Raw genomic sequence first — 85,398 nt, 5'->3', positions numbered from 1 at the left:
AATCTATGAAAATTTAACTAGTAATATCACTATAAAGCTATAAATATTAGATAATTTTTAAAAATTTTATTATATTTATAAAACAAAAAATAATTTTAAGATTAGAGATAAAAAGGAGTTATTTTCATCCTCAAATTTTGAGGATGAAATATTAATGAAATTTTAAATATCAAGCCGCAAGGTTAAAATTTATTCTTTTTAACATCAGCTACTATTGTCTTAGCCATTTCATCAATTTGGGCGGTGATTTCATTTGTTGAACTCACGATATCAACATTTTGCTTTGTAATGCTATCAATCTGGCTTACGCTTTGATTTATCATATTTATGCCTTCGCTTTGCTCTCTGATGCTCTCACTCATCTCGTTAATGCTTTGAGTAAGTATATTTGCATTAGTTTCGATCTCACCAAGTGATTTTTGAGTTCGCTCTGCTAGTTTTCTAACCTCGTCGGCAACTACGGCAAAGCCTCTGCCGTGTTCACCAGCACGTGCCGCTTCGATAGCAGCGTTTAGAGCAAGTAGATTGGTTTGATCAGCTATATCTCTAATAATAACGATGATATTTTTAATCTCTTCAGATTGTTTTATAACATCTACAGTCTTTTGACTAATTGCGCTCATTGAGCTGCTCATTTGTTCGATGGCAGCAGCACTTTCTTGGAGAGAATTAGCCTGTGTGCTAGCACCTTGAGTTACTTGCTTCATTGATGCATCTAAATTTTTAGCTTTTTCTTCTAAGAATTGTGCTTGTTTTAGGTTAAATGCAAGCATATTAGCTATCTCTTCGCCAAGCTCGTTTGTTACTAGTTCGACATTGCCTTTAGCATTCAAAATTCTTGAAGTAAAATCAGAATTTCTAAAATCATTAAAAGTTTTTTGGATCATATTTAAATCGCTACCGACTCTTTTTTCCAAAACATCTAGCATTTTATTTAAGACATCTTTTAATTCAATTAGTTTTGGATTAGCTGGAACATCTACTATTCTTGCTTTTAGATTTCCATTTTCTATTGCCTTTGCGGTCTCAACAGATTGAGATACCACTCTAGAGTCTTGATCGGCATTGTCAAAAATTTTAGCAATATTATCATTTATTAGTTTACTCATTACGCCAAATTCATCTTTTGTTGCTACCTTTGAAACAACTGGCTCTTTTATCTCAAAATTTAAAAATCTAAAGAAACTAACCAAAGCATCTGTAATAGTTTTAATCGGATTAAGCGATCTTTTTAGCAAGAAATATACAAACGCAGACAAGACAACTATAAATATAAAGGCTAAAATAATTTGAACTTTTAAAATAGGCAAAGTATGCGAGCTAAAGATATTTTGATCCATTGCTGTTATTGCCAACCAACCTTTGTCATTTATCTCTAACATATAAGCATAGACATCTTCGCCTTTTGTATTTTTATATGCTATTAATCCATTTTCATCAAATTTCTTTTCATTATATTGTTTTATTAGACTCTTTGCGATCTCATGAGGTTTGCCGACTAATTCTTTATTTGGGTGCATTATAACGTTACCATTTTGATCTGTAACAAAAGCATAGCTGTATTCAGTCTTACTGATTTGCGATATATTATTGCTCAACTCCTCAATAGATGCATCTATACCCGTAACTCCAATATTTTTAATAGGTGCAGCAAAAGTTATAACCATCGCATTTAATGAAGCTGCCATATATGGATCAGTATATATTGGTTTATTCTCGGCTTTAGCTTGTTTATACCATCCTCTAACTCTTGGATCGTATCCAGCTTTATTTTGCCCATTTGATCTAAACATAGCCCCATCCTCATATCCAGCGTAAACAAGAGTGATCTCTTTTCCAGATATAGCTTTTGCTTGAGATAAAGCTAAATTTATGCCATCAGCATTCATCGAGCCATCACTTTTCTCACTTATCTTGCTAAGAGTCTCAGCCATTTTTCTATAGCATACTGATTATTGGTAAAAAAGCTATTTAGTGTGATTTTCACATCTTTTAAGATTTGCTTTTGAGTTTGTATTACTAACTCAATGGCTTTATCATGAGCTGTGTTATAGCTAGCTAAAGATATTAGCGAGAATGATATAAATAATGCCAGTATTAGCATTAAAGATATTTTGTTTGCAATTGATCGCATTTACTTTCCTTTTACAAAAAATTTTAAGATGCGATTGTATATTTTTTTATATTAAATAGTATTAAATAATATTAATTACAAAATAGTGATGTATACATTAAATAATAATTTTGAATTATTTTTTCATTTTAGATAGTTAAAGTAAGTGAGATAAAATTAGAATTTAGGGGAGGCAAACCCCTAAATTCGGCTCTAAGATTAAAATTTGTTCTTTCTAACGTCAGCTACTATAGTCTTAGCCATGTCGTCTATTTGATCAGTAATTTCGTTTGTTGTACCAACAATATCAATATTTTGTTTTGTAATACTGTCGATCTGACTTACACTTTGATTTATCATATTTATGCCTTCGCTTTGCTCTCTGATGCTCTCACTCATCTCATTGATACTTTGAGCTAGAACATTTGCGTTAGCTTCGATCTCGCCAAGTGATTTTTGAGTTCGCTCAGCTAGTTTTCTAACCTCATCCGCGACTACAGCAAAGCCTCGTCCATGCTCACCAGCACGTGCTGCTTCGATAGCAGCGTTTAGAGCAAGTAGGTTAGTTTGATCGGCTATATCTCTAATAATAACGATGATGTTTTTAATCTCTTCGCTTTGTCTCGTTACGTCGCTAGCTTTTTGGCTAATGGCGTTCATAGAACTGCTCATCTCTTCTATAGCCGCTGCGCTTTCTTGGATAGAGTCGGCTTGTTTATGAGCTCCGTCGGTTAGGGTTCTCATAGATTCTGCTAGGATTTTAGCTTTTTCTTCTAGAACCTGAGCTTCTTTTAAATTTTCCCTTAGCATATTGCTTACTGCATCGCCAGCGCTTTGAAGGCCTACTATCATATCTCTTAAATCGCTTTCAAGCTCCGGTTTTAGCTCTAGTCTAGGAGTGTAGTCGTTTTTATTATAAGAAGCTAAAACTACGGCTATGCCTTTTAAATTTTCGGAAATAGAAGTAAAGAATTTATTTAGCAGATCTTTTAACTGAACCAAAGCCGGGTTATTCGGAGTAGAGTTAATCTTAGCCCCCATGTGTCCTTTTATCATAAGATTTGCTATACCGTTCATCTCCTCTATTAGGGCGCTGTCTTTTTTAACGCCGTTAAGGACTTTTTCTATATTCTCGTTAATAGATTCGCTCATTCTGCCGAATTCGTCTTGCGTAGTTACTACTAGCTTTTCAGGAGCATTAGGGGTTTCGTAAGTGATAAATTTAAACGCGTCTTCAAGCTTGGTTTGAATAGTTCTAATAGGACTAAGCGATTTTTTAAGAAGAGTAAATACGATAGCCGAAAGTATGACTATAAAAGCTACGGCTAGGATTATTTGAGCTTTTAATAAAGGCAAGGTATTAGACGAAAAAGTATCCGCTCCGATAGCGGCTACGGCTAACCAGCCTTGGTCGTTTATAGGAAGGACTTTGGCGGTTACGTTCTCGCCTTTATAGTTTGTATAAGGGATAAGTCCATTTTCATCAAATCTCTTAGCCGCAAATTCATCGGCCAAATATTTGCTTGCCGGAATCGCTTTACCGACATTTTCAGGATTTGAGTGCATAAGAATAACGCCGTCTTTATTCATTAAATAGACGTAGCCGTATTTCGTTTTACCCATTTCGAGAATTTTTTTACTTAAAGCATCCATATTTAAATCAAGTCCCAAAACACCATCAAAATTTCCATTTTTATTTACTGGAGCGGCAAAACTAACTACCAAAGCATTATATGTAGCTGCTAAATAAGGCTCGGTATAGATAGCACCATTTGCGCTCTTGGCTGCTTTGTACCAACCTCTGGTTCTAGGATCGTAGTTATCAGCTGGAGTCATTCTAGTGCCGTCAGACTGGAAAAAATGTCCATCGCTTTCACGTCCATAAAATACATAAGAAACTAGCGAGCTAGCGTTATCTTTTTGCATTTTTGTTTTTTCCATATACAAGTCATCATTATTTGGTGTATTTTCTATGTCTGAAGCTAACTTTTTGGCTACACCTAAATATTCTTCAAAAAAAGAATCCGTAGTAGCTTTGATGTCACTTAGAATCTGTTCCTGGGTCTGGCTGACCAACTCTACTACCTTACTTTCCGCTGTATAGTAGCTAACTGCTGAAATAGCAGCAAACGAAATAACTAGCAATGAGATGATAATCATCGCTATCTTTGAAGTTATGGACTTCATCTTTCCTCCTTTAAAAAGTTAAAATCACTTTAATTTATCGAAAAAGAATTAAAATTAGTATTAAATTTACCCTCCATTTAATGCTTTTTAAAAATTAATAAAGATATCTTGATAATTAAAAATTTTTGAATAAATTTTAGATCAAAAAATATCATTAAATAAGCTAGTTTTATTTTTTATTCTTTTGCTAGACATAGAGTATAAATTTTTACTTGAAAATCAATAAAATAACGCCTAAAATAATAAGGCAAATGGCTAAAATTTCTTTGTAATTTAGCCTCTCACCAAAAAAGATGACAGCCAAAATAACAGCAAGCACAACGCTAAATTTATCAACCAAGGCCACTTGATAAACCTTGCCTGCTTGCATAGCTTTAAAATACATAAGCCAAGATAGCCCAGTAGCTATGCCACTTAGTATGAGAAAGAGCCAGTTTTTGGGGCTTAAAGAGCTTAGTGGCTGCCATTTTTTAGCCACGCTTAAAAGCAAAACAAGCATCAAAATGACAACGATCGTTCTTATAAATGTCGCAAAATCGCTGTCAATGTCCTTTACACCAAGCTTTGCAAAGATCGCTGTAAGTGCAGCAAAAACAGCTGAAAGAGCTGCATAGATAAACCACTCTGGCATCTTTTTCCTTATAAATTTAAAGGGGCAAATTTGCTTCACCCCACTCTAAATTTAACCCTCATACTCGCTTAGCATGTCGATAGTCGGTGCAAAAAATAGTGCACCAGTTACTGGAGTGCTAAAGTCAAGTAGCCTATCTGAGTTGCCTTTTGGCTCGCCGATAAACATCTTTTTAAGCATCGCCTCAACGGTCGAAAACGTACTCGCATAGGCGATAAAGTAGGTGCCGCTCTTGCTGCCTTCGGTAAATGGCATATTGCCGCGCACGACCTTTTTATCGTCTCCGACATTTGCCGCGGCTGAGTGAGAGTTGCTAGGTTTTTCATCCTCGCTCATCTCGATATCAAGCTGCTTTGAGCGCCCTATAACCTTTTCTTGCTCGCTCACGCTTGTGGCGTTCCACTCTTGCATTTTATGAAAGTATTTTTGTACAAAAACGTAGCTTCCACCCTTAAATTCAGCATCCTCATCGCCCACTTTTGCAAAATGGTCTCTATCCTCGCCATCAGGATTTTCAGTGCCATCAACAAAGCCAATAATCGCTCTGCCGTCGTGATACTTAAATCCTTGCACCTCGTCTACAAGATCAGCAAATTTATATAACACATCCTTTACACTTTGCGCCATGTCAAAGCAGTCAGCCGCGTTTAGCGCACGGATATGGATGTGGATATCGCCATTTGTGCTAACGGCTTCGTGTTTATCGCCCTTGATCGCTTTAAAATTTACAAGCTCTTTTGGCAATTCTTTTGAAATTTCAAGCTTTTTCCAAGCATCATGACCCACACCAAGGACACAGTTTACATTTTCATTTGCACCAAATCTAACCTTTGCGGTTTTATTTAAATTTACAACCAAAGCACAAAGCTTAGCAAAGCCCTCTTTACATGCCTTTTTGTCGCCTTTTAAGACCCATGTTTGAAAGACTGTGTTGTTACCAGGTGTTTGTGTGACCTCTTGTGAATTAAAACTCATTTTTTCTCCTTTAAATTTATGCGATATTTTCTAAATTTAGCTGTGAATTTATCTGCTCATCATTATCGTCAAAAACAAATTCGACCTTGTTTGCCCCAAAGCTTTTTGCGATCGCTTCAAGCGTGTCGCGAGCCGATTTATGTATCTTACCTTGAAGCTGAGAGATAAGGCGAACGCTCATCTTTTTTACTTCACTTCTGGCCTCTTCTATGAGTCTATTTTTATCCTCTTCTATAAATGTGCTTCCAAAAAAGCCATTTAGCGAATCAGGCAGTAAAAATGGTATAAATTTGCCATTTTTCTCATCATAAAATTTCATATCGGCGATTGAGAATTTATACTTACATGGAGGCATTTTTATCTTATAACTAGAGTTTGCGATCTGCATGATCTCGAGCTTTGGACTGGTTAGATCGTAGATAAAATTTATCTCAAACTCAAATATCATCGAAAGCTTCTTTTCGCTTACCAGCCACCTTAGATACTCTTTACCAAAATTTCCAAACGCATGGTCGGTTTTTGTGACGATCTCTTTGCTATATACTTGAAAAACAGATAGCTCGCCTATACTTTTTAGCTGCGAAATTTCCGTGCTGACAGATACATTTTGGCTCTCATCTTTGGCCTTTTTTAACGCCTTATTTGCCCTATAAAATGCAAATACAAGAACTGCAAGCAAAAGGGCTAATATCAAATTTATATATTCACTCATTCTTTCTCCTTTAAAGCTTGCTATTTTAGCCTAAATTTGTAAAGCAAAGGTGAAATTTTACTTTTATTAAAAATCATATTTACATAATTCTTTTAAGATATAAATATAATTAATAATACTTTTGTGATAATATCTTAACTATTTTTTCATATCTTATAGTAAAAATAGCGTAAAAAAGGGATTTTTAAAGTAAATTTTATCATAAATTTTAATATTTTAATTAATAATTTATTTTAAGGATATTATAATCCATTTAAATTTTATGCAAAGGATGAGATGTGAAAAGATCCATTTTAAACAAAAAATGTATTTTGATAAGCGTGGCTTGTTGTGCTCTTTTGTTTGCAAATTCGCTAAATGCTAGCGATCAAGAAGGTGGTAAATTTGGCGACATAAGCAGCTGGCAGAGCGCTGAGTATGAAGCATACTGGGGACTAAAGCGTATAAATGCGGCTATCGCGTACGCTCTTGGAGTGACAGGCAAAGGTGTTACGCTTGGTGTTATGGACTCTGGCGCATTACTTAGCCACCCTGAACTTAGTGACGGTAGGATAAGTGCACTAAAAATTTCTGGCAGCTACTACAAAGACGGACAAAAATATCCAGATACTGAGCACGGCAACTCTCCTTTTTTAAAAAAAGGAAGCACTGACAAAAACAGAGCTGACTTTGGCGACTTTAAAAAAGGTGAAAAATTTGAAGCTGATGGCAACTGGATCGCTGGTGTAAATGACTCACACGGCACACACGTAGCTGGCACGATCGCTGGCTCAAGAGATGGCAATGGGATGCATGGTGTAGCATTTGGCTCAAAACTTATAGTAGGAAATACTGGCGGAACCGACGGTATGACATATGGACCAAACCAAGACTACAACTTCTTTTTAGCATCTTATGAGGGACTAGCCAAAGGTGGTGCAAGAGCCATAAATAATAGCTGGGGTTCAAACCGCAAATTTTATAAAGCTTATGAGGGAGCAACTGGATTTGATGGTGGCAACAGCTTAGATATAAAAGACCTTGACGCAGCCTATAAAAGCTACTATCCATTTGTTACAAAAGGCAAAAATTTCATAGATGCTGCTTATGAGGTCGCTAAAAGATATAGCATCATTCAAGTCTTCACTGCCGGAAATAGAAACGGCATGAAAGAGTCATACACAAGAGCTATGCTTCCATATTTCCGCCCAGATGCTGAAAAATACTGGATAAACGTCACTGGAGTGACAGATGGTGATGCACAACATTTTAATACCGCAGGTCACTCAAAATGGTGGAGTATCGCAGCACCTGGCAAAAGCATAAAATCAAGCACGGTCGATCCTAAAAATGGAAACGCTAGTTACGAGAGCTGGGATGGTACATCAATGGCAGCTCCACACGTCACTGGTGCACTTGGTCTTGTCATGCAAAGATATCCATATATGAGCAACTCTCAAGCAAGAGATGTTTTGCTAACTACCGCAAGACAAGTCAAAGATGAGTTTAAAAAGCCAGCCGACACAAGAAGAATTTCTGGCTTTACTGCGCCCCTTGGCGTACCTGATGAACGCTGGGGCTGGGGAGCACTTGATATGTCAAAGGCTATGTTTGGGCCAGGACAGCTACTAGGTGTATTTGATGTAAGCCTAGACGTAGATGATCTTTACTCAAACAACATCAGCGACGTAGCTATAAAATATAGAAAGACTGAAGATGAAGCAGAGGCACAAATTTGGGCTCAACGCAAGGCCGAGCTTGAACAAATGGCAAATTTAACAGCTGAGCAAAAAGCTGAACTTGAAATAGGAAATGCTAGAGAAAAAGCAAGAGAAGAAAGAGCGAGCGAGGGCTATGAAGGAACACTTATTAAGAGAGGTCAAGGCACTCTAAAACTAGCAGGAACCAACTCATACACTGGTAAAACTATAATAAAAGGTGGCAAAATCACAGCACTAAATCAAGCATTAAAGACAAGTGAAGTAGTCGTTGAAAATGGTGGTACACTTGAGATTGTTAAAGAGATGAGCGTTAGAGAGATTGATAGAAATAGATTTTCTCAAAAGTTATCTTTTAAAGATACAACCAGAAAAAGCTCAGCTGATGTAGTAAATGCGACTATAAAAGCAGGTGGTAGCTATATGGTCTCAAACAATGCAGCAAATTTAAATCTAAAATTTGAGAAGAACTCTATTATAGATGTAAGTGAGCCAGATGTAGATGTCATGAAAAGACTATATGATGATAGCTCAAAGGCAAAAACTTACGCTGTCACCGGAAATTTTAGTGGTTACAACGACACCATCTCAAAAAAATATGCTTTTTTTGATCTTAGTAGAAATTATAGTAACAACAAGCTAGAGCTCACACTTAAAAAATCAGAAAACACGATGACAAGTATCGCAGCTAACGATAACCAAAAGAGAGTAGCACAGCTCATAGAGAGCACTGCTAGCAGGCCAGCACTCCTTGCTTCGCCGTTTAGAAGCAGGCCAGCAGTCATCACGAGCGACCTATATAGGCACTTCATCTACGCTACTCCAAAACAAGCAAGTGACACACTAAAAACATTTGCAAATAATGCAAATTTAGCTCAGCATAATGCATTTTTACTAGAAAGCATCCTACTAAAAAATGCCATCATCAACCACGAATTTGATCCATTTGGAGCAAAAGCAAGTGATGGAAATGGTATGAAATTTTGGTCAAATACCATGGCTAACGCTATAAAATTTGATGATGTAAGAGCAAACTCACTTACTCAACTTTTTGGATTTGATGGTAGCGTAAATGACGCTTTCACACTTGGTGCTGTACTTGGTGCTAGCAACGAAAAAGTAAAAGAAGATGGCGATGACGCCTATAAAACAAAAGGCACAAGCATTGGCATCTACGGAAAAAGCCAGATCGCCAGCACAAAACTAGACCTCGGTCTCATATACACAAATGCAAAACGAAAAACACAAAATGGTGCTACAATAGCTAGCTTTCACTCAAATGAGCATGTAAAAAGCAAAGAAAAAGCACTTACCACTTACGCAAATTTGGCACTAACTAGCTTTAACAGTACAAATTTCTCACTAAATCCTTATGTGGGCGCAAGCTATCTACGTATGAAAACTGATAGCACTAGCCAAAATGTAGGAATTTTCAGAATGGACGTTGATGAAAAAGCTAGAAATTTAGGCATATTTAGCTTAGGCTTAAATCCTAGTGTGCCATTTAGTCTTGGCAACATGAAGATGAAACTTGAAGCTGATCTGGCCTACAACAGACTAGTCGGCGATACAAGAGCAAATATCGGCGTAAATATCGCAAATGCTGGATACTTGGAACTTGAAGGAAAAGAAGTGCGCGATCTTGGCACAGCTAGCCTTGGTATAAAAGCAAATGTTTATAAAAATATAAATTTAGGCCTATCTTACACAGGTACTTTTGCTAAAGACGTGAAGTCAAATAGCGTAAATGCAAAATTTGAAATTTTGTTTTAATAGGTAAAACATGCTCGCTACTTTAAATAGTAGCGAGCCATTAAATTAAAATAGTTGAGTGAAAGAAAAACCGTTTTTAGTAAGAACTTCTTTGATCTTTTCTTGATGCTCAAGACCCTTTGTCTCAAGCGTGATCGTGATATTAGCATCACCGTAATCAAGCCTTGTTGAGAAGCGGTCGTAATCGATCTTCACAATGTTCGCATTTGCTGATTTTAGGCTGTCAGTTAAGCTCATGAGCGCTCCTGGCTTATCCACAAGCGTTATTTGCAAGGTCATCTTGCGGTGAGACTTGATAAGGCCCTTTTCTATAATAATAGAAAGAACTTGCACGTCGATATTTCCGCCACTTAGCACCACGCCTATCTTTGCACCTTTTTTAAATTTTATCTTATCATGCATAAGTGCTGCCACACCAGCTGCACCAGCACCTTCAACTACGATCTTTTGCGTCTCTAGCAAAAACAAAATCGCAGTCGCAATCTCTTCATCGTCAACCTGCACAAACTCATCTACGCACTCTACGATATTTGCCAATGTGATCTCACTCGCATCACGCACAGCTATGCCGTCTGCTATGGTGCGGACTGATTTTGAGTTTATGCTCTTTTTAGCGCCATAGCTATTAAACATAGCTGGAGCACCCTTTGCACCAACGCAGACCACTTTTGTCTTTGGATTGACCTGCTTTATACAGCTTGCCACGCCGCTAGCTAATCCGCCACCACCAACTGGAACGATAACCATATCAAGATCACTTATCTCATCAAGCATCTCAAGCCCCACAGTACCCTGCCCTGCCATGACGTACTCGTCGTTAAATGGATGAACAAAGGTCATGCCTTTTTCTTTGGCGTAATTAACCGCAAAAGCGTACGCCTCGTCAAAGTTATCACCCTTTAAAATGACCTCTGCACCAAGGTCCTTTGTGCCAGCAACCTTTAGAAGCGGGGTTGATTCTGGCATGATGATGCAAGCGTGTACGCCAAATTCTTTTGCGCTTATAGCTACACCTTGAGCGTGGTTGCCAGCACTTGCGGCTACGACACCACGCTTTCTCTCTTCGTCGCTTAGGCTAGCTATTTTATTGTATGCGCCTCTTATCTTATATGCGCCGGTTCTTTGTAAATTTTCTTCTTTCAGGTAAACACTTGCGCCTAAAATTTTACTAAGCTTTGCACTTAGCGCAAATGGGGTCTTAGTCACAAAATGACCGATCGTGATCTTTGCTTGGATGATTTTATTTAGTGAAACCATTTTTTTCAAATTTTCCTTTTTAAAATTATTCTTTTGCCCTTAGTAGCACGCCACACTCGATGTGATGAGTGTTTGCAAACTGATCAAAAATGGCAAATTTTATCACTTTATGGCTTTTACAAAGCTCTTTTAAATTTTCTTTTAGAGTCTCTGGATTGCACGAGATATAGATGATATTTTTAAAATTTTTGATGAAATTTACGACACTTTCGCTTAGTCCTGCACGGGGCGGATCAACAAGGACGTGAGAGAAGTTAAAATCGCTTAAATTTATATCCTTTAGTCTATTAAATTCCCTAACGCCAGCAAATGCACTCATAAGCTCATCAGCATCCATACGCAAAAATTTGATGTTATTAGCCTTGTTTAACTCGCAGTTTTTAAGGGCATTTGCGATCGAGCTCTTTGAAATTTCAGTGGCAAGTACATTATTAAATTTAAACGAAAGCGGAATAGTAAAATTTCCATGTCCGCAGTAGAGTTCAAGGAGATCAGCGCCAGCCTCTACGCACTCTTTTGCCCAAGCTATCATCTTTTCATTTACGGCTCTATTTGGCTGGATAAAGGCATTTTCAGATAGGCTAAATTTATAAATTTCACCACCAACATCTAGCTCATCGATCAAATTTAGCTCACCACTTAGTAGCTTTTGCCCGCGAGATCTGGCAAGTATGGTAACGTCAAGCTTACTGGCTAGAATTTTCATAGCCGCCTCAAACTCACCATCAAGCCTTTTATGGTAAAGAAGTGTGACCAAAATACCGCTTTTACAGGCGATAAACTCCACTCCAAAGAGCTTTGCGCGCAGTATTTCACTCTCTTGTAAGCTGTAAAGTAAGCTTGGCATAAGCTCTGAAATTTGCTCGCAAACCTTTGGACAATCATCTATAAAGACCTTTTTGCCCTTTTCGCTTGCATACATCGTGTAGCTAAGCTTGCTGCCTTCATGCCAGATACCAAATTCAGCCCTCGTACGGTAGTGCTTTGGGCTTGAGCTAAAAACATCAAACTCGCCATCATAAAACTCTGAAAAATTTTGTTTTACAAGATCAGTTTTAAATAAAATTTGCTCATCATAAGGAGTAAAAAGAGTGCAAGAGCCGCACTCTTTTAAATAATTGCAATCCAAATTTATGCTTCCACCTTTTTACCGACAAATCTAACTAGCGCCCAAATCGCTAAAAATCCGCAAGGAAGCGCGATCCAAACGCTAAGACCAAGTGCAACCGGCAAGTAACCAACTAGCACACAAACCGCACAAACGCTAAGCGCATAGACCATTTGAGTCGATACGTGATCGATATGATTACATCCTGCGCCCATTGATGAAAGGATCGTAGTATCCGATATCGGTGAGCAGTGATCGCCAAAGATCGCACCTGTAAGTACGCCTGAGATATTTACGATCATATATGCATGCATCGCATCGCCCTCTAGACCGTAGTTTTTGCCGACTGCATAAGCTAACGGGATAGCCAGAGGCATCAAAATTCCCATTGTTCCGTAGCTCGTTCCAGTCGAGAAGCTAATAAATGAACCAAGGATAAAAACAGCCACTGGCAATATAAATTTAGGCGTTGAAGAGCTTAATAGATCAACCAAATATCTTGATGTGCCAAGCTCTTTGATAACAGCACTAAGGCTCCATGCAAGAAGCAAGATTACAACTGTAATTATCATAGTTTTCCAGCCTTTTACCCATGTGCTGATAGCCTCTTTTACGTCAAAAATTTTACGCCAAACACCCATTGTTATAGCTACGATACTAGCAAGTAGTGCTGCTTGAAATAGCGATGTAGCCGAGTCTGCTGCGCCAAAAGTATCTTTAAATGTAGAAAAAGCAAGCGGATTGGCAAGTGCATTTTTAAGAGCATCACCCTCAAGTGCAGCAAGGCCACTAAAATAAAAACTAGTAAATGCACCAATGACCAGCACAAGAAGTGGCACAACAGCATTTGAGGCACTTAGTTTTACACCCTCTTTTGGCTCAAGTGTTTTATCTTCTAGGTCTTGGATTTGAGTTTTACCTGAGTGAAGCTCGCCTCTTCTAGCACGTCTTTCAGCTAACAGCATTGGTCCGTATTCACGTTGCATCAAGGCAGTACAAACTATGAAAAATAGTATAAAAAGGTTGTAAAATCTATATGGAATTGTCTCGATAAATATAGAATAAGCGTTAATTCCAGTCTCTCCAACTAGTTCATAGCCCTTTTCGATGAGTGAAACCTCAAGCCCAACCCATGTCGAGATAATAGCAATACCAGCGATCGGTGCCGCAGTAGCATCTATGATAAAAGCTAGCTTTTCGCGGCTTATTTTAAATTTATCGCTTATTGGTCTCATAATTGGACCTACTATTAGAGCATTTGCATAGTCATCAAAAAATACAAAAATTCCCATGAGCCATGTTGAAATTTGAGCTGAAATGCCGCTTTTTGCCTTTTTACTAAGCCAAAGAGCAACAGCCTTTGTACCGCCCATCTTTGTGATGAGTGCGACCACACCACCGATACAAAGCACTTGAAGCAAAATACCTGAATCAGTCTTATCAGCCATTGATTCAACGACCCTTGAGACGATACCTGTAAAGCCTTTTACGATGCCCATAAAGATGTTTTCATTGATGATGTTTATGAGAAACGTTCCGCTAAAAACACCTATAAATAGCGACAAGATGACGTCTTTTGTGATAAAAGCAAGTGCTATTGCCACAACAGGCGGTATAAGCGTAAATACGCCATAAATTTCAGCGTTTCTCTTTGCCACTTCTGGATCGACACCAAAAAGCGCAACGCTAAAAAAAAGTAATAATAAAATTTGTCTCACAAGAACTCCTTAAAATTTTTCTATCGCAAGCCCAGCCCAAGTCTGCGTATTTGCCATGACTTCGACCCTGTTTATGTTGACACTTCCGGGCATATTTAGACAATTTACCAAAATCGTCGCGATATCCTCAGATGTGATGAAATTTGTATTTTCATAAAGACTATTCGCCTTTACTTTATCTCCTCTAAACCTAACCTCGCTAAATTCGGTCTTGCAAAGCCCCGGCTCGATGTTTGTCACCCTGATATTTGTACCAACTAGATCGTTTCTTAAATTTAGACTAAACTGCTTCACAAAGGCCTTTGTAGCACCATAAACGTTGCTTCCAGGATATGGCCATGAGCCAGCTGTCGAGCCTAGGTTAAATATATAGCCCTTTTCTTGCTTATAAAGTAGTGGCAAAACCGCCTTTGTCGAGTAGATAAGACCCTTGACGTTGGTGTCTATCATCGCCTCAAAGTCCTCCACCTTCGCATCTATCGTCTTCTCAAGCCCAAGCGCCATGCCAGCGTTGTTTACAAGCACTTCGATGTCCTTAAATTTATCAGGCAGGCTCTCTACCGCCTTAAAAACAGCTTCTTTATCGCGTATATCAGCTACAATGATATGCGTATCGCCAAGCTCTGCTGCAAGCTTCTTTAGCCTATCTTCTCTCCTTGCAAGAGCGACTATCTTGTAGCCCTCTTTTGAGAGTCTTCTGGCGATCGCCTCGCCAAATCCAGATGTTGCACCGGTTACAAAAGCTGTCTTTTTCATGATTTTTCCTAATTGAAATTTGGTTTTAAACCCAAATTTTCTAAAAATTTGATCGTCTTTTCGTTTTGTTCTTTCAAGGCATAGTCAAGCGCGTTAAATCCAGCGTCATCAGTGGCGTTAATATCAGCACCATTATCCATCAAAAGTTTTAAAATTTCTGGCGTTGCATGAGCTGATGCATGCATAAAAACGCTTCTGTTTGTATGCTCTAGACCGCATGTATCTTCAACCTGCGTCATACCCAAATTTATCATATTCATCTTGGCATTTTCGTCTATGTAGCTCTCGTTTGCATTGGCACCATTTTTTAGCAAAAGCTCACAAAGTGACTTATCGTTAAACTGCACAGCATAAAAAAGCACACTTTTTCCAAAGAAATTTTTATGATTTACATCGGCTTTATTTACAAGTAAAATTTTTACATTTTCTATATTTTTTAAAGCAAAAAATAGCGGCGTCTCATCACCTAAATTCACATCGGCTCCACGCCTTATGATCTCTTTTATCATATCGCTACTTTTTTCGTTTAAAAGTGCGATATTAAGCAAATTTGTAAGCTCAGCGGTACTGAAATTTTTTGAGTAGAGTAAATTTGCCAGCTCATCGGAATTTATCCTTTGAGCCATCATATTTTGCTCAGGTGTTAAAATTTTAGCTTTATTTACACTTTTACCAACACTAAAAGTCAAAAACTCATTTACCACACTAGTTGCGTAGTAAGCGGCACTTGCCGTATCAAGTCCCAGGCTTTCATAAAATTTTACAAGCGGAGTTTGAGCGTTTTTGTAAGCTTCGATAAATTTTTTATACTTTAAAAAATTAAATAAGCTCTCGTTTGCCCAGTATCTAAGATACTCCATTCTAGCATCTTTTTCACCCTCTGCAATCTCTGGCTTTGCAAGCTCCTTTTGATAAAGCTCAGGTGCGAATGACGCTTTTAGCAAAAGCCATCTAAGCTTGTTTAAATTTTCTTTATAAACTCTATCACCAACGCAACTTTGAGACTCGCTTCTCACAGCCACACTCGCATCAAAAAGCTCTTTTACCTCTTTTAAATTTAAAAGCGAACCATCACAGTAAAATAGCTCTTCATTCGCGTAAGCAAGATCATTTGGAGTAGTTTTAAAGCTCTCTTTTTTGGCAAGATCACTGCACTCTAAAGCGTGTAAATTTATCAAAGAACAAACGCTAAAAAAGAGAAAAAAAACTACTTTTTTCATCAAAGCTCCTTAAAATTTCGCGATATTGTAACAAATTTATATTCTAAACTCGCTTATTTCATTAAAATTTAGATATTTATAAATTTCATCTTTATTTGAGCAAAGACTATCTTTTACTATCTTTTTATATTCATCTACGCTTGGCAAACGTCCAAGTAGTGCACAAACGGCGGCTAGCTCGGCACTTCCTAGATAGACCTTTGCGCCTATGCCCATTCTATTGTCAAAATTTCTAGTTGATGTAGAAAATACCACTGCATTGTCATTTACTCTTGCTTGATTACCCATACAAAGCGAGCAACCTGGCACCTCTGTCCTAGCCTCCAGCCTCTTAAATATCTCATAAACGCCTTCATTTTCAAGTGTGCTTTTGTCCATCTTTGTCGGCGGTGCTATCCAAAGCCTAGTTGTAAGCTTACTCTCGTGCTCCAAAATTCTAGCAAGTGCCCTGTAATGGCCGATATTTGTCATACAGCTTCCCACAAAAACTTCATCTATTTTATGCACTCTTTTGTCATCAGCTAAAATTTCACTTAGCGTTGCCACATCGTCTGGGTCATTTGGACACGCCAAAATCGGCTCATCTATCTGAGCTAGATCAATTTCTAAAATTTCAGCGTAACTTGCATCCTTGTCGGCTCTTAAAAGCGTTGGGTTTTCTAGCCATTTTTGCATCTTCTCTTTTCGTCTAGCAAGCGTCTCATGGCTCTCATACCCTGCTTTTATCATCGCATCAATTAGCGCAACGTTTGAGCGAACATACTCCACTACGCTAGCCTCGCTTAAATTTACCACGCAAGCAGCCGCCGAGCGCTCAGCCGAAGCGTCACTTAGCTCAAATGCCTGCTCCACTTTTAGGCTCTCTAACCCTTCTATCTCTAAAATTTTGCCCGCAAAAACATTCTTTTTATTTTTCTTTTCAACGCTTAAAAGCCCTTTTTTGATCGCAAAATACGGTATCGCATTGACTAGATCCCTAAGCGTCACGCCATCTTTTAGCTCGCCTTTAAATTTGATCAAAACTGACTCTGGCATATTTAGTGGCATCATCCCAAGTACCGCTGCAAACGCCACTAGGCCGCTGCCCGCTGGAAAACTAATGCCAATAGGAAATCTCGTGTGACTATCGCCTCCAGTGCCCACCGTATCAGGCAGTACCATGCGATTTAGCCACGAGTGGATGACACCATCGCCTGGCTTTAGACTCACACCGCCACGTAAATTTATAAATTTTGGTAGGCCCTCATGCATCACAAGATCGCTTGGCTTTGGGTAAGCGGCCGTATGGCAAAAGCTTTGCAAAACAAAATCCGCGCCAAAACTAAGGCTAGCAAGCTCTTTTATCTCATCTCTAGTCATCGGCCCAGTCGTATCTTGCGAGCCAACAGTTAAAATTTCTGGCTCCACATAAGCCCCAGCTATCACGCCAGCTACGCCGCAAGCCTTACCGACTATCTTTTGAGCCAGCGTATATCCACCGCTCTGCTCTTTTGGCTGATCTGGCTTTATAAAAATTTGCTCCTCGCCAAGCCCCAAGGCCTCTCTGGCCTTTTTGGTCACTTGACGTCCTATCATAAGTGGTATCCTGCCACCCGCTCTTATCTCATCGCTTAGGGTGTTTGGACTAAGTTTAAAATTCGCCACGAGTTTTTTCTCAGTGCCTGCAAGCTTATAAATTTCGCCTTTAAATGGATAAATTTCTATCTCATCGCCCATCTCAAGCTCATTTACGTTTGCAACTATCGGCAGTGCACCACTATCTTCAGCGGTATTAAAAAATATCGGAGCTATAGTAGTGCCTATCACGATGCCGCCCGTTTTTTTGTTTGGCACACCCTCTATCTCATCGCCCAAATGCCACTGGATCGAGTTTATGCCGCTCTTTCTGCTGCTGCCAGTGCCAACCACGTCACCAACATACGCTACGCTTTTGCCACGACTTTTTAGCTCCTTTAGGATTTCTAAGCCTTCAGGCATCTTTTTAACAAGCATTGCTTTTGCATGAAGTGGTATGTCGGCCCTTGTATAGGCCTCGCTCGCTGGACTTAGGTCATCAGTATTTGTCTCACCTGGTACCTTAAAAACGACTGCGTTTATACAGGTTTCGATTGGCTTTTTATGCGTAAACCACTCCGCATTTGCCCAAGAAGCAAGTACATCTTTTGCAAATTTATTGTTGCTACTTAGTTTTACTATCTCATCAAAATATTCATGCACCAGGATGATATTTTTTAGCTCATTTGCAGCAGTGCTTGCGATAGTTTCGTCGCTATTTTTTAGAGCTCGCACCAGAATTTCCACGTTATATCCGCCAAGCATCTTGCCTAAAATTTTAATGGCACGCATAGCGTCAAGACCGCTAACAGCAAGCCCATCTATCACTTCACCAAGAAAGTTTGCCTTTATCTTCGCTGCGTCATCAACGCCGGGATTGATACGAGTTTCAAGCAAACTTATAAGAAATTTTAGCTCGCTTTGTGCTTTTTCATCGCCGCTAGACTTGCTGGCAAGCTTTATTAGCTCGCAAACTTCATTTGTTTGCTTGGCATTTAATGCAAGCGGTGGCACGCCCTCTTTTTTTCGCTCACTCACGTGTTTTTCGTAGTCGGTAAAAAAGCTCATAAAATTCCTTTGTGGTTTTTTGCTCGTTATTTTTAGTCTAAAAATCGCTAGTTTTGCTTGCATTTTATCAAAAAGCAAAGCAAACTAAAGTAAAATTTGCCCAAATTTTCAAATTTCAAGGAGCAAATGTGTCAAAAGCTTACCTAAAATCCCCCATTGGAATTTTAGAAATCGTTGCCAGCAAAAATGGAATTTGCGAGATAAATTTTGTAGATAAATTTGAAAAAATAGCGGTAAAAGATGAAAATTTAAAGCTTTGCTTGAATGAGCTAGAGGCTTATTTTAATGGCAAGCTTAAAAAATTTAGCGTGAAGCTTGATATAAAAACAACTAATTTTAGAGCAAAAATTTATGAGGCCTTACAAAAAGTACCATACGGAGAAACGACTACATACGCAGCTCTTGCACTTGCCGTAGGCCACAAAAATGCCTACCGAGCAGCAGGCTCGGCCAATGCTAAAAACCCAGTGCCTATCATCGTCCCTTGCCACAGAGTGCTAGCTATCAGTGGGCTTGGCGGATACTCTGGCGGAGATGGTCTACCAACTAAAATTTGGCTTTTAGAGCATGAAGCAAAGCATAAATAGCTAAAAATTTACAGCAAAATAAAAGTCCATAAAATTTTAAAATTTACAAGCGAACATTTTTAAAATTTATCAGAGTATTTGAAACGCATGCAGTGCTTTAGCGCCATTGTATACATCTTGAATGTGAGGGATCTAGCGGATTTAAAAAGTGAGATAAGAGGACGTCCTCATAATTCAAGCCCCATTGTCTCTCTTTTGAATAAAAAGGAATTTACAAATTTAATCAAGCTGTCTTTACAAATTTTAAAATTTCATTCACTCGCAAGAACTAAAATCTAAATCCGCTTACCACTTTGTTCAAATTTTAGAGCCGAAATTACTCGTTTATGAAATTTTAAAATTTACTTGACACTCATTTGATTTAACAAAGCAAATTTGCAAATTTTAAAACTTTACTCACTTGTCTTAGCAACTTACCAAATTCAGGTTTTATTATTTGCTTGTCACTGAAATCGAAGCGTGATATGCTCGCTCATAAATTTTAAAATTTGTTTTTCTCTAGTGTGCTGCATGTGCTTATAATGTTTAAATTATTAATTGCTTTTATGCGTTATATGGCTTTTTGTTTGGATTTTAGAATCGTCAAAATTTATAAATTTCTCTAGCCCTAATCTTACTTAGGACTAGAGAAAAATTATTTTTTAGCTACAAGAGCGTTTTTCAAAACATCCTCTATCGTATCTACGGCAATGATCTTCATATCACCCTTTACTTCAGCTGGTATATCTACAAGATCGCGGTCGTAGTTTTTACGAGGTATCAGAGCTGTTTTGATACCGGCTTTGTGAGCAGCAATGAGCTTCTCTTTTAGACCACCGATCGGTAGCACTCTACCAGTTAGCGTGATCTCACCAGTCATTGCTATGTCGTGTCTTACCTTTGTATCGGTTAATATCGATGCGATCGCAGTTGCCATCGTGATGCCAGCGCTTGGTCCGTCTTTTGGCACCGCGCCCTCTGGCACGTGTAAGTGAAGGTCATAGCGCCTATAAACATCGCTGGCTTCGAGTTTACGCTTATCGTCATCTAGTTTTGGCACGATCGCCATAGGTACTTTGAGTTTTTTGTTATCGATTAGCACTTTTACCACGCTAAACGCGATCTGCGCGCTCTCTTTCATCACGTCGCCTAGCTGGCCAGTGATCTGCATATTGCCTTTGCCCTGGATCCTGATAGCCTCTATCCTTAGCACGTCGCCACCTACACTCGTCCACGCAAGGCCATTTACCAAGCCGATCTGGTCTTTCTTGTCCGCTGGCTCGATCTCATAGACCTTTTTCTCTAAAAACTCTTTTAAATTTTTAGCCGTGACGCTGATCTTGCCTTCGTTCTTTTTGGTGAGGATATTTTTGGCGACTTTTCTTAGTATATCAGCGATCCTGCGGCGTAAATTTCGCACACCACTCTCTCTTGTGTAGTCGCTGATGATTAGCTCAAGTGCCTCTTTGCTGATGTTCACATCACTTGGTTTTAGCCCGTGCTTTTTGAGCTCCTGAGGCAAGAGATATTTTTTAGCGATCTCAAATTTCTCTTGTGGGGTGTATGAGCTAAGCTCGATAAACTCCATCCTATCTCGAAGTGCGGCTGGTATCATACTCACATCATTTGCCGTGGCGATAAAGATGATCTTACTAAGATCGATGTTGAAATTTAAGTAGTAGTCTCTAAATTTATTATTTTGCTCAGGATCTAAAATTTCAAGTAAAACCGCGGTCGGATCGCCTCTGTAGCTTCTGCCAACCTTATCGATCTCATCAAGAACCACTACTGGATTCATCTGCTTGGCTTCTATGAGCCCCTGCACGATACGCCCTGGCATAGCGCCTATGTAGGTGCGGCGGTGGCCTCTTAGTTCGTTTACATCCTCAAGTCCACCAAGCGCGATCCTAACTAGTTCACGCTTTAGCGCCTTTGCGATCGAGTTTGCAAGGCTTGTTTTGCCCACGCCTGGAGGGCCTGCAAAGCATAAAATAGCGCCATTATTTACCTTTTCGCCAACGCCTCTAAGCTCCAAAAGCTCACGCAAAGCAAAATACTCCTCGATGCGCTCTTTTGGCTTTTCAAGGCTGTAGTGATCGGCATTTAAATGCTTGCTCACCTCGGTGATAGAGGACTTTTTCTTAGCTATATTTTCAAATGGAATTTCTAAAACCCAGTCAAGGTAGCTTTGCAAAGTGTTTGCGTCAGCTGAGTCTGGGTGCATGCGCGAGAGCTTGTCTATTTGCTTTTTGATCTCTTTATAAGCGTCTTCAGCCATAAATTTCTTCTTCGCATCAAGCTTTTTGCGGTACTCCTCAAGCTCCTCTTCACGGCTAGTATCCGCTCCAAGCTCGGCTTGAATTTGCTTTAGCTGCTCTTTTAAAAAGTACTCTTTATTTGTCTTATCGATCTTTGAATGGACCTTATTTTTGATCTCTTTTTGAAGCTTATTTGCCTCGATCTCTTCGATAACGTAGTCGATGAGCTTTAGTAGGCGTTGCTCTAAATTTTCCTCTACAAAAAAACTATAGGCAATCTGTTTTTTTAGGCGAAGTGCGCTTGAGACTAGATCACAAACCCTGATCGCTTCAGCACTCTCATCGATCGTCTTTAAAAGATCTGGTGGAAAAAAGTGGCTAAACTGCGAAAGCTCTCTTACTTTTTCTCTTAAAACAACGATTAGCGCATCAGTTTTGACCTGAGATGGACGTTTGACATGGAGCATATCAACGATAGCCCGAAGTGGGTTTATGCCTGATTGTTTTAAAATTTTACCTTTATTAATGCCCTGAAATAGCACCTTAACGCGTCCATCAGGTAGCGGAACACGGCGCATTATCGTGCCGATAACACCAGCATCATAGATACCATCAAAGTCTCTAGCACCGTCTTGCTGAGGCTTTGTAGGCACCACAAGGATCGGAGTCTCTTCTTGTATGGCGAGTTCAAGTGCCTTTAAATTTTCATCATCGCTTAAAAAAAGCGGAGTTATCATAAATGGATATAAAAATAGCTCATCCTCAACGATAATGGGGATTTCGGTTGGGAAGCCTTTATTTTCGTTTATTTGCAAAATTTCTCCTATTCAAACAGTTTTCTATACCATGCTACATCAGGCTTGATAAGGTCAGAATTTCTAAACGGTGACTCTTCAAGCTTTTCCTCGTAAATTTTAGCCGAAACATCACGACCGGTCCTATTATAAAGATCTGCTATTTGCATATCTAGGAAGTAAAGCGCGAGTTTGAATTTAATAAGCATAGTCTCAATAAGTGGCTTATATTCAGTATTTGGATACATATAAAGAAATTTCTCGATCTCTGTTACGCTATCTTCCATAAGTTTTTGGTTGCGGTTTGGCTGAGTGAATGAGTCAAAATTTGCTTTTATCTTTAGATACTGAGCAAACTCTGTTTTTGGGCCGTTATCACCATATCTTTTGATGTACTCGTCAAGATAGTGATTTGCCATTAGATACTCTTCATCGTTTGCATGTGCTTGGGCAAGGATAAGTAAAATTTGCTCCAAAAGCGGGCTTGCTACGTGTTCGCTTGCCATTGAAACATAGTGTTTATCAGCCGCTTCAAGATCACCATCTTTTATATCAGCGATAACCTGAGCATACCACTCATCAGGAGTTAGATTGTAAAGCTCGGTATATTTTTCAGCACAACCACTAAAAAGCCCCAAAAGAGCTACAACTGCTAGAAATTTAGAAAATCTTTTCATGCTTTTCCTTAAAAAGTTTAAATCCTCGTATTCTACATTTTTTGCTATTATTTTTGTATAAATTTTTTAAAACTATGATAAAATACGGCAACTTTACAAAATAGGAGTTAGTATGATTTTTAGTGTTAAAAGCCCTATTTTAGGCTTTGAGCATATTAAGACGATGGAGTTAATTGAACTTGATAAATTTTTTGTTAAGCTAGCAAGCAAAGATGATGAGACATCTTTTACGATGATAAATCCTTTTGCATTAAGAAGCTACGAATTCGATATTCCAAGCTATTATGAAGATCTTATGGAGATTAAAGAAAGCTCTCAACTTAGAATTTATAACATTATCGTTGTTGCACTCCCACTTGAAAAATCAACTGTAAATTTTATAGCTCCTATCGTTTTCAATATGGATAATATGACCTTATCTCAAGTCGTTTTAGACATTGCCAAATATCCTCAGTATGGGCAAGCTGAAATGATAGAAAATTTTATACAAAAATAGTAGCTAAAAGCTTTTAGAAAATCTAAGGAAAGATTTTTTATTGTTATTTAGAGGATTTGTTGTGAAGATAGCATACTTACTCTGTTTTATTGTCACATTTGGTTTTTGTGCACCCAGAGCTTGTACGACAGCAGAAGCAGCATCTATTGGTTGTAGTGGAGCAAACTATTCTTGCTTTATAGATGCTGAAGAGTACCAAGATAACTCTTCTAAAAATATCCCACATTGCATAAGAAAATCTGATAGAACTTGGACGATAGATACTAACAACTTTGTCTCAGGTGTAGCACAAGATCACTATCATATTTACGTTGAGCAATTTTCTCCATGGAATCAACGATCATTAATAGGCATGTGGGATGATCACTCTAAAGGCTTAAGACAAAGATCAATAAATGGCAATCTAAATACCAGAGTAAATGGTGATATAGCTACCATTGGTGCTACTATTATGATTCCACAATACACTGGATATAATTTTGTTCCAGATCCATCTAACGTAACAAAAACATCATCTACCGCCGATAGACTATTTTTAAATACTGGTAGTTTTACGTCTAGTAATTACACGCTTTGTCAAAAAACATATATTTATAATCCTAGCAAGTATCCTTATTGTCAAAATTCATCCTCTTCCACATTTGATTTTAGTGAGAAAAATACCTTTATACAAAATAATTTAAAAGGTAAAAATGTGGTCTATGCCAGACTTTACTGGGGTGGTTCTCTTTATCAAAACTGGGCAATAAAAAATCTTGGGTCAAATTTATATGTAAGCGCCTTAAATTACATAAAAGGATATAGCAGGATTGATTTTAAAGCTCCTGGAAAAAATGCAATCACAATAGATGCTGATCCAAAAGATGTCTTTTGGTTTGGTTCATTTAGTGAGTATAAACCAAAATCAATGACTCTTGAATCATACAATCAAAACGAGTCTAATAGCTACTATGTAAAGGCTGGAATAAACTACCAATATGTAGCAAGCGCTGATGTAACAGATATAGTTAGAGATTCTCTTGGTACTAGTGAGTCAGATAGGACATTTTATGCTGGTAATATCAGATCAACTACGATTCCCTTTAGTGATGAATTTATAGACCCAAATGATGGCATATATAAGGTAAACAATTCCACTAATAGAAAATTAAAAAAAACATACGGCACGCTACTATTCTCACCAGTTCAAGGGCAAAATGGCTACTGGATACAATCCATTGCACCACAATTTGCGGCTTGGAGTTTAGTCATCATTTATGACTTTGATGATAAAACCGCTGCAGCAAACAATATAGAGCCAAAGCTTGTTAGTATATTTGATGGATTAGAAAGACTTGCAGCAGACTGGATGAAGTCAAGCGATCCGTTTGGTACTGTAAAGAGCTCAACCGTAGATGTAAAATTTGAAAATATCTATACACCAAAAGCAGGCGATATAAATGCTACGCTTACAATGTTTTCTTTTGGCGGAAAGCCAGAAACAAAAGGTGAGAATATTGAAATAGAAAACGAAGGTAGCTATCTGAGCATAACCAGCAAATACAATGCAAAAGGTGATCAATTTAACTCAACTATGACAAAATTTGGACAACTTATAAATCCAGGTAAAAAATTTCACTCCCAAGCAGACTTGGATATATTTGATATATCGGACAAAATGTCATATGCTCAAAAAGAAGCGGATATAAAATTTACAGTTACAACGATTAAAAATTCAGGCGGTGCTAATGTTGTAAGTGCTGACCGTATAAATTTAGCTCTAGTTGGCTTTTCTACTCGTATATATAAGCCAGATGTTTGTTATATGGAATATATTTATGCGAAAAAACCTAGCGATAGTACTTTTACAAAGGTGCAAGAAAATACTCCAACGGTAGTGCCAGCAAATACTATTTTAAAAACTTTCGTTGAAGTTACAAACAATACTAATGAAGCTGCCCAAGACTTTGCTCTAAAAGCTACAATAGATCCAAGTCAAATTTATAATCCAAACTCAACTTACATATACGCAGATAAAGCATCACAAGGGCCTAGTGATCTGCTTACTATGTCAGGACAGGTACACTATAACGACAACACAGGCTTGCAGCAATTAAGCGGAAATGACTTAACTTTTTATTTAGGACAAGGTGCGGCTGCAAATAAGGGTGGAGAAATGCTAATTCATCAAGGCAACTACGCTTATGCCATATATGAAACCACCCTTAAGTCTAAATTTGAGCCAAATAGCTACAAAGCCACAGTTGCAAATGCTGATATAAATTTACAGCCCTATGACACATACATAAGAAGATGTAGCAATCAAAATTACAACATTACTTTAGGCGTTAGTGCCAGTCCAAATAATTTCGTCGTAAGCAATAGACAAGACGATGGCTCAGCGGCTTTTAAAACTAAATTTAAAAATAGACTTCTAACTAAAATCGTTTCTACGCCATTTAATGTCTATATCACAAACTATGATACAGATGGCAATAAAAAAGTACCAGATGCCCCAGTAGATGTAAAAGTAGAGTTGGTCGAGTCTTGCAGTGCTCCAACAAATTTATATGAACAAGATATAACATTTAATGGCGTAACTGATATTTTGTTATCAGGTATTAGTATTGATAGAGCCTATAAAAGCGTAAAATTTAGAATTTCTCATCTTGATCCAGTGACAAATACTACAAAGGTTGAATGCGAAAAATTAGATGATTTTGCTATAAGACCAAGTCACTTTAGGCTATGGGATACCGACAAGAATACGATAAATAATAACAATGTTTTAATAGGCGGCAAAGTTTATAATAACATTGCTCTTGCAGCTATGAAACCTCTTGATAGTGGCTTAGCAAATGGATATATAAACAACATAAGTGGCTCAAATGGAGAGATAAAACTTGTACCAGCATATAGTGCGACTTGCGATCCTAGCATTATAGAGAGCGAGAACAAACTAAGCGTAGATTTTAACGATCCAAATAAAGCATTGGGTAAAATTTTCCGTCACACATCAAGTGGACCTGTTGGCTTCTCTTACTCAGATATAGGTGATACATATTTTTATGTATTAGACAAAGACTATACAATAACTGATCAACATACACCATCAAGAGCTGATGATTGTGTAAAAAACTCAATTAGCAACGATCCATCACAAGACACTGCTCAAGAAGGAAGGATCGGATGTAGTATAAAGCTAGAAGGCAATAGAGATTATTTATTTAGGCCAAAAGATATACAAATAAGCAAGTTAAAGATAACAAAAGATAACGATATAACATACCTTGATAATGAAGGCATACAAAAAGCAAAGCTTGACTTTGAAGTAACTGCTAGGTTGTTTAACGATGACCCAGCAAAACTTTATAATGAAGATTGCTATGCAAAAAATATGAACTTTGATATAAAGCTAGACAGAGTTCCTTTAAATTTTACAGATAACGATGGCAATGCCGGCACATTACCAAAAGCAAATGAAGAAATTTTATTTTTTGAAATTCCTGGCTCAAATACTAGAAAAGCAATAGATCCAAGTGCTACAAAATCAACATTTTATGTAGAGAAAAATACTTTTGTAAATGGCGTAGGCAAAGGTGAAGTATATTTTAATTTTGAAAGAAAAGTAAATCATGCTAAAAATCCTTTTACTATTTCAAGTAATGATTTTAGCTTTAGCGGCATGTCAGATAGTACCGATACAGTAAAAAAATATGAAAAACCAGCAACAGAAACAACGGCAAAATTTTACTTTGGTAGGGTTTATGCACCATTTTATGAAGGGCTTTATAGTGGCTTTTATGCCAAAATTTATTATGGTGCCTACTGCGATGGATGCAATAAAAATATCTATATGAAAGATAATGGCAAACTGTGGCAAGACTTTCCAGCAGCACCATTTTGGGCTACCAATCCAAAACACAGCGCAGGAGTACTTAACTATCATGACTTTAGCTTTACAAATACTTACAGCGGCACTGTTTTAAGAAATGATGTAAGTAGCATAAGCAATGGCGAGCAGATAATTTTTATAAGAAACCCTTCGGCAGTTACCGATGTGGCTAAAATGAGAGCACCTAGCTGGCTTCTTTATAGTGAATTTGATGAGAAAACCGAAACAAATAATTTTAATCTAAATTTTCTAGTACCAAATGGCGAATGGGCTGGTAAAGTCCTAAAGAGCAATAACATAGAAGATAAGACAAGCGGCGCAGTTGGAGGTTTTATAGGAGTAAAATCTAATAGTGATAGTAACCTAGATATAAGCGATAAGACAAACAGGAGAATAGAGTGGTAAAAAGAGGTGGCTTTTCATTGATAGAGCTTATCTTGTCAGTGCTTGTAGTAGCCATAGTAAGTGCAAGCTTGCCACTAGCAGTAAGAACTACTTCAAATTTAAGCGAGCAATCCTTAATGCAAGAAGGACTAATGAATGCTAAAACTTATATGTCATTAATATTAAAAGCACCATTTAGTGATCAAGTCTTAATAGCCGGTAAAAATACCATGCCATCATCTATAACCACTCAAGAGGCTATAATTTTTCCTCTTATTATCTGCGACCAAGGGGCAAATCCAGATTTTTATGAAAAAAGCGGTGTAAAAGGTGAAGGACATAGGATACTTGCGTATCCGGTGCAAAATTCATCTGCATGTGCCACAAGACCTAGTGATTCAAAGCTTCCAGAATCAATCAAAAGCGTAAATTTTAAAGTAAAGTCTATCAAAAATTTCAATACTCAAAAATCCATCTCACCAACCGCTAGCACCACTAAACGTGACTTTATCATAGATACAGAAACGACTCCAACCATAACAAATGGAGCTGATAAATTTGTAGTTAGCACTCCTTTAAACGATAGTGACGTTTTACAGATAAAGCTAGATACGACTATGAAAACTACAAAAGAGAGCAAAAGCGTACTTTATGGATATGCCTTTAACATAGGTGAAAGTAGCACTCTAAGTGTAAAAGAATGGAAATGAAAAAAACAAAAAAAGCTTTTACATTAATTGAGCTAATAATAGTCATCACCGTACTTGGTGTTATCTCACTTATGAGCTTTAACACGCTTATGAATTTATATCAAAACTATTTTCAAAGCAAAGTAATAAACGAACTAGAAACACAAAGCGAAATCGCTCTAGAGCAAATTTCAATGCTACTTAGCCACAGAATCAAACAAAGCGTTATCGCTAGAAAAAAAAATGGAGATTACCTAGCTCTAAATGATAGTGGTGTAAATTTAAGTAGTGACTTTGAAATTTTAGAATTTATCCCAGCTGCTTATGAGCTATTTGATGGTATAAACGAATATAAAGGAGATGATACTAACGGGGATCCTATCATCGAAGAAGGCATATATAGCGGATATGTAGATCTTGCAAATAGCTCTGTTGCAAATGGATTAAAAAGCCCTGGAAGCAAATTTAATGACGCTTTTAAAAATGGTGTAATGGACTTGACCTGCGAAAATGATAGTGATGAAGAAGATGCAAATAGCGGCTCTAGGTGTATAAACGCCGATAATGAAAATGGCGGTTTAGTAGCGATATTTTCTAGCATACTTTATAGAGTTGGTAGCAGCTTTGGCTATCAAGAAAATTTAGACCAAAGGCACTTAGATATCGCAAAAGTAGGCATACAATCAATCGACACGCTTAAAATTTCAAGTGATTTTAAAAATAAAAAAATTTCAGAGCAGTATAAGCTAGCTTACACAGCCATTGCCATAGCACCAGCTGAGCAAAGTGCCGAGGATGTACAAAACGGCTCTTTTGACCTTAAAATTTACTACAACTATAGGCCATGGCTAAACGAAGGCTTTAAAAAATTTAGCTCAACATCTACAAAGGATATCAAAGCCGAAAGTGCAACACTAGCTAAACATGTAACAAGATTTGTCTTCACGGAAAAAAATGGTGTCATCGCGCTAAAGCTCTGCCTTAAAGCAGAAAAATCAGAAATAACCATTTGCAAGTCAAAGGCGGTTTATTAATGAGAAAAGGATTTACGTTAATAGCAGCGATATTTTTTCTAGTTGTAGCAGCCTCTATCAGCACTCTTGCTCTTTCGATAGCTAGCACATCAGCTAGACAAAGCAGTGAAATTTATCTAAGAGAGCAAGCACAGCTCGTTGCTCAAGCAGCAGCAGAGTATGCGATGTTTGAAATTTTTAGAACTGATTTCTCAAACAAATGCTTAGATAAAGTAAATGGAGAATTTAACGATATGTTCGACTTTAAAGTAAAAATAACTTACTTTGGCGATATCGGTATATGCACTCCACCGACCATCATGCCAGGAACAAACGGAGTCGCAAGTACTGGCAACATGATCTTTGATGTTTTTGTAATATCAAAAGATAAAAAAACGCCAAATCCTATAAATTTTCACAAACGAACTCTTCAGAAACTTTAAAATTTTATAAAGATTTTAGTTTAATTTGTTTTTAGTTTTAGCGTGTTATAATCATCTTACTTTCTATAAAGGAGATTACGATGAACATAAGCATTGTAGGAAAACAATTTGAGCTAACAGAGCCAATCAAAAACTATATCCAAGACGCTTTTGATACGCTTGGCAAATACAATCTCGACATCATCTCAGCAAGATGTGTTGTAGCAGCCGATGAAAAACAAGGAAAAAAAGGCTTTAATGCAGAATTTTCTCTAAATATGGCCCATAAAGATACGATAGTCGTTCGCCAAAAAGATAAAGATCTTTACGCTGCGATCGATCTTGCTATCGAAAAAGCATCAAAAGTTTTAAGAAGAGAGCATGATAAGAAATTTACTGTTAAAGGCAAGGCTGACGATAAAGAATTTCGCTCAAGAATAGGTGAAGAAAAGATCGAAGGTGTTGAAGAGATCGTGCCTATGGAACTTGAAATTTATAAACCACTTGAAGTTGAAGAAGCACTTGAGAAACTAAAATCAAGTGATAAACAATTTTACGTATTTAACGATGTTGACGCAAAAATGCGTGTGATCTATAAAAGAACAGACGGAACTTTCGGTCTTTACTAAAATTAGGGGCAGCTTTGCCCCTAAAATTTATGCTAACTCACTATAAATTTTCTTTCTGAAATCTAAAAAGTCCTGTTATAAAAACTGATACGCTAGCAAATGGCTTTAAATTTTCAAAAAGGTGTTAAGCTCTATCAAGATAACTTTAAATTTAAAATTTTACCCAAGTATTTAAGCAAACCTTTAAGCCTTAAAAGCCAACTATATTTTTATAAATTTTATGAGTAATTTTTATTTAGCTTTGTTGATTAGATTATCAGAGTTATAAAAACCTTATCAAATTATCAATTTTGGTTTTTAACTCAACGTCCAAACATAATGAAAGAGTGCTTTAAAATCAAAAAGTGCCTAAAATTTTATAGAATAGATATCCCTACATAAGATAGATCTAGATACAAGACGACATAAACTAGGTTACAACTGATGAATGGCAAGGCAAAGAATTACATGCCATAAAAAAAGTGGGCGATTTTCTTAAAAATAATTTTAAGCATCTGGATGTGGAATTTTACTTTACAAGCTGGAAAAACGTAGATGAATGTGGTAAATAATATAGCAGAGCAAACGAGCTAAAAATGTTTGATAGTACTAGAAATTTTTAAAGATAAAAGAGAGATAAAGCTCTCTTTTTGATTTTTAAAATATCAAATAACTAAAACAAATACTATCTATTTCTCTAAATTTTCACTAGTTTTTGGTCTAAAGGCCTTATTTATCTTTCTTATCCAAATGATTAGCGAGATAAATAAGATAAAGTAAAATACATAGCTAGCTACCGGCCAACTAGTATCAGTACCGCTCTCTTTTAGTGAGATGACATTTCTAAACTCTTGAAGCATAGAAATTCTATATCCATAATATTTTACAGTTACGTTTTTATCGCTATTTGCAAAGCCTTGAGCTTTGGCTTGTACATCAGCTGAGTTAAATTTAAAATAAAACGGAAATCCCCATGCAGTATCTTCATTTCTATAAGCCATGACTTTATTTGAATTATTAGAATCTTTAGTGTAGACAAAATAAACATCTCTAGTAGGGCCATCAGCTGGATTTTTAGCATCAATGATACCATCTTTGTCCATACGTTTGACATCGCCACCTGTGATTTGCACATTTGCATAGTGTGGAAATGAATAATCAACTACAAGAGCTAAAAAAGAGTGTAAGAGTACGATAAAAATAACGCAAATTCTTTTAAAAAATGTAATCATTTCTTTCCTTTAAATTTGCGTTATTTTATGAAAAGATAGCTTAATAAAGGGGCAAAATACCCCTTTAGTTTTAAGCTTTTTTATTAAGCATGAATTTTAGAAGTTGCGCAAAGAAGCTGATTCCACCGATTATTAAAATCGTATCGCCAATCATTCTTACCCATCTTAAATTTTGCAAGTGTGATTGTTGTAAAAGCTCAGCGCTTCTTGCATACCACATACCATGCTCTAGGCTCGCAAATGCTTGATAAATTCCTATTGGAAGCAACGAAAGTACGATCATTAGCATAAGACCTATATTTAGGCCCCAAAAACCTACTTTCATAAGTTTTTCATCAAATTCTTGACCTTTGAATAGATAAGTAGCTACTAGCCAAACAAATCCAAGTGCCAAAAATCCATAAACACCAAATAGTGCAGCATGTCCGTGAACTGGAGTCGTATTTAGGCCTTGGATATAAAATAGTGAAATTGGAGGATTGATTAAAAATCCAAATACACCAGCACCTAGCATATTCCAGAAAGCAACTGCTATAAAGCAGTAAAGTGGCCATTTTAATGTCTTAGCCCAAGTTTGAGCAAACTGAAGTCTATAGTGCTCATAAGCTTCGGCGCCAAGCAATACAAGAGGAACTACCTCAAGTGCTGAGAAGCTAGCACCAACTGCCATTATAGGTGTTGTAGTGCCTGCAAAATATAAGTGGTGGAAAGTTCCTGGAATTCCGCCCACTAAAAAAAGTGATGCGCTCGCAAGTGTTGAAAACGTAGCAAATCTCTTTGAAACAAGACCAAGACTAACAAATACAAAAGCAAGTGAAGCGGTAGCAAATACCTCAAAAAAGCCTTCAACCCAAAGGTGTACAACCCACCAGCGCCAGTATTCCATCACTGGAAGTGGACTTCTTTGGCCATAAAATAATCCTGCTCCGTAAAATAATCCAACTGCAACTGCTGAAGCTGCAAAGATAGCAAGTAAATTTTTGTCACCTTTGTTCTTAAATCCGCCGATAAATCCGCGAAGTAAAAGTAGCATCCAAATGACAAGGCCAACAAATAAAATAATTTGCCAAACACGTCCAAGCTCGATATATTCATATCCTTGGTGTCCAAACCAGAAGCTTAAATTTATAGGCATAATATTTGCGATCGCTAAATACTCGCCAGCAAAACTGCCAACTACAAGGATTAGTAGTGCGTAAAATAGCAAATCTACGCCAAGCTTTTGGAATTTTGGATCTTTACCGCCATTTATAATAGGTGCTAGGAAAAGACCGCCTGCTAAAAATCCTGTCGCAATCCAGAAGATACTAGCCTGAATGTGCCATGTTCTAGCAAGTGAATAAGGAATATAAGCTGATAAATTTATACCGTAAAATTCTTGTCCTTCGACTGTATAGTGAGCTGTAAAGCCGCCTATTAAAATTTGGAATGCAAAAAGAGCTAAAGTCACAAAAAGATATTTTTTAAGAGCTTTTTGAGATGGAGTTAGGCTTAATTTACTAAGTGGATCTTCGCTAATAGCTTCCAACTTTTCATCATCTTTTTTACCATAAAAAGAGCTAAACCAAACAAGAAATCCAATACCAGCAATAAGTATTACAACGCTTGCGATTGACCAAAAGATATTTTCGCTTGTTGGTACATTATCAATTAGTGGCTCATGTGGCCAGTTGTTTGTGTATGTAGCATCGCTGTTAGGTCTGTTTGCTGCGGTTGCCCAGGCTGACCAGAAGAAAAAGTTATTAAGATCATCTCTATCAGAAGCATTTGGAAGAGTATTTTCTTTCATCGCATAAGCTTCTCTTAAAGATTTAAACTTAGGATCATTTCCAAAAAGTGATGAATACTCTTGGCTTACTTGTTTCATAGCCTTTAATCTATCGCTGCTAAGTACGATCTTATCGTCTTTTACGCCATTTTCTCGGTACTCTTTTTTAAGTAGAACTTTTAGATTTGCCTTTTGCTCATCATTTAAGTCAGCATATTTTGAGTGATAAATTTCATCTGCTTTTAACTCTAAAAATATAACTAACTCTTTGTGAAGCCAGTCCGCACTCCAATCAGGTGCTTGATATGCGCCGTGTCCCCAAACAGAGCCAACTTGCATACCTCCTATGCTTTGCCAGGCCTCTTGACCTTTATAGATGCTCTCTTTGTCGATCACGACATTGCCATTCTCATCTGTAAAATTTACAACTGGTGGCGAGCTTCTATAAACTTCAACGCCGTAGTAGCCTAAAATACTAAAGCAAATTACTAGTACTGCAACAAGTGCTAGCCAATACTTTTTGTATTCACGCATTGATTCTCCTTTTTTTAAAAATTTTAAGGCGAAGTTTATCTCATTTTAAAAAAACAAATAATGACATATGTCAATAAGAGGAGAGAATTTATCCCATTAGTTTTATAAGAATTTACAATATATGCAAATTCTTCATAATGTATATGCAAAATTTACATAGAATTAATATAAATATTATTAACATATATGTTTATACTTCAAAAATAAAGGAAAAAATATGCAAACAAATTTTATGCATAAAGTAACCAAATTTAGCCTTGTTGCTTCATTATTTATGGCTCTTAGCCTAAACGCAGCTGAGTCTGCAAGAAGCATCACTGATATGCAAGGTGTCAAAGTAAGCGTACCTGAAAAGGTAGAAAAGATCGCTGCGCTTTGGCATGCAAACAACGAGATCATCCTAGCACTTGGTGGTATGGATAAAGTAGTCACAACGACAGATCTTATCAAGAAGAACAAATGGTTTGCCCTTGTCTATCCAAAGGTAAAAGACCTACCAGCTGCGCTAAATGGCAAAGATATTCAAGTAGAAGAGCTAGTTAAGCTAGCACCTGATGTTGTCATAGTTTCTAGCAAAAATTACCAAGAAGAGCTTACTAAAAATGGCTTTAGTGCGGTAAATATGATATATAGAGACTACCCAGATATGGAGAAGAGTATCTACGCAACAGCTGAAGTTATCGGCACTGACAAGGCTAGAGCTTTGGCTGAAAAGCTTTCAAACAAGATCCATGAGAACTCAAAATTTGTAGAAGCCAAAACAAAAAATATCCCAGCTGACAAGCGTCCAAAAGTACTTCACCTTCTTGGTGGCGCAAATTTATTAAAAGTTGATGGTACAAATACTATTCAAAACACTTGGATAAATTTAGCTGGCGGTAAAAACGCAGTATCAAAAGAGGGATCTATGATCGAGCTAACAGCTGAAGAGATCATCAATGCAAACCCAGATATCATCATCGTTGGCGGCAATGACACAGACTCTTTAATTAAAAATGTTAAAGAGCACCCTGCATTTTCAGGCTCAAATGCTGTGAAAAACGGCAAAATTTATGGCAACCCAAAAGGTGTATTTGCTTGGGATAGATATGGCGCTGAGAGCGTGCTTCAAATTTTATGGGCGGCAAAAACTATCCAGCCTGACCTTTTTAAAGACCTAGACATGAAAGCAAAAACAAAAGAGTTTTACAAAGAGTTCTTAGGCCACGAGCTTAGCGACACCGAGTATGGCTACATGCTAAAAGGTCTAAACCCTGACGGCAGCAGCAAATAATATATGAAAAACGCAAATTTTTCATTAGTTGCTATATTTTTAGCCCTGCTCACCATTGTTTGCGCCTTTGTAGCCCTTGGTATTGGTAGATTTTACATACCATTTAGCGATGTCTTTAACGTGCTTGCTCACGGCTTTGGCTTTGGCGATGGCGCAGCTAGCAACATCACAAATGTGATCGAAAATTTACGCATCCCTCGTATCATTGCAGCTATCCTTGTTGGAGCCGCTCTTAGCGTGAGCGGTGCTGCCTATCAAGGCGTCTTTAAAAACCAGCTAGTAAGCCCAGATCTACTTGGTGTTTCTGCAGGTGCCTGCGTGGGAGCAGCAACTGCTATCATCTTTGATCTATCGCTATTTTGGGTGCAGGCTTTTGCATTTGGCTTTGGCCTAGCAGCTGTTGCTATCACTCTAGCCATACCAAAGATGATGGGGCGCACGAGCACGCTTATGCTAGTTCTTTCTGGTATCATCGTAAGTGGCCTAATGGGCTCAATAATCGGCTTTTTAAAATATGTCGCTGATCCTGAAACAAAGCTACCTGACATTGTTTATTGGCAGCTTGGTAGCCTTGCTAAGCTTGATAGCGATAACTTAATATACGTAGCTCCAGTGATGATCATCTGCGCCATTTTGCTAATAGCCATGAGCTGGCGTATAAATTTGCTATCTCTTGGCGATGAAAGCGCAGCTAGACTTGGCGTAAACGTAGCTTTTGAACGCGCTATTGTCATTATCTGCGCTACGCTTCTTACAGCATGCAGCGTCTGCATAAGCGGAATAGTCGCTTGGGTAGGGCTCCTCATGCCACACCTAGCGCGCATGCTAGTTGGTGCAAATAACATAAAAAGCATGCCAGCAAGCATATTTATGGGTGCGATATTTTTGCTATTTGTGGACACCTTGGCTCGTAGCATAAGCGTGAGCGAAGTGCCTCTTGGCGTACTTACTGGCTTTATCGGCACGGTATTTTTCGTCTGGGTTTTATGGCGAAATAAAAAGGTTGCGTGATGCTTGAAGTTAGAAATTTAAACTTTAGCTACCCAAATGGGGCTGGCAAACTAGAAAATGTAAATTTAAAGATAGGTGCAGGTGAAATTTTAACCATACTTGGGCGAAACGGAGCTGGTAAATCAACAACCCTTGGGCTGATAAGTGGCTCACTAAAGCCAGTATCTGGAGAAATTTTTCTCGATGGCAAAAACGTAGAGAGCCTAAGTAATAAAGACCGAGCAAAAATAATGGCATATGTGGCTCAAAGCGAGGTTACCGAGTATGAATACACCGGACTTGAGTTCATCACGATGGGACGCGCGGCACACCTTGGCATCTTTGCAAGACCTAGCAAAGAGGACGAAGAAATCGCTAAAATTTACACCAAAAAGCTTGAGATCGAGCACCTTGAAGAGAAATTTATCACTCAAATGAGTGGCGGTCAAAAGCAGATGTGTATGATCGCTCGTGCAATGGCTGCGCAACCAAAGATGATCATATTTGACGAGCCAACGAGCGCGCTTGATTACGGCAACCAGTATAAATTTTTACGCACACTCAAGTGGCTAAAAGAGCTTGGCTACTCAGTCGTGCTAACCACTCACAACCCTGATTTTGCCGTGCTTCTTGGTGGATATGTCGCACTTGTAAAAGGTGATGGAAATGTTGAGTTTGGCTCAGTCAGCGAGATTATTAAAAGTGAAAATTTAAGTAAACTTTATGGACTCGATCTAAATGTCAGCTACATCGACAAAGTACAAAGAGAGTGTTGTTTAACATATCCTCTTTAAATTTATACTCTCAAAAGAGAAATTCTTTTAAGGGCGCTTTTTGTATTATTTTTCTTATTTAATACTGCCTTTGGAGTAAAAATGAAAAAAGTAGTTTTGATTTTATTTTTTGCATTGATAGCAAATGCGGCGGATAAATTTGACTGTTCTAAACGCTACTGCAAAGAGATGAAAAGTTGCGAAGAAGCATATCACTATCTAAGAAAATGCGGACGCAGTGGGTTTGATCGTGATCGTGACGGCATACCATGCGAGAATGTATGCAAAGAGCGAAGAGTAGAAAAATAATTTTATAAATTTTAAAAAGCTTAGCCTTGCCACTCACTTCAAATTCGATAAATTATAAAAAATTTAAACAATCCAAAAGAGCCGGTAAAAGAAAATCAAAAATTTAGATTAAGCTAAAAGCAACTAGGTATTATTTTTAGCAAGTGCCGCTACTCTAGCCTTTGCAGCCTGCGTGATATCATCCTCGTAGTCATAGAAGTTGAAGGTCGCTCCGTGCTGAAAAAAGCCATTTAGTATATCGCCGCTTTGGCGGTTTTTAAGATCAAGCTCGGCCACCTTAAAGCCGTCATTTGTCGCGCAAAATTCTTTTAGTCTAGCTGGCGCCTCTTTTAGCTTGGTAAATAAAAAGCAGTATCCATCGCCGCCGTTTCGCCCTACTCTGCCGCGCAGCTGATGAAGCGTGGCAAGGCCTAGCCGCTCAGCACCAACAATGACGATAGTAGTTAGCCTTGGCAGTGAAATCCCGACCTCAACAACGGTAGTTGAGAGCAAAATTTCGCCCTCTTCTCTAAACCGCCTTAAAATTTCCTCTTTCTCTTTATCCTTGCCATGTGTGACGAAGACATTTTTGAAATTCTTTAGCCAAAAGCCCTGTGCCTCATTTAGGCTTTGATAGTTTGAGCTCTCACTGCTCTCAACTAACGGATAGATGATGGCTATTTGAAAGCCACCTTCAAGCTGCTTTTTTATGTGAGTTAGCAAAAAGCCAAACTCGCTAGCGCCTAAAATTTGGCTCGTTATATTTTTCTTAAACGGCATCTGCTTTAAAAAACTAAAATTTACGATCTCAGACTGGATTAAACTTAGCGTCCTTGGTATCGGTGTAGCCGAAAACTGCACAAAATTTGCTCGCTCATCCTCGTTTGAGGCCAGCTCCTCTATCTTTTTTCGCTGATTTGAGCCAAAGCGGTGCTGCTCATCGACCATGACTAGCGGCGAGTTAGGTAGCTCATGAAAAAGCAGCGCATGCGTGCCAATAATCAAATTTGCCCCACCAAAGTCTATCTTTTTCTCCCCGCTTCGCACCAGCATCACGTTCATAAAAGGCGGCAGCAGTCTCTTTGCTTCGTTATAAATTTGCTCGCTTAAGATGCTTGTTGGCGCCATCAAAATGGCACTTTGCGGATAGACGCTAAGCGCAGCTGCTAGGATAACAAGCGTCTTGCCACTTCCCACGTCGCCCATTATAACGCGCCTTTTTGCCTGCACGGCGCTAAGGTCATCTCTTATATCATTTATCGCGTTTAGCTGGTCGTTTGTCGGCGTAAATGGCAAGCTTTTAAGCCAAGAGCTTATATCAAAAAGCTTGATTTTTGGGCTTTTAAAGTAGGTTTTTTTCGCACTTAGCTTTTTTATGTAGTTAAAAATTTCCACAAATTTTAAAATGTACGCACCCTCATTGTCATTTTTCAGGTGGCATAAAATTTGTACGCTTTGCTCATCTAGCCTTTGTAAGTTGGCTAGAAATTTAGCCTCTCGCTCATGTAAACCCTCAGCTAATAAATTTTGTAAATTTATATATTTTAAAACAAGTTTTTTGACTTCTTCATCTTTTAGCTCAGTCTTAAATTTAGGCACGATCTGGCCTATTTTTGTGGTGATTTTTGGATTTACGATCTGCCACGAGCCAAAGGCGTAGGAGCAAAGCCCATATATCGCCATCTCTTTGCCAACCTTAAAAGCGCCGTAGTGCCAAGACTTTGCGTTAAAAATGACGATCTTTACGCTACTTTGCCACTGCTCGCAAAAGGCAAGCGCTGTTAGCATGCCAGGGCGCGAGGCGAGCGAAGTGATCTTTATATTTATGCAGACCTGCCCTTCTCTTGGGCTCTTAGCGATCGTCGTATCCTCAAAGCCCTTTGGTAGCACAAGAGCAAGGTCAAGCAGGCTAAGCACGCCTATTTTTAGAAGTTTTGCCCTGTCGCTTGCTTCAAATTTCATTTTTTAGGACGCAAAAACTTAGCTCGTTTATCTCTGCGTGGGCTTTTATAAAGCTATTTAGCTCACTTAGCGAAAGGGCTGAAATTTTATCCAGATCCTTTAAAAATGCCCCAAGCTCGCCATGCTCATAAAACTCGCCTTGCGCGATATCAAGGCGTTTAAATAGCGTCTCTAGCCTAAGCGGTAACGAACCAAGTAAAAATTTCTTCGCCTGCTCAAGCTCGGCCTTGCTAACGCCTTTTTTACTAAATTTTAAAATCTCCTCTTTTATAACAGTAATCGCCTCATCTTTTTTCTCATTTTTTGTCTGCATGTAGCCGTAGAGCTGGCTATAAGAGAGATTTAACAAATTTCTAGCATAAGCGCTATAAGCAAGCCCTCTTTTTACGCGGATCTCCTCCATGAGCCTCGAGCCAAAGCCACCCTCGCCCAGGATAAATGTCGCCACTGCAGCTTTGTATTTTTCCTCAGGCTTTACGTTAAATGGCGCGCCAAAGTAGATGTATGCCTGCTCGCTTTGCCTGATGATCTCGCTGGTTTCGCACTTGTCACTTGGGCTAAAGCGCTCTAGCTTTCGCACCTTACCAGGTTTTAAAATTTCTAAAACGCTAGCAAGCTCTTTTGTCTGCTTCTCATCGATGTCGCCGCCTAGCACGCAAAGCAAATTTGAAAGGTCTAAGTGCTCGTTTAAAAATTTTCTCACATCTTCAAGCGTTATAGCTTTAATGCTCTTTTTCGTGCCGATACTTGGCTGGGCAAGCACGCTTTTTGGATACAAAAGCTCAAAGAGCCCCTGCCTTGTCACGTAGTCAAAGTCGTTTTCATTTGCTGCGATCTCGCCAAGTGTGACGGTTTTGCACCTATTTAGGATCTCATCTGTCAAATTTGGAGCGAGTAGGAGCTCTTTTAGCTTGCCGCACGCAAAGGTAAAATGCTCTTTTAGGCAGTTTAGATCGATGCAAAATGTCTCAAAGCCACAGCTTGCATTTAGACTAATCGCCCTTACCTCAAGCTCTTTGGCAAATTTAGCCGATCCTAGCTTTATATCGCCCTCGTTTAGTAAATTTGCGCTTAATCTTGCAAGGCCTGCCTTTTTGCCATTTTGAGAGCTACCAGCTGCTTTGAAAACAAGTCTGAGGCTCACTACTGGCATCGCCTTTGAGTTTTCAAAAACGACTGGAATTTTTATATTTTTTACATTGATATCTAAAATTTTCATCTAAAATTTCTCCAAAATATCATAGTTTGTGTTGCGCTTAGCTGGAATTTCTCCGACATCTTTTATAAGCTCGATCATCTGGTCTTGATTCATTCTAAAGCTTGCCCCTGCGGCCTTTACGACATTTTCTTCCATCATTGTGCTACCAAGGTCGTTTGCGCCAAAAAGAAGCGCTAGTTGTCCTACGTAGCTGCCCTGCGTGACCCAGCTGCTTTGGATATTTTTAAAGTTATCCAAAAAGAGCCTTGAGACGGCAAGAAGCCTTAGATATACGTTTGAGCTTTGCTTTTTGATCTCTGGAAATTCTTGCATGAGCTTTGTATTTAGCCCCTGAAAACTCCAAAGTATAAACGCCCTAAACCCAGCCGTTTCATCTTGTAAATTTCTGATATGCTCCCAGTGCTCCACGATCTCACGAGTGCTCTCAACTGTGCCAAACATCATCGTCGCAGTCGTTTTCATGCCAAGCTCGTGCGCCTCTTTGTGTATACGAAGCCAGTCTGCGGTGTCGCATTTTTTTGGGGCGATGATGTCACGAACGCGGTCGCTTAAAATTTCCGCTCCAGCACCTGGCATCGAGTATAGGCCCTTTTCGTTTAGGCGTCTTAGCACCTCTTCTGTGGAAATTTTTGAAACTCTTGCGATATAGTCGATCTCAACTGCCGAAAAACCATGTATCGTGATGCTTGGATAGTGTTTGCTTATGTAGTCCACAAGCTCCTCGTACCACTCGATCTTTAGCTTTGGATGAACGCCACCTTGAAATAAAATTTGCGTGCCGCCGATGGCGATTAGCTCCTCGATCTTTTTGCCAATTTCTTCAAAACTTAGTACATAAGCGTCTTCTTCTTTTGCATGGCGGTAAAATGCGCAAAATTTACAATCCACCCAGCAGACATTTGTGTAGTTAATGTTGCGATCTACGATGAAGGTTGTGATGCCCTCTGGATGAAGCTCTTTTTTTCTAGCTAATGCCATCTTGCCAAGCTCGTAAAGCGGTGCATTTTCTATAAGATCGATGGCCTCATTTACACTAAGTCTTTTCAAATTTAACCTTTTATTTTGCTTATTTTTGGGCGAGAGTTTAGCCAAAAATGCTTTTAAATCTGATAAATCATGTCGTTACCAAATTTTAATTTTTAAAAGATAGAATAGGAAACTTTTTGAAGGAGTAAATATGAAAAAGATAGTTTTAGCCGTAATTTTCGGCCTATTTTTAGTTGGTTGTGCCAAAAATGAGCCAAAGCCAAACGAAGCTGCACATGCAGAATGTGGCTGCCCTCACCACCAAAACATGGCGACAAAAGATAAGGGAAGTTGCGAACACCACGGTGGCATGCAAAATGGCGGCCATGCACATGACCACCAAATGATGCATAAACATTAATAAAAGTGCCAAAAAGGCACTTTTATTTTAATATCACCTTGTCACCTTTGGTGCCAAGAACCGTCACTTTCTCTCCATTAGCTAAATTTCCGTCGTATTTCCAAAGAGTGCCTTTGAAATAGACCATATTTTCTCTGATCTCGCCAACTCCGGCTTCGTCTAAAAATTCCTCGTTAAAGCTCTCTTTTCTGGACATAAATTTACTCTTTAACGGTGCTTTTAAAAGCACAAGGAGCATGATCGCAATCGCTGCTGTAATTAAAATTTGATAGCTCCAAGCAAAACTAAAACCAAAATTTATAGCTCCAACTACTATAAAAGCTATGCCAAAAAATAGCAAATAAAATGAAAAAAAGATAAACTCGGTGATGCACAAAACCACACCGATTGCTATCATTATAAAAGGGCTGATCACGCCTTATCCTTAGCTAGGAAATTTTTCAAAACGCTAAGGGAGCCAATAAGCTCGGCCGCCTCATAAGGAACTAAAATTTTATCTTTTGAGCTGTTTTTAGCTAGCTCGCTAAATGCCCCGACTCTATCACGAGCGAGCAAAAATTCAGCCGCATTTGCGTTTTTGCTCATACTATCATTTATCATATCCATAGCCTCTTTTTGAGCCGTTGCGATAGCGATTTGTTCGTATTTTTTCGCATCAGCCATACGCTCTATAGCCTCTGCTTGAAGTACTTTTTCTTGTTTTAACGCTTCGGCGTTGCGTATTAAAGCCTCTTTTTCAGCCAAGGCTTTTAGCTCGATCGCACGTTTTTCACGCTCGGCTTTCATCTGCATATTCATCGCCTCTTCAATGCCAAGTGGGACAGAGATTTCAGAAATTTCTACGCGCATGATCTTTACGCCCCAGTTGCCAGCAGCGTCGCCAAGAGCCACTTGAAGTGCGGCATTTAGGCGGTCACGTGAGCTTAGCGTATCGTCAAGATTCATCGCGCCTATCTCGCCACGAAGCGTAGTCATGGCTAAATTTGCTATGGCACGCTTGTAGTTATCGACATTATAAACCGCCATTTTTGCATCAAAGACCTTTAAAAAGACGATACCATCGACGCTTATATTAACGTTATCTTTTGTGATGACTTGCTGTTTTGTGATGTCTACAAGCTGCTCTTTTACGGTGATTATCGCTCTTATTTGATCGACAAATGGGATAATTATGTGAAATCCGCCGTCAAGCACTTTATGGAATTTACCAAGTCGCTCGATGAGTAGATTATCAGCTTGTGAGACGATCTTGATGCCAGCCTTTAAAAACAAGAACGCAAAGATAACCAGAACTACGACTAAAACGCCAAATGCTTCGATTTGCATTTTTACTCCTTTAATTTATAATTTGTTATTTTCTCAAGTATTATAATACATTTTAAATTTTATTTTCAAAAAGGATTAGCATGAAAAATTTTATATTTGCACTAAGTGCGGCTCTACTTTTGGCAGGTTGTGCCTCATCTAGCCAAAACGCAAACGTCCCACAAGGCAAATGTGAAGTAAAAGGTAGCTGCATGGCTCCAGTAAGCAGCATCGAGGGCACTTACAAGGCATTTTTACCTTGCGCTAGCTGCATGGGCATAGACTCAACCCTTATACTAAAAAAGGACGGCACATTTGAAAGTGTGATGAACTACAAGTCAAAAGACAACTACAAAGCCGTTAGTAAAGGCAAATACTCAATCGAAAATGGCGTGATAACAACGATTGATGAGTATAAAGAAAAGAGCTTTTATAAAATAGAAGGCGAGAACCTAAAAATGCTAGATATGGATCAAAAAGAGGTTACTGGCGAGCTAAAAGATAAATACATCTTTAAACGCGTAAAATAAATTTTAAAGGCAAAATGATATAATTTTGCAATTTTTAAGGAGTTGCAAATGAAATATCTTTTTGCCATACTTATCTCATTTTTCATCCTTGGCTGCGCAAAAAATGAAAATTTAGAGCCAAAACAAAACACACAAAATACAGCAAAAGAAGATAAACCGCTAGTTCAGGCAAATACACCCAAAAAGCCAGAAAAGCTAATGCTTCCAAACTCAATTTATAGTAGTTTTCACACTATTTTGCCTTGCCCAAACTGTGAGGGCATAAAAACTATCATTACGCTAAATAAAGATAAAACCTACACAAAAACAATGCTTACTATGGATAAAGAAGCAAGCTTGGTTGAAAAAAATGGCACATTTGATGTTGATGATAGTGCTATCATTTTAAAAGATGAAAATGGCAATCTTAGCTACTTTGCGCCAGATAAAAACTCACTTCTTCAACTTGATGACAAGAAAAATAAGCGAGTTGGTGTGCTAGCTCAAATTTATAATTTCGAGCCGGTAAACAAAGCTTACAAAGATAGTTTTTTTGCTAAATTTTATAAATTTAAAAACAAAGATAACTTTTTAGATATCGTAATCGTGCCAAGTAAAAATGGTGCTAAAATAAGTTTTTATTCATCATTAAAAAATGGCTCGCCACTTTGCGAGTTTAGCTCTGAGCTACTTTACGACAAAGGAATTTTTTACCTTTTAGATGAAAAAGGCATTGCTCTAAGCATACACAGAATAAATAATGCAATTTTTCTAGTAGCAAATGACAAAATTTGTAAAAATGCTCACATAAGCGGACGATATAAAAAAGATAAAGATCAAAAAAATCTCTTTGGCAAAGGCTTTTTTGCAGAGCTGACAAACGAATCAGCAAATAGAGATGTGATAAAAATTTATGGCTCAAAAAACATAAAACGAGATAACACAAAAAAAGAAAACAGCTACATCGTAACAAGTAAAAATGAAAGAATTTTTGAATACACCTTACTAAATGGCATTATCACAAGCATTGAAATTTATTCAAATGAGTTTAAAACTCTAGAAAATATCAGCCTTAAATCAAATTTCAAAGATATAAAAAACTCTCTTGTTATTTCTAAATTTAGTAGCGACAAAAACAATATCTATCTAAAAATAGATAGTCACGATATGTTAATCACACTAAAAAATTCACTTGCCAAAGAGATAACAAGCCTAAACGATATCCCAGATGAAACAAAGATAGAGCAAATAATGCTAATGTGGAATCAATAAGTTGAAAGAATATCTTAAACTTTTAAAAGAAGAGAAAAATTTTCGCTTCTTAAGCATCATTCAGCTTATATGCTATTTTGGCGTATGGTTTTCGCACACAGGTATTTTTACCCTTCTTATCAAGCTTAACGCTCCTGTTTGGGCGATCACATTAAGTGCAGCGATGGCATTTATCCCGGGTGTTGTCATAGCTCCGTTTAGTGGAATTTTAGTTGATAAATTTAGCCCAAAACCAATGCTTGTCATCATGATGGCAGTTGAGACGATAAGCGTTTTCATGCTTCTTTTTATAGACTCACTTGATTTTTTATGGCTACTTTTACTCATCATTTTTGTTAGAAATGGCACTGGCGGAATGTATTTTCAAGTAGAGATGAGCGTGCTACCAAAAATTTTAAGCAAAGAAAATCTCAAACTCGCAAACGAGATCCACTCTATCATCTGGGCGGTCTCATACACTGCTGGCATGGGGCTAGCGGGAGTTTATATACACTTCTTTGGGATAAAAAGCGCCTTTTTGCTTGATGGCATACTATACATTCTTAGCTTTGGATTTTTATATTTTTTAAATTTGCAAGGTCTAAAGCCAGAATTTATAGAAAAACCACTAAAAATGCTAAAAAATGGACTTGTGTATTTAAAAGAAAATAGACTCATCGTGCATCTTATATTTTTGCACGCCTTTGTTGGCATTACCGCTTATGACGCATTGATCGCACTTTTGGCTGATTACAAATATGCAAATTTACTCTCGACATCATTAATTATAGGACTATTAAATACCTCAAGATCCATTTCACTTATGTTTGCTCCAGCCATACTTAGTAAATTTATAAATAAAAATACGCTTATTTTCGTATATATCGGCCAGGGTCTTGGTATCATCATATGGGCTTTGTCGCTTTGGAATTTTTATCTATCGCTTATTGGCATTATCTTTGCTGGATTTTGCACATCAAGTCTTTGGAGTTACACCTATACAATGCTTCAGCAAAACTGTAAAAAAGAATTTTATGGCCGAGTGATTGCATATAACGATATGGTTTTTCTTGGCTTTAGCGCTCTCATTTCATTTGTCATTGGACTGCTTTATGATATTGGACTTAGCGTTGAGATGATTGCGAGTTTTATGGGAAGCCTCTTTTTTGTAGGGGCTTTTTACTATCACATCGTATTAAAAAGCTACAAAATAAGGTGATTGATTTTAAATTAAGTCGCCCAAGTTAAAAGGCGACTTGGCAAATTTTTATTTTTTTAGATAGTAGGTAGTTCCATTTGAAAAGCGCTTTTCATAAGCTGGAGTGTAAGGCACAAGATCGGCGTGCCCAGCATAAAGCCTACCATCTGGCTTAAGCAATTTATGAAGCCTCTCAACACATTTTAATCTAAAATCATCATCAAAATAGATCATCATATTTCTTGAAAGCACGATATCAAATTTTCCTAGATTAAAAATAGCATCATCAAAAACATTTAAAATTTTAAACTCACACCTTGGTAAATTTTCTTTTTTTATCTTAAATTTATCATCGACTTTTGTAAAAAATCTCTCTTTTTGAAAATCGCTTAATCTATGCAAGCTCCTCTCACTAAAAATACCATTTTGACAGCTTGCTATGGCTTCTGAGTTTATGTCTATACCTACGATTGAAATTTCATGCTGTTTAAATCCCATCTCATAAGCAAGCATTGCAAGCGAATATGACTCATCTCCAGTGGAGCAAGGAGCACACAAAATTCTAGCTCCTCCAAGCTCCTTTGCGTAATAGATCACATCTTTAAGTTGAGGTAACTCTCTATAAAAATAAGTCTCATTTACAGTTACTAGATTTAAAATGTCTTGTCGCAAGCTTGAGTTATATCTTATCATTGAAACAAGATCTTTAAAGCTTTTTATCTGGCGATCTCTAATAAAAATGGTAATTCGTTGCAATGTAATATCTCTTTTTGGCTCCAGATCAACTCCGCAAAGAGTTTTGATAACGTTCATAAATTCATTAAAACTATCCATATCTTGTGAAGTATTTGTTTGCATTGTTTTTATATCTTTTGCGTCATTAGTTAATAGCATTTAAAAAATCCTCCAGCTCTTTTTTTATCATAGTTAGATTTAATGATTTTAAGCTTTGATTTAGCTCTTTTGCACGTTTTGGCATACCATAAACTATCGCGCTCTCTTCATTTTCAGCTATACACTTTGCTCCAGCCTTATAAAGCTTATCAAGCCCAGATGCACCATCATCTCCGATGCCAGTTAGCAAGATAGCTAAGACATTTGCGCTCTTGCAAATTCCAACTCCAGATTTAAACAACACATCAACATTTGGCGTATATATGGTCTTTTCTTCTGTATTTGGCTTTGCACTGATTGGTAAATTTGGCGACACCACTACATTTTGTTCACAGACATATACGGTATTTTCTTTTAAAATTTTCCTCTCATTTAAAATTTCAACATCCAAGCCACACTCTTTTCCGATTTGCATAGCAAAAGAGTTTATAAACATTTTATTCATGTGCTGGGCTATCACGATGATAGCTCCATTTAGTTTTACGTTTTTTAATAACTTTTTTAAATGCCCAGGCCCGCCAGTAGACGCCCCTATTAATATTAATTTTTGTGCCACAAATAGCCTTTAAAATTTTAATTTAATATTTAGCTTACGCCACTTTTTTGTATATCGTCAATATCCTTGCCACTCTTTATATGCCTTGCTAATTTTTAAGCAAATTTATAGATCATTTCTTTGTGATCTTATATAAAAAGCTAAAAATTTCAGCAACAGCTTTATATAAATTTGGTGGAATTTCTTGATCAACTTCAACCTTGCTTAAAATTTCAATAAGATCAGGATCCTCTTTGATCGGTATATCATGTTCTTTTGCAAGATCAATTATTCTATTTGCTATCTCACCAGCGCCACTAGCCAGCACTCTTGGAGCATTATCTTTAGATCTGTTGTAGCCAAGAGCTACTGCTTTTTTCTTATTTACTTGCATTAAATTTTCTTATCAAAGCCCACATCAAGGCCACCAAATTTTTTAAATCTATCATTTAGCTTCACTTTTGACAAAGTTTTGATATTAAAGTTTGAAACTATAAGTCCAAGCTTTGATATTGCTTGTTTTAATTCACTAGAGTTTGAGAGGATTAGCTCCTTAAACTCATTTGTTTGCGTAGCTACCGAAAGATCGATGTATCTTTTATCAATAAGTCCAACCATCACATTTATCTGTCCAAATTTTTTAAAATTTAGATCTATTTGAGCGTAAAATTTATCCTTTTTGCCTTGCTTAAATGCGATATTTCCACCCTCAACGCCGTCCCAAATATAAGGCATATAAGTTTGGATCCCGCCTTGAAGGCTTGATATCATTTGATGCATCTCGATCTGCGAAATCATCTTATTTGCAGCATTTATGCTTTGTGGGTTTTGACTCTTTTCACTGATGTTTAAAAGCGTACTTTTTATATCTTGGCTTAGCACCTTTGAAATTTCGCTGCTATTTTTAGTCGTAATGTTATTTATATCGTTTGTAGCGAGATTTAGTTGTTTTAAAAGTGCCTTACTCTCACTTAGCTCATTTTTAGCCAAACTTGCCTTAGCATCAGCAAGACTTAGGCTATGAGCAAGACGTCTCGCTGCACTTTGGAGCTTATCTTGCAAGCTACCATCCTTCGAGACATCACTCATCTCATTAAACGCTTTTACAAGCCCTGCTTCATCGCCTATATTATTTAGCGTTTTTAAATCGTTTTTTATGCTATCAAGGATAGTTTTTAGCTCTTTGTGATTTTGGCTAAAACCAAAATTTTGATTTAGCTTTTCATTTGCTAGGCTTGCGACTTTCTCGCTTAAATTTGAGATGAAATTTTGCATTTTACCTATTTGATTTTTTACTAGCTCGCCATTTTGATCTTTTGAAAAATTTTTATCTAAAAATTTAACCACACTATCAAGCTTATCAACATCTTTTAAAAGCGTTTTTATGCTTGAGTTATCAAGGATGTTTTTTGCGTCACTACTCGCTTTTTCAAGTATAGAAGCAAGCTTTGAAAAAGAGTTTTGATTGTCTAATTTTTCATCATTTAGGGTTAAAATTTGATTTAGTAAATTCCCGCTTGAGAGATTTTTTATATCGCTTAGTAGCTTCTGAACCGAGCTTGGAAGCTTCTCTGGACTAAGTGCATCTTTTAAATTTGCTTCAAGCATTACGCCTGAGTTTTTGATCTGATCATTTAGTGAGCCGGCTTTTAGATCGGCTATTGGTTTTAGAAATTCTTTTAGCTTTAGTGCAAGGCTCTTTATCTCAGGGCTTTCATTCTGCGTTGCTTCAGCCTCTAAGCTTTTCGCAAGGTCTGATAGCTCGCCCACTAAATTTGGAGCGATTTTCGTATCTTTTGCCTGAGATAAAATTTGTTCAGCCTTGCTAAGACTTGAAGCACTTTTTAGATCATCAAGCACTCTTGCAACGAGTTTTCCAACATTATCAAGTGTCTCTGAAATGCTCTGCTCATTAGGCGTTTGTACGCTTGGCTGATTTTTAAAAAGCGAGCCTTCATTTTTACGAACTGGCGCATTTTGAGTAGCATTTTGTCCGGTTTGAACCGAAGTATTTGATATATTCAAAGAATTTCCTATATCCATTTTTCACTTTTTATTTTTTTCTATCGGCAAAATTTCCATTTTGCTCAATAGTAGCGATGCCAGCCGTCCTTGCAACGAGCCTATCGTTATACTCTTTTCTCATGTGCTGTGGTATTGTCTTTTGCGTTAGCGCAAATAAAATAAGTCCAGCAAAAAGCACCAAATAAACATAGATAAAGCCAAATGCTCCAAAAATTTTCATCGCAAAGCTCATAAGAAGCGGCGAGAAAAGCGAAGCCAAAGAGTAGCTAAATAGCAAGGCACGTGCGACTTGCACGCTTTTAGTTTTATCTGTGATCTCATCATTTGCCCTAGCTAAAGAAAGTCCATAGGTGCAAAAAATTCCAGCCCCAAAAAAGAATGAAAGTAGATATTCAATCGTTAAATTTTTGCCATTTAGTAAAAACAAAATCGCACTTATTAAAGCCACACTGCTACAAAGCAAAATAGCTGGCCTTCTACCATATCTATCAGAGAAACTACCGATAAAAACTTGAGCTAAAAAGCCCCCAATCATCGCAACCGTCATAAAAAATGATGCCTCTTTTGTGCCGTATCCTTGAAGCAAGACAAAAAGGCTTGCCATCGAAAAAAAGCCGTTTATTGCTAAGCCTGCAATTAGCGCTCCAACAAGAGCGAGCGGGACGATACCAAAAATTTTTGGAATATTTATGGGCTGACGCTCTGGGATTTGAGGCTGATTTATACGGATCAAATTTAATGGAATGCTTGAGAGCATGATAAAAGCTGCACTTATTATAAAAATTTCAAATACACTAAGATCAAGAGCCAAGATCAAAATGCCAAGTCCAAAACTCGTGTAAAAAACGCCTTCGTAAAAGGCTATCACGCGAGATCTTATTTTATTTGGAATTTTTGCATTTAGCCAGCTTTCTATAACCATTAAAAGCGCGTAATAACAATACCCCAAAAACACCCTTAACACTGCCCAAAAGATCAAATTTTGACTGATGGCATGAAGCATGGCCGATACCGCAAAGATAGCTGAAAAGATAGCAAACGCTCTTATATGACCAGTAGTTGATATCACTCTATGAGCTGTAATAGTACTAACAAGTGCACCCACAAAAAAGCTCATGTTTATAAGACCGATCTCAAGTTCACCAACGCCATTTTGCTTAAGCAACGCACTACAAGAAGCGATAACTAGACCATTTCCGATAAAAAGCAAGCTCATGCCAAAAAATAGCGGCCCCATCGAACGGATGATCCTAAAGCTACTTGCCATCTGCATCCTTTCTTAAATTATTTTGCATTATCCCAAAGATAAAAGCTCCAATGGGCATGGGAGCAAGCCCAACTAAAAAGCCAGGCACATTTAGTAAATTTTCATTTCTTAAAAATAAAAATCCTAAGAATAATGCTGCATAAGCCGCCAAACGGTAAGGCATAAATGCTGCCATATAACTCTTATCTTTAAATGAAAATTTCTGCTTTTTTAGCCTTGCTTTTTCATCTTTTAGGTTAAATTCTTTTATCTCTTCTTGAGTAGAAATTTCATCCTCATCATCCTCGTCCTCTTCTTTTATTGTGGTTAAAATTTCATCTCTAGCATTTTCTAGCCTTGAGTTTATGCGGTTTTTGTAGGCAAAAAAACTAGCTGTCAAGATAATGAGCGAGGCAAAAAATGAAATTTGCGAGCTTATAAAAAATGAAAATGATACAAATTTGCCAATCACACTAAGGATAAGCCAAAGCACAAAATAGCAAATAAAAAGCCTACTAATCGTCCTCATCATCATCTTTTTCGTAGCTTCTAAACCTATTCTCGTATTTTAGCTCATCTAAGCTTTTCACCTGTGCCTTATAAGCCTTGTATACGTTTAAAATAGCCGCCAAAATACCAAAAATAAGCCCTATCCAAAGTGCTGGCGTGAAATTTGTAGCCTTTTTTACAAGATATCCTAGTCCAGTGCCGATTACCACAGCTACAACCATCGATATACCAAGGCTTAGCTGCTCAGCACCTACTACTATATCTTTTACTTTTAGCTTTGCCATTAGGCTTTTATCTCCAAAAATGCCTCTTTAGCTGCATTTATAGCTAGGTCGATATCAGCCTCGCTCATCGCATCACAGATAAATCCGGTCTCAAACTGACTAGGCGCTAGATAAATTCCACGCTTAAGCATCGCTTGGTGAAATTTGGCAAAAAGCTTTGTGTCGCTTTTTAATGCATCATCATAATTTTTCACAGCGTGATCTGTAAAAAAGTAGCCAAACATCGAGCCACGAACATCGGTTTGTATAGCAATACCTGCGCTTTTTGCCGCCTCTTTAAAGCCGTCCATTAGTTTTTTAGCTAGTTTTTCAAGTCTGGTGTATAAATTTTGATCGCTATTTATCTTAGAAATAGCCGCTATACCAGCGCTCATCGCCACTGGGTTGCCACTTAGCGTACCTGCTTGATAGACAGCGCCCTCTGGGCTTAAGCAGTCCATTATCTCGGCCTTACCTCCAAATGCAGCGACGTTCATGCCTCCGCCTATAACCTTACCAAATGTTATAAGATCAGCGTCCACCTCGTGAAATGGATACGATCCAAGACGAGAAGCCCTAAAGCCGCTCATAACCTCATCAAGGATGAGTACTGCACCAAATTTATCGCAAAGCGCTCTAAGCTCCTGCAAGAATTTCTTATCAGCTGGCACAAGCCCCATATTTCCAGCGATAGGCTCGATTATGACGACGCCGATTTTGTTTTTGTTGTTTTCAAAGATGGCTTTTACGCTTTCGATATCGTTGTAGATAGCTAAAAATGTGTTTTTCACAACATCTTGTGGCACGCCACCGCTTGAAGCGTTGCCATATGTCGTAGCGCCACTTCCTGCTTTGATAAGGAGTGCATCGCTGTGTCCGTGGTAGCATCCTTCAAATTTTATAAGGCCATCTTTTTTGGCGTATCCTCTAGCTACTCTGATCGCACTCATCGTGGCCTCGGTGCCAGAGCTAACGAAGCGAATTTTATCTATTTGTTTAAACTCATCACATATTAGCTTTGCTAGAGCTGTCTCTTTTGGCGACGGAGCGCCGTAAGATACGCCTTGCTTGACAGCAGATGTGATCGCATCTTCGATATCTTTATCGCAGTGGCCAAAGATGAGCGGTCCCCAGCTTTGGATGAAGTCAAGGTACTTTTTGCCCTCGACGTCGTATAGATAAGCGCCATTTGCATGATCGATCATTACAGGCTCACCACCAACACTACCAAATGCGCGCACTGGTGAATTTACGCCGCCTGGGATATATTTTTTGGCTTCGCTAAATGCCTCTTTATTTGTCATTTTTTATCCTTTTGATTTTGTGTTTTTAAATTTGCTTTTTGATTATCTTTTGGATTTGCAGCTGGTTTCACTGGCGTTTTTGCCACTTGTGTAGCAGTTTTTACTGGCTCAGCTGGTTTTGCTGGGGCTGTCTTAGCTGGCTCTACTGCTTTTGCGCTTGGGGCAGCTTTAGCAGGTTGCTCTGGCTGTTTTTGCGTAGTAGCAGGAGCGGCTGACTTGGTTAAATTTTGCGATTTTGTCACTTTTGCGGGAGGCTTCATCTGATTTGTGATGTATTCATAAAGAATGGTCGTCTCCTCGTCTGTCAAAAAGTAGCTTGGCATGACGCCTTTTGGCTTTGTTAGAGCGGCTTTAAAGCTTTCAAATTCTATATCATTTATCTTTGGTGCTCTAAGCTCATCATCAACCGTTTTATTTGCCTTTTTGTCAAAGTGTTTGTATTTAGAGATTAGACTACCCTCGCCCTTTGCGCCGTGACATTTGTCACAGCCTATGCCACGTGGATTTAGGTAGAGCATCTTGGCGTACTCAGTCTTTGTTATAAAATCAGCTCCAAAAATCGCCACGCAAAAAAGCAAAATCAAAAAAACAGACCTCATAAACCTCTCTTTTAAAAATTTAATTTAATTTTAGGTATGATATCACCCTTGTGATTAAAAAAGCTTTTAAATAAGGATCCAATATGAAAATTTTAGACGGCAAAGCCGTATCTTTAAAGGTCAAAGAAAGCGTAAAAGTAAGAGCTGAAGAACTGAAAAAATTTGGCGTAGAGCCAACCCTAGCTGTTATCTTGGTAGGCGAAGATAAAGCATCTCAAACATACGTTAGAGCCAAAGAAAAAGCCTGCAACGAATACGGCATAAAAAGCGTAGCTCACCGCCTAAGTGAAAATACAACCCAAGCAGAGCTTCTAGCGCTTATAAATGTGCTAAATTTAGACGATAGTATCCACGGCATCTTGGTGCAGTTGCCACTTCCAAAACATATAGATACAAATACCGTTTTAGCAACGATCGATCCAGCAAAAGACGTAGATGGCTTTCACGCTGTAAATGTTGGCAAACTTGTCAGTGGCCTTGATGGTTTTGTGCCTTGCACACCGCTTGGAGTTATGGAAATTTTAAAAGAGTATGGCATAGAAGTAGCTGGGCTAAATGCAGTAGTGATCGGTAGAAGCAACATTGTTGGCAAGCCTATGGCAAATTTACTTCTAAACGCTTCAGCAACAGTTACGATCACTCACAGCAAGACTAAAAATTTAAAAGAAATTTGCAAAAATGCTGATCTTATCGTCGCAGCCATTGGTAAGCCATTTTTCTTAAAGGCTGACATGGTAAAAGATGACGCAGTAGTCGTTGATGTGGGCATAAACAGACTTGATGATGGCAGACTTGTAGGCGATGTGGACTTTGACGAGGTCGCACCAAAATGCTCATACATCACGCCAGTTCCTGGGGGCGTAGGTCCGATGACGATTGCGATGCTTTTAAACAACACAATCCTTGCAGCCCAAGCTAAGATAGCTAGCCACAAAAGAGCGTAATAATGAAAAAATTTTTTACTAAATTTTATGACTTTTGCTCGAGCTGGACTGGCACAGTCATCATTGTACTTTTTGTTATATTTTTCATAGCTCAAGCCTTTGTTATCCCGTCTGGTTCGATGAAAAATACGCTTTTGGTTGGTGATTTTTTATTCGCTAAAAAATTTGTTTATGGTATACCAACACCAAGAATTCCATGGCTTGAGGTAAAAATTTTACCCGAGCTAAATGACAATGGGCATCTTGCAACAGGTGATGGTCCGGCAAGAGGCGATATAGTCGTCTTTCGTTATCCAAAAGATGAAAAGACCCACTTTGTAAAACGTTGCTTTGCCACAAGCGAAGATGAGATAGTATTTACCGAAAAAGCCTTGTATTTGCGTCCAAAAGAGGGAGATAGCTTTATAAAAGCAAACTGCCGTGAAAATTTAAATGGTAAAGAGAGTAAATTTGGCTACTCATGTAGCGATATAGCCGAACTTGATGGCAAACTTTTCATAAAAGAGCCATATAGATTTAGCGGCATCCATTATGACGAAAATGTAAATTTATTTGAACAGATGATTTTCATGCTAAATACAAACAAAGATAGTGTTTTTATGAAGCCAGTGTCCATTAGCTCACTACCGCAAAATCCAAATTTTAACCTTAATGCATTTTATGTAAAAGTGCCAAAGGATGAGTACTTTATGATAGGCGACAACCGCGATCACTCAAACGATAGCCGTTTTTGGGGAAGCGTGGCTTACAAGGACATAGTCGGAGAGCCTTGGTTTATATATTTTAGCTGGGACAAGAACTACAATGTGCGCTGGGAGCGTATCGGACGTTTTGTAGACACGATAGAAAATGATGAATTTTTCACTAACAAAGCTCTAAAAGAAGGCGAAGTAGATGGGCTTCATTGATAACATAGACATAGTCAAAGTCGCCACTATCGTCATCTCTTTAATAATCGCCATCGTCGGCCACGAGATCGCTCATGGCTATGTCGCTTATAAATTTGGCGACAACACCGCAAAAAACCTTGGCAGACTTAGCATAAACCCTATAAAACATATTGACCCAGTTGGCACTATCATCGTGCCACTGGTGCTTTATCTAAGCACTGGTATGATGTTTGGCTGGGCAAAACCAGTGCCTGTAAATACCTACACAGTCGTGCGAAATGGCGGCTACAAGGCAGCTATCTACGTAAGTCTAGCTGGTATCTGCTACAACATCATCTTGGGCGTCTTATCGCTTTTTGTGCTAAAGGCTTTGCTAAATATAGAAACCTTTGAAATTTTACTTCAGTTTTTATTTACGCTTGCGCTTTTAAATCTGATGTTAGCTGTGTTTAACCTCTATCCGATCCCACCACTTGACGGCTTTCATGCGCTCGAGTACGCGCTTAGAAATTTTGGCTTTCACGCACTAGCTGAAAAGCTTGAGAGCATCTCACGATACGGCTTTGTCATCCTTATCATCATCCTCATTTCGCCTTTAAAAGATACTATCTTTTATCCGACAAGATACGTTTTAGATATCGCAAGCGCCTTTATAAATGGCTAAATTTAGAGCAAATTTGCTCTAAATTTTTGGCTTTGTGATCTTATAAGAGTACTCTTTTTTAAATTCCTCTTTTGGCGCAAGGCTAAATTTAAGCTCCACCTTGCCATCTTTACTGATATCTTTTTTATCAAAGCCCTTTATCTCGACCTTTACCGCCTCGTCAGCAGATACTGGCACGCGATCAACCAAAGTGACATCGACACTTTTACTTGAGTTATTTTTGACACTTATCTCATAGCCCTCTTCGCTTATGCGGTCTTTGCCAAGAAGCGAGCTCTTTTTAAATTTATTTAATCGCTCTTTTTTAAGCTCGATTAGCTCGTTTTGTCCTAAAAATAACTGCACTGGCTCATCTTTAGCTTTCATCTCAAACTCGCTTGGACTACCAACACTCACACTATTAACATAAAACTGCGTTTTAGCTGGTGTTAGATCATCATTTAGTTTAAAGCTAGCTACATTATATGCCTTTAGCGAGCCGTAAAAATCAGCAAAAACGCTAAAATTTGCGTCCATTTTTTGTGTGTCATAAGTTATATATTTGCTCTCGCCTTTTGCTAAATTTATCCCATCTATCTTCCAAATTTTGGCAAACTCATTCTCGTCTCTTTGCACACGCATATCAGCGACCTCAGCAGTGACTTTTGCGGCTCTTAGCATATTTTTTGAAGCGCCGTAACCATCAGCCTCCGCCTCACTCTCCTCGTACCAAGGGTAAAATCTACTTGGAGCAAGCGCTTTTTGATATCTGGTCGGATAGATAGCGAGTTTTAAATTTTTAATATCGCTGGCAAATGGGTTGGTGAGTAAAATTTCTTGTTTTATCAAGATATTTTTGTTTTTCGTGTCTGCATAAATTTCATTTAGCGTCTTTGGGGCCTCATCATCCATGTATGATAACGTCGCCTCTTTTGGGTTGCAAGCAAATTTCATATCAAGCTGCAAAAAACCAGCCATCTCGCTCTTTGGCTCATTTTCTTTAAGCGCTTCAAGCTCACTTTTAGCAGCTGAAATTTTCTCGATATTTTCTAGGCTAAATTTATAAAACTCATCAGCTCTTTTTGTCACATCGTTACTTTTGTTTTCTTCTATCAAAGCTTGCTCTATAAACCTACCTCTTGCATTTAGCGCCTCAAGTTTATTATTTAAATTTACAACTTCTTGCTTCCATTTTATGTAACTTTGGCTATTTTCTTCGCTGATCTTTTTTAGATTAGCATTCGCGTCACAATCCCCATTTATAGTGATGCTCTCACTCTCCACACCCTCTGGCACAAAGGCGCTAAAAGAGCTATTTGCGTCACTAAATTTTTGAGTAATGATGGTTTGATCTGTGTAGATCTCTATTAGATTTTCATTTGCAAAGGCTAACGCTGAAGCCATTAAAAAGAGCGTCTTTTTCATATTTTTCCCTTTTAAGAATTTCACAAATTATAGCCTTTTCTCACATGCAAGCAAAATTTTATTTTAATGCAACTTTGACTATAATCTGCAAAAAATTTATTGGATTTTTCATGAAAATAGATAAAATTTTTATCGCTTGCGATCACGCTGGAGTAGAGCTTAAGGCAGAGCTAAAAGAAACCATAAAAAAGCTTGGCTATGAAGTCATTGATCTTGGCACAAACGACAAAAATAGCGTTGATTACCCTGATTATGCGCATTTGCTAGCAAGCAAGCTTGAGCCTAACTGCTATGGCGTGCTCATTTGTGGCACAGGTATTGGCATATCAATCGCTGCAAACAAGCATGAAAACGTAAGGTGTGCCCTTTGTCACGACGAATTTACCGCTAGACTTGCGAGAGAACATAACGATGCAAATGTTATCGCTTTTGGAGCAAGGGTTATCGGAGCTGGTGTCGCTACAGCAGCACTTGAAACGTTTTTAAAGACAGAGTTTGCGGGCGGCAGACACGAAAGAAGAGTCAAAAAAATAGAGCTTAAGGAAGCCAAATGATAAGCGAGTGGATCGTTTTTACCGCTCTTGTTTGTGCTGCGATCTACCTAACTGTAATGGTCTTTTACTTCAAAACGCTTCTAAAAAAAGAGCGTGCGACAAAAGATTTTATGAAAAATAACCTCCAAGACACCGAAGTTGTAATAAGAAAATTTCAGATCCAACTTCAGCGAAGCCTCGGTAACATCGACATCTTAACAGACGAGCTAAACAAAACTAAAAACGACGTGACCTCGCTTCGCACAAGAAATTCCCAGTACCGCTTAGAAAACGACAAGCTAAGACAACGCATCCGTGAGCTTGAAGGCAAAATCGAAGCGCTACTATAACATCAACTTAAGGAAATTTATGAAAATTTTAGATCAAAAGGGAAGAGAATTCTTACTAAACTCTATTCGCTGTATAAACGATTTTCCAAAGCCTGGCATCGTTTTTCGCGATATCACAACGCTTTTAAACAACAAAGAGGCATTTAATTTTTTGATAGATCATTTAGTGGCGAGATATGAGGGTGCAAATATCGACTACATCGCTGGCATCGAGTCTCGTGGCTTTATCTTTGGCGCAGCGCTTGCAGCAAGGCTGAGGCTACCTTTTGTGCCTATTCGCAAGCCAAAAAAACTGCCTTTTATCACGCTTTCTCAAAAATATAGCCTAGAATACGGCGTCGATGAGGTACAAATTCACATCGATGCTTTTGGTGAAAAAGCAGGCGCTAGAGTGCTTTTGATGGACGATCTCATAGCCACTGGAGGCACTGCAAAGGCTTCAGTTGAGCTTATCAATCAAACTAACGCGACCTGCGTTGAAGCTTGCTTTCTCATAGATCTAGTCGATCTAAAAGGTAGCGAAAAGCTAAAGTCGCTTACTAAAATTTACAGCGTTTTAGAGGTTTAGAATGGAAGAGTTTTTTATAGAACTGCTTAAAGAGTACGGCTACATCATACTTTTTGTCTGGTGTATCATGGAGGGCGAGATGGCCTTAATAATGGCTGGAATTCTCGCTCACACCACGCATATGCACATCGCGCTTGCTATATTTGTGGCTGGACTTGGAGGCTTTGTGGGTGATCAAATTTACTTCTACCTTGGCCGTTACAATAAAAAATACATCGCAAAAAGGCTTCACACGCAGCGGAGAAAATTTGCAGTGGCGCACATAATGCTGAAAAAATACGGCTGGCCAATCATCTTTTTGCAACGCTATATGTATGGCTTTCGTGTCATCATTCCGCTTTGCATAGGACTTACTGGCTATGACGCTAAAAAATACGCCTTTATAAATTTGATCAGCGCTTGGTGCTGGGCGGCGATCACCACCATACCTGCTTGGATACTTGGCGAGCATATACTTGTGCTTTTGCAAGAAGCAAAAGAGCACTGGTACGTCGCTATCCCAGTGGTTGCTATATTTATGGGACTTTTGATCTATGCATTTAAGCGTATCGAAAATAAAATTTTAAACGAAAGGAGAGACAGAAGACATGCAGTTTCAAATAGTTGATAAGAAATTAAAAGATATAAAAGCTGATATTGAACTAATTTTTGTAGTAAATAAGGACTTAAAACATAAATTTATAGGCGATAAGGAGGCTATTAAATTTAACAATTACAAAGGCGAGAGCGTCCTTATCCTAAGCGAGGCAAAAAGGGCTTACGTGCCACTTTCTAAGCTTGATCTTGACGAGCTTAGAGTTGCAGCTGCTAAAGCTTATAACGCGCTAAAATCACTAAACATCAAGAGCATAAAGCTAGCTTCATATGTAGCGGAGTGCCAAAAACTAAGCTTTGAAGCGCTAGCTGAGGGCTTTTTGCTTGGGAGCTATGAATTTAACAAATATAAAGAGAAAAAAGAAAAATACACCCTAAAAGAGATCATCTTTTCTACTGAAGAATTTGCTGGCAAAAAGGTCGATCTAAAGGCAGCAAATGAGGGCTTTAAAGAGGCAGAGATAATAGCAAGCGCTACAAATTTTGCAAAAGATATCGTAAATGAAATCCCAGAAATTTACACACCGCAAAAAATGGCTGAGGATGCTCTAAATTTAGCCAAGAGCCACGCTAGTATCAAGTGCGAGGTCTATGACGAGAAATTTCTAGCAAAAGAGAAGATGAATGCATTTTTGGCAGTGAACCGCGCAAGTGTACATAAACCAAGGCTCATTCACCTAACCTACAAGCCTAAAAAGTCTAAAAAACGCATCATCTTTGTCGGCAAAGGGCTAACATACGATAGCGGCGGCCTTAGCTTAAAGCCGGCTGATTATATGCTCACTATGAAATCAGACAAAAGCGGTGCAGCAGCAGCTCTTGGCATCATAAAAGGCGCAGCGGAGTTAAATTTACCATTTGAAATTCATGCCATTTTAGGTGCTACTGAAAATATGATCGGCGGCAACGCCTACAAACCTGATGATGTACTAATTTCAAGAAGTGGCGTTAGTATAGAGGTGAGAAACACCGACGCAGAGGGACGTTTGGTCTTGGCTGACTGCCTAAGCTACGCACAAGACTTTAAGCCAGACATCCTAATCGACATGGCAACCTTAACTGGCGCTTGCGTCGTGGGACTTGGCGAGTACACAACAGGCATCATGGGAGAGAGCGAGAGCCTAAAAAGCGAGTTTAAAAGCAAGATAAAAGATAGCGGCGAGCTAGCGACTACACTTGATTTTAACCCTTATCTTAGTGAGCTTATCAAAAGCCAGATCGCAGACGTTAGCAACTGTGCATCTAGCAGATATGGCGGAGCGATCACAGCTGGCATGTTTCTAGCCAAATTTATCAAAGATGAGTATAAAGATAAGTGGCTACACCTTGATATCGCTGGTCCAGCATACCGCGAAAAGGCTTGGGGATACAACCAAGCAGGTGCGAGCGGGGCTGGCGTTAGGATGAATTTATACTTTTTACAAGCACTTAGCAAGGAGAATTGATGGGACTTTCAGTTGGAATCGTAGGCCTACCAAATGTGGGTAAATCAACGACATTTAACGCACTTACAAAGGCGCAAAACGCCGAGAGTGCGAACTATCCGTTTTGCACTATCGAGCCAAACAAAGCCATCGTGCCAGTGCCTGATAAGCGTCTAAATGAGCTTGCAAGGATAGTAAATCCTAATAAAATTCAGTATTCAACCATCGAATTTGTCGATATCGCTGGCCTTGTGAAAGGTGCAAGCTCTGGTGAGGGACTTGGTAATAAATTTTTATCAAATATCAGAGAAACCGAGCTTATTTTGCATATCGTTCGCTGCTTTGAAGATGAAAATATCACCCACGTCGAGGGTAGCGTCGATCCAGTAAGAGACATCGAGATCATCCAAACCGAGCTAATATTAGCTGATATCGAGCAGCTAAATAAAAAGATAGAAAAGCTTACAAGAGAGGCAAAAGCAAACGCAAAAGGTGCTAAAGAGGCGCTTGAGATAGCAAATTTACTTTTGGCTTATCTAAATGAAGGTAAAAGTGCAAGTAGCTTTGAGCAAAGAGATAGCGAGGCATTTTTGGCACTTAACAAAGAGCTAAGACTTCTAAGCGCAAAAGAGGTAGTTTATGGTGCGAACGTCGATGAAGAAGGGCTTAGCGAAGATAATAAATTTGTAAAAGCGCTAAAAGAGTACGCAAAAGCTTCAGATCACGAGGTGATCAAGCTTTGCGCCAAGGTCGAAGAGGAGCTAATCGGCCTAAGCGACGAAGAGGCACACGAGTTTCTGGCATCTCTTGGCACGAACGAGAGCGGACTTGAGAAGATCATCAAAACGTCTTTTGCGAAGCTAAATTTGATAAGCTATTTCACCGCTGGCGTCGTAGAAGTTAGAGCTTGGACGATCACAAATGGCTGGAAAGCGCCAAAAGCAGCAAGCGTCATCCACAATGACTTTGAGAGGGGCTTTATTAGAGCTGAAGTGATAAGCTATGACGACTATATCGCACATGGCGGTGAAAACGGAGCCAAAGAGGCTGGCAAAATAAGGCTTGAGGGCAAAGACTACATCGTACAAGATGGCGATGTTATGCACTTTAGGTTTAATGTTTAAATTTTAGCCCTCTTTTGGGCTAAATAGTCAAAATTTACACATAAAAATATTTAAGTCTTGGGATGTAAGACGATTTTAAACTTCCTTATTATAGTTAATAAAAATTCTTTTAAAAAATATACTAAGCCATATCGTCTTATTAATATATTCGTTGATACATAAGCTTCTCTATACAAGTAATGATGTAAAAGCTATCAGCTCTGTGATATCAATATAGGTTTTATAAGTAAAGATAATAGCTTAGTTGCAGAGGTTGATGGTTTAATGAAGAACACAATTAAAGCAAGGAAGATTTTGATAGATAAAATAATGCACTCATTATATTTTACAAGCTTTTAAATCTATAATAATTTTTAAAGACTATATAAAACTTACAACCAAAGTCTGAGCAAATAGAGCACCGGCCACAAGTAAGGTATAAAAATTTTACTTATATGCCTAGCATATTTATTTTATTATTCCGATGGTCTCAGCAAATTTAAGCTCTTTATTTTCAAAGAGATTGTATTCGATCGCATCTTTTTCGCTTAGTATCACAATAGTTGAGCCAAGCTCGAAATTCCCAAGGCGTTCGCCCTTTTTGATATGTAAATTTTCATACTCGTAAATTTGTGTAAAATTTGCCATCGCATTTGTCTGTATACGCTCATCAAAACAAAATTTCATCTTTCCGACATTTAGCGCACCTACAAAAACAAGCCAAAGTTTTTTACCATTTTTCATCTCACAAGATAGCGCTACGCGTTCGTTCTTTGTATAAAGGCTGTCTACTTTTGCAAGCCATTTTGTAGCCACGCTGTAAAGTTTACCCGGAATATATATGGCTTTTTTAATGGCAATATCGCAAGGCGTATGATAATGATGATAATCTTTTGGGCTAAGATAGATATTTGCAAAGTCATATTCACCCTCAAGCTCACTCTGCCCCAATAGCTCACTTACACTATACTCCATGCCTTTTATGCTAAAGGCCTTTAGTTCCTTTGTGCTGCCAAAACTAAGACAAGTACCATCAACTGGGCTTATAAACATCTCATCTGCCGTATCAAAATCCCTTGACTTTATGAGCTCTCTAGTAAAAAGCTCATTTAAATTTTTATATTCATTTGCTGATTTAAACTCGATCATATCTATTTTAAACAGCTTTATGTAAAAAGAATTTATGGCTTCTTGAAGTGGTTTGAAAAAGTTAATCTTTGCAACCTTTCCAAAAATTTGAGAAAACAGATTGTCTTTATTCATTTTATTCCTTACTTAAGTTTAATATTGCAATCTCACTTGGAGCAAAAATTCTAACAGGAGGCCCCCAAAACCCAGCACCACTGCTAACATAAGCTTGCATTTTATCATTAATCTTATAAAGCCCATGTAAAAATCCCTGATCAAGTAAAACCAAAAGGCCAAAAGGAAAAATTTGACCAGCGTGTGTATGACCGCAAAGTACTAGATCAACATCTTGCTGCATTGTTTTTATAAATTTTGGCTGATGAGAGAGCAAGATAGTGGGTAGCGATGGGTCACGTCCTATCAATGCTTCATCCAAATTTGGCTCTAAATGTTTAAACCTAATGCCAGCCAAATCGTAAACGCCAGCTAGATTTATACTCGCAATTTTTTTGTTTTTATTACCTAAAATTTCTATGCCAAGAGAACTGATCTTTTCTAAAATACCATCTATCCCGTGATAATACTCATGATTGCCAGGGACATAGAAAGTCCCATAAGTACTTTTAAGGCCTTTTAATGGCTCTATAAAATCTCCTATAAAAGCAGCATTTACATCAACTAAGTCGCCCACTATCACTACGATGTCAGGATTCGCCAAATTTATGTCATTGACGAGTTTTTCCATAAAATCTTTCTGCAGAAATTCTCCTATATGCACGTCCGTTATCATGGCTATTTTTAAGCTGCTTTGTAAATTTTTTATTTTTATATCTACTTGTCTGATCTTTGGTGGCGTTAAAGCATTGAAAATACCTTTTAAAAAACAAGCAATTACAAAAATGACAAATGTAATATCAAAGCAAAATTTTATAAATTTTCGTCTTGTTGGACTAAAACTACTTTTAGAAAAAAAGCTACGCAAAATATCATAAAATAGACTAACAGCAAACAAAAATAGCGAAAAGCCTATGAGCGTACCAGCGATCAAATAAAGCTCAATACTTAAAAATGAAAACCTGATCTGAAGAACAAATATAAACTCAAGAATACAAATAACGTATAGAAGTATTCTAATTTTTGCAAGATATGGTATAAAAAACGAGACCTTTTTTATGAAACGATTATACGAATAAAAATTTATAAGAAAACTAAATATAAATGCTCCAATAATAATTCTCAAAAGCCCCAAAAAACTCTCCTTGTAAAAAATAAAAATTATATTTTATATTTTTAAATTTGTACTATAAAATTAATATCTTATTTTTAATGTTATTAGCCTTAAAAATTGTATAGTTTTGAATGTATAAAAAATGATTTAAAGTTGAGTAAATCTAATAGTTATTTAAGAAAGTAAGGTGGGAGAAAACCCACCTTATAAAGAATTATTTAACTTTACCAGTTTCCATTCTTTGTTTGTGTATCTCACGAAGTTTTCTTATATCATTTTTAACTTCGAATACACCATGCCAGTGTGAGTAGTCAGGACCACCCATTAAAGCACCTTGTCTCATACGACGACCTTCATGGTGCCACATATGATAGTAAACATCTTGAAATTCATCTTCCCAAGCATCTTCAAGTAGCAAGTTTTTAGCTTTTAACTCTTCAAGCAATTTAGTTGCTTCAGCATTATAAACGTTATAAAGCGCAACTTGCTTGTCACCGATAGCAAAGAAGTTATCTGTGTGAGTTGGTGTATGGCAAGCTTTACAAACTAGCTTCATCTCAGCTCTTGCTGCTTCTGGTCCATTTGGATGACCTGCAAGTGGCGTTCCTATGGTTAGTTTGCCAGTTTTTTCGTAAACAACAGCAGCTTGTTCATCACCAGCTGTTCTTAGCTTACTGCTGACGCCCCATAGGTTCCATTTTAGTCTTCTTGAAACATTGTGAGTTGTTGTTGTTTCACCAACACCACTCATGTGGCAAGCTGCACAAGTTGGAGCTCTAAAGTCTGGTACATCCCATGTATCAGGAGCAGCATCAAAATTCCATTTGTGAGCTTCGCTATTATAGATATGTCCGTGCATTGAGTTGTTAAAGATCTCAATATCTGGGTGATCAGGTCCAAGGTGGCAAGATGCACAAGCAGCTGGTTTTCTAGCTTCAGCTATGCTAAATGTGTGTGCGCTGTGGCATGATTTACATCCGCCTACGCCACCATCAGGATAAACATTACCTATACCGTAGTTTGGCCAAGTCTCTTTTGTAGGTTTGTGATCAGCGTCTAGTTTGATGACGGTTCCGTGGCACTGTGTACAACCAGTAGCGTCTGGAGCCATTTTGTATTCTGGATGATCCATACCTTCATAGTGATACATTAGTTTTACCATCGCAGGGTTAGCATACATTTGCATAGCACCTCTTGCGTGACCACTCTTAACAAATTCTTCAACCTCATTTTCGTGACACTTAGCACAAGTTTTTGGGCTAACTAGCATTGAAACATGGTTGTTAGAATCTTTTGGATGCACCTTAACTGAAGCCATAGGATTATCTGCATTTACAGAGTGGCAATCCATACAACTTACGCCAACGTGAGCGTGGCGACTATTTTTCCAATCGGCAACTATGCCGGGTGTCTCTTTAGCGTGGCACTCAACACAGCTTTTTGATAAGTCTGACATTTTGTGAGCAACTTTAATGTTTTTTACAACATTAAGGTTTAAAGCGTCAGATTTATTTGCATCCATGTTTGCGGCAAAGCCAAAAGACATTAGACAGGCTAATAACATTAGCGACTTTTTAAACATCTCTCCTCCTTACTTGGTTTTATTGTTTTCTTGTTTTTTAATTGCTTCAAATTTATCGATTTGTAGTCCTAAATCCTTGTGACCAACGTGCTCGTGGCAGTCAACACATGATTTTTTATTAGGATTTCCAAGAACGAAATAATCTCTATGTGGCAAGAATGATTTACCAGCTTGAATAACATTTTTTAAATTTGAGTGGCAAGTCAAACATCCACTATCATAGACAAAGTGAGATGCGTGCTCGCGCTTTTTACGCCAGTCGATCTTGTCCGTATCTGTAAAAAATGTCTTATAGCCATCATTTATCGATACTTTAAGTTTTGTAAGTACATAGGTATAGGCACTTGTATGATTTAGGTGACAGGCTGAACATTCAGCTTTTATGCCAAGCTTGTTATTGCCACCGTGTACATCTTCATGATATGCAGCATTCATAGGATCCATCGTGTGGCAAATAGTACAGATGTAGCCGCTACCAGTTGCATGAAGTGCATCAGCTATGCCCATAGAAGCGATAAGGCCGATTACGATGCCTATTATCACAGATGACCAAACAAAAAATTTCTTCTTAACTTCAGCCAAAATTTCCTCCTGAATTTATCAATATATCGTAAATTTTTACGAAAATTTTAAGTGAATACTATCAAAAGATATATAAATTTTTTCTTTAAGTAAATAAAAATATTTATTTGATATTAACTTTCAATAAGAATAAATTTCTTGCAGTCCACCCACATCTTTTTCCAAAATTTGGTTCTTCTCGTCAAGTTTAACCAAACCATTTGTTTTAAATTTATTTAAAATTCTTGAAAAAGTTTCCGGCGTCATATTAAGTATTGATGAAATTTTCGTATGTTTTAGCTCGTTAAATAAATCTTCATGATCTAAAATAAACCTAGCCACTTTTTCTTCTGAGCTTAAAATTAACTCTTGATGAAGTAGATTTGTCGTGATTCTTATCTTTTCAGACATTGACTTTAAAAATTTCATACAAATTTCTGGTTTTATTAAAAATTCTGCCGCGAATTTTTCATAATTTATCTTTAACACCTCACCAGATATGGTAAAAATGGCACTAGCTGGGTAGACAATATTTTCAAAATTTACGACTTCAGCTACAAAATTCATAGGTGCTAACTGATGAATAAAAATTTCTTTTCCGTTTGCTGTGGTTTTATAAAGCTTAACAGAGCCGCTTATTAAAAATATTAACCATTTTGGCTCCTCGCCTTCTATAAATAAGAATTCACCCTTTTTATACTTTTTTACGACACTTATAGCTTCAAGTTTGGCTAAATCTTCTTCGTTTAAGCCTTGAAAAAATGGGATTTTTTCTATCATATTTTTAATCGCCTTTTTAAAATAAAAAACATTTTAGCATATAAAAATAAGATAAATTTTAATAGATTTTCAAAGGGAATTTTCCCTTTGAATTTATGAAATTATTTTTTAAGTAGATCTCTAATCTCAGTTAAAAGTGTAATGTCAGCTGGAGTTTCAGGCTCTGCTGGAGCTGGCTCCTCTTTTGGTAGTTTATTTTTAAGTGTATTTAAAGCTTTGATAACGCAGAAAATACAAAATGCAATTATTAAAAAATCAACCATTGTTTGTATAAATGAGCCATAGTTTATCGTAACAGCAGGTACGCCATCTACTGCTTCTTTTAGCGTTAGCTTAAGATCAGTAAAATTTACACCACCAGTTAAAACGCCAACAACAGGCATGATAACATCACCAACTAGTGATGAAACGATCTTTCCAAACGCGCCGCCTATAACAACGCCAACAGCCATATCTATGACATTTCCACGCATCGCAAATTCTTTAAATTCGCTTATAAAACTCATTGTTTCTCCTAAAAATGTTAAATTTTTGTTCGGATTTTATTCAAGAAATGCTTTGCTTCGGCTAAAAAAATCAAATTACATAACTTTAAATTTATCAAGCTGGTGTTATAATCCAAACTCAAAATTTAACGTAAGGAATGAGCTTATGTATCGTTTTGCACCCTCTCCAACAGGAGATATGCACATAGGAAATTTACGTGCCGCTATTTTTAATTATATTTGTTCTTTGCAAGATAAAAGTGGCTTTATTTTACGCATAGAAGATACTGACAAAGAGCGAAATATCGAGGGAAAAGAGAAAGATATCTTAGAAATTTTAAGCAAATTTGGCATAAAACCAGAGCAAATTTACATCCAAAGTGAAAATTTAAAATTCCACAGACAGCTTGCATCAAAGCTTCTCATCGACAAAAAAGCTTTTGCTTGCTTTTGCACCGAAGAAGAGCTCGAGGCAAAAAAACAAAAAGCAAAAGAACAAGGCGTGGCGTATAGATATGACGGTACCTGCGAGAGACTAAGCGATGCTGAAGTTTTAAACTGCGAGAAGCCATTTGTCATCCGCATGAAAAAGCCAACACGCACGATGAGCTTTACAGATGCGATCAAGGGCGAACTAAGCTTCGAGCCAGACGCTGTTGATAGCTTTGTCATCATGAGAGCAGACAAGACTCCAACTTATAACTTCGCCTGCGCGGTTGATGATATGCTTGAGGGCGTAACCTTTGTCATACGCGGCGAGGATCACGTGAGCAACACACCAAAGCAAGACCTCATACGCGAGGGGCTTGGCTACACTGGCAAGATGAACTACGCGCATTTGCCTATACTTTTAAATATTGAAGGTAAAAAAATGAGCAAGCGCGAGAACGAATCAAGCGTAAAATGGCTCTTTGAGCAGGGATTTTTGCCTGAGGCGATCGCAAACTATTTGATACTTCTTGGTAACAAAACTCCGACTGAAATTTTTACCATCGAAGAGGCGGTGAAGTGGTTTGATATAACCAAAATTTCACACTCACCGGCTAGATTTGACGTGAAAAAACTTGAGCAGATAAATAGAGAACACATCAAGCTTGCTTCAAAAGAGCGCATAAAAGAGATCTTTGGCGTGGATGATAGCAAGGTTGAGCTAGTTAAATTTTACACTCAAGAAAGCTCATTAGTGCCTGAGATAAAAGCAAAAGTAGAAGCTATATACTCACCAAAAATAGCTCCAGATGAGTACAAAAATGAATTTGATATTATTAAAAAAGCAGCTCAAAATTTAAAAGTATGCGAGAGTTTTGATGAGTTTAAAAAAGAGCTTATGAATGCTACAAATTTAAAAGGTAAAAACTTTTTCATGCCACTACGTGCGCTGCTTACAAACGATCTTCATGGTCCTGAGTTAAGCGAACTCTATCCTCTTATAAAAGACGATCTGGCCAAAATTTTAATCTAGGAGCAAAAATGATACTTTCCACCCTATTTTCAGCGATCGCAAACATTTTGCACCTTATTATCACGGTCTATACATGGATCGTCATCGCAGCGGCGCTAATTAGCTGGGTCAGACCTGATCCTAGCTCGCCGGTCGTGCAGCTACTTTATAGGCTAACTGAGCCGGTTTATAGCTTTATTAGACGCTATATAAAAACAAATTTTAGTGGTATTGACTTTACTCCGCTTATTGTGCTTTTAGCACTTCAATTTTTAGATCAATTTTTAATAAGGCTTTTGTTTGGTTTTGCTGCGTCACTTTAGTATTCTCTCTCTTGTCTGTGTTGCTCTTTTGGCTAAAATTTATACCTACGAAGAGCTAAAAAACGAGCCAAAAAGTCTAGCAAAAGACTACTACATCAACCGCCTTATCAACGAGGGCAGTTATACAAAAGAGCAAATAGCAGAGCTTTCGCGTGATGTGTTTAGAAAAGCAGGCCTTGTTCAAAAATCAATCGATAAAATTTTACCTCCAAAAGCAGCTCCTAGCAAATGTCCTGGCGTAAATGCAAAAAATATTACCCAAGCAAATCTAACCTGCCAAAATTTGCTAACATCTATTGCTTTTAGCTTAAAGCTTGATAATCACACTCGTGAAATTTTAGCAACCAATCTTGCAAAGACAAATCCAGAAAAATCAAAAATTTTACTCACATTAAATGAGCCAAATCCGGCTAAAGCATTTGCAAATTTAAACGATACAAAGAGCTTTTTAGAGCTATTTAATGCCTCTAACCCGCAAAATAAAAGTACACTTTTTGTTGAAAGCTTTGATGCAAATTTCATGACCAAGCTCTACTCACAAAAGGGCTTTACAAATTTATTAAACGACCTTGTTTTTAACAAAAAATATGAAGGTTTTAGAAGAAATTTGCTAAGCATTGATCCAGCCATCACTGAGAAAAATGATGCTTTTACACTTGGATTAAATGCGATTTTACTAGGACAAGACGATATCGCCTTTAGCCTTTTTGCAAGAGCCAAAAATACCCTTGAAAGGGCTTGGCAAAGAGACAATGCGACATTTTGGCTCTATCAGATAAGCAAAAACGAAAGCTTTTTAAAAGAGTTAAGTGCCAGCAAGGATGCAAATATATACTCGCTTTACGCAAGAGATTTGATTGGTGGCGAACCACTTGAAGTCATCGTACCAAAACCTAGCAAGCAAAATATCGAAAATTTTGACGTGAGCGATCCGTTTTTATGGAACAAAACTGCAGCCCTTGCAAAAGATATGAATGCCACGCAAGCAAGCGAATTTGCAAAGAAATTTTATACAAACGAAAGCATCGGCGCCTATGCATACTTCATGCAAAAGGCGCATGGCTGGGAGAAGCAATACTTCTTAATGCCAAGCTCTCCTGAGCTTGAGGGCATCAGCAACGAGAGAAAGTCAATGATCTACGCTCTGGCTAGACAAGAGAGTCTCTTTATCCCAAGCGTAGTTTCTACTTCATACGCCCTTGGCATGATGCAGTTTATGCCCTTTCTCGCAAATGCGATCGGCAAAAAAGAGCTAAAAATCCCAAATTTTGATGAAGACGATCTTTTTAAAATAGATATTGCATTTAAATTTGCAAATCACCACCTAAACTATCTTGATAAATTTCTCTATCATCCTCTCTTTACCGCATACGCGTACAACGGCGGTATTGGCTTTACCAAAAAGCTTATCACAAGAGATGATATGTTTAAAGAGGGGAAATTTGAGCCATTTTTATCAATTGAGCTTGTCCCTGTGGCTGAGACTAGAAACTACGGCAAAAAAGTGCTTGCCAACTACGTGATCTATATGGCACTTACTGGTTCCAATATAAAGATTTCGCAACTTTTCGAAAATTTAACAAAACCGGCTTTGACTGATAAATTTCGAAACTAAGTGCTAGATCATCGCTTTGCTTGCTTGGTGCGGTCACTTCATAATAAACCGACCAAGGCATAGAAAATCCAGCAAATTTTAACATCTCATCATTTTCATCAAGCAGCCTTGCATTTGTGGCATTTGAGTCGTCATTTACTTTTATGTTCTTTAAATTTTGTGCATGTTCTTTTGGATTTATGGCCACCAAAAAGTGCTCTTTGCTTGCATCTAAATCTGAGTTATAAATAGGATTTAAATAAGTTGCTACAATTAGCGTTCTATCAGTGCCGTCAATGATCTCGCTCTTGCTTGTGTAAGCCAAAAGCTCATTTTTTAACGGCTCATGCACGATTACTTTTTGATCGGCACAGCCAAATATCATCAAAATAAATACAAAAAACGATATAAATTTACTCATAAAAACTCTTAAATTTCTAAAATTTCTGCCATTTTAGCATTTTAATTTTTAAATTTCACTCATAAATTTTAAAGCCAACATAAGTTATAATCGCGAGAAATTTTAACAAAAAAAGGTTCTTATGAAAAGACTTGCTATTGCTTTTTCTGGCCCTTCAAATAGCGGGAAAACGACTCTTATTTTAAAGGTAGCAAAAAAATTTATAGATGATGGTTTGAAAGTCGCGATAGTAAAACACGACCCTGGTGATAAGGCCAAATTTGACGTTGAGGGCAAGGATAGCTTTAAATTTTCTCAAACTGGAGCAGATGTGGTGGTGATGAGTCCGACTAGAACAACTTATTTCTCACAAAATCCACAAGAAATTAGCGACGTCATTAAAATGCTAGGTGAGTTTGACATGCTCTTAGTCGAGGGTTTAAAGACGCTTCCACTGCCAAGATTAAGTATTTTTAAAGATGAAATAGATGAAATATATCTTAGCTTTTCAGACGCGATCGCAACATATAAAAAACAAATTCCTTACGAGATAAAAAATATAAATTTAGACGATATAGACGCCATTTGTGCGTGGATAATCAAAAATGCAAAGGCTGTATAATGCAAGAATTAAATCAAATTTTTAACACCATAAAAGAGATCGCAAAAGAGATAAGCGAAGTGATAAAATACGCCGATCTTGGCTACACAACCCACGAAAACGCGACCGGCGACACACAGCTAAAGCTTGATGTCAAAAGCGACGAGATCATCACGGCTAAATTTAGCGAGCTTGCTTGCGTAAAAGCACTAATTAGCGAAGAGAAAGAAGACGCTCTTGAGATAAATAAAAACGCTAAATTTATCATCGCTTACGATCCACTTGATGGCTCAAGCTTAGTTGATGTAAATTTTGCCGTTGGCTCGATCTTTGGCATCTACGAAGACGAGGTAAAACCAGAAAAATTAATAGCCGCAGCTTACAGCATATATGGCCCAAGGCTTGAGCTTGTAATTGCTGAGAAAAAGGGCACTTTGCCTAAATTTTATAGACTTGGCAAAGATGGCGAGTTTAAATTTGTAAAAGAGCTTGAGCTAAAAGAAAAAGGCAAGCTAAACGCCACAGGAGCTACACAAAAAGGCTGGAGCCAAACGCATAGAAATTTTATAAATGAGCTGTTTAACCAAGGCTATAGGCTAAGATACTCAGGTGCTATGGTGAGCGACCTACATCAAATTTTGCTAAAAGGTGGCGGTCTTTTTAGCTATCCAGCAACGAGCGATCATCCAAATGGCAAACTAAGAGTAGTCTTTGAAGTGTTGCCATTTGCCTTCATATATGAAAACGCAAAGGGCGCAACGACAAATGGCAAAAGCCAAACGCTTTTTGATGTAAAAATAGAAAAAATTCACCAAACAACGCCATGCTTCTTTGGCTCACGTGATGAAATTTCTCTTTTGCATAAATTTTACGAGCAAAAATAATGCAAGAAGCACAAGCAAACGAGCCACTTGACGCATTTGAGCTAGCCTTAAAGCAAAAGGCAAAAATTTTGCAAGAGTGCCAAAGCCAAAAAGGGCAAAAAAGCTGCTTTAACTGCGAAGTATTTTTTGACTGCGAGACAAGAAAAGAGTATGTAAATAGCTGCTACAACTCGATGTCAAAAGGTAATACTGGCAGTGATGGTGGATTTGATTTTTAAAAATTAAAGGAAAAATATGAAAGAAAAAGCTTATATAACGACCCCAATATACTATGTAAACGACGTGCCACACATTGGCCATGCTTACACGACTATCATCGCTGATACACTTGCTAGATTTAACCGCTTGCAAGGCAAAGAGACTTACTTTATGACAGGCACAGACGAGCATGGTCAAAAGATCGAGCAAGCAGCTCGCGCTAGAGGCAAGACACCAAAAGAGTATGCTGACGAGATCAGCGCTAAATTTAGGTCACTTTGGGATGAGTTTGAAATAAGCTACGACCATTTTATAAGAACGACCGACGAAGAGCACAAACAAACCGTGCAAAATGTCTTTGAAAAGATGCAAGCAAATGGCGACATTTACAAAGGCGAATATGAGGGATTTTACTGCGTTAGCTGCGAAACTTTTTTTAACCAAAGAGATCTACTAGAAGACAACCGCTGTCCAGACTGCGGCCGTGTGACATCTTTAGTTAAAGAAGAGAGCTACTTTTTCAAGCTTTCAAAATATGAAGATGCGCTTTTAAAATGGTACGAAAATGACGAGCTTTGCGTCATCCCAAAAGGTAAGAAAAACGAGGTCGTTAGCTTTGTAAAAGGTGGACTAAAAGATCTTTCAGTAACAAGAACGAGCTTTGACTGGGGCATAAAGCTACCAAAGAGCGCAAACGATGAAAAGCACGTTATGTACGTCTGGCTTGACGCACTTATAAACTACCTAACAACACTAGGATATTCAAGAGATGACGCTAGAATGGATCTTTGGCCATACACTACTCACATCGTTGGCAAAGATATTTTACGCTTTCACGCAGTTTACTGGCCGGCATTTTTGATGAGCCTTGGCTTGCCACTACCAAAACACATAGCAGCGCACGGCTGGTGGACCATAAATGGCGAAAAGATGAGCAAAAGTAAGGGCAATGTCATAAACCCAAGAGAGGTCGCAAATGCTTACGGACTTGAAAATTTTAGATACTTTTTGCTTAGAGAGGTGCCATTTGGTCAAGATGGCGATTACAGCCAAAAGGCTTTGATTGAGCGTATAAATTCAGAACTTGGCAACGGACTTGGCAACCTGCTAAGCCGCATTGTTGGCATGAGCTCAAAGTATAGCGACTATAAAATTGACTCAAAAGATGTACTCAAATTTCACAAAGCCGAGCTTGATGAGGCAAAAGGCTATCTTGATGAGGCTATTAAAAATTTAGAGAATTTAGCTACAAATCGCTACTTAGAGGATCTTTGGAAGGTCGTAACGCTTGCAAACGCAGCCGTTGCAAAATATGAGCCATGGTCACTTGTAAAAGCTGGCAAAACTGACGAGGCAAACGCGCTTGTGGCACTTTGCGCAAATTTACTTGCAAAAGTAGCGATACTACTTAGTCCAGCTATGCCAAAAACTTGTACTAAGATAGCTGACACGCTTGGCTTTAGCATAGACACAACATCTTATGAAAGTTTTGTTTTGAAAAATGAAATTTCAAATTTTGTAGCAAAAGCTACCGAGCCGCTTTTCCCAAGAATAGAAAAAGAACTAATGGGCGAAACAAGCGAGCCAAAGGTAGAGGTAAAAGCTGAGCCAAAAGAGGAGAAAAAAGAGGACGAGATCATTAGCATTGATGACTTTGCCAAGATTGTGATAAAAGTTGGCGAAGTGCTTGAATGCGAGAGGGTCGAGGGCAGCGATAAACTGCTTAAATTTAAGATAGATCTTGGCGAGGAGCAGCCGCGTCAAATTCTATCTGGCATTGCAAAATACTACGAGCCTAGCTCGCTTATCGGCAAACAAGTTTGCGTTTTAGCAAATTTAAAAGAGCGAACAATGATGAAAAAATATGTCTCTCAAGGCATGATCCTAAGCGCATCTGATGGCTCGCTAACGCTTCTTGGTACGCAAGGTAAAGTTAAAAATGGCGCGATCGTTGGTTAAATGACAATAGAAAATTTAACTCGTCTAATAAATGCCGAGGCTCTAAATGCACCGACGATAACTAGCGTAAGTGAATTTGTTTTCGAGATAAAGCATGTAAGACGTGGCTTTGCATATATTTGCTTAAACGCAAATGATAGCGACATAGAAACAGCGATTAAACAAGGCGCATACGCCATAATTAGCGAAGACAATGTGCCAATTATCGACAAAGAGATCGCTTTTTTAAAAGTTAGTAGCTTACAAACCGCCATGATAAAACTCATGAGATTTGAGGCTACTCATAAAGATTTAAAATTTTGCGCCGTAAATCCTTTTATAAATGACTTTTTAGAAAAATCAAAACTTGGCTCTAACGCACACGTCATGTCAAAAAATATCGATGAGCTTTTTAATCAAATTTTTCACGCAAAGGTCTTTGATATCTTTTTCGGCGATGATACAAGAACACTTCAGCGAATATCACCTCTTTTTGAGACCATTTACACAGATACAACTATGCACGAGATAAATCCAAGCTCGATCTTTTTTACAAACACAGTCTTTAAGCAAACATACTATCAAAACTTAAACATACCACGAGTTTTTGCTGGAATGTTTTATGGGCTCTTAAAATTTCTTGATAGTAATAAAATTTCATTTAAGCCTTATGAAGGTAGGATTCACGGGCATTTTGACCCGATTTTTATAGATAAAAATTTTATTCCTACTAGTTTTGGAAATAGCTTTAGAGCCATAATTACTGAAAGCGATGAAGATTTATTCATAAGCCAAAGTATATTTTTAAATAAAAAATTTAGCCCTGATGAGATAAAAATTTGCTTGCCAGAAGGCTCGTTATTAAAAGTACAAAATGCAATCTACTTTCAAAATTTAAGCGAGATAAAAAAGCTTAAAAATTTTATCTATATATTGATTTTATGCCAAAAAGAGGAGCTTTTAGAAGAGCTTCACAAAACATCTGAAGAAAATCTACTCTTTTAAGTTTTTATTATTTATAAGATCAATTAGCCTAACGTCCTCGCTTCTTACGATTAGACTTTTAGGTAGCTCAAATTTCTTGATAACCTCGCACTCTTTTTCTCTCATTTCGCCATCATCTTTTTCATGATCAAATCCTAATATATGAAGCAATCCATGTGTAAAAAGTAGTGCAGTTTCGGCCTCTTCGCTATGATTTAGCTCAGCAGCTTTCTCTTTTACCATATCTTTGTTTATAACGATTGAGCCAAGTGGGGCGTGAATGACAAGCTCAAGCGGAAAGCTTAAAACATCTGTCGTTTTATCAATGCCTCGCTCAGTTTTATTTAGTTCTCTCATCTCTTCTTTATCAACAAAAACTAGCTCGATTTCTCCTAGTGTCAAATACTCACAAATTTCATCTAAAATTTTTGGATAGCTCTCTTCGCAAAGTATCATTTTAGGCTCTTTCCTTAGTAACTTTTTGTATAATTCTAGCAAAAATAAAAGGCAAAATATGAAAAAAGCGGTTTGTATAATGAGTGGCGGCATGGATAGTACGCTTTGTGCTGTAATGGCAAAAAAGGCTGGATATGATATCGTAGCGCTTCATTTTGACTATGGACAAAGGACGATGAAACGTGAAAAACGTGCATTTAACGAAATTTGTGAAAGATTAGGCATTACAAAAAAGATGAGTTTGGATGTTAGCTTTATTGCCCAAATAGGCGGAAATTCTTTAACCGATGAAAGCTTGCAAATAAGAAAAGATGGAGTAGAAAAAGATGTGCCAAATACCTATGTGCCTTTTCGAAATGGTATTTTTATCTCGGTCGCTGCCGCACTTGCTGAAAAAGAAAATGCACAAGCTATCTATATCGGTGTCGTAGAAGAAGATAGTTCAGGCTATCCTGACTGCAAAGAAAGCTTCATAAAAAGCATAAACGAGGCTATAAATTTGGGTACATCGCCTAGTTTTTCGTGTGAGATAATTACTCCACTTGTAAATTTAAGTAAGGCTGACATCGTAGCAAAATCTCTTGAGCTTGGCTCGCCGCTAGAGCTCACTTGGAGTTGCTACGAGAGCGAGGATGAGGCATGCGGACTTTGCGATAGCTGCAGGCTAAGACTAAATGGCTTTAAAAAGGCAAACGCCACTGATAAAATCGCATATAAAAATCAAAAATTTTCCTTATGAGCCTCTAAAAGTGGCAAAGAGATATCTTGCTTTGCTACGTTTTACTATATTTAAACATTTTGGAAATTGATATTTTTCCTAATCACCACATTTTGTTAAGATTTAAAGATATATCAACGTTTAGACTCTTGCTACCTATCAAAAACATAAATTCTTAGTCAAGCTTGCCAAAATTTAATAAAGAAGATTAAAAAGTAGTTAATAAATTTAGCCAAGGGTACAGTAAAAATTTCTAAGTAAGCGGTCACTACCACGGCTTTTTAGTGATCTTTATTTTTTCTTACTGTCTTGTTTTTTATTTTGATCGCTTTGGATTTTTTCTAAATTTATATATCCCATTTCAACGAGTTTATTATAAATTTGAGCGATTTTTGGTCCAGCAGCACTTCCGCCATGGCCACCATGCTCAATAACCATTGTGATGACATATTGCGGATCTTCATAAGGCGCATATGTAGTCATCCATGCATGAGATCTTTGCAAATACGCCATATCCTCTTCTTTCATACGTTTCTTTTCAGTTTGAGAAATTCCAACGACCTGGGCAGTACCTGTCTTTGCGGCAACTTTAACTAGGCTTCCAATAAAATGCCTATTTGCCGTACCTCTTGGGTGGTTTGCCACTTCGTACATTGCATGCCTAATGGCTGGTAACTGTGATTTTTCAAACGGTGTAAAAGCATCGTCTGTTGGCGTAAAATCAACATCCTTGCCATCAATGCTCTTTAAAAAATGTGGAGTCACATTTAGCCCAGTTGCAAGGCCTGCTGTATATTTTGCCACTTGCATAGGCGTGACCAAGAAATTTCCCTGACCGATAGAAGTAATGAGGGTCTCGCCTTGAAACCACGCTTTGCCATACTTCCTCATCTTCCACTCTCTACTTGGCAAAGTCCCCACAAACTCATTTGGCAAATCAACCTCGGTTTTTCTACCAAATCCCATACGCTCAAGTATCGGAACAATGGCATCTATGCCGATCTTTTGACTACCTTTATAAAAATAGTCATCACAACTCTCCCTAATTGCCGTATTCATATTAACATTTCCATGTCCGTGAGAGTTCCAGCAGCGAAATTTACGTCCTCCAAGCTCATATGAGCCACTACAAAAAAAGCTATCGTATTTACTCATGCCATTATCCAAAAATGCAAGCGCCATACCCATTTTTACGACCGAGCCTGGCGGATAAAGGCCGTTTATTAGCTTATTTGTAAAAGGGTGATCGACGTTTTTTACAAGCTCTTCCCATTCAGGTTGAGAAATTCCAAGCACAAATGGATTTAGATCATACTCTGGAAAGCTACCAGCAGCTATGATAGCGCCGTCTTTTAGACTCATAACGATAACGCTTCCTGCATCCTTGCCAAAGACATCGGCCACAAACTGCTGAAGCTCAAGATCGACTGCAAGCTTGATGTTTTGACTTTGTGGTGCTTGATAGTTTATCTGCTCGATCTCTTCATTTAAGGCATTTACCTTTATCTTTTTAAATCCTTGAATTCCTTGTAAGATCGGATTATAAAACCGCTCCACACCACTTCTTCCAATGTAATTTGTAAGCTTAGTCAAAGGATCATTTTCCATATCTTTTTGATTTGCCCTACCGACATAGCCGATGATGTGAGAAGCTAGGTCGTTATACGGATAGTGGCGTTTTGAAGCGGGCCTTATCTCTAAATTTTCACGCAAAGAAAGTGATGCAAAAAATGGCAAAAATTTATCATAATCAATAAATTCAACCACATTTATAAAATCTTGGTTATAAGCTGAGTCATTTTTTATGTATTCATTTTTAAGCTTTGTAACATTTAGATCGCTAAATAGTGAGCCAATGTAAGCTAGCTCATCATCTAAAATTTTTACCTTTTTATTAGCACTTAAATGAGGTCTAATGGATACCGAAAAACCAAGACGATTAACAGCCATTGGCTTATCATGTGCGTCAAAGATGATACCCCTAACTGGCGGAATATAAATAGTCTTTATCGCGTTTTGTTCTGCGATCTCGTTGTAGTAGGTATTTGAGTTTATGCTTAGGTGATAAATTCGTCCCAAAAGTATAATCCAAAAAAGAGCGATCACACTAAAGACGATGCGCATCCTCATAGCACTTTATCCCTAAAAAGAACGATAGCAAGGATACTTTCAAATGCTATAAAAAATAGATATTCAGACGAAAATGTTAAATTTTGCTCATTCAAAACGTAAGCAAATAGATTATTTACAAGAAATGTTAAAGTATATCCAGCTGCTACAAAGATGATAAGTAGGCAATTTCGCCACTTCATCGTGGTATAGAGCCAGTCTAAAATAAAATTATAAAAAAGCAAAAAGGCAATAATCGTTGAAAAAAGATGAAATCCATGAATTTGCTCAGCAAATATTATAAAAATTATCGCAAAGTACCAATTGTGCTTAAACTCGTCGTATTGCTTTTGTTTTCTTGAATACTCCAAAATCATATAAGTAAAAAAAATACCAATGAGTGGCGGCAAGAAACCAAATTGCGTAGTTGCGATCTCATATGAGAATAAAAAAACAGCCCACCAAAATTCTTTAAAAATTTTAATATCTAAGCTGCTTATGGTTTGCATTTTATCTACCAAGAGCGTTATTTATGATAGCTTCTCTAGCCTTTTCGATACCGCTTTTATTAAGAGTTGAGACCAAGATGCCACTTGGATCAAATTTCATTACCGCACTCTTTTGGCTTTGATTTAGCTTATCGCTTTTTGTATATAAATTTAAAATTTTCTGATCAGCCCTTAAAAAGCTTTTTAGATAAGCATCCACATTTACGTCTATATCTAAATCAAAATGTCTAGCATCAATTAGATGTATAAAAAGTCTAATGTCGCTTCTAAATTTCAAAAACTCATCTAAATTTTTACGCCATTCATCATGCTTTGACTTTGCCACTTTTGCATAGCCAAAGCCTGGCAAATCAACCAAAATAAGCTTAAATTTATCTTTTTCTTCCTGCTCATCTTTTTGCTCACAAAACTCAGCCTCAAAAAAATTTATAAGCTGAGTTTTGCCAGGAATCGATGAGCTTTTGGCTAGATTTTTTTGATTTACAAGTGTATTTATGAGGCTACTTTTACCAACATTTGATCTCCCCAAAAAGACGACTTCACTTGTTACGAAGCTTGGAGCCTCTTTTATACTTGGACTTGATGTGATAAATTTAGCACTTAGTGGCCTTATCACTTATCTTTTTCCTCTACCTGAAAGATAAATTTAACAGGCTTTTTTTCATCACTGTTTACGCTATATGTGCCATCTTTTTGATTGACAACGATCTTTTCACCATAAACATTCTTATCAGTTTCTACCTCATGCAAATAGCCATTTCCACTAACAGTATAGATCTGTTTTGCTGGCTCGTATGTAAGAGTATTGCCTTTGCCATCATAGTGCTTATCTTTTATAAAAATTTTTGCTCTAGCATTGCCAGTGGCCACATATTTTATAGGCTGGCGTTTTTTGTCAAAATAGACAACCACCTTATCTGCCTTAAGCTCATCAAATGAGCCCTTTTTGATATTTACATTACCTATAAATTCACTAGTTTGCTTATTCTCATCTGCAAAAAAATCATTTGATGTGATTTCAACTTGCTCTGCATTTAAAAATGTAAAACCCAATATCACCGCTAAAATCGCTGATTTTCTTCTACCCATGCCCTTAACCCTTTTACCTGCGTTTGTTTTTTGCCAAGATCATAGCTTCCACTCTCGCCCAGTGCCTTATCATTATTTCTTATGAGCGTGAAATTTGCTTCAGATCTTACTATTTTTGTTTTTGTTCCATATATCACTTCGTCACTTATAAATCTCAAACTATCGTTGTTTTCATAGTTTGCATTCTTTTGAAAGATGATTTCGTCATTTTGTGAGATTGCTTTGTCTGAGCTTAGAAAATGTTTTAAATTTCCTCTTAAAATTTTTGCTTTAAAACTCAAAAATTCATCTTTATCATTGTATCTATTTAGCTCATCAACCTCGTAGACTCCGCTTATTTTCGTGGAATTTATCTCATAATCTATCACGTCATTTATCTGCATATTTGATATCTTTGTATCGATCTTTAAAACATTTGTAAGGTATGGATCTTGAGCTGCCAAAAATATCATCACGACACTAAAAATTGCCACGACGAAGTAGAAAATTTTTACAACCAACGCTTAGACCACTCGTCATATAAATTTTCTGATTTTATAATAAGCTCGATCATCTCTCTAACCGCGCCATTGCCACCTTTATGCTTTAGCTTTGTCTTTACGTCAAGCTCTTTTATCGCATCTTTTGGCTTAAAGCTCCAAGCAACTGCATTCAAAATTTTATAGTCATTGTAATCATCGCCGATAGCTGCTGCATTTTTAAAGCTAAGCCCTTCAAATTTTAATATCTCACTCGCCACTTCAAATTTATCACCAACACCTTGATAGACGTGATTTATCTTTAGATCCTCTGCTCTTCGCTCAACGATGGCTGACTTTCTGCCTGTAATGATAGCTACTTTTTTACCAAGCTTTAGCCAGCTTTCTATCGCGTAGCCATCTTTTACATCAAAAAATTTAAGCTCTTCGCCATTTGCATTGTAGATGATCTTGCCATCAGTCAGGCACCCATCAATATCTAAAAAAATAATCTCTATCATAAAACACCCTTTGTACTTGGTGTGCCTATCCTTGCGTTTTTAGCAAGCGCCCTACGAAGTGCGACGGCAAATGATTTAAATGTTGCTTCGATGATGTGATGAGTATTTTTGCCACGAATTTGATTTAGATGAAGAGTGATGGCTGAATTTATCGCAACTGCTCTAAAAAACTCTTCCACAAGCTCCGTGTCAAACTCGCCAACCTTGGCATTTTCATTAAAATTTTCATATGCAAGGTAAGCTCTGTTGCTAAGATCTAGTGTGCAAAAAACAGCCGCCTCATCCATAACAACGCTTGCCTCGCCAAATCTCTCAACACCACTTAAAGGATACAAGGCCTCTTTTAAAAGCTGACCCAAAACTATGCCTACATCCTCAACGCTGTGGTGAAAATCCACATGCGTGTCGCCCTTGCATGAAATTTCAAGATCAAGCAAAGAATGCTTTGTAAAAGCTTCAAGCATATGGTCAAAAAAGCCAATGCCAGTATCTATCTTTGCAACCCCGGAGCCATAAATTTTAAGCTTCATTGAGATTTGTGTCTCTTTTGTATTTCTAGTTAGTTCTAAAATTTCTTCTCTCACGCCCTAACCTCTTACTATAAATGCACCTTGGAATTTACCGCTTCTTGCGTAATCTCTAGCCTCGTCCTCACTTCTAAAGCCATTTAAAAATACTCTATAAATGGTCGAGCCGTCTATGGTAAATGTCTTAACTACCGACTTATAGCCATCTATACTTTGATGCTCTCTTTGATATCTATTTGCGCCCTCAAGGTTTTTAAATGAGCCAATTTGCACCATAAAATCTCCACCTATGACTCGTTGCTCTGACGAAATAATAATGCCTCCAGTTGGAGCTGTCGGAGAAACTGGATTTGGCACTTTTATGCCAGTGCTTGTCGGTTTTGTTTGAGTGTTAATGCTTGCAACAGCATTAATATCTTCATTAAAGCCTATGACTTCCATACTGACTGGAGCTGTGCCTGTACCGATAATATCAAGTTTAGTTGCAGCCGCCTTTGAAAGGTCTAAAACTCTATCAGCCACAAAAGGTCCACGATCATTTACGCGAACAATGACGCTTTTTTGATTTCTTAAATTTGTTACTTTAAGGATCGTATTCATCGGCAAAGTTTTGTGTGCAACAGTCATGTTGTACATATTATAAATTTCGCCGTTTGAGGTTGTTTTGCCATGAAAATTTGGACCATACCAGCTTGCCGTACCACTTGCCTTATCACCAACGCTTACAACGGTTGGGTAGTATGTTTTGCCATTTATCGTGTAAGGCCTCATTGTTGCTTTTTGGATAGAAGCTGAATTGTTGCCCTTTACATTAGTTGGGCCACTTGGTGTAAATGGTGCCCCGCTCCAAGAGCAACCAGTAACTAGAAGAGTAAAACTTAGTCCTATATAAAATTTTAGGCTCTTATGGTATGACAATATTTGCTCCAACATTTAAATTTGAACTAGCAAAAGAATTTGCATCTTTTAAATCTTTTTCGCTCACATTAAATTTTTTAGATAAAGAAGCTATCGTATCACCAGTTTGGACTATATAGTTTTGAGATTTATTTTGTGCGGAAAATGGAATAATTAGTTTTTGATTATAGCTTACGGCATTTGTGCTAAGTTCGTTGTAGTCCTTGATTGCTCTATGGCTAACACCTGTTTTTTTAGAGATAGAAAGTAATGTTTCGCCTTTTTTTACAACGTAGGCATAAAAATTATTTTTACCATTAAATGGCTTGAAATTTTCTGCAAAAAGCTGCTTTTTATTTTCAGGGATATAAACATAATAATCTTTTAGAGTTGGTGGAGTAAATACAAATTTTAAGTGCGGATTGTTGTTTTTCATTTTTTTTGTACTAAGACCGATACTATCGCCTATTTGAGCTAAATTTGTACCACCAGGTACTTTTACTTTTACAAGCTTTAGTCCTCCGTTTATGTTTAACAAAGATGAATCTTTAGACATCAAGAAGTCTGCGTCTTTTGCGGTATATGCTGCTCTTAAAATTTTGATAACAAAATTTCTAGTTTCGGCTGGAAGGTATTTTTTCTCTGCATCAAGAAGTGTTACAAGATCATCTGTGCCAGCTTTTTGTATGGCTCTTTTTAAGGCACCATCACCACAGTTATAGGCCATAGCTGCTAAATACCACTTACCAAATTGATTTTTAAGCGACTTTAGATAATTTGTTGCTGCAATAGTAGACTCTACTGGATCTTTTCTCTCATCGACATACTGTCCTACCTTTAGACCATGCAGTCTAGCCGTTTGCTCCATAAACTGCCACATGCCAGTAGCTTTTGCGTTTGAGACTGTGTGATTTGAAAAGCCTGATTCTATCATAGCTAGATAAAAGAATGACTCGGGTACGCCTGATTTTTTGATCTGCTCTTTTACCATCGGTATATACATATAACCATTTTTTAGAGCTTCTGTAAATGTTTCAAGTTGTGATTGTTTGATACCTTGCCTCATCTTTGCATAGTGAGAAGTCTTCATAAAGCTAGCGTCAATATCCAGCTCTTTTAAAATTTTTACCTGAGTGTCGTATGAGCTTTTTTCAGGTGTATTTGCTAGTAGCAAGGTACTACATGCAAACATTAAAAATATTTTAAGCATTGCTTTCATTTCTATCCTTTTTCGTGTCAAAGCTTAATGATGCTAACATCTTAAGCAAGCGCAATGCCCAAATTTTAGGCAAAACACTTAAATAACCTTTTGGCATTATCTGAAGTTTTTTCGCAAACAACTTCAAATTCAAGGTTTAAAATTTCAGCTATCTTTTTAGCAACAAATGTCGTAAACGCCGGCTCATTTCTCTTACCACGATTTGGCTCTGGCGTGAGATAAGGAGCGTCAGTTTCAATAACTATCCTATCAAATGGGATTTTTGGCAAAATTTCGACTAAATTTTTAGCATTTTTAAATGTTAAAACACCGCCTATGCCAAAGTAAAAATTCCCAAATCTACAAAGCTCTAAAAGAAGTGGTGAAGCATTATAACAATGCAAAATCGCTCCAGCTTCAAGCTTTGGTGCATACTCTTTTAAGATGTTAAAAGAGTCCTCATTAGCCTCCCTAATGTGAAGAATAACGGGTTTTTTTAACTCAACAGCCAAATCAAGTTGAGCTAAAAAAATACGTTTTTGATCCTCTTTTTCTTTTAACTTTTCACTTTCATCTTTTGGTAAGCGAAAGTAGTCCAGACCGCATTCACCCATTGCCACACACTTTTCATCTTTGGCAAAATTTCTTAAAATTTCAATACTAAAACTCTCTTTATCATATGGATGAACTCCAGCGGCAA

83 protein-coding genes and 2 pseudogenes (1 of these 85 cut by a window edge) are annotated in these 85,398 nt (G+C 37.7%); 34 read left to right on the top strand and 51 right to left on the bottom strand.

The genetic code is table 11. The features are described from left to right. Positions 1-182 precede the first annotated feature (182 nt). The 8 genes and pseudogenes from F3G75_RS09635 to F3G75_RS04940 all read right to left on the bottom strand — a co-directional run bounded on the left by F3G75_RS09635 (position 183) and on the right by F3G75_RS04940 (position 6,618). Complete coding sequence (locus F3G75_RS09635; protein ID WP_159070040.1) at positions 183-707, bottom strand: methyl-accepting chemotaxis protein; 525 nt, start codon at positions 705-707, stop codon at positions 183-185. 675 nt (positions 708-1,382) lie between these two features. Beyond that, positions 1,383-1,889, bottom strand: a pseudogene (locus F3G75_RS09610) (cache domain-containing protein); the annotation flags it as partial. A 20-nt stretch (positions 1,890-1,909) separates the two neighbouring features. Further along, on the bottom strand, positions 1,910-2,134 hold the full coding sequence (locus F3G75_RS09425) for a hypothetical protein (protein WP_223154344.1): 225 nt from the start codon (positions 2,132-2,134) through the stop codon (positions 1,910-1,912). A 198-nt stretch (positions 2,135-2,332) separates the two neighbouring features. Further along, the gene (locus tag F3G75_RS09605; RefSeq protein WP_374057417.1) at positions 2,333-2,773 is read right to left on the bottom strand and encodes a methyl-accepting chemotaxis protein; all 441 of its coding nucleotides are present in this window, start codon (positions 2,771-2,773) and stop codon (positions 2,333-2,335) included. Positions 2,774-3,499: 726 nt separating this feature from the next. Then, a pseudogene (locus F3G75_RS09600) lies at positions 3,500-4,273 on the bottom strand (cache domain-containing protein); the annotation flags it as partial. Positions 4,274-4,508: 235 nt separating this feature from the next. After that, a complete protein-coding gene (locus F3G75_RS04950) occupies positions 4,509-4,931 on the bottom strand; it encodes an EamA family transporter (RefSeq protein ID WP_149716777.1) in 423 nt (140 codons plus the stop codon). Between the two features lie 51 nt (positions 4,932-4,982). After that, complete coding sequence (locus F3G75_RS04945; protein ID WP_149716776.1) at positions 4,983-5,906, bottom strand: Dyp-type peroxidase; 924 nt, start codon at positions 5,904-5,906, stop codon at positions 4,983-4,985. A gap of 16 nt (positions 5,907-5,922) precedes the next feature. After that, positions 5,923-6,618: a DUF4230 domain-containing protein gene (locus F3G75_RS04940; RefSeq protein WP_149716775.1), complete on the bottom strand. Its 696-nt coding sequence runs from the start codon at positions 6,616-6,618 to the stop codon at positions 5,923-5,925. Between the two features lie 278 nt (positions 6,619-6,896). Between F3G75_RS04940 and F3G75_RS04935 the strand changes: the two genes are divergently transcribed. After that, complete coding sequence (locus F3G75_RS04935; RefSeq protein ID WP_149716774.1) at positions 6,897-10,088, top strand: S8 family serine peptidase; 3,192 nt, start codon at positions 6,897-6,899, stop codon at positions 10,086-10,088. Positions 10,089-10,133: 45 nt separating this feature from the next. Here F3G75_RS04935 and ilvA read toward each other — a convergent pair whose 3' ends face one another. The 6 genes from ilvA to F3G75_RS04905 are packed head-to-tail and all read right to left on the bottom strand — an operon-like array spanning position 10,134 to position 18,769. Next, on the bottom strand, positions 10,134-11,345 hold the full coding sequence (gene ilvA, locus F3G75_RS04930) for a threonine ammonia-lyase (protein ID WP_149716782.1): 1,212 nt from the start codon (positions 11,343-11,345) through the stop codon (positions 10,134-10,136). Positions 11,346-11,370: 25 nt separating this feature from the next. Continuing rightward, positions 11,371-12,474 (bottom strand): tRNA (uridine(54)-C5)-methyltransferase TrmA, encoded by a 1,104-nt coding sequence (gene trmA / locus F3G75_RS04925; RefSeq protein ID WP_149716773.1) that lies wholly within the window; start codon positions 12,472-12,474, stop codon positions 11,371-11,373. Positions 12,475-12,476: 2 nt separating this feature from the next. Beyond that, positions 12,477-14,171, bottom strand: a complete 1,695-nt coding sequence (locus F3G75_RS04920; RefSeq protein ID WP_149716772.1) for a Na+/H+ antiporter NhaC family protein — start codon at positions 14,169-14,171, stop codon at positions 12,477-12,479. A 9-nt stretch (positions 14,172-14,180) separates the two neighbouring features. Further along, complete coding sequence (locus tag F3G75_RS04915) at positions 14,181-14,927, bottom strand: SDR family NAD(P)-dependent oxidoreductase (RefSeq protein ID WP_149716771.1); 747 nt, start codon at positions 14,925-14,927, stop codon at positions 14,181-14,183. A gap of 8 nt (positions 14,928-14,935) precedes the next feature. After that, positions 14,936-16,147: an ankyrin repeat domain-containing protein gene (locus F3G75_RS04910; RefSeq protein WP_149716770.1), complete on the bottom strand. Its 1,212-nt coding sequence runs from the start codon at positions 16,145-16,147 to the stop codon at positions 14,936-14,938. Positions 16,148-16,183: 36 nt separating this feature from the next. Continuing rightward, positions 16,184-18,769, bottom strand: a complete 2,586-nt coding sequence (locus F3G75_RS04905) for a bifunctional aconitate hydratase 2/2-methylisocitrate dehydratase (protein ID WP_149716769.1) — start codon at positions 18,767-18,769, stop codon at positions 16,184-16,186. 128 nt (positions 18,770-18,897) lie between these two features. Between F3G75_RS04905 and F3G75_RS04900 the strand changes: the two genes are divergently transcribed. Next, positions 18,898-19,356 carry a methylated-DNA--[protein]-cysteine S-methyltransferase gene (locus tag F3G75_RS04900; protein WP_149716768.1) on the top strand — a complete coding sequence of 153 codons (459 nt, stop codon included), beginning with the start codon at positions 18,898-18,900 and terminating at the stop codon, positions 19,354-19,356. A gap of 634 nt (positions 19,357-19,990) precedes the next feature. Here the strand turns inward: F3G75_RS04900 and lon are convergent. Both lon and F3G75_RS04890 read right to left on the bottom strand, forming a co-directional pair. Then, positions 19,991-22,408, bottom strand: coding sequence for an endopeptidase La (lon, locus tag F3G75_RS04895; protein WP_149716767.1), 2,418 nt, complete (start codon positions 22,406-22,408; stop codon positions 19,991-19,993). Between the two features lie 8 nt (positions 22,409-22,416). After that, positions 22,417-23,064, bottom strand: a complete 648-nt coding sequence (locus tag F3G75_RS04890; protein WP_149716766.1) for an outer membrane protein assembly factor BamD — start codon at positions 23,062-23,064, stop codon at positions 22,417-22,419. Between the two features lie 112 nt (positions 23,065-23,176). On the opposite strand from F3G75_RS04890, the gene fliW reads away from it, so the two are divergent. From fliW to hpf, 6 genes are all read left to right on the top strand, one after another. Next, on the top strand, positions 23,177-23,560 hold the full coding sequence (fliW, locus tag F3G75_RS04885; RefSeq protein ID WP_149716765.1) for a flagellar assembly protein FliW: 384 nt from the start codon (positions 23,177-23,179) through the stop codon (positions 23,558-23,560). 61 nt (positions 23,561-23,621) lie between these two features. Further along, positions 23,622-27,839: a hypothetical protein gene (locus F3G75_RS04880; protein WP_149716764.1), complete on the top strand. Its 4,218-nt coding sequence runs from the start codon at positions 23,622-23,624 to the stop codon at positions 27,837-27,839. Further along, on the top strand, positions 27,833-28,528 hold the full coding sequence (locus tag F3G75_RS04875) for a type II secretion system protein (RefSeq protein WP_054196360.1): 696 nt from the start codon (positions 27,833-27,835) through the stop codon (positions 28,526-28,528). The genes F3G75_RS04880 and F3G75_RS04875 overlap by 7 nt, the downstream gene beginning before the upstream one ends. Further along, on the top strand, positions 28,525-29,541 hold the full coding sequence (locus F3G75_RS04870) for a type II secretion system protein (RefSeq protein WP_223154343.1): 1,017 nt from the start codon (positions 28,525-28,527) through the stop codon (positions 29,539-29,541). The genes F3G75_RS04875 and F3G75_RS04870 overlap by 4 nt, the downstream gene beginning before the upstream one ends. Further along, positions 29,541-29,963, top strand: a complete 423-nt coding sequence (locus F3G75_RS04865; protein ID WP_149716762.1) for a hypothetical protein — start codon at positions 29,541-29,543, stop codon at positions 29,961-29,963. Before F3G75_RS04870 ends, F3G75_RS04865 begins: the two co-directional genes overlap by 1 nt. A gap of 80 nt (positions 29,964-30,043) precedes the next feature. After that, positions 30,044-30,571 (top strand): ribosome hibernation-promoting factor, HPF/YfiA family, encoded by a 528-nt coding sequence (gene hpf, locus F3G75_RS04860; protein WP_021090930.1) that lies wholly within the window; start codon positions 30,044-30,046, stop codon positions 30,569-30,571. 668 nt (positions 30,572-31,239) lie between these two features. Here the strand turns inward: hpf and F3G75_RS04855 are convergent. Continuing rightward, complete coding sequence (locus F3G75_RS04855) at positions 31,240-31,782, bottom strand: DUF1523 family protein (RefSeq protein WP_103604720.1); 543 nt, start codon at positions 31,780-31,782, stop codon at positions 31,240-31,242. Between the two features lie 70 nt (positions 31,783-31,852). After that, on the bottom strand, positions 31,853-34,084 hold the full coding sequence (locus F3G75_RS04850) for a nitric-oxide reductase large subunit (RefSeq protein WP_103604719.1): 2,232 nt from the start codon (positions 34,082-34,084) through the stop codon (positions 31,853-31,855). A gap of 217 nt (positions 34,085-34,301) precedes the next feature. Between F3G75_RS04850 and F3G75_RS04845 the strand changes: the two genes are divergently transcribed. The 4 genes from F3G75_RS04845 to F3G75_RS04830 all read left to right on the top strand — a co-directional run bounded on the left by F3G75_RS04845 (position 34,302) and on the right by F3G75_RS04830 (position 37,429). Beyond that, on the top strand, positions 34,302-35,357 hold the full coding sequence (locus F3G75_RS04845; RefSeq protein WP_149716761.1) for an ABC transporter substrate-binding protein: 1,056 nt from the start codon (positions 34,302-34,304) through the stop codon (positions 35,355-35,357). Positions 35,358-35,360: 3 nt separating this feature from the next. Continuing rightward, positions 35,361-36,368, top strand: a complete 1,008-nt coding sequence (locus tag F3G75_RS04840) for a FecCD family ABC transporter permease (protein WP_149716760.1) — start codon at positions 35,361-35,363, stop codon at positions 36,366-36,368. Continuing rightward, positions 36,368-37,141, top strand: a complete 774-nt coding sequence (locus tag F3G75_RS04835) for an ABC transporter ATP-binding protein (RefSeq protein WP_149716759.1) — start codon at positions 36,368-36,370, stop codon at positions 37,139-37,141. Before F3G75_RS04840 ends, F3G75_RS04835 begins: the two co-directional genes overlap by 1 nt. A gap of 81 nt (positions 37,142-37,222) precedes the next feature. Further along, a complete protein-coding gene (locus F3G75_RS04830) occupies positions 37,223-37,429 on the top strand; it encodes an excalibur calcium-binding domain-containing protein (protein WP_103628107.1) in 207 nt (68 codons plus the stop codon). A 123-nt stretch (positions 37,430-37,552) separates the two neighbouring features. Here F3G75_RS04830 and recG read toward each other — a convergent pair whose 3' ends face one another. Genes recG through F3G75_RS04815 form a run of 3 tightly spaced genes read right to left on the bottom strand, consistent with a single transcriptional unit; the run spans position 37,553 to position 41,636 of the window. Continuing rightward, positions 37,553-39,370: an ATP-dependent DNA helicase RecG gene (recG, locus tag F3G75_RS04825; RefSeq protein WP_149716758.1), complete on the bottom strand. Its 1,818-nt coding sequence runs from the start codon at positions 39,368-39,370 to the stop codon at positions 37,553-37,555. Continuing rightward, positions 39,360-40,589 (bottom strand): M16 family metallopeptidase, encoded by a 1,230-nt coding sequence (locus F3G75_RS04820; RefSeq protein WP_149716757.1) that lies wholly within the window; start codon positions 40,587-40,589, stop codon positions 39,360-39,362. Before F3G75_RS04820 ends, recG begins: the two co-directional genes overlap by 11 nt. Continuing rightward, positions 40,590-41,636, bottom strand: a complete 1,047-nt coding sequence (locus tag F3G75_RS04815; RefSeq protein WP_149716756.1) for a dehypoxanthine futalosine cyclase — start codon at positions 41,634-41,636, stop codon at positions 40,590-40,592. A 130-nt stretch (positions 41,637-41,766) separates the two neighbouring features. Between F3G75_RS04815 and F3G75_RS04810 the strand changes: the two genes are divergently transcribed. Continuing rightward, positions 41,767-41,976, top strand: coding sequence for a hypothetical protein (locus F3G75_RS04810; protein ID WP_149716755.1), 210 nt, complete (start codon positions 41,767-41,769; stop codon positions 41,974-41,976). 22 nt (positions 41,977-41,998) lie between these two features. Here the strand turns inward: F3G75_RS04810 and F3G75_RS04805 are convergent, their stop codons facing one another. Beyond that, positions 41,999-42,391, bottom strand: a complete 393-nt coding sequence (locus tag F3G75_RS04805) for an NfeD family protein (protein WP_149716754.1) — start codon at positions 42,389-42,391, stop codon at positions 41,999-42,001. Continuing rightward, entirely contained in the window at positions 42,388-43,302 is a 915-nt protein-coding gene (locus F3G75_RS04800) for an SPFH domain-containing protein (RefSeq protein ID WP_103600497.1), read from the bottom strand. Before F3G75_RS04800 ends, F3G75_RS04805 begins: the two co-directional genes overlap by 4 nt. An 80-nt stretch (positions 43,303-43,382) precedes the next feature. Between F3G75_RS04800 and F3G75_RS04795 the strand changes: the two genes are divergently transcribed. The 3 genes from F3G75_RS04795 to F3G75_RS04785 are packed head-to-tail and all read left to right on the top strand — an operon-like array spanning position 43,383 to position 46,260. After that, positions 43,383-43,811 (top strand): copper resistance protein NlpE, encoded by a 429-nt coding sequence (locus F3G75_RS04795; RefSeq protein ID WP_103628113.1) that lies wholly within the window; start codon positions 43,383-43,385, stop codon positions 43,809-43,811. A gap of 48 nt (positions 43,812-43,859) precedes the next feature. Next, positions 43,860-45,062 carry a copper resistance protein NlpE gene (locus tag F3G75_RS04790; protein ID WP_149716753.1) on the top strand — a complete coding sequence of 401 codons (1,203 nt, stop codon included), beginning with the start codon at positions 43,860-43,862 and terminating at the stop codon, positions 45,060-45,062. A 1-nt stretch (position 45,063) separates the two neighbouring features. Continuing rightward, complete coding sequence (locus F3G75_RS04785) at positions 45,064-46,260, top strand: MFS transporter (protein WP_149716752.1); 1,197 nt, start codon at positions 45,064-45,066, stop codon at positions 46,258-46,260. A 48-nt stretch (positions 46,261-46,308) separates the two neighbouring features. Here F3G75_RS04785 and F3G75_RS04780 read toward each other — a convergent pair whose 3' ends face one another. From F3G75_RS04780 to F3G75_RS09595, 9 genes are all read right to left on the bottom strand, one after another. Continuing rightward, complete coding sequence (locus F3G75_RS04780; RefSeq protein WP_149716751.1) at positions 46,309-47,133, bottom strand: CheR family methyltransferase; 825 nt, start codon at positions 47,131-47,133, stop codon at positions 46,309-46,311. Continuing rightward, positions 47,120-47,689: a CheB methylesterase domain-containing protein gene (locus F3G75_RS04775; RefSeq protein WP_021090732.1), complete on the bottom strand. Its 570-nt coding sequence runs from the start codon at positions 47,687-47,689 to the stop codon at positions 47,120-47,122. Before F3G75_RS04775 ends, F3G75_RS04780 begins: the two co-directional genes overlap by 14 nt. Positions 47,690-47,801: 112 nt before the next feature. Then, positions 47,802-48,062 (bottom strand): FlhB-like flagellar biosynthesis protein, encoded by a 261-nt coding sequence (locus tag F3G75_RS04770; RefSeq protein ID WP_021090972.1) that lies wholly within the window; start codon positions 48,060-48,062, stop codon positions 47,802-47,804. Continuing rightward, complete coding sequence (gene fliK, locus F3G75_RS04765; RefSeq protein ID WP_188115389.1) at positions 48,062-49,693, bottom strand: flagellar hook-length control protein FliK; 1,632 nt, start codon at positions 49,691-49,693, stop codon at positions 48,062-48,064. The genes F3G75_RS04770 and fliK overlap by 1 nt, the downstream gene beginning before the upstream one ends. Before the next feature lie 28 nt (positions 49,694-49,721). Further along, positions 49,722-50,960, bottom strand: a complete 1,239-nt coding sequence (locus tag F3G75_RS04760; protein ID WP_149716749.1) for an MFS transporter — start codon at positions 50,958-50,960, stop codon at positions 49,722-49,724. Then, positions 50,950-51,468: a hypothetical protein gene (locus tag F3G75_RS04755; RefSeq protein WP_223154342.1), complete on the bottom strand. Its 519-nt coding sequence runs from the start codon at positions 51,466-51,468 to the stop codon at positions 50,950-50,952. Before F3G75_RS04755 ends, F3G75_RS04760 begins: the two co-directional genes overlap by 11 nt. After that, entirely contained in the window at positions 51,455-51,733 is a 279-nt protein-coding gene (locus F3G75_RS04750; protein WP_149716747.1) for an AtpZ/AtpI family protein, read from the bottom strand. Before F3G75_RS04750 ends, F3G75_RS04755 begins: the two co-directional genes overlap by 14 nt. Next, on the bottom strand, positions 51,733-53,016 hold the full coding sequence (gene hemL, locus F3G75_RS04745; RefSeq protein WP_149716746.1) for a glutamate-1-semialdehyde 2,1-aminomutase: 1,284 nt from the start codon (positions 53,014-53,016) through the stop codon (positions 51,733-51,735). Before hemL ends, F3G75_RS04750 begins: the two co-directional genes overlap by 1 nt. After that, positions 53,013-53,615 carry a c-type cytochrome gene (locus F3G75_RS09595; RefSeq protein ID WP_149716745.1) on the bottom strand — a complete coding sequence of 201 codons (603 nt, stop codon included), beginning with the start codon at positions 53,613-53,615 and terminating at the stop codon, positions 53,013-53,015. The genes hemL and F3G75_RS09595 overlap by 4 nt, the downstream gene beginning before the upstream one ends. 83 nt (positions 53,616-53,698) lie before the next feature. On the opposite strand from F3G75_RS09595, the gene folD reads away from it, so the two are divergent. Genes folD through F3G75_RS04725 form a run of 3 tightly spaced genes read left to right on the top strand, consistent with a single transcriptional unit; the run spans position 53,699 to position 56,113 of the window. Next, positions 53,699-54,559, top strand: coding sequence for a bifunctional methylenetetrahydrofolate dehydrogenase/methenyltetrahydrofolate cyclohydrolase FolD (gene folD, locus F3G75_RS04735; protein ID WP_149716744.1), 861 nt, complete (start codon positions 53,699-53,701; stop codon positions 54,557-54,559). A gap of 2 nt (positions 54,560-54,561) precedes the next feature. Continuing rightward, positions 54,562-55,467, top strand: a complete 906-nt coding sequence (gene lepB, locus F3G75_RS04730) for a signal peptidase I (RefSeq protein WP_149716743.1) — start codon at positions 54,562-54,564, stop codon at positions 55,465-55,467. Further along, a complete protein-coding gene (locus F3G75_RS04725; RefSeq protein WP_149716742.1) occupies positions 55,454-56,113 on the top strand; it encodes a site-2 protease family protein in 660 nt (219 codons plus the stop codon). Before lepB ends, F3G75_RS04725 begins: the two co-directional genes overlap by 14 nt. 18 nt (positions 56,114-56,131) lie before the next feature. Here F3G75_RS04725 and F3G75_RS04720 read toward each other — a convergent pair whose 3' ends face one another. Beyond that, positions 56,132-57,517 carry a DUF4139 domain-containing protein gene (locus F3G75_RS04720; RefSeq protein WP_149716741.1) on the bottom strand — a complete coding sequence of 462 codons (1,386 nt, stop codon included), beginning with the start codon at positions 57,515-57,517 and terminating at the stop codon, positions 56,132-56,134. A gap of 110 nt (positions 57,518-57,627) precedes the next feature. Between F3G75_RS04720 and rpiB the strand changes: the two genes are divergently transcribed. The 6 genes from rpiB to ychF are packed head-to-tail and all read left to right on the top strand — an operon-like array spanning position 57,628 to position 62,110. After that, positions 57,628-58,071 carry a ribose 5-phosphate isomerase B gene (gene rpiB, locus F3G75_RS04715; protein ID WP_149716740.1) on the top strand — a complete coding sequence of 148 codons (444 nt, stop codon included), beginning with the start codon at positions 57,628-57,630 and terminating at the stop codon, positions 58,069-58,071. Then, positions 58,068-58,400 (top strand): hypothetical protein, encoded by a 333-nt coding sequence (locus tag F3G75_RS04710; protein ID WP_149716739.1) that lies wholly within the window; start codon positions 58,068-58,070, stop codon positions 58,398-58,400. The genes rpiB and F3G75_RS04710 overlap by 4 nt, the downstream gene beginning before the upstream one ends. Before the next feature lie 19 nt (positions 58,401-58,419). Continuing rightward, positions 58,420-58,968, top strand: coding sequence for an adenine phosphoribosyltransferase (gene apt, locus F3G75_RS04705; protein ID WP_107686614.1), 549 nt, complete (start codon positions 58,420-58,422; stop codon positions 58,966-58,968). A 1-nt stretch (position 58,969) separates the two neighbouring features. Then, positions 58,970-59,575 (top strand): DedA family protein, encoded by a 606-nt coding sequence (locus tag F3G75_RS04700; protein WP_054196332.1) that lies wholly within the window; start codon positions 58,970-58,972, stop codon positions 59,573-59,575. After that, the gene (locus tag F3G75_RS04695) at positions 59,556-61,007 is read left to right on the top strand and encodes a leucyl aminopeptidase (RefSeq protein ID WP_149716738.1); all 1,452 of its coding nucleotides are present in this window, start codon (positions 59,556-59,558) and stop codon (positions 61,005-61,007) included. Before F3G75_RS04700 ends, F3G75_RS04695 begins: the two co-directional genes overlap by 20 nt. Beyond that, positions 61,007-62,110, top strand: a complete 1,104-nt coding sequence (ychF, locus tag F3G75_RS04690) for a redox-regulated ATPase YchF (protein ID WP_149716737.1) — start codon at positions 61,007-61,009, stop codon at positions 62,108-62,110. The genes F3G75_RS04695 and ychF overlap by 1 nt, the downstream gene beginning before the upstream one ends. Positions 62,111-62,557: 447 nt before the next feature. Here ychF and F3G75_RS04685 read toward each other — a convergent pair whose 3' ends face one another. The 6 genes from F3G75_RS04685 to mscL all read right to left on the bottom strand — a co-directional run bounded on the left by F3G75_RS04685 (position 62,558) and on the right by mscL (position 67,874). Continuing rightward, positions 62,558-63,352, bottom strand: coding sequence for a phosphatidylserine decarboxylase (locus F3G75_RS04685; protein WP_149716736.1), 795 nt, complete (start codon positions 63,350-63,352; stop codon positions 62,558-62,560). Position 63,353: 1 nt separating this feature from the next. Next, complete coding sequence (locus F3G75_RS04680; protein ID WP_149716735.1) at positions 63,354-64,466, bottom strand: metallophosphoesterase; 1,113 nt, start codon at positions 64,464-64,466, stop codon at positions 63,354-63,356. 193 nt (positions 64,467-64,659) lie between these two features. Continuing rightward, entirely contained in the window at positions 64,660-66,027 is a 1,368-nt protein-coding gene (locus F3G75_RS04675) for a multiheme c-type cytochrome (protein WP_149716734.1), read from the bottom strand. Positions 66,028-66,036: 9 nt separating this feature from the next. Beyond that, positions 66,037-66,609 (bottom strand): cytochrome c3 family protein, encoded by a 573-nt coding sequence (locus F3G75_RS04670; RefSeq protein ID WP_149716733.1) that lies wholly within the window; start codon positions 66,607-66,609, stop codon positions 66,037-66,039. Positions 66,610-66,729: 120 nt separating this feature from the next. Further along, a complete protein-coding gene (locus F3G75_RS04665; RefSeq protein WP_084108542.1) occupies positions 66,730-67,368 on the bottom strand; it encodes a Crp/Fnr family transcriptional regulator in 639 nt (212 codons plus the stop codon). Between the two features lie 101 nt (positions 67,369-67,469). Next, positions 67,470-67,874, bottom strand: coding sequence for a large-conductance mechanosensitive channel protein MscL (gene mscL / locus F3G75_RS04660; RefSeq protein ID WP_103579546.1), 405 nt, complete (start codon positions 67,872-67,874; stop codon positions 67,470-67,472). A 145-nt stretch (positions 67,875-68,019) separates the two neighbouring features. Between mscL and gltX the strand changes: the two genes are divergently transcribed. The 3 genes from gltX to F3G75_RS04645 are packed head-to-tail and all read left to right on the top strand — an operon-like array spanning position 68,020 to position 71,232. Next, a complete protein-coding gene (gene gltX, locus F3G75_RS04655; RefSeq protein WP_149716732.1) occupies positions 68,020-69,315 on the top strand; it encodes a glutamate--tRNA ligase in 1,296 nt (431 codons plus the stop codon). Between the two features lie 8 nt (positions 69,316-69,323). Further along, positions 69,324-69,617 carry a YggT family protein gene (locus F3G75_RS04650; protein ID WP_103579548.1) on the top strand — a complete coding sequence of 98 codons (294 nt, stop codon included), beginning with the start codon at positions 69,324-69,326 and terminating at the stop codon, positions 69,615-69,617. Next, positions 69,595-71,232: a lytic transglycosylase domain-containing protein gene (locus F3G75_RS04645; RefSeq protein ID WP_149716731.1), complete on the top strand. Its 1,638-nt coding sequence runs from the start codon at positions 69,595-69,597 to the stop codon at positions 71,230-71,232. The genes F3G75_RS04650 and F3G75_RS04645 overlap by 23 nt, the downstream gene beginning before the upstream one ends. On the opposite strand, the gene F3G75_RS04640 is transcribed toward F3G75_RS04645, so the two are convergent. Further along, positions 71,153-71,632: a hypothetical protein gene (locus tag F3G75_RS04640; RefSeq protein ID WP_149716730.1), complete on the bottom strand. Its 480-nt coding sequence runs from the start codon at positions 71,630-71,632 to the stop codon at positions 71,153-71,155. The two genes, F3G75_RS04645 and F3G75_RS04640, sit on opposite strands and share 80 nt — an antisense overlap. Before the next feature lie 121 nt (positions 71,633-71,753). On the opposite strand from F3G75_RS04640, the gene mobB reads away from it, so the two are divergent. From mobB to F3G75_RS04615, 5 genes are read left to right on the top strand one after another with little or no spacing between them, the layout of a single operon-like run. Continuing rightward, on the top strand, positions 71,754-72,233 hold the full coding sequence (gene mobB, locus F3G75_RS04635) for a molybdopterin-guanine dinucleotide biosynthesis protein B (RefSeq protein ID WP_149716729.1): 480 nt from the start codon (positions 71,754-71,756) through the stop codon (positions 72,231-72,233). Continuing rightward, a complete protein-coding gene (locus F3G75_RS04630) occupies positions 72,233-73,096 on the top strand; it encodes a class 1 fructose-bisphosphatase (protein ID WP_262481474.1) in 864 nt (287 codons plus the stop codon). Before mobB ends, F3G75_RS04630 begins: the two co-directional genes overlap by 1 nt. Beyond that, the gene (locus F3G75_RS04625) at positions 73,096-73,314 is read left to right on the top strand and encodes a hypothetical protein (RefSeq protein ID WP_149716727.1); all 219 of its coding nucleotides are present in this window, start codon (positions 73,096-73,098) and stop codon (positions 73,312-73,314) included. Before F3G75_RS04630 ends, F3G75_RS04625 begins: the two co-directional genes overlap by 1 nt. Positions 73,315-73,330: 16 nt before the next feature. Next, on the top strand, positions 73,331-75,253 hold the full coding sequence (metG, locus tag F3G75_RS04620) for a methionine--tRNA ligase (protein ID WP_149716726.1): 1,923 nt from the start codon (positions 73,331-73,333) through the stop codon (positions 75,251-75,253). Continuing rightward, positions 75,254-76,237, top strand: a complete 984-nt coding sequence (locus F3G75_RS04615; RefSeq protein WP_149716725.1) for a ferrochelatase — start codon at positions 75,254-75,256, stop codon at positions 76,235-76,237. It abuts the gene before it with no gap. On the opposite strand, the gene ybeY is transcribed toward F3G75_RS04615, so the two are convergent. Continuing rightward, positions 76,226-76,672, bottom strand: coding sequence for an rRNA maturation RNase YbeY (gene ybeY, locus F3G75_RS04610; RefSeq protein ID WP_084108568.1), 447 nt, complete (start codon positions 76,670-76,672; stop codon positions 76,226-76,228). The two genes, F3G75_RS04615 and ybeY, sit on opposite strands and share 12 nt — an antisense overlap. Positions 76,673-76,697: 25 nt before the next feature. Here ybeY and queC point away from each other — a divergent pair, with 25 nt between their 5' ends. After that, positions 76,698-77,411: a 7-cyano-7-deazaguanine synthase QueC gene (gene queC / locus F3G75_RS04605; protein WP_262481473.1), complete on the top strand. Its 714-nt coding sequence runs from the start codon at positions 76,698-76,700 to the stop codon at positions 77,409-77,411. 270 nt (positions 77,412-77,681) lie between these two features. Here the strand turns inward: queC and mrdA are convergent, their stop codons facing one another. The 10 genes from mrdA to F3G75_RS04555 all read right to left on the bottom strand — a co-directional run. Then, complete coding sequence (gene mrdA, locus F3G75_RS04600; RefSeq protein ID WP_149716723.1) at positions 77,682-79,520, bottom strand: penicillin-binding protein 2; 1,839 nt, start codon at positions 79,518-79,520, stop codon at positions 77,682-77,684. After that, on the bottom strand, positions 79,517-80,008 hold the full coding sequence (locus tag F3G75_RS04595; protein ID WP_087586004.1) for a hypothetical protein: 492 nt from the start codon (positions 80,006-80,008) through the stop codon (positions 79,517-79,519). The genes mrdA and F3G75_RS04595 overlap by 4 nt, the downstream gene beginning before the upstream one ends. Position 80,009: 1 nt before the next feature. Next, positions 80,010-80,624 (bottom strand): ribosome biogenesis GTP-binding protein YihA/YsxC, encoded by a 615-nt coding sequence (yihA, locus tag F3G75_RS04590; RefSeq protein WP_149716722.1) that lies wholly within the window; start codon positions 80,622-80,624, stop codon positions 80,010-80,012. After that, a complete protein-coding gene (gene lptA / locus F3G75_RS04585; RefSeq protein ID WP_072594780.1) occupies positions 80,621-81,097 on the bottom strand; it encodes a lipopolysaccharide transport periplasmic protein LptA in 477 nt (158 codons plus the stop codon). The genes yihA and lptA overlap by 4 nt, the downstream gene beginning before the upstream one ends. Further along, complete coding sequence (locus F3G75_RS04580) at positions 81,070-81,597, bottom strand: LPS export ABC transporter periplasmic protein LptC (RefSeq protein WP_149716721.1); 528 nt, start codon at positions 81,595-81,597, stop codon at positions 81,070-81,072. Before F3G75_RS04580 ends, lptA begins: the two co-directional genes overlap by 28 nt. Then, positions 81,588-82,076 (bottom strand): KdsC family phosphatase, encoded by a 489-nt coding sequence (locus F3G75_RS04575; RefSeq protein ID WP_103604770.1) that lies wholly within the window; start codon positions 82,074-82,076, stop codon positions 81,588-81,590. The genes F3G75_RS04580 and F3G75_RS04575 overlap by 10 nt, the downstream gene beginning before the upstream one ends. After that, the gene (hisB, locus tag F3G75_RS04570) at positions 82,073-82,648 is read right to left on the bottom strand and encodes an imidazoleglycerol-phosphate dehydratase HisB (RefSeq protein ID WP_188115391.1); all 576 of its coding nucleotides are present in this window, start codon (positions 82,646-82,648) and stop codon (positions 82,073-82,075) included. Before hisB ends, F3G75_RS04575 begins: the two co-directional genes overlap by 4 nt. 15 nt (positions 82,649-82,663) lie before the next feature. Then, complete coding sequence (locus F3G75_RS04565) at positions 82,664-83,521, bottom strand: septal ring lytic transglycosylase RlpA family protein (protein ID WP_149716719.1); 858 nt, start codon at positions 83,519-83,521, stop codon at positions 82,664-82,666. Then, positions 83,508-84,719: a lytic transglycosylase domain-containing protein gene (locus tag F3G75_RS04560; RefSeq protein WP_084040887.1), complete on the bottom strand. Its 1,212-nt coding sequence runs from the start codon at positions 84,717-84,719 to the stop codon at positions 83,508-83,510. Before F3G75_RS04560 ends, F3G75_RS04565 begins: the two co-directional genes overlap by 14 nt. Before the next feature lie 65 nt (positions 84,720-84,784). Continuing rightward, positions 84,785-85,398: the 3' portion of a TatD family hydrolase gene (locus F3G75_RS04555; protein ID WP_149716718.1), read on the bottom strand. The gene runs 172 nt beyond the window's last position; only the last 614 of its 786 coding nucleotides appear in the window; the start codon falls outside the window, past its right edge; it ends in the stop codon at positions 84,785-84,787.

Origin of the sequence: Campylobacter concisus (genome assembly GCF_902460705.1) — a bacterium.
In the GTDB taxonomy this organism is placed as follows: Bacteria; Campylobacterota; Campylobacteria; order Campylobacterales; family Campylobacteraceae; genus Campylobacter_A; species Campylobacter_A concisus_Z.
Note: the sequence above shows the minus strand (reverse complement) of the source record. Positions and strands in the feature narration are given on the sequence as shown.

Bases quoted from the DNA above. Each gene is read 5' to 3' on its own strand.
- F3G75_RS04625 (WP_149716727.1), top strand. From the start codon at position 73,096: ATGCAAGAAGCACAAGCAAACGAGCCACTTGACGCATTTGAGCTAGCC.
- F3G75_RS04915 (WP_149716771.1), bottom strand. From the start codon at position 14,927: ATGAAAAAGACAGCTTTTGTAACCGGTGCAACATCTGGATTTGGCGAG.
- F3G75_RS04665 (WP_084108542.1), bottom strand. From the start codon at position 67,368: ATGATAGAAAAAATCCCATTTTTTCAAGGCTTAAACGAAGAAGATTTA.
- fliW (WP_149716765.1), top strand. From the start codon at position 23,177: ATGATTTTTAGTGTTAAAAGCCCTATTTTAGGCTTTGAGCATATTAAG.
- mobB (WP_149716729.1), top strand. From the start codon at position 71,754: ATGAAAAGACTTGCTATTGCTTTTTCTGGCCCTTCAAATAGCGGGAAA.
- F3G75_RS04890 (WP_149716766.1), bottom strand. From the start codon at position 23,064: ATGAAAAGATTTTCTAAATTTCTAGCAGTTGTAGCTCTTTTGGGGCTT.
- F3G75_RS04560 (WP_084040887.1), bottom strand. From the start codon at position 84,719: ATGAAAGCAATGCTTAAAATATTTTTAATGTTTGCATGTAGTACCTTG.
- ybeY (WP_084108568.1), bottom strand. From the start codon at position 76,672: ATGATACTTTGCGAAGAGAGCTATCCAAAAATTTTAGATGAAATTTGT.
- F3G75_RS04950 (WP_149716777.1), bottom strand. From the start codon at position 4,931: ATGCCAGAGTGGTTTATCTATGCAGCTCTTTCAGCTGTTTTTGCTGCA.
- ychF (WP_149716737.1), top strand. From the start codon at position 61,007: ATGGGACTTTCAGTTGGAATCGTAGGCCTACCAAATGTGGGTAAATCA.
- F3G75_RS04845 (WP_149716761.1), top strand. From the start codon at position 34,302: ATGCAAACAAATTTTATGCATAAAGTAACCAAATTTAGCCTTGTTGCT.
- F3G75_RS09425 (WP_223154344.1), bottom strand. From the start codon at position 2,134: ATGCGATCAATTGCAAACAAAATATCTTTAATGCTAATACTGGCATTA.
- F3G75_RS04800 (WP_103600497.1), bottom strand. From the start codon at position 43,302: ATGCAAATCGAAGCATTTGGCGTTTTAGTCGTAGTTCTGGTTATCTTT.
- F3G75_RS04700 (WP_054196332.1), top strand. From the start codon at position 58,970: ATGGAAGAGTTTTTTATAGAACTGCTTAAAGAGTACGGCTACATCATA.
- F3G75_RS04575 (WP_103604770.1), bottom strand. From the start codon at position 82,076: ATGATAGAGATTATTTTTTTAGATATTGATGGGTGCCTGACTGATGGC.
- F3G75_RS04615 (WP_149716725.1), top strand. From the start codon at position 75,254: ATGACAATAGAAAATTTAACTCGTCTAATAAATGCCGAGGCTCTAAAT.
- lptA (WP_072594780.1), bottom strand. From the start codon at position 81,097: ATGGGTAGAAGAAAATCAGCGATTTTAGCGGTGATATTGGGTTTTACA.
- metG (WP_149716726.1), top strand. From the start codon at position 73,331: ATGAAAGAAAAAGCTTATATAACGACCCCAATATACTATGTAAACGAC.
- F3G75_RS04685 (WP_149716736.1), bottom strand. From the start codon at position 63,352: ATGAATAAAGACAATCTGTTTTCTCAAATTTTTGGAAAGGTTGCAAAG.
- F3G75_RS04840 (WP_149716760.1), top strand. From the start codon at position 35,361: ATGAAAAACGCAAATTTTTCATTAGTTGCTATATTTTTAGCCCTGCTC.
- F3G75_RS04650 (WP_103579548.1), top strand. From the start codon at position 69,324: ATGATACTTTCCACCCTATTTTCAGCGATCGCAAACATTTTGCACCTT.
- F3G75_RS04940 (WP_149716775.1), bottom strand. From the start codon at position 6,618: ATGAGTGAATATATAAATTTGATATTAGCCCTTTTGCTTGCAGTTCTT.
- F3G75_RS04595 (WP_087586004.1), bottom strand. From the start codon at position 80,008: ATGCAAACCATAAGCAGCTTAGATATTAAAATTTTTAAAGAATTTTGG.
- F3G75_RS04710 (WP_149716739.1), top strand. From the start codon at position 58,068: ATGATAAGCGAGTGGATCGTTTTTACCGCTCTTGTTTGTGCTGCGATC.
- F3G75_RS04725 (WP_149716742.1), top strand. From the start codon at position 55,454: ATGGGCTTCATTGATAACATAGACATAGTCAAAGTCGCCACTATCGTC.
- mscL (WP_103579546.1), bottom strand. From the start codon at position 67,874: ATGAGTTTTATAAGCGAATTTAAAGAATTTGCGATGCGTGGAAATGTC.
- rpiB (WP_149716740.1), top strand. From the start codon at position 57,628: ATGAAAATAGATAAAATTTTTATCGCTTGCGATCACGCTGGAGTAGAG.
- F3G75_RS04795 (WP_103628113.1), top strand. From the start codon at position 43,383: ATGAAAAATTTTATATTTGCACTAAGTGCGGCTCTACTTTTGGCAGGT.
- F3G75_RS09605 (WP_374057417.1), bottom strand. From the start codon at position 2,773: ATGAACGCCATTAGCCAAAAAGCTAGCGACGTAACGAGACAAAGCGAA.
- F3G75_RS04790 (WP_149716753.1), top strand. From the start codon at position 43,860: ATGAAATATCTTTTTGCCATACTTATCTCATTTTTCATCCTTGGCTGC.
- F3G75_RS04720 (WP_149716741.1), bottom strand. From the start codon at position 57,517: ATGAAAAAGACGCTCTTTTTAATGGCTTCAGCGTTAGCCTTTGCAAAT.
- F3G75_RS04870 (WP_223154343.1), top strand. From the start codon at position 28,525: ATGAAAAAAACAAAAAAAGCTTTTACATTAATTGAGCTAATAATAGTC.
- F3G75_RS04760 (WP_149716749.1), bottom strand. From the start codon at position 50,960: ATGGCAAGTAGCTTTAGGATCATCCGTTCGATGGGGCCGCTATTTTTT.
- F3G75_RS04865 (WP_149716762.1), top strand. From the start codon at position 29,541: ATGAGAAAAGGATTTACGTTAATAGCAGCGATATTTTTTCTAGTTGTA.
- F3G75_RS04640 (WP_149716730.1), bottom strand. From the start codon at position 71,632: ATGAGTAAATTTATATCGTTTTTTGTATTTATTTTGATGATATTTGGC.
- F3G75_RS04810 (WP_149716755.1), top strand. From the start codon at position 41,767: ATGAAAAAGATAGTTTTAGCCGTAATTTTCGGCCTATTTTTAGTTGGT.
- folD (WP_149716744.1), top strand. From the start codon at position 53,699: ATGAAAATTTTAGACGGCAAAGCCGTATCTTTAAAGGTCAAAGAAAGC.
- F3G75_RS04770 (WP_021090972.1), bottom strand. From the start codon at position 48,062: ATGCAAGTAAATAAGAAAAAAGCAGTAGCTCTTGGCTACAACAGATCT.
- F3G75_RS04855 (WP_103604720.1), bottom strand. From the start codon at position 31,782: ATGATTACATTTTTTAAAAGAATTTGCGTTATTTTTATCGTACTCTTA.
- F3G75_RS09595 (WP_149716745.1), bottom strand. From the start codon at position 53,615: ATGAGGTCTGTTTTTTTGATTTTGCTTTTTTGCGTGGCGATTTTTGGA.
- F3G75_RS04910 (WP_149716770.1), bottom strand. From the start codon at position 16,147: ATGAAAAAAGTAGTTTTTTTTCTCTTTTTTAGCGTTTGTTCTTTGATA.
- F3G75_RS04675 (WP_149716734.1), bottom strand. From the start codon at position 66,027: ATGTTTAAAAAGTCGCTAATGTTATTAGCCTGTCTAATGTCTTTTGGC.
- F3G75_RS04945 (WP_149716776.1), bottom strand. From the start codon at position 5,906: ATGAGTTTTAATTCACAAGAGGTCACACAAACACCTGGTAACAACACA.
- F3G75_RS04830 (WP_103628107.1), top strand. From the start codon at position 37,223: ATGAAAAAAGTAGTTTTGATTTTATTTTTTGCATTGATAGCAAATGCG.
- F3G75_RS04820 (WP_149716757.1), bottom strand. From the start codon at position 40,589: ATGAAAATTTTAGATATCAATGTAAAAAATATAAAAATTCCAGTCGTT.
- F3G75_RS04850 (WP_103604719.1), bottom strand. From the start codon at position 34,084: ATGCGTGAATACAAAAAGTATTGGCTAGCACTTGTTGCAGTACTAGTA.
- recG (WP_149716758.1), bottom strand. From the start codon at position 39,370: ATGAAATTTGAAGCAAGCGACAGGGCAAAACTTCTAAAAATAGGCGTG.
- F3G75_RS04750 (WP_149716747.1), bottom strand. From the start codon at position 51,733: ATGGCAAAGCTAAAAGTAAAAGATATAGTAGTAGGTGCTGAGCAGCTA.
- F3G75_RS04905 (WP_149716769.1), bottom strand. From the start codon at position 18,769: ATGAGCTTTTTTACCGACTACGAAAAACACGTGAGTGAGCGAAAAAAA.
- apt (WP_107686614.1), top strand. From the start codon at position 58,420: ATGAAAATTTTAGATCAAAAGGGAAGAGAATTCTTACTAAACTCTATT.
- hpf (WP_021090930.1), top strand. From the start codon at position 30,044: ATGAACATAAGCATTGTAGGAAAACAATTTGAGCTAACAGAGCCAATC.
- hemL (WP_149716746.1), bottom strand. From the start codon at position 53,016: ATGACAAATAAAGAGGCATTTAGCGAAGCCAAAAAATATATCCCAGGC.
- F3G75_RS04780 (WP_149716751.1), bottom strand. From the start codon at position 47,133: ATGCTATTAACTAATGACGCAAAAGATATAAAAACAATGCAAACAAAT.
- F3G75_RS04755 (WP_223154342.1), bottom strand. From the start codon at position 51,468: ATGAGGACGATTAGTAGGCTTTTTATTTGCTATTTTGTGCTTTGGCTT.
- ilvA (WP_149716782.1), bottom strand. From the start codon at position 11,345: ATGGTTTCACTAAATAAAATCATCCAAGCAAAGATCACGATCGGTCAT.
- F3G75_RS04630 (WP_262481474.1), top strand. From the start codon at position 72,233: ATGCAAGAATTAAATCAAATTTTTAACACCATAAAAGAGATCGCAAAA.
- mrdA (WP_149716723.1), bottom strand. From the start codon at position 79,520: ATGAGGATGCGCATCGTCTTTAGTGTGATCGCTCTTTTTTGGATTATA.
- lepB (WP_149716743.1), top strand. From the start codon at position 54,562: ATGAAAAAATTTTTTACTAAATTTTATGACTTTTGCTCGAGCTGGACT.
- gltX (WP_149716732.1), top strand. From the start codon at position 68,020: ATGTATCGTTTTGCACCCTCTCCAACAGGAGATATGCACATAGGAAAT.
- F3G75_RS09635 (WP_159070040.1), bottom strand. From the start codon at position 707: ATGAAGCAAGTAACTCAAGGTGCTAGCACACAGGCTAATTCTCTCCAA.
- F3G75_RS04835 (WP_149716759.1), top strand. From the start codon at position 36,368: ATGCTTGAAGTTAGAAATTTAAACTTTAGCTACCCAAATGGGGCTGGC.
- F3G75_RS04695 (WP_149716738.1), top strand. From the start codon at position 59,556: ATGCAGTTTCAAATAGTTGATAAGAAATTAAAAGATATAAAAGCTGAT.